The organism is Spirosoma luteum DSM 19990 (genome assembly GCF_000374065.1).
GTDB lineage: Bacteria > Bacteroidota > Bacteroidia > Cytophagales > Spirosomataceae > Spirosoma > Spirosoma luteum.
Window position 1 is genome coordinate 57672 of the sequence record NZ_KB893251.1, and the last position, 93774, is coordinate 151445.

A 93774-nucleotide genomic window follows, 5' to 3' on the forward strand; every position below is an offset into this window, starting at 1 on the left:
TTTCGGCGGTTACGTGGGCATAGGTGCCGCCCCCGGCCTGACATAGCTTTTGTAAATTCTGGCCGGTGAGGGGGTTGCGACCAAACGTAAAGATGGTTAGGTGAATATCCTGTTGGGCATTGTCACGGACCAGGTCAAGTACGTCGTTGCTGACCGGAAATTCGCCGTCGGTGGCCAGTATAATCCGATTGTTTCCCGCCCGTAGGTAGTTTTTATTCGCCACTTTGTAGGCCAGTCGAAGTCCGCCATTACCGTCCGTATCGCCGGTTGACTGCAACTCGTCGATGACACGGGCAATGTTGGCGGCTTCGGTACCCGACGTTGGTTTTAACGCCACCCGAGCCTTCCCGGAGTAAATCACAATCGAAAGCTTGTCTTCGGCACGAAGCAGAGCAAGCAGCGATTTGATGGACCGCTTCAGCAGGGGCAGCTTAACCGGCGAATCCATCGACCCCGACACGTCGAGTAACAATACCATGTTATTGGCCGCGAAGCCGTCGAGTGATGGACTGGCTGTCAGCAATCGCTCCCGCTCCAGATAGACCGTGTCAACCCGATTTCGCTCAACGTAAACCGTATCATGCTGGTTAGCTGGTGTTAGGGTTGCCTTATAACTTTTCCCGACGGGAATATTATCATTTCCCGACTTAGGGCTGACGGGCGAAACGGCGGTTATTGGGCTGTTCAGATCGGGCGCGGTTTCGGGCTTTTTCGATGGCAGCAATCGGCGGAAGGCGAACACGTCGGGCTGGTTGATGGCCTTGAGCAGGTTGACCTGCGCCAGCTCGCTGAATTTGTTGTATTGATAGACCAATTCGTTGTTGTAAAAATAAAAGAACGACTGATAGGGATGGGTAGTCGAGTTGGATGAACGAGCATTTACGTTCTTCGCCATGTCCGCAAACCGGGCGGTATTTCCGGCCAGGTCCTCGTAGGGTGAGTAGGGACAAAGTCCGTTTTGGCGCCCATAACGTTTCAGTCCGTTCAGGTTCTGGTATTCCTCGGCGAGTAGCTTTTGGGCCTGAGTTTGCGCTTCATCGGTTGCTGGTAGCTGCGGTTGTGCGCTGGTCAAATGGGCTTTTACGCCGAACAGAATGGTGTGGTCCGCATCCAGTGTTTTTTGCAGGGCACGACCGGCAATCTGCCAGGAACTGGTTGGGACAGCGGATGGGTAGCTTTCATACACGCGTCGGACATCGGCATAAAGCTGCTCTTTTTTCTGGTCGAAGGTGATGAATAAATAAGCGTACCTGTCCAGAATGGCATCGGAGCGTGTGAGCCGGTCGTCCAGGTACCGTTTATCTGTTGTGTACCCAATTAACTCGATACTCAAGCCGTCCATTTCCTGCAACATCGACAGCAACACGTCCGCCTGATTCGTCAGGGCCGTTCGGTAAGGCGTCGGGATGGCTGCACTGCTGTTGAGTAGCAGTTGGTACGTCGAAACGGGAACCTGGTAATCGTCATGTTTGTAGGTTAAACTGGCCCGCTTGTTTGCCTGGGCCGCGTCACGGTAGTGTTCTGCTGATTCCTGGTAGTTGCGCAGCAGTACCTGCACAATACGCATCTGCCGCAGCGACTCATTTATAAACTCCACGTAGCCATTCAGAGCCAGAAACGTAGCGCGGGAAGCCGGAGACGTGGCTGGTTTTGTCTGAAAGAGCACAGTGGGTTTATCCGCGAAAAGCGGAGTTTGGGTTATAGCTGGCGTGCCGGAAACGGGGGGGGGCGGTGTAAATACCGGGCTGAAAGCGGGGTAGTCGAGCAGGCGACGGGCTGCTTTACTGTAGCCGACAAAGTTTCGGTAACTGGCCAGCAGTCCCTGGTTGTACTGATTTAGCAGCGACCAGTAGACTGCATTGCCATAGTGGGCCGACTGCCGGGCAGCAAACGTATTTCCGTCGACAGCCCGTCGTTTCAGACTTTGCAAAATCCTTAGTTCTGACACAAAGCCCGAAATGGCATCGGAAGCCGGATACTCAATACCTGACCGTGCCTTCCCGAACGATACCAGTATTTTTTCATCGGCCAGTATACTTTGCTGAATCAACATCACCGGCCAGGCATAATGGCTAGCTTCGTTCAGGTAGCATGGCAGGGAATCTATTAGCTGTTGCTGACTCAGTAACACCTGCCCCATTTCCTTTTCCATTACTAGATACGGGTCATTGGGCAGGTAGGGCTGATACCGGCGATAAATCCGCTGAATTTGCCCGTAAAGCAGCGCTTTGTCCCGGCTGAACTGGTTAAAGATCCCCTGCATTTCACCAATCAGCATATCGGACTGCTTCAGGTTATCGCGTTGATACGTAGTCAGTCGAACGTACGTTTCGAGGGCTTTGCCCGTTTTGTCGAGTTTGGTTAGCAGTTGCCACAGCGCTTCGGTACCAGTGTTCAGGCGTTGTTTTTCGGCGGCTGTCAGTCCGGTACAAGCCAGTGCTTTTTGGTAGTAATATGCTTCCAGCGGTCCTGATGAGGGCAAACTCAGGGCAGAACCGTGTTTGTCACGGTATTGGATTACGTCGGTCTGGTAGGCCTGTACCATCTGAAACCGGCGGTTCAGCACCTCCACCGACTGGTTTAGAAACGACACGTATTGATTCAGCGATTGCTGGGGCGTTTCCGGTTGGGCGTACACCGTGGCAAACGTCGAGACAACTAACAGCAGAGATATAGGTAACAGGTTCATCATTTCGGTTAATTTACATAGGCTTTACGCGAATGCCGCGAAAAAACAGGATGGGTGAACCAGTTTCGTCCGTTTCGATTGGCAGTTCCGGTTGGTGCTGTTGGTAGAGTTGGGTCAGGTAATCGAAATCAGACGGGGACAGCAAAAAATCCTTTTGGTCGTTGGCCACCGACTGCCATTCATCCGGCTGGTTCTTTAAGCAGTCATTCAGTTCGTCGTAAAACTCCTGCTCAGCCCGTTGTGGTATAAACGTCATGGTCGTGTATTGGTTGGAAGTGAGTTAATGGTTGAGCAAATAGGAATTTCTGAATCGGAGCACATCATACTGTATCCGGGTTTCTACCAGTATAAATCGACATGATGTTATCCGTATAATCAAAATAGCCTGGTCCCGACAGCCGGTCTTTTATGACCTGCTCACCAATGAATTGAAGGATGGTTTCGCGTTGCGATAAGGGTGTTTTGGTCTGCCCTACCCAGTATTTAGATTCGGGAATGCCAATGTCAACCACGGCGGGCGACATGGCCAACTCGTACCACATGTCGAAATTAGATGCGGGACTGGTGTAATGAATCGTGCCACCGCGTCCATCGTCGGAGTAGCGCAATTGTGGGCCGGTTTCGGTGGCCGGATTGCCGGTTGAATGGGTGGGGTTTGTCATGATTTTAGGATTATTTTTCCGATAAAATTCAGGGCCTTGTCGTAGGTTTCAATCCCATGGCCGACATCAGGGAACACGACGACTTCTTTTAGCGACTTAATGTGTTTTTTGGCATTAGCGATGGATTTTTTGTGGGGAAACAGTAAATCCTTATCCCCTTCAAGCAGGTAGGTGTCGACAGTAACATCGGCCAACTGCCTGTCCATGTAGTAGGGCTTTTGCGTTTTATCTTTATACCGGGTTATGGCGAAAACCTCGTAGTCGACCAGCATTTTTTCGGCGGTTGGGGACAGTCGATGATTCGGTTTGTAGAAAACAGCCTGCTCTAAAAATGTCAAAACGTTTGATTCACTCGGGCGAAGCAGGGGTAATAGATTGTAATACAGATTTTTGAGCTTTAGGGAGAAAGGCTGCAAACAGCCCGGATTCAGCAAAAAAGCCGCATTGACCCGTTCCGGACTGACAATGCCCAACTTCATGCAGATTAGCCCGCCAAACGAAGCACCGGCCACAAACGCCCTGTCGATGTGTAAACCGTTCAGTACCTCAGTCGCCCACCAGCCATAATCCAGCGAATGAATTTCGGGAGTATTTCCGTCACTCAGATTGGGCAATCCGTTTGTTTCGATCAGATAAATTTTCATGGTGTGCTTCAGGTTGTCCAAACCTCGGTCAAAATCCCAAATGAGCGACGTCGTGCGTGCTCCCGGAAATATAACCAGCGTGTCAGGGTGGTTTTGTTGCGTGTTCAGCCCCCAAACGTTCGTTTTTCCGAGTGACGTTGATAAAGTGTACCGTTCATACGTCCGGGCGTTAGTCTTCTCCAGTTGACTGACCCAATTCTTAAAGTAGTTCAAATCTGTTTCTTCATCCTTGAAATACGATGTGGATTTCACGTTGATGTCGGCTGAAGGAGTAGATTTTACCATGGTGGTCTGTTTTCTAATGCTGTATGATTGATAAAGAAACGGGTTCAATTCGTCTTTCGGACACCTGCCAGCTTCATGCCGGGGATGCATTGCCGGATGTATCGACCTTCCCGGCCAGTGAGATTCAGCAGGTAGTCGACCATAAGAATGGCTGGCAATGGCTGACCAGTAAAAATCTGGTCGTGGACGGGCAGTACATCATTCTCTCCCTCGGCTATTATGCTAATGCCCTGCAACAGATTGAGCTGATCGTCAGCCAGGACCGTTTCGATTTGACCGTTGGCTGTGACTCGTGGTCAGAACAAAACGAACTCGACATACGAACTGCCCTGCGGGTTTGGCTACGTAACGAACTGGGGCGCGAAGGCCGGTTTGCCTGGGGAGAGGCACAGGCTTCGTATGACCCCAAAGGCGGTTACAGTTCCATCGGCATTCGTTACCGATAATGCCCGTCAGGTTAGGCCCAGCACCCAGGCTTTTACCGCCGAAAAACTACCCGCTACCGAAGTCCTGCGGCTTACGGCCTGTCCCTCATTTGTGCCGACGTTCAGTTCGATCGTGCAGTCGATCAGGCCGGGGTATTTCCGCATCACCAGCAAAACGGTCGAGTCATCCAGCCACCGCACCTCCCAAGCCGACCAGTCGTCCTGGTTGAGGGCAAACAGACAAACGTCATCCTGAACCCGAATCAGCGACGGCTGGTCAATCCAGTGACTCATCCTCATCTCGTAGCTGTCGAAACGTAGCTTGTACTGCCGATTGGGAGAAAAAACAGTGTCGTACATAATCAGCGGTTTTAAAACGTGTGTTTAGCCCAAAAATACCCTCCGATGAACGCGAGAATGAAGCCAATGGGGCCGTAAACGAAAATACTGGTCATGCTGGCCTCAACGCTCCGGTCGTGACCGTTGGACGAAAACTTACCGATGAGGTAGTAGCTCATAAAGGCCGTCAGGGCGTAGCCTGCAATGCCGATGAGGAACCCGATTCCAACGTATTTCATGCGATTTTGTGTGGTTTAAATGGTTTTACAACTGAATTAGTGGCAGCGGCAGCTCAGCCACTTCGTTGATCAAGAGCGGCTTGTCCGTTTTTAATTTGGTCAGAAACGGCGTAACCCCCGGGCCGTATTTTCGGTTGCTGACCATGAACAGCAGAATACCGCGCTTACCCGATTTGGTTTTGACAGCTTTAAACCGAAACACGTCCCGCTCCACCAGGTTATTTTGCTCATCGGCCGCATTATTACCGATCAGGCAGTCGATGATTTTTTCGCCCGTGGCGGCATTGCTTACGATAGTATACTGGACAATAGGATTCGTCCGCTTCAGGCCCTCCAGTTCGCGCAGTTTGGTATCAACAGCCTGGTCTACCGTCGATTCGGTCAGCACAAAATCAATGGTTACCATCGACTTGTACTTCGGAAAACTATCACCGGCGACCAAGTATTCCTGTTTGTAGAACGAGGCAGCGGGGTGGGACGACCAGCTTAACCGAAAGGCGTTTTTCTGTACGAAAATCGGAGTCTGAATCCCGAGAAAGTTGACGGCTGGTTTTGGGGCCTGTCCGTACCCCGGAGCCGATAGCATAAGAAGGGTAACCAGAGAAATGAGTACTGAATTGGTTAGCATGTTATTGGTTTTAAAAGGGTTTGTAGTGGCGTTAAAAAGCCTGATTTGTGCCGGTTGACCTAAATCGATTTCCAGGCAAAACCGGTTGTCTTATCCTCCCAATGCACGATCAGTTCCGAAAACAGTTCGTCCATCCATTCCGGGTCTTGTGTGGCCTCACGGCCTGTGTACCCTTCGGCTATCATAAATGTATCCAGTACAAACTGAAGCTCTTCTTCATTGGCATAGTCGGCTCCAACAGCGGTGTCGGCCCGGAAAGGAGACAGGTGAACATCTCCATTTTTAGTCACGAAAAGAATGTGGGAATCCTGGTTGTCATCAACACTGGCTACGAGTTGACAAAGTTGGTCGAGGGTAGGGCTGTAGTCTAAGTTCATGGTTATTCTGTCCGGTTAATTCGGCGGCCCGCTGCGTAGGAATGGGTTTTATCGGCAGCGTCGCGGTCGGCTTCGTTGGTTACCATCGCGAACGAAGCCGCGTCGGCATGGGGCAATGCTTTTCCCTCGTAATACACCCTGCCCGCATCTTTGGCGTAGCCGTATTCCAGCATTATAAAGGTGGCTCGGTCGGCGCTTGGCAGGGGATGATCCTGGTAGAAAATGGTTTGACTGTCCTGCGCATAATCGTCGGCCAGCAGCGAAAACGTCTGCCGGTCAGCACCTTTAATCCGGTGATGCTGGAAATAAATTCGGGTACTGTCACGAGCGTAGTACACATTTACTTCGCCCCATTGGGCAAAGGTGGAGGGGTCCGCTTCGGAAATTAGTTTATCCTTGTAAAACGCGTGGTTTTTGTCGGTTGCATAATACATACCCACGGCGATGAACGAGTCGGGCAGCGCGTTCTGGATCCCACGAACACCCGACGTAGCGCCACCAATGGGCATATCCAGCGTGTTCCAGCAGTAATAAACGGTCTGCTTGTCTTTAGCAAAATTCCGGCTTACCATGGTAAAGGATGCGCCATCACTGCCCACAACTGGGGCCTGCTGGTAATAACCCACCCGCTTATCTTTACCAAACTGAGGGCTTAGCGGCACAAACGAAGCGACATCGGCCACCGCAAAACCTCTGCCCTCGTAATAGACACGAATCTTGTCTTTGGCATAGGCGTATTCGCTGCCGATAATCTCGAATGAAGGGGCATCAGCCGCCACAACCCGATCGATTCTATCCTTCCGGGTCGTTTCGAACAATTTGAAATCAATGTAATTATCGCAGAAATAAACGGTAGCGTTGTCTTTGGCATAATGGTCGTCGAGCGCGGCAAAGCTGGTTCCGTCGGTTTTGTCGATGGGAATGCCCCGGTAATAGCCGCCGGTTTTGTCGCGGGCAAAAACGCTGTTCAAGGCCTGAAATGATCCGTAATCAGCCGAATGCATCAGATAATCTTTATAATACACCGAGCCATTTTTGGTCTGGTAGCCAGACTTTTTACAGCCACCCAGGATGCCCAGACCCAGCAGAGAAAGTAGAATGTGGAGTGGTTTCATGGGAGAGGTCAGTGTAGGATTTTAGCGACCGGAATCAGGTCGTAGTGCGGGTCGAGGGTGAAGAGTTGATTCAGGACCGATACGTGTCCGGCCCCGAAAATGACCAGACCCTTCCGGGCTTTCTCACCGGCCATAACCCGCAGAATGTTGCTCTGAATCCGCAGGTTACGTTTCCACCACTCGCCCGCGATGTATGACCCCACGGCGTTTTCGGAGGTGCCTATCTGGTTGAGAATGCCCGAATAGGTATTTAAATCTACCTGTTGAAACTGGGGCGTATTCATAGCGTTGAGCATGTCCGATACCGTGTGCGTTGGCAAATAGCCATCAAACCAGCGGCTGAAGGTCTCCATCTGCGTCTGTAACTGCGCCAGCACCGCCTGCTGCCCGGTCGTCTGGGCCACCTGAACCAGCGAATCATACGGAAAATCGCCCGGACTGTCGACGCAGTGAATCTGACCCGGTGGCAGGTTGAGCGCGTCGGCCAGCCGGAAGGCGAGCTGGATTACTTCGTCGGTTCGGTTGCGGAGTTTCCCCTGCCGGTACTGCTGGTACAGGCTGTCGATGTGCGCCTGCTCAGTGGGCAGGTACTCGATGAATAACTGATCGGGCTTATACGCTTTCAGGCGTTCGACAACGGCCTTGATTTCGGCCTGACGGCGTTCGCTCAGCACGTTGTCGGTTTTGACTTTGGCAACATCCAGACCGGGGTTGGCAAAGTGATAAGTACCCAGTAAAACAAGCTGTTTTTTGGGTTGTGCCATCGTCTGTTGCGACAGCAAAGTGGTCAGGCACAGAAAAAGGAAGCAGCGAAGGGGTGGCATAACTAAGGATATTTGCCTGAAATGAATAGAGTTGAGCCAACGGATTAGTTGGTACTGATGTAGCGGATGATCAGGAGGAGCGATGCAACAACCAGGAGGGCAACGATTTTTGTCCATAAATGCGGCAACCAATTTAACCCCGCCAACGCAAGCAACAGAAAAACGCCAATGCCCTTCAGGGCGGCTTCCTGCTCACCACCCCCGGCATCATTGGCCGGGTTCGCCTTTTGTAGTAACGCCCAGATGACGCAGGCACCATACACCCCGATAAGGAGCCAGTTGATGCCGCTAAGAATTTTGATAGTATTCATGCGGGGTTTGGAATGAATGACAGGTGTTTATAATTGATACGTTGACGGTAAAAGGTTTCTGCGCAGCCACAGCAGCCCCATGAAGGCAATACTTGTGTGAAGTGTAATTAATAAAGGAGTACCCATTATCCAGGGAGTGGCTAAGAAATCCGCGCCCAGCAAGGTGTTTAATCCGGTCAGCACATACATCAGCAGGAAGAGAAGGGGCATCGTTAGGAAACCAACTACGTATAGCCAGGACCGTCGGTTAGTCAACACCCGAAACGCTTTAATTACGGGCGGTACGCCAAGCCCCAAAACCAAGACAGAACCAATCAAAATCATTTGAGTATAGCTGTACTCGTTTTTCAGCAGATGCCGGATAACAACCATCTCATCGCCACCCCCCAGCATCACGGTGCTGATTCTGCCAAAGGGAATGTTGGCAAAAATGAGTGCAAAACCCAGCGCAGCCCGGTCCGGTTCGGCATCCCCAAGCCAGCCCATTCCCAGCCACATAAGGGCGAAGGAAAACAGGGGCCCCGCCAGGGTTGCCAGCCACCAAAGCGGGTAACTTTCAGCGCAGCCCGCGCATAATGACCAGACGTTGAAGTCGCGCGGACCCCAGCATCCGCAAATGAAACGCCCCACGACAATGTGAGCCGTTTCGTGCAATTCCAGCATAACAATCAGCAAAAGCAGGAATGTAAGCACGTAAGCGAATGAGAGTTTAAGATGCATCTGTATGTTCGTTTAGCGTCACTTAATTCCGCTTTTGCCAAGTCCCGTATTTTTCCAGCAGGTCCGGTACCCGGCGGATGTCGCAGCCGAAAACAAAAATCCGGCTCCGTTTGTCGTGCAGGCCACCGTATGGAATTTCATCTTTCCACCAGGCAATTTCTCTTGTTTTAAGCTCCGTCAACAGCTCCTGTTCCAGGGCATTGTCGTTCAGGAAGCCAATCAGGTGCCGGTTCGCCGTTTTATCGCTCGTTATCTTCCCGAAGGCAAAGGCAACGGCTTGTGATTCGGTCTCGAAATGCTGAATGGTGTATTGCTTTCCCCGTTCGGTGTAAAACCAGGCGTATCCGTTTTCTTCCGTGCTTAAACCGTAGCCTTCGTGGATATTCCGGCTCCCGATGGCGTAGCTGTCCGGGTAGCAGTGCGCGGTCATCCACTCGTCAAGTTCCTGTATGGTCGATGGTTCCATCGTTACTATTGTCGTTACTCCTGACTTTGGTTCAGGATTTCGTTGATGAGCCAGCGTCCATTTTGCCGCACCAGCCGAAATTCGTAGGTATTCAGCAGGGTAAACCCCACGGTAGCTTTGTTATTACTAATCACAACTTTGCCCATTTTTAGTGATTTGAGCGCTGCAAACTGCATATCTACGTCCTGATTCAGCATCACCAAATCGTAGTCGAATCCCGTAGGTGGCCCTTCAGACTGCGGACTTTGGCGGAAGCCTGCCTGCCGTTCCTTAAAAAACGTTCGCCATTGGTTCAGGTACGCATCAGTCAGCAGCTGGCTACTTTTCAGGTACCTCAGGTACCGCTCCCCGTTCTTCAGATTCACCGAATACGGTTTCCCTGCCGCCTGATTGACCAGCGAAATCTGGTTCGCTTCGTGCATATGGTTCTTGTACCAGGTCAGAAAACGGACAACCGTCTGCCGGGCCTGCTGCGCATCCGGAGAAACATCCCTGTTGGTAACCGCATCGAATTTAGTATTGGCCATGACTTCAGTCGGGCTATTCAAACCAAACCCGTTTAGGGAGGCCCACGTTAGAGCGGCACACGTTAGGGCCGCCCACGTCAGAGCTATCAAAAGCGATTTCATCAGTGCCGGTTATAATTATACGTCGAACGGCAGGTCGTACTCCCGGCTGATGACTTTTGAACTGCGGGTTTTCACCGATACTTTCGCTTTGAGGGGCGACCCCACCAGCAGATAGTTTTTCACGAACTGATCTTCGTGTACCAGCCAGGATTTATCTTCGATTAGGTACTCTTCGACACCCGCTTTGGTGGCCTGATACGCCCAGCGCTCCACGATGCCGGGTTCAAAGTTTACGATAGTGCCCATGCACAGCACCTGAATGCCGGGCAGCGACTGGTTGCCCAATTCAGGGCAGCTTAGGACGGTGACAGTCAGGGAGGAGCCATCTTCGAGGTCTTTGACGGACCATTCGTCGAGGATTGTTTTTTCGGTAGTCATACGGGTAAAATGGATAAGGTGATTTTATGTATCAAGCAGATAAATTGGCTTTAGGCTCACCCGCCAAGGGCTTTTCCAGAACCTATGTTGAACGTCCATATAATCCACAGCGCGATCATAAAGAGCGCGAAGAGAATGAGTATCCATGTCAACACGGGTAGAAAGGGCCAGTGAGAAAGCAGGAACAGCGTGGCCACACCGCCCATCAGGGCCAGAACCGTCCAGCCTATGAACACGAAACCCACAAACCCCAGGGTAAGGCCAACATTGCGGCTGTCATCGTAGCTGGCTGCTCTACTCAAAAAATAGATTAACCCCACTACGCCCACTAAGCTGGCAAAGACAATGCGCCCCAGAAACCAACTTTGGCTACCTGGTGCCCAGAATAAGGGCACAAACGCGAGCATGACGCCCACCGAAGGCAGAAACAATTTCATCAGAACCAGGGTGCCACGACCTGCGCCGGTAAGCGGTTGATTGGCAGACACAACTATCCCGGCCATAGCCAGCAGTAGTAGCCAGACCAGTTCAGGCCCGAGTAGAAGAGCAGCCGTGCGATTCATAAATAAAATGGACAGGAGCTGTGATCAAAAGGGTTTGTAGTTCTTCACGCCTTCCTGAAGTGATGCCAGCCGGTCTCTGATTTGGCCATCGAGAGCCGCGTAAATCACCCTGAGATCAGCTTCGTTTTTCTGGCAGTAGGTTTCAATTGGCGTTGCTTTGCCGCCGTTCTCCAGCACGTCAAGCTGGGTGATAGTTGCCCGGTATTTCCGGTTCGTACACTCGATAATAAAACTGTACTGAAACGTATATACACCACCGGCCGAATGCTCCGAACGGGGCAGAGTAACCACCTGCGATACGCGCCCGACCAGGTCGCCGGTTTCTTTGTCGCTCAGGGAGAACGTGTCGCCGGGTGCGTGACAGGACTGCGCGGCCCACAGCCGGGCGCGCCGGAACAGATCCGCCTGCGAAACAGCCCCGCAGTCGGCCACTTCGGAATAGCTTAGTTTCTGGTTCACTACGGGCAGGATGCCGTAAAGTTTTCCGTTGGTGATGGCTGGTGGACAATCCACAACGCCGTAACTGGGATTTATCAGGAAGGCCATTAACAGACCGATTAAAAAAAAGCGCATGGCGTTTGGATGGTTTATGATTCGTGTTTTGCCAACAGGGCGAATTGATGGTACGAAGGTGGGTCTGGCGACCCTGTTCCGCAATTATTTAAGGTCGAGTCGTGGCATTTCAGTAGATCAATCGTAACGGGATGGCTACGAATCGTTTGGCGGTTATCGCGTTTCCTGACCCGCAATCAGTCGGGGTCCATCTCGGCAAATGCGTCCTGGAAACGGCCTTCGCGTAACTCTCTGTCAAACTGATCGCCGATAGTTTTGAGCAGAACCTGGTCCGTACTTTCCAGGCCCAGGCTTTTATAATCACCACGAACGTATAGGTTGAACACGGACCCGTTCAGGGTGAATTTAGCACTGACCATACCTTCGTACCGGTTTATTGTTGGCTCGATGGCTGGGTACTGTTTTTTTGCCCAGTTCATGAAGTGATCAAACATACCGGGCAGCACCGGTTTCAGTTCGTAGCGGATTGGCTGATTCTCACCCGGATACTGGTCCCACTTGCCATGCCAGGCCGGGTGTTGCGTGTAAGGATGTAGGCTCAGTACTTCCTTACCCTGCCTGTCAGTTGTCCAGTCGAAGTACGTGGCAAACCAATCGTAGGTGGCATCGCTCATCCAGATAAAGTGGGTAGCCGACGCACGGAAAGGAACGACGTAGGTATGGTTCTTCACGAAGTCAACGGCAAGCAGGGCATACTCGAGCCGATTGCTCTGCTGGTTTGGCCGTGAGCCGAGAAACACGAGTTGCGTCTTGCCGGGCGAGAAGCTAACCAGTTGGGAACCACTAACCCGGACAAAACCGTCTGATTGCTGTATCACGACTTCACTAATCAGATCGAAGGGGTGATTCGTTAGGTTGTGTACATCCAGCACACTCCGGTCATTGACCAGCAGGTAGCGCCCACCCGACAAAAACCGGGACGAGCCGGAGTTATCCATCGGGGTTCGGGTCTGCTCTCTGCCGGGTTGCCCGTGGTCACTATCAAGCCACTGGTAGCTGCTCAACTCGCCACCTGCGGTAGTGACGGTGGTTACGCGTGCCTGACCCGCACCGGCAGACCGGTTGTCGTCGGTAATCAGGTAGATGCTGTTGCCGGTAGCCAGGATAGCGGTTCTGGGAGCATCGCCCAGAAACCGGGCCTCCCAGATTTGCGCTTTTTTGCCTTCAGTGGTGGTCAACGCCACGCGCTTACCCTGGTAGTTGACCTTGAAGTAGGAGGTCGCGTGGCTACCGATCAGTTTGCCGTTGGCATTGCTATTATACAGGTTTAGGCGGTAATCCCGCTCAAGGGTATAGCCGATGGTAAATGGGCCGCGGGTAACCTGATTCTGAGCGTCTGACGAACAGCCCAACAAGGCAAGAAAGCTGGTCAATGTCACCATAGTACGTAGTTGAAACAGGGATGTCGGTCTAAAACTCATTGCTTCAGTAATTTCAGCGTCTGATTCCGGCTGGCACTCTCTGCCCGCAGTAGTAGCATACCGGCCCCCTGATCCGCCACATCGAACACCTCCCGGTGAGCTAACGTCGCGGGAGTCACCATCCGACGCTCCACAACCCAACCCGTCGGGCTAATTAGGGACAAGATTACCGGCTGACCCGTTGCGTCTGCCAGTTCAACGACTATCTCGCTCGTGACGGGGTTGCCCAGCGACCGCAGGGTCCAGGCGTTGACTCCCGGTTCGGCTCCTAGCCGGGCGTTACCCGTGCAGCCAGCCAGCCAGTCATAGACAAAACTAACTTCGCCCGGCGTACCACTTTGCGTCGCCTTAAGGGTAATGACTGGGTTGTCAATATACATCGACAGCGTGTAAGGGCCGGGGTTGGTGGTAGGTACCATTTCGTTGACCACCGAGAAGCTGATGGGCTGACCGTTCTGACCGTTGTATGTTGGGGTAAAACTAAGCGAGCGCTGGGTAGCCGAGATCATCTGGCAACTCACCGTGCTGATGCCCGTAATGGCAAAGTTGCCCGAAGGCGGTGGCGGTGGTGGCGGTGAGCCAGCTCCACAAACGGCCAGCCAGTTGTAGACGAAACTAACTTCACCGGCGGTTCCCGTCTGGGTAGCCTTAAGGGTGATAATTGGGTTGTCGGTGTACATCGACAGCGTATAAGGGCCGGGGTTAGTGGTAGATAACATTTCGTTGACCACCGAGAAACTGATGGGCTGGCCGGTTGTCCCGGCATAGATCGGCGTGAAGGTCAATGTCCGCTGACCCGCCGTGACCGTCGTGCAGTTGACTGTCGTTACGTTTGTGATAGCGAAGCCAGCAGCAGGCGGGGGCGGTGGGTTGACCACAGCGGTGTTGATGGTGAGCAGGAACGTAGTATTGACCGACAGATTGCCCGCCCGGATCAGTCGCTGTAACGGTGACGGTGAAGGGTGAGCCTAACGCCGTAGTGGGTATACCATTGATGTTAATTGGTCCGGTAAAGACCAGTCCAGCAGGTAAGCCGTTCACTGAATAGGTCAGGTTATTGGGCGTTTCCGCGTCAGTGAAGCTATTCATCGGTATGTCATAGCTGAAGTTTTGATTTACCGTACCCACCTGAGCCGGGATGACGTTAGCCACCGTGGGGGGCGTGTTTGGTTGCTGACTTGGGCAATTCAAAAGTATGGAGACGGTTTTTGCGATGTAGTTAGCCATAGTCAGATCAGGCCTGCCATCTCCGTTGAAGTCGCCCGCCACCATCGATAGGCCACCCGCGTCTACCGTAAAAAAGGTCTCTGGTCCGAAGCTTCCATTACCGATACCCGGCAACACCGAAACCTGGCCACCAGCATATACAACCGCAATATCGAGCTTGCCGTCAGTATCAAAGTCACCTACCACCGGTGAATTGGGATAGCCAACTAAACTGAAATTAGTAGTACTACCAAAACTCCCGGTGCCAGTACCTAATAGCACTGAAACTGTTTTTGTGTTGGAACTAGCCGTAGCCAGATCAGGCCTGCCATCCCCGTTAAAGTCGCCCAGGGCTACGGAATAGGTAACACCACCCGTATTGACGTCAGACGCAGGCCCGAAGCCTCCACTGCCGTTGTTCAACAGTATAGATAGCTTATCGGTGTTTTGATTCGAAGTTGCAAGGTCGGGCTTGCCATCGCCATTAAGGTCACCCATCGTTATCGACGTGGGCTGATGACCCACACTAAAGCTGGTTTGGTTACCGAAGCCACCGCTGCCATTGCCCGGCATCACTGTAACCGTACCATTACTGTAGGTGCCAGTTACCAGATCAAGCTTACCGTCCCCGTTAACGTCACCTGCGGCCACTGATAAAGGAATACCAGGCACACTAATGCTGGAGGTAGTAAATCCCCCGTTGCCATCACCCAGCAATACCGAAACCGTGTTGCTGGCGTTAGCGGTAGCTAGATCGAGCTTGCCATCACCATTGAAATCACCCACCGCTGCCGAACGGGGCGAATTACCCACACTGAAATTAATGGCCGCTCCAAAGCCGCCACTGCCGTTGTTAAGTAGTAGCGAAATGGTATTGGCATCCGTATTTACTGTAACCAGATCAGGCTTACCATCGGTATTGAAATCGCCCTTTACCACCGAATAAGGAGTACTACCTACGGCAAAGTTGGTGGCTGAATTGAAACACTGACCCCAACTCACGGTAATTAATGAAGTCAGGAGAAAACCTAACCACAAGCCGCAACGGACACTGGTCAGAATGGGCTTAGCTATACGAAGTCGATCCCACAAGTTAGCCGGATGCATGAGTAGAGAATAGAACATAAAGATTAACTGGTTAAAAAGTGAACGATTGGATTACTGACGATGCGAACGTAGCGTAGGGATAGCTTTTCAACAATTATTTCCGTACGAGTGGCCGGGTTGGGCCAGTCAATCGCAGACCACACGCGATGAACCGTTGGCTAGCATCTTGGCGGGAAAGCAGTCAATTGGGATGGGGAGACCTTACGATGCTGGAGAGACGACACCACCCGGCTTCTACAGGCCAGTAGTATAAGCAGCAAGGCTAACGATAGACTATATACGTGATCGGTATGAACCAGCTACATGAGCGAACTCAACACATCTGATGCATAGGGCAACCTGATTTAGGCACCGGTACGGCGGGCGTTTCGGTCTTAGCTTCGTACAGGGCAGCTTCAATGCCAATCATCAGGCTGGCTAACTGCCCGTAGGCGGCTGCCCAGGCATCCAGCAGCTGGGGCGTAGCCGCTTCCCCCAGCACCTCGCTAATGGAAGCCAGTAACTGCTCGCCAACGATGGGATAGTGCTCCGGGCGAATGTTCAGGCTGGTATGTTTATGACCAATGCGGGTCAGCGCTGGCTCCAGCACCGATGGATTGTCGATGTGCTGAGCATAAGCCAGTACTGCAGCCGCTAACGCTATGGGTTGCCGACCGCTTTCCTGATTGGCCATGTCGAAGACGGTTTTCAGGTTGGGATAATGGGTGAACAAACGCTGGTAGAAGTGCGTCGTTAGCAATACCCCGTGTTCTTTTAGCGCAGGAATGGTGGCTTTGATGAGTTGTTTTTGGTCGGTAGTCATGTTGTTAATTAGTTTTTTGTAAATGGATTTTGTTTATAAGCTATTGATTGCCAGCTTTCCCAGCCAGCCTATTCCCACTACCGCTATGCCCCAAATCAGGCCGTTAATCAAAACGACGAGGGCGGCACCGGCAAACGAGAACAGGCCTGGTTTTTCATTGTCGAGGGGGAAGGACAGCAGAAATTCAGCTACTTTTTGCCAGGGTTTGGGCTTGCCGAAATAAACGAGAAACGGAAGCGAAGCCAGCAGCAGCAGAGCATAGAGCCCGGCGAAACCCGCCACCTGCAACGCGAATCGGGTCAGCATGGGTTGGGCGGAGATGTGGTCGTATCCGTCCGTTTTCGGTATTCAATCCATTGGGTGCCAAAGATGGTACTTACCAGGGCCAGCGAAGCCCCCAGCATGTCGCCGTGATGCAGGTGCAGGGCCACCGTTTGCAGTTTGGATAGAAAACCGACAGCCAGAACCCCGAAGAGTAGGGTCGCCAGTTTGCAGAGGAGTAGTTTCATGAGTGGTAGTAGTAGATGAGCAAAAAGTGGGTGAATGTGAATCGACTTACTCTTTCTTTGACACTTCCTGATTGTCTCTGGTATTTTTCTGAACGGCAATGGCTCCGAACAAACCCATCAGGAAGGAAAAAGCATAAAAGCCTTTTTCACTCGGCAGCAGCGTGGCGTTCCACAAGCCAACCGTCAGTAGCGTAATAGACAGGATGGTGGACAGCCAGCAGATGCCGTAATACATGTCCGTTACGGGAAGGCCCTCTAACCGGTCGCGCACACTTTTCTGGACCGATACCACGGCGAAAATGCCGAACATGAGGATGGTGAAGTAAAACCCCTTTTCATTCAGGAGCATGTCGGACCGCCACAGGCCAGTCAGATAGCCCAGCATACCCACTCCGAGAGCTAGCCAAGACGCGCCAACGAAGGCGGCAGATGTTTTTTGATGCATGATAATTGGGTGATAAAAGGATGTAGAAACGATTACGAAACAAATATGCCGTTGACAACACCCACGTTTCAAAAATTCCGTCCTGAACAGTCGCGATTGAGCGATGAACCGTAGGTAATTGACCGCGAGTCGTTTTAAAAAAAACCAGGTTCAAAACAGCAGGCGATTAGCCCGGTGACCACTAACCAGAAAGCCCTCCGTCGTTTGCGACGGAGGGCTTTTGAAAGAGTCGTATTCCAGGCTGCAACGCTGGCAGTTATCATTACCAATCCAGGCGACTGCTATATGTCTGCTACGTCGGAAAACGGGTTAAAACGTTGGCAACGTATCGGCGGCTTCGTATTCATACGCCTTGGTATCCAGCGTAATTCCGGTTAAATCGTTAACGCTCGTTCTGTTGGTCACGTAGCCATTCGCGTCCAGTGTGTAAGTGAATGTAGTGTTCTGGGTCACCTGATTGGTCAGTAGATTCTTCCGGGTAACGCGCTTCACCAGATGACTGCTGGCCGTTCCGAAAACAGCCAGATACGTATCTGAAAGCAGCCCCCACCATTTGAAGTTTAACTGGGCATTGAGCGGATAACTGTCCGGCAAAAGAGTGACCGCATTCGGCAGTTTATAGGCGAAGGTGAACTCTTCCTGCGCTGTGCCCCCCTTTTGCAGGATTACCAAACTTAGATCACCGTCTGCATTGTAGGTATATTGGTACAGTAACGAGTTGGCGTTATCTGCCCAGGTTTTTAACCGGCCCTGCGAATCGTAGGTGTATGAATAGTTGTACATGTACTTTATTTTGGTCGTACTGCCATTGGGGTAGGTATACGCTCGGTACTGGAAGCAGCGGCCGGTGGCATCGAGCACGTACGTTTCTTCTGAATACACTTTGTTTTCGCTGGTCATCGTCGCCTTAACCGAATGGCTGTCATATGTATAGTCCGTGCGCTCGCTGGTGTTGCCCGGTACGTCCAGGCCATAAATTACGCGCTTTAAACGACCGTCCGGGTAGTAGCAAACGGTCTGCGGTCCGTCTTTTACGAGGGTAAATTTGGGAAGATTGATCGGAATGATGTCGTTTATGGTTTGCTTAGCTACTGCTGAAGGCTGGTCGGGATTGACCAGATTTTCGGTCTGGCAGGAAATGGAGCCGATGGCTACGGCAAGTGCAATTTTGGGAAATAACGTGTTCATTGAAATTGGTTGTTTTGATCGATTGGTGGAGTTGTTTTTGATTCGTAAGGAGTGGTTAGCTAAGACGCTTCAGGCTTAGTTGCCCAACGTCAGAAACCGTTCCTGGATAGCCGGGGCAGGAGCCGAAGTCTGCAATTGAATCGACTTAACGATGACGTCTTTACCCTGTTTGATGCGCAGTGTGTACACGCCGTCTTTCAGTTGGTTCATGTCAAAAACCTGACTGAACCGATCCCCTTTTTTTGGTAAGTGGTCTTGGTAGAGTACTTCGCCCGTTGGAGTCAGCAGTTGCACAGAGACAAACGCGTTTGGTTGTTTTTTAACCTCTAAACAGATTTTGTTGGCCTGACTGATTGGGTAAACCAAAACCATAATTTGGTCGGGCGGGGTGGCCGTTTGGGCGAAGGTGGCCGAACCGGCCAGGGCGAAGGCGCCTGCCAGCAGACTCTTGAAAAATGAATGGTGTAACATAATTTTGATGGTGTTTAAAATGTTGTTTACTGTTCGTTTTTTTGCCTACTCGTTTTCAGGTTTTCGGCGTCCCCTGCTGTATTGTGCTGTAAAGGTGAGGGGTGTGCCGGGGAGCATCAAAAGTTTCGCCCCCAGTGGCGGTAATCCGGGCGTTGAATCGTAGTCGAATGGTGATGAGCCGTTTACGGAATTAATCCGATGCCCGTCATTCCGAACAACGGGGCAACAAAAAAGCCCTCCACACCAACGGCGAAGGGCTTCAGCTAACCAGACTGACTCAGTTGGTCTTTATTCTTCCTGTAGCATAGCGTGGGTGAGCGCATCATAACAGGCAATCCAGGCTTGTTGCACATCGGCGTTCCAGTCGGCCCCCAGTCCTCGTTCCAAGGTCCACAGCAGCGCATCTTTAACGTCCTCGTAGTGGTGAGGCTGCACGCCATACCCGGCGTGGCTCCGGGCCATGGCACCGATCTCCTGCGCTATGGTATCAGGCCGGTCTATACGGGCCACAATGATACTCAGCATGTCGATGAACTTCTGGTACTGGTTCGCCATGGGTCCTTTAAACATGGGACGCAGCATCGGGTATTTAAAAAATAATCGTCCGTAAAAAACATCACCCAGCACCGCCGGGTCAACCTCGCGGAGCAATTTCCAGGTCTGTTTGACGAGTTGAATTTGTTGGTTCGTCATCGGAACAGGTACCATAAGCTGTATAACGCTGGCAGGCAGATAAAGGAACAGGGAACGGGTTATGAAACCTATTTCCCCACATAAGCCGTACTTTTTAAGGTGTCAATCGTTTTCCCACCAGTATGATTGATAAACGCCAGTTCAACCTACGCTAACTATAGCGAGCTACCGGCAAGGCCCGGAAACTCATCAAACCTATAAGACTACGACCAATATGTATAGACGGATAGGCTCAGCGCGCCACCGCGTTTGACTCGACGTTGACGGTTTTGCCCAATCTAAAGAACCTAAAAGCCAGGTAGCGACTGATCTCGGTTCAGGGCAGCTAAGGACGGTGACAGTCAGGGAGGAGCCATCTTCGAGGTCGTTGACGGACCATTCAGCGAGGATTGTTTTTCGTTAGCCATGAGCGTGTGGTTGCTGCGAATGTCTTCTGCACCGGTTTTTAGATTCGGGATACCTCCGGTACATCATCCAGCCGATTGTACACCGGTAGGCCGCGTTCGGTAGCCAGCCGAACGTCTTCGTCAGCCCCCCTAGACTCGCCGGGGAGCCGTAGTATGGCATCGCACCGGTTCAGCAGATGGTGCGCGACAGGATACAAAATTTCCTGCCACGCTGCGTAGCCGGGTGTTTTGCCACCCGCCAGGTGCCAGAGCGGGAGGGCGACCCATTCGCCGATCATGGGCAGGTGGCCCGCCCGAAACAAGGATAAAGATACGGCTTCGAGCCGATGAAGGTTTTTGGCCATCAGAGCCGGGTCGTCGTTAGTGCCGGAGCGATAGGGCCCGGCCACCAGAATCATCATGGTATCTATGCGTTAACGGGTGAGTGAATTGCTTAGTTTTTTGTTATTATTGGTCCTCTTATCGCCATAAAACAGGTTAGAGCGGGTGGCAGCCGGTATCAGTTTGTTTTGTCGGTAACTCAGCAGCAGCAGAACAACCGTGACTGCCAGACAAAACAGTGTTGCCTGGATGGACCCCTCCGGTCCGAATTTTCCACCGGTAAGCCAGTCGGCTCCGTCAATCTTTGTCGTTAATAAAGCCTTGCCCACTGCATTTCCCGACACACTTGCCCCGAAAATTCCGGTTTCAGTGAAGTTCCAGGCAAAGTGAATAGCGATAGGGAACCATAAACTTCGGGAGTAGATGTAGGCAGAACCCAGCAAGAGCCCGGCTTGTATGGCAAGCCCCAGCGCAGCAATCAGGGAGCTATTCGGATTGGCCAGATGCATAGCACCGAAGATTAATGCCGAAAGGAGCAGAGCCACGTAACTCCCCCATCTTTTCTCCAGAAGGCGGAATATGATTCCGCGAACGATAATTTCCTCAAAAACGGCCGCGACAAAAGCGCCCGCCAGGGAGGGAACTGCGAATAGAAGGGAATTAACGGCAATGATCCGAAAGCCTCCGGCCAGGTAGATTACCCCAATCGTCAGGGATTGCAAAACCACTCCTAACGTAACTCCGGCAATTAACCACCCGCTCATTCCGGTTAACGACAGTTCGGAGATAGCTCTTTTTTCGTAAAACCTGAACCATAGTATGTAGCTGCCAACGATTAACAGGGCGGCAACCATACCGTTGATCAGAGTTTTAGCGTCCTTGTCAAGAGCCGTTAACTTAAGCAGTTGGATAACGCTTACCTGTCCAATGGCCACGATTCCACAGCAAATGATAATGCCAAGCAGAATTTGTGACAGGGGAAAGTGCAGGATTCGGTAGCTACGGTCTTTAATTTCCATGGTATAGTTTTTTACGTGTAATGGTAGTAGCCAACTTAACAGAGCAGGCAAACCGATCAGGTATCAACATGGAAGTGGCTGGTTTTGAAAGGTATAGGCCACAAAAATGGTAAACTGGCGATTTGTGTTTCTCTGTATAGTTTGACAGGCCAAAGGTGAGGGCGGCAAGGCCGACCGGCAAAAATTTCAGTGCGAGTGGAGCATTCCGACCAATAAGTCGTAGGTAGTTGACTATGAAGTGTTTTTAGTACGGTTAGAAACCATTCCGTTCGCAACCATTTGATAGACAATACATCCAGAAAGTCCCCCCGGCGCGAATGACGGAGGAACTTTCTGGGTGTGCGTGGACAACGTACTTCAACTATCGCTTGAGCACCTTTACCGTCCGTATTTGAGTAGGTGTGCTGACCCGCAGCAGGTACAGACCCGATGGTTGTTGGTCGATCTCAAAGGTATGCTGCTCAGCAATGTCCGCCTGCAACACCTGATACGAACCCACCATCTGCCCCCGCAGATCGGTCAGGCTTAGCTGCACCGGCTGACCACCCGCGCCCCGCACCTCGACCGATAGCGCTCCGTTCTCCACCGGATTGCCCAGTAGTCGTACGTCCAACAAGTGCTCCACTGAGACACCGATCCCCGTGCGGGCTCCCATGCTGCCACTACAGGCTAATGACCAGTTGTAGGAGAAGGAGGCTTCACCCGCCGTGCCGCTCTGGGTGGCTTTGAGCGTGATGGTGGGGTTGTCGGTGTACATAGTCAGGGTGTACGGCCCCGGATTGGTGGTGGGCAGCATCTCGTTGGCCACCGAGAAGCTGATGGGCTGGCCGGTAGTGCCCGCATACTGGGGGGTAAAGACCAGCTGACGCTGGGTAGCCGATATCGCCTGACAACTCACCAGTGTTACGCCCGTGATAGCAAACGCCCCCGGATTGCTCCCGGCCGGGTTTATGGTCAGGGTATAGGTAGCACTGGCACTCAACCCACCCGGATCAGTAGCCGTCACGGTAATTATATAAACACCCGCAGTGGTGGGTGGACCGACGATGTTTCCTCCGCCGATGACGAGCAAACCGGGGGGTAACCCCGTTATGCTATAAGTCAGACTCTGACCTTCGGGGTCGGTGAATGGCGGAATGATTTGTGAATAGACCTGACCGACTGTGGCGCTGGCATCAGGAATGACCGGCGCAACGGGTGGCTGATTGACTGGGGGCTGTCCACCGGTGCAAGCTGTCAGCCAGTTGTAGCTAAAAGAAGCCTCGCCCGTCGTGCCGCTCTGGGTGGCTTTGAGCGTGATGGTGGGGTTGTCGGTGTACATAGTCAGGGTGTACGGCCCCGGATTGGTGGTGGGCAGCATCTCGTTGGCCACCGAGAAGCTGATGGGCTGGCCGGTAGTGCCCGCATACTGGGGGGTAAAGACCAGCTGACGCTGGGTAGCCGATATCGCCTGACAACTCACCAGTGTTACGCCCGTGATGGCGAAGGCACCTGGATTGACGGGGGCTGCACTGACGGTGATGGTGAACTGCCCCGTGCTCTGGCCTGCAGCGTTAATGGCCATGATGGTGACGGTGGGAGTTTCTACCGCAGTGGGTGTACCGCTGATAGTACGGTTATTTACATTGAAACTCAGCCCGGAGGGTAAGCCCCCGGCCGAGTAAGTAATGGGAGCTGTACCGGTGAAGGCGGGCACCACGTAGTTGAACATACTACCCATAGTAGCCACCTGATTGGGCAGCGCGGGGGCCACCGGAGCTACCGGATTGATGGGTGCCGGATTGACCGTGATGGTGAACTGGGTACTGACGGAGAGGTTGCCCGGATCGGTGGCGGTTACCGTTACAGTCGATGCGCCCTGAACAGTGGGGGTACCGCTAATGGTACTGCCGCTCAAAATTAACCCGCTGGGCAGACCCGATGCGGACAGGGTCAGCGCGTCCCCGTTGGGATCGGAGAAGGTGTTGGCCGGGATGCCGTAGCTGAATAACTTACCTACCGTTGCCAGCTGATTAGGAATACTGTTCGCCACGATGGGTGCCTGATTGACCGGTGATTGCCCGTCGTCGGGGGAGGTAGTAAAGGCTGCATTATTTCCAACGGCCACAAACAGGCCATTCCCGTGCGTTAAACTCTTAACCACACCAGACACGTCAGGTTCACGGTCTGTCCAGGACAGACCGTCTGGTGAGGTTTTAATTCCGATGAGCCCTACCTGCCCTCCAATTACAAACTGGCCATTGCCAAATGTAATATCAAATACATTACCAGCTAACGATGGGGCTGCCGTCCAGGTAATCCCATCCGCCGACCGGAACACCGAACTGTTCACCCCAACTCCAATCCCAACTGCCACATACGTACCATTTCCGTAAGCAACGCTGGTCAAAAAATAATTATTCGGAGCTAAAGTATGGGTCGTCCAGGTGATACCATCGGGTGACGTTCCGATGGTATTTGACCCAACGGCCACGAACTGTCCGTTGGCAAAGGTGATGCTTTTATAGTTAGTGGCAGAGCCGCTTGAACCCGGTGCCCAGGCCAGTCCATTGGTTGAGCGCAGAACCAGTCCGCCCAGGCCGATCGCCACAAACTGCCCCCCGCCATAAGCAATATCACTGAGCGATTTGAGCGCATCTTCATAGCGGAGTTGCCAGGTTTTACCATCCGTAGACGTTTGGATACTGGCTTTCTTCCCAACGGCAACGAACAGTCCATTGCCATAAGCCACAGCTTGTAATCCGTTGTTCGTTCCGGCCGGATTCTGCGTAGTGGATAGCTGATAGTTCATCCCATCCCCCGACGTAACGGCAACGCTGACACCAGAGGTTTGGATGGCGGGGTCCTTTAAGAAACTGCCCACGGCTGTACGGCCTTGGCTTCTATCACTGTCACGGCCGATCCGGCTTTAGTAGCCGCTAGTATCAGTGGCAACCTCACCGTGTGCTCTGGTTTGAGCACCATCCTGACGGCCAGTGGCGGCACTGCGTATGTGTGGAGCACGGGCGAAACCACCCCTAGCATAACCGCTACGGCGGGGACCTACTCGGTGACCGTATCGAGCGGCAGCTGCTCGGCTACGGCCACGGCTACGGTGAGTGCCAAACCGGCGGTGGTGGCCACGCTAACGGCCAGCCCCTCCACCACCCTGAGTTGTGCGGTGACCAGTTTGACGCTGACGGCGGGGGGGGGCAGTTCCTACACCTTCAGCGCGGGTGCCAGCCAGGTTGGCAGCAGCAATCAGGCGTTGGTCAGTTCAGGGGGCAGTTACAGTGTGGTGGTGGCCGATGCCAGCGGCTGCAGCAGCAGCACCTCCATCAGCGTGAGCCAGAACACTACCGCTCCGGTACCTACCCTGAGTGCCAGTCCCTCCACCACCCTGAGTTGTGCCCAGACCAGCCTGACGCTGACGGCGGGTAGGGGCAATGCCGGGGAGACGCTCTCTTATACGTTCAGTCCCAACGTGGTCAGTCAGAGCGGTAACACGGCCCTGGTGAATGCCAGTGGCCATTATTCGGTGACGGTGACCAACACGGCTACGGGTTGCTTCAGCACCACGAGCATCACCATCAGCCAGGACAACACGGGTCCCATGGCCAGTCTAGCGAGTAATGGTACGCTGAGTTGTAACGTCACCAGCGTAACCTTAACGGCCAGCCCCGGTGAATTGAGCTATCAGTTCAGCGCGGGCGCGAGTCAGATCGGTTCCTCCAATCAGGCGACGGTAAGCAGTCCGGGTCTGTACTCGGTAACGGTGATCAACGGGAGCAACGGCTGTTCGGGCATCGCCAGCGTGAGCGTGTCGCAGAATAACACGGTGCCCACGGCCACTATCAGCGGCAACCTGACCGTTACCAGCGGAGGCTCGACCATGCTCACCGCGTCGGGCGGCACTTCCCAGACCTGGTCTACCGGACAAACTACCACCAGCATCACCGTTGTGGCGGGCACCTACTCGGTCACCGTCACCAATGCCAGCGGCTGCAGCAGCTCCACCAGCGTGACCGTCAGCACCGTCAATTCGGGGCCGGTGGCCACGGCCAACGCCAGCCAGACGGCCACCGAGGGCGTGCCCTTCGCCTACACGGTCAATGCCTTCACCGACAGTGAAACACCCAACCAACTGACCTACATGGCCAGCATCAGTCCGGCCAACGGGTTCAACTTCGACCCCAACAGTCGGATTGTCTCAGGTACACCGTCGATGTCGGGGGTGACCACGGTGACTGTCACGGCCACCGATCCGGGTAGCCTGTCGGCTAGCACCAGCTTCACCATCACGGTGAGTCCGGCGAACACTCCGCCCCCCACGGCTACTTTCAGCATCACGGGTGTGACGACCCTGAGTTGCGAAGTGCTTTCGGCGGGTCAGCGCCGGGTGAGCTTCAATCCCCGCTACGCCGGATTCGATGGCTCTCCGGTCAGCTTCTCGGTGGTCAACGAACTGCTGCCGACGACCAATCCGGGTCCCTACACCCTGAATCTGTACACCGATAACTCAGTGATCACCCTGCGGGCTCTGCAAAGTGGGGTGAGTAGCAGCTTTGCCTACAACTGGCTATCGGCCTGTAGCTCCTCGACAGCCAACACCCCGCCTACGGTGGCCAGCCCGGTACCTCCCCAGTCAGCTACGGTAGGCGTGGGCTATACGCTTTCGCTGGCGGGTGTGTTCACCGATGCCCAAACGCCCAACAGCCTGGTGCTCTCGGTGACGGGATTACCCGCGGGGCTGAACTTCGTGGCTCCTTCGACCATCTCGGGTACGCCCTCAATGTCGGGCGTGAGCCAGGTGAGCCTGACGGCCACTGATCCGGGGGGGATGATGGCTAGTACCAGCTTTACCCTGACGGTGAATCCAGCTGGGGGTACTCCTCCACCAACGGGCAGCTTCATCATCACCAGCGTGCAGACCATCAGCTGCCAGGTGCTCTCGGCCGGTCAGCGCCGGCTGACCTTCACTCCACAGTACGCGGGCCTGAACGGGGCACCGGTGAGCTTCTCGGTGGTCAATGAAATGACACCCACCACCAATCCGGGNCCNTACCGTCTGNACCTGTACACNGANAANCCGGTNNTNACCCTGNNNGCNGTGCAGAGCGGNATAGCCAGCAGNTTTGCCTACAACTGGCTGTCGGCCTGTAGCTCCTCGACGGCTAATACCCCACCCACGGTGGCGAGTCCGGTTNGNCCNCANTCGGCNACGGTNGGTGTGGNNTACACNCTCTCGCTGGCGGGTGTGTTCACCGATGCCGAGACGCCGAATCAGTTGACCCTCTCGGTAAGTAATCTGCCCGCGGGGCTGAACTTCGTGGCCCCTTCGACCATCTCGGGAACGCCAAGTATGTCGGGGGTAAGCACGGTGAGCGTAACGGCGACCGATCCGGGGAGCATAAGTGCTAGCACCAGCTTTACCCTCACGGTGAGTCACGCGGGTGGTACTCCTCCGCCACCTACAGCTACGTTCAGCATCACGGGGGTGACGACCCTGAGTTGTCAGGTGCTGTCAGCGGGCCAGCGCAGACTAACCTTCAATCCCCGGTACGCGGGTCTGGATGGCAGTCCGGTGAGTTTCTCGGTGGTCAATGAGCTGCTGCCGACCACCAATCCAGGGCCTTATACCCTGAACCTGTATACTGACAACCCAGTCATCAACTTGCGGGCGGTGCAGAGCGGAGTAAGCACCAGTTTCAGCTATGGCTGGCTGGCGGCCTGCAATCCGGGCGCACGGCTGGGCGTCAGTCCCGAAGTACCGCTGAAGGTAGTGGTGCTGGGCAACCCGGTGGTGGGCGAAACGGTAGCCGTGGAGGTACGGGGCGCCGAGGGTCAATCGGTGCGCCTGCAACTGAGGGACGAACGGGGTCACCTGGTGAGCGATCAGTCAGTTGGAAAGGCCGGGGAAGTGGAGCGGCAGACGCTCCACTTGGGCCAGGTTCCAGCGGGGGTGCTGCTGCTGCGGGTGAGTACGTCCACCCAAAGCCAGACGCTCAAGCTGCTCAAAACGGAGTAGGTCTTATCTTCGACAGACTGGTTTATAAAAGAAGCCGCGCCCCTTTCTGGGAACGCGGCTTCTTTGGTGATTCGGACGTATGAATGAACGGTTTTGGTAGCTGATCACTGTAAGTTCAGTTAATGATGATCATTGACCTTTTCGTGAACGATAGCAAATGAACTAATCTATACTGATCACCAACATAGGTTACATCTTAAATTCCGTTGATAGTCTGCTATTGACGCAACAAATCAAAGAGGGCAACATTAATAAACAACGTTTCTTTCCACTTCTTTTCAGCACGAAGCACGCCGAGCTGCTCCAAGCTACGCAAATATTTAGAGGCCGTCCGGCGGTCGATTTGTAGGCGATCAACCAAGTACTCGATTTTACTATAGGGGTATTCGAATAAGACCTCGATTAACTCTTTGCTATATACTTTGGGAGATTGGCTTCGAACTTGCTCAACCGTCTGGTCAAATAGCCGTTGAATACGGGTAATTTGGTCAATCGTCTGCTGAGCCGTTATCTCAACTGCCTGTAAAATAAATACAATCCAGTCTGACCAGTTCTGCTGGGTTCGCACCGCCTGTAATAGTCGGTAATAGTCCGCTTTGTGCTCAATGATGTAGCCACTTAAATAAAGAATGGGCTCCCCCAATAAATCGTGAAGGAGTAGATAAAGTACATTGATAATGCGTCCGGTACGTCCATTGCCATCGTAAAAAGGATGAATGCTTTCAAACTGATAATGTTGAATAGCCAGCTTAATGAGCGTCGAAACCTGGTCAGGTTCACTATTATTGAGATACGCTTCCAAATTATGCATTAACTCTTTGAGCACAGACGGGTCATCGGGTGGTGTATAGATAACTTGGTTGGTTCGATCATTCCGTAGACTCGTACCGGGAAGTCGACGGATGCCCGCCTGGTTTTGCTCCAGTTCCTGTTGAATCTGAAGGATGCCGTTGGTGCTTAAAAACCCCTTCTGTTTAATAAAGTGATAACCCGTGTAGAGGGCTTGTCGGTAGCGAAGTACTTCTTTGGTAGCAGTATCAATATCTTGTCCTTTGACGGTCAAAGCTCGATAGAGCTTATCATCGGTGGTAATAAAGTTTTCAATTTCTGAGGACGCTTTGGCTTCTTTGAGTACCAGGGCATTGATTAAGATAGCCGGATTAGGTAACAATCGGCTCAACCCTTTTAATTCAGCAAGTGCTGAAGCCGCCCGGCTTTCCTGGCGCAGGATCGGTATGGTTTCAACGAGTTCACGCGCAGGCGGTAAGGGGGGTAGCTCATTGTAAGGAAATTCGGCTTGAAATTGAATCATGTACAAATATGGTCATAAAATGTACACGATACGACTATGATGTACATTTTATGTACATGACTGCTTTTATAATCATAAACTAGGCATACGCGATTCAAACCTTTTAGATTGCTAGTTGGCTGGATCGGTATGTTAGGGCATTTTCTGAGATTAACTGGACGTTTAAATGAACGGTTTCAGCAGTGACCCGTCCTAATTTGTGTTGACCGTTTGTTGGTTATCCATCAGTTTATCGGCCGCACCACGAACCTGACCGACGAACCGATTGGGGTGGATGCGGCCCTTGACTTCCCGCTGTTTTTCCGGCTCCCGACCGTAGCGAAGGGGCTGGCTGCTCCATTCGTGATACGAGACATGTTCATGCACCGCAAGGCAGTGGAAAGCAACATCCTGAGTACGCACGGCGACGTCACTAATTTTTTTGTGACATTTCTGGATAACCATGATATGCGGCAGCGCTTTTACTACCGCAATCCCGCTAATCCAACCCAGTTCGACCGGCAATTGACCCTGGGGATTGCCTGCCTGTTCGGGTTGCAGGGTATTCCATGCCTGTACTACGGAACGGAGCAGGGCCTGCATGGCAACGGGAATAGTGATGCCGCCGTACGGGAAGCCCTCTGGGGCAACGGGGTAAATGCCTTTGATCCTACGCACCCTTTTTACGAAGCCATCCGGCAACTGAGTCGGGTACGGGCCGAACAACCGGCACTGCGATATGGCCGACAATATTTTCGGCCTATTTCGGGAGACGGGGTGAATTTTGGTATTTCACCGTTTAGTCCGGGTGTCATTGCCTTCTCCCGAATTCTACACGACCAGGAAGTACTGGTCGTGGCCAACACGCAAACTACGGGCAGTTTCGACGGGGATGTTATTGTGGATGCCATTCTGAACGCGGACCAAACGGCGTATAGCCTTTTATACAGTAATCATCCCCAGCCCCAGGCACCGGGGGTTATTTCGACCAAGAACGCGGGTACGGTTCAAATCCATGACGAGCGGGACCGCGTTACCCAGGGACCAGTCCGGGTGTTGCGGGTACGGCTGCACCCCATGGAAGTGCAGCTTTTGCGCGCCACTGCTATACCAATTCATTGATAAGCAAAGTATTATATTACGTTCTGCCTCTTGCGCACCGGATAACTTACCGTTTCCATAAGGATACGGCAACACTTTCTTTATTTCACACAGGGTACTTAAATCGCCAGATAAGGCAGGTAGGGCTCTAATTTCGCCGTGTCCCGGAAGGCCGTCACCTGATGCAGTTTGCTGTTGTAGGCATCGTAGCGTAGCTCGACGTAGAAATCGCGGAGGTTATAAAGCAGAAAGATGTTTTCTTCTTCGTACCGATTAGCGAGAATGTCACCCGTGAAGTACAGCGTGTCGAGTTGTTGGTTGGCGGGGAGTCTGGAAAAATCAGCGGGTTGCATGAGCAGCGGGGGTTGACAGGCGAAATAAGCAAAAAGCCTGCACCTGACCAACCCCAATTGCCAACTTTATATAATACAACTCAAACAAATGAATCTACAACTAAAACACCTGCTTCCTTAAACATCTGCCAACCAGCTTACTGATGCTTTCAGTATAATGAAGCAGGAAATCAACTAATCTTCACTTCCCGGCCCGATTTGGCGGCTGCGTAAATGGCTTCCACAATTTTAATGTCGCGCAGTCCCTCCTCACCGGGCACCAGCATCGGCTTTTTGTTCATAATGGCCGCGGCATCGTCGTCCATCTGCATCACCTGCTCGGTAGGCACGTCGTAGGGGTGATTGATAGTACCGCCGTTGCTCCAGGCACCTTTCACGCCGTTATAAGCCGAATAAGGTTCCATCATGAGGGTGCCTTTGGACCCAGTTACGTGCAGGTAGTTCATATTCATACCGTAGCTGCTCTGGATGGAGGCCCGCGCTCCGCTCGGAAAAATAAACTGGGCCATGGAGGTTTCGTCCAGCCCGTTTTTATACACGTCGGGCCGGGTGGTATACTGCTGGGCAGTTACCGCAATGGGTTCTTCGCCCGTAGCCAGCCGTGCGCCCTGTATGGCGTAAACACCCATGTCGTACATGACGCCCCCGCCCATCTCTTTCTTCTGTTTCCAGTGGTCGGTGCGGGCGTCATAGTAAGCGGCTGCGCAGTTTACCATCAGCACCTTACCAATCTTCCCGTCGCGCAGCCCCTTCACGTACTCCTGCGTGTTAGGTTCGTGCTGGAGCCGGTACCCAATGGACAGCGACACCTTATTTTTGGCACAGGCATCAATCATGTTCTGGCATTCCTTTGCCGTTACGGCCATTGGTTTTTCGCACCAGACGTGCTTCCCCGCTTTGGCCGCCCGCACTACGTATTCCTCATGCATGGATGGGGGCAGCACCACGTATATCACGTCGATATCCGGATTGTTGGCAATCTGATCGAAATTCTGGTAGTTATAGATATTCTTGTCGGGGATGTTGTATTGCTTCTTCCATTTCTCCGCCTTAGCGGGCGTACCCGTCACAATGCTGGCGAGGTAGCAGTTCTTCGTTTTTTGCAGGGCCGGGGCCAGCAGGTCGGTGCTGTAATAGCCCAGGCCAACGAGGGCTACCCCCAGTTTATCCTTGGCTGGGCGGGTAGCCGACCAAAGTATACTGGATGATAGGGTTGCCGCTGCACTGGTAAGGGCGGTTGTTTGCAGAAATGTTCTACGGGACGTCATTATAGTTAGTTTAAGCGTTAACGGACATCGGTTTGACCATAGTTTAAGGTCAAACGTCGCCCTACCGACCTTAAACTACGTACTTAAACGGATAAAATCAAAAATACCTGCCGAACCCACCCGGCCGCCTTTTTGTTGATAATACAGTCTGTTCACGCAGAACCCTCTATTTTTGCCCTATGTCTAAAAAAGTCAATATTGGTTTAGTACAGATGAGTTGCCAGGCGGATGTGGAAGCCAATATCCAGAAAGCCATCGACGGGATTCGCGAAGCCGCGCAGAAAGGTGCTCAGATTGTTTGCTTGCAGGAACTGTTCACCTCGCTCTATTTCTGCGATGTGGAAGATCATCATAATTTTAGTTTGGCCGAGGCAATTCCCGGCCCCACCACCAACCGCCTAGGCGAATTGGCGGGGGAGCTAGGCGTTGTTATTGTGGCCTCCCTGTTCGAGAAACGGGCGCATGGCCTCTACCACAACACCACGGCGGTACTGGATGCCGACGGAACCTACCTGGGCAAGTACCGGAAGATGCACATCCCCGATGATCCGGGCTATTACGAGAAATTTTACTTCACCCCGGGCGACCTGGGCTACAAGGTATTCGATACGAAGTTTGCCCGGATTGGGGTGCTCATCTGCTGGGACCAGTGGTATCCAGAAGCAGCCCGGATCACCGCGCTCATGGGCGCCGAAATCCTGTTTTACCCAACGGCTATTGGTTGGGATACTAATGAACCGGACCCCGCCCAGAATACGGAGCAGTACAACGCCTGGCAAACCATGCAGCGGAGCCACGCCATTGCCAATGGTGTTCATGTGGTGGCAGTAAACCGCGTGGGCCGCGAGGCCGATCAGCAATTCTGGGGCGGCTCGTTCGTTTCTAACCCATTCGGGTCGCTGCTGTATCTGGCTCCGCACGAGAAAGAACTGATTCACGTGCAAACGGTCGACCTGGCCCTGTCCGAGAAGTACCGCACTACCTGGCCTTACTTCCGCGACCGGCGCATCGACTCCTACCAGCCCATTACCAAACGGTACATCGATCAGGAGTAATTTTCTAGTTTGACGTTTGTCGTTTGGGGTTTGATGTTGTGTGAAGCGTTCTTATCACCAACGCGTATGACTTAGAACTACTTCATGCAACAACAAACATCAAACGTCAAACGACACCTCCCCCCTTGACCCGCTCACTCGTTATGAAACTACTTGCTTTAACACTGGTGCTGGGCATTGCCGGGGCTGGTTACTGGTTTATGTTTCCAGCACCGGCCACCACCTATTCAGCACTGCCTGAACCGGCTGCGGTAACGCTGCAAAAACCAGTGCCTCCGCAAACAACGCTCAGCCCCACGCCCCGTTCCCGATTCACGCCCACGACTCGCAAAGGCTACTATAGTCTCGATATTGTCAGCGATTTTACATTGCCGGCTACCAAAACGATTACGTTTTGCGGAGCTGGTCGAAATCTGCACGTGCAGCAGGACCGGGACAAGATTTTCCGGCGGGGTTTTTCGGCCGTCGATCAGAGCCGCATGGTACCGAACGTGGAAATATGGCAGGATGGCAATCCGGCAAGGGGCTGGCAAAGTGTATTGAAACAAAGCCAGCGGTCGTGGATCGTGTACCAGAACCACTTCCGGGATGCCTTTGGCCTGGCCTGGGCACAGAACAGCGAAAAAGCTTCTGAAACCCTATACCGTTCGCTACCCAACCCCAGAGATGCGTCGGCCCGGGTGAACCGGCAGACGCTGTTTCAGGCTTCGTCTGAGTTGAGGGGAGGCTGCATGAGTTTTGGCGACTGCCCGCCGGAATGGAAAAATACCTTCGGCTATATTTTCCTGGACATAGAAAATGACTTTACCAGTGTTAACAACCGGCAGGAACAGGCCAACTTGTACACCTTCATGATCAAAACGATCAAGGAGAACATCAGTCCGCAAACGCTGGTTGGCTCCATTGCGCCGGTATTGCACAACAGCGTTGGCTATTCCCGGGCTTCCGACTACGCGGCTGCCCCCGACTGGCTCTGGACGATGCCCGCCCGCCAAACGGCCACCAGTCGGCAGCGGGGTATGCCCGACAACATCGTGGGTAAATCGTTTGGGGACTACGCTGACTTTCAAATGCCCGGCACGTACTACGTTTACCCTGATTTCGATTATACAAATACCCCACACAACGGCGACAATGACCGGCACTGGCTGGCCGCGTTGCTGGGTGAGCAGGAGGTCAACATGAAATTATCGCCTAAAAAGCGAATTGCCTGGCAGTGGTTGTTCAACACGCAGAGCGAGTTTCCCAATAGTGGTAAAGCGGAGCACCCCGCCCCACCCGCCGTAGCCGAAGGAATAGGTATTTTTTACTGGTTTACGGGAGCCTACGGCGTATTATTCTGGGATGATCACAACGCGCTGACGCCCGACCAGCCCTCCCCCGCCGACCCCGGCCAGAAAGGACTGGGTAATGACCGAAACTACGCCTGCTACGAACATTACGTGCATGGGCTGTGGCGGCTGTTCAAACACCACGGCGATCTGTTCAACGGTCGGGAAACGTACCTCAATGAAGCCACGGACTGTTCGTACGATGGTGGTAAAACCTGGTATACCTACAATGCCAATCAGTTGAAAACAAAAAACGTCCCCTTTGTACGGGCCATTGTGAATGGGGATCAGATTCTGATAGCAGCCACCAAGCCCTACGGTCGGTCGAACCAGGCAAACCAGGTGATGGTGCGGTACGTACAAAATGGCTATAATTTTTATACTACCCTGAGCCTGCGTGGCGATGAAATTTATCTGGGTCGGGCTACCATGCCCCGGCAATAATAAAACCTATGAACCTCGGCATTGAAACTGGCGGTACAAAACTGCAACTGGTAACGGACAATATGACTGGGCAGCTAACCCAGCGGTTCCGGTACACCGTTGATCCTACCCAGGGGGCGGCAGGAATTTTAGCCCAGATTGAGACTACTGTCCGGCAGCTTCCCGAGCTACCACAGGCCATTGGCGTTGGCTTCGGGGGACCGGTCGACTGGCAATCAGGGCGTATTGCGGCTTCCCATCAGGTGGGTGGCTGGTCTGATTTCGACCTGACCGACTGGCTCCACGACCTGGCTCCGGGTGCCCTCATCCGGGTAGAGAACGATGCTAACGTTGCCGCCCTTGGCGAGGCAAGACAGGGTGTTGCCAAAGGGTTCGGAACCGTGTTTTATATGACGCTGGGCAGTGGCGTTGGGGGAGGATTAGTTGTCAACCAGCATATTTACCACGGAGCCGTCCCTGGCGAAGCTGAAGTCGGGCATTTGTGGCTGGTGCCGCCTAGCGCTGATTCTCCGGGGCAAACCATTGAACAAACGGTATCGGGATGGGCTGTGGACAAGCAGATTCGGGAGCTGCTTCCGCAGCTCCCTCCTGATTCTGCACTAAGGCTAGCGGTTCAACAGGCCCACGGGCAGGGGTTGGCTGGTGGCGAAGCCCGGTTTTTACATCAGGCCTACGAAGCCAGTGATCCGGTAGCCCGTATGCTGATTGAACAGGTTGGCTCCGTTATAGCACTGGGTCTGTCGCACGTGGTGCACCTTTTTCATCCCGATGTGATTGTGCTGGGCGGAGGGCTTTCGCTCATTGGCGAACCCTTGCGGGCAGCCGTCCGACAGGCACTTCTTCGGTATGTCATGCCGTCATTTGGCAACCTTCCCGTCATCCTTTTGTCAAAACTCGGGGAAGATGCGGTTCCGGTAGGCGCGCTGGAATTGTTGATGAATGTAAAATAACAAACCAAACTGTCGAAGCCAGTGAATGTACCCGTGAGGGACATCATTCATAATTCATCCTTAACTCATGAATCAGTCCTACTTCAAAAATTACCTCGACCGTCAGAAAGCGACGTACGATGCCATCCCGATTGATCGGGTAGAACAGTTGATTAACCTGATAAAAAAATGCCGGGATGAGGACCGGCAACTGTTTGCTTTTGGCAACGGAGGCAGCGCTTCCAACGTGTCTCATTTTATTACAGACCTGGGCAAAAGTGCCTCGGATCGGATGGAAACTGACGGCTCTGGCCGACGGTTCCGGTGTATGTCTCTGAATGAAAGTGTTTCCTGGATAACCGCCCTGGGGAACGATTTCGCTTACGAGGATGTGTACATGCGCCAGTTGCAGAACTACGCCCGCCCTGGTGATCTGGTGCTTACGCTGAGTGTTAGCGGAAACTCGCCCAATGTGGTGAAAGCCGTGGAGTGGGCCAATCAGCATGGCCTGACAACCATTGCCCTGGTGGGCGGTAAGGGGGGACGACTAGCCGAACTGGCTCACGAATCCATCCTGATTCAGGACACCCACTACGGCCGGGTCGAAGATGCCCAGATGACCATCTGCCACATGCTCTGTTATGGGTTTATTGACTCCTGAAATAGTGGTAAGTAGTAAGTGGTAAGTGGCTGACGCAAGTTTTGCTTTCGCGTCAGCCACTTACCACTTACTACTTACCACTATTTTCAACTATACCGATCATTCCGCCAGGGGTATGCCGTATCGGAATAACCTCGCTCCTCCCAGAAACCAAGTTGATTTTTAGTCAGGAATTCAATCCGCTTTATCCATTTCGACCCTTTCCAGGCATACAGCTGCGGGGTTATCATTCGTAACGGGCCACCATGTTCGAGTGATAAAGGCTGTCCATCGGCAGTGTGAACCAATAGTACATCCGGCTTTAAGGCTTCCTCCAGCGAAACGTTGGTCGAATACCCGTCGTAGCCGTAGCACATTATATGCGTGGCTGAGCCTTTTGGGTCAACTAAAGCTGCCAGCTCCATAAACTGAACGCCCACCCAGGGAACGTTTAGCCGCGACCAGGTAGTAACGCAGTGAAAATCGCTGGTATCCTCCACCTGCGGCAGTGCCATCAGGTCGTCCCATTTCAAGCGGATGGGGTTATTCACCTCCCCATCAATGTTCAGTTGCCATTTGTCGAGCGGAATAGTTGGCTTGTAGCCCAGGTCCAGCACGGGCCATTTGGTGGTTACGGTTTGTCCAACCGGCACCGTTGGCATCCCATGGCGATTGGCCGGACCGGAGCCCCGTGGCTTCTGGTCGGTCATAGAGGGCGTACTACCCATTTTCTCCTCAAACCGGCGTTTGAGTTTCATCCGGGCTTCAATGATTTTATCCTGCTTTTCGTTGGCTTCCATCAAAGTGATTCGCTTGTTGTCAACCTGATAACAGTGGTTTGTATTTTGTAGTTTTATCAGTCGGTTCAAATCCCGTTTTTCATCGGGTAACAGCCAATGGCTACGACACCCGCACGTAACTCCCCAGCAGTTTCACTTCTGCCGAATGATGGTTTAATATATCCTGTAGCTCAGGGTCGCTAGCGTGTCCTTCGCATTCGAGCAGAAACCAGTACCGGAACGTGGCCCCATCGCGCAACGGGCGACTTTCGATTTTAGTCAGGTTTATTCCGCGCGCATTGAACTCCTGGAGAAACTCGGCCAGTACCCCCGGCGAATCGGTATTGGGCAACCGGGCAATGAGCGTGGTCTTGTCGTGGCCGCTGGGTTGATTTTCAAAGTCTTTGGCCAGAATAAGAAAACGGGTTCGGTTCAGGTTGGTATTTTCGATATTGTCGAAGAATATGGGTACATCAAACAGTTTCGCGGCAATGTGCGAGCAAAGGGCCGCCGTGTTCGGGTCCTGTGCGGCCAGTTTAGCCGCTTTGGAAGTAGATTCGACCGGCACCATCTCCGCCTGTAGCCCATCGAACGAGTCACTCAGAAAGCGACTGCACTGACGGAAGGCAATATCTTTGGAATAAATATGGGTGATATCGGCCAGGTTCTCGGCTTTGGTAGCAAAGGTAAAATGGACGGAAAGGTGGGCTTCGGCGGCTATACGCAGGTCTTTTTCGAGCAGTAGGTCGATGGCTTCGCTCACCACGCCCTCCTGGTTGTTCTCGATGGGAATTACCCCAAAACGAACCCGCCCCGTTTCTACGCTCTCAAACACCGAACGGATGGTGGGCAATGCCACGTAGGCACTCATGGCGCCAAACCTACTTTCGGCAGCCTGATGGGTAAAGCTGCCTTCCGGCCCCAAAAAAGCGACCCGTTCCGGTAATTCCAGATTACGTGATACGGCAAAAATTTCCAGAAAGATAGCCTCGATGGCCGACCGGTTCAGCAAGCCGATATTCTGACTATTGAGCCGGTCCAGAATTTGTTTTTCGCGTTCGGGTCGGTAAATAACGGTGTTGGTCGTACGTTTGAACTCACCCACTTTCTTAACCAGTTCCATCCGCTGATTGAGCAGCGTGAGGAGTTGGTCATCGAGGGCATCAATATCGTTACGGAGTGATTCGAGGGTCATCAAGACTGGTTTGACGTTTGTAGTTCGGGCCGCCAGAGCGGTTTAACGCTGCGAATTTGCCAAATAAACACGAACTACGAACGTCAAACGTCAAACTATTTCACACCAGCTCTACCTCATCCATATCCTTCTCCACGCGCAGATTGTCTATAATGAACCGCTGCCGGTCGGGCGTGTTCTTGCCCATGTAGTAGCTCAGTAATTTAAAAACAGACGTTTCCTTCTGCATGATGACCGGTTCCAGCCGCATGTTTTCGCCAATGAACAGACCAAACTCATCCGGCGAAATCTCACCAAGACCTTTAAATCGGGTAATCTCTATCTTCTTCCCTCCTTTGGTCAGTTTCTCCATAGCACCCTGCTTTTCCTCTTCCGAGTAGCAGTAGGTCGTTTCCTTGTGGTTTTTGGGATTACGAACCCGGAACAGGGGTGTTTCCAGAATGTACAGGTGCCCGTTGCGGACCAGATCGGGAAAAAACTGGAGAAAGAAGGTCAGCATCAGCAACCGGATGTGCATCCCGTCTACATCGGCATCCGTGGCAATCACGATGCGGTTATAACGAAGTCCTTCCAGGCCATCTTCGATATCGAGGGCGTGCTGGAGCAGATTAAACTCTTCGTTTTCGTACACCACTTTTTTGGTCAGGCCGAAGCAGTTGAGCGGTTTGCCCCGCAAGCTGAACACTGCCTGTAGCTGCACATTGCGCGATTTGGTAATGGAACCACTGGCCGAATCGCCCTCGGTTATGAACAGGGTTGTTTCTAACCGGTCTTCGGCTTTCAGGTCGGGCAAGTGGTTGCGGCAGTCCCGCAGTTTCTTGTTGTGCAGGCTTGCCTTTTTGGCCCGGTCGTTGGCCAGTTTTTTGATACCAGCGAGTTCTTTTCGCTCCCGCTCCGACTGTTCGATTCGCTTTTTGAGGGCGTCGCGGATGGCGGGGTTGATGTGGAGGAAATCGTCCAGCTGCGCTTTTACAAAATCAAGCACAAACGACCGGACGGATTGACTCTCGGAGTCGGGAGCCATGTTAATAGACCCCAGCTTTGTTTTGGTTTGTGATTCAAAGACCGGTTCCTGTACCCGGATGCTGATGGCTGCAATGATAGAGCCCCGAATGTCGGACGGGTCATAATCCTTACCGAAGTGTTCGCGCACGGTTTTGACGATGGCTTCGCGAAGAGCCGCCAAGTGGGTACCGCCCTGCGTGGTGTATTGTCCGTTTACGAATGAATAGTATTCTTCGCCATACTGATTACCGTGGGTCAGGGCAATTTCCAGGTCGTTGCCCTTCAAATGGATAATGGGATACCGGAGCGAATCTTCGTCTTTTTTGGTCTTGTCGCGGAGCAGATCGAGCAAACCATTCTGCGAGATATACTTCTGCTTATTAAACGAGAGGGTAAGCCCAGCATTCAGGTAGCAGTAGTTCCAGATCATGTTTTCCAGAAACTGCGGAATGAAATGGAAATTTTTGAACACCGTATCATCCGGTTCGAAGCAGATGAGCGTCCCATTGCGCTCGGTCGTAACCTCTTCGCCTTTGTGTTTGAGAATACCCCGCTCAAATTCGGCCCATACCGTGCGCCCATCGCGGAAGGACTGTACCCGGAAATAAGTAGCCAGCGCATTGACAGCTTTTGTTCCAACGCCATTCAGCCCAACCGATTTCTGGAACGCACCCGAATCATACTTACCACCTGTATTAATCTTGGAAACAACTTCAACCACCTTCCCCAGGGGAATACCCCGGCCATAATCGCGTACTTCAACCCGATGGTCTGTCACCCGCACCTCAATCGTTTTGCCGAAGCCCATTACGTGCTCGTCAATACAATTGTCAATCGTTTCTTTTATAAGGACGTAGATACCATCGTCAGCCGCCGATCCGTCGCCGAGTTTACCAATATACATGCCTGGTCTCAGGCGAATGTGCTCACGCCAATCCAGTGAGCGGATACTATCTTCATTGTATTGAACCGACTGATTCAGCAATTCTGCCATAGGAATTGAGTAACTAAATTTTTAGGATAAGCAGTAATCGAACGTAACTACCTGACTTGAACATTGGAAAAGTTATACCGTTACAGAGGGCTCATAAAAATACCGTAGCGTAGGAAACTGTTTAAAATCCAGAAAAAGTTCACTTACTTTGTCAACTGAACACACCCTATGTACTATGTACTACGTCTGTTCGTTAGATATAGGTCTTTTTCGTAATCGCATGAGAGTTGTTCGACTTCTTAAAAATATGCAAAATTCAGGAATTAAACACCGCTTGCCACTTCTTTTTTTTTATTTTAATACAATCTTTTCCCTCCGTCTCTTTTGTGCCTCTCTGGCAGTGAGTTCCCTGTGGCTGGGCTTTTCGGCTCAGGCCCAGATTACAGCGCCCGCTGCCACACCCAGTGCTCCCACTACATCACCAGCCAGTCCGGGTCGGGGTGCTCCCGTACCGGCCGGCGTAAATGTCAATAATCTTCCCCCCAGCGTTCAGCAACAGATCAGACAGGCAACCCAGGGGAATGCCAACCAGCGGGGGCAAACGCCGGGGGCCACTACGACCGATGGTGCAACCACCGACCCTGCCCGTACGGAAGCTGATTTTGAACGGCAACTCGATACGACGGCCGGTGGCGCGGATCAGGCCAGAGCTAAGCAGTCGTTCAGAGATGCACAAGATCGGGAAGCAGCTGAAAGACGACAGAAGTTATTTGGCTATTCCATCTTCGATCAGGCCATGGAAAAAACCTTCCAGCCCAATATCAGCATGGCTACTCCCCGGAACTACATTGTTGGCCCCGGCGACGAGCTAAATATTCGAATGTACGGTTACTCGGAAGGTGATTATTCCCAGAAGGTGTCGCCGGAAGGGTTCGTTTATATTGCCGGGCAAACCGGTATCGGGCCAATTTCGGTCATAGGGCTCACAGTAGAGGCAACCAAAGCCCGCCTGACGAGCCGGATGGCCAACAAATTCGTGGGGCTTCGCAATTCGTCCTACGGCGCTCAGAACACGTTTCTGGAAGTATCGCTGGGTAGCGTTCGGAGTATTCGGGTTACCGTAACGGGGGATGCCCTCAGACCGGGCACCTACACCATGTCATCCCTGTCGACGGTTATGAACGCCATCTATCAGTCGGGCGGCCCCAGTGAAATTGGTTCGTTCCGTAAGGTTCAGCTTATCCGCAACAATAAGGTTATTACAACCCTGGACCTGTATGACTATGTGCTGACCGGTGTTCAGCAAAATGACTTCCGGCTACAGGACAACGACAATATCCGGTTTACTACCTACATCGAACGGGTTGAAGTCAGCGGGGCCGTTAAGCGGGATAAAATCTTCGAAATGCTGCCCAAAGAAACCCTGGATCGGCTCATCTTCTACGCGGGCGACTTTACGGCCAATGCGTACAAGAGCAGAATCAAAGTTACGCGGCTCACCGACCGCGAACAGAAAGTGATTGATGTAACGGTTCCCGAGTTCAAGACATTTGAGATGCAGGATGGTGACCGGGTTGAAGTAGAACGGCTATTGAATCGTTTTGAAAACAAGATCACTATAGAAGGGGCTGTTTTTCGGCCGGGGCAGTATTCGCTCGATAACAACGGGACGCTCAAACAACTCATCGCTTCGGCCGAAGGGCTCAAAGGGGATGCCTTCACGGGTCGGATTAACATTATCAGAACGCGGGAAGACCTGGCGGTAGAAAGTCTGTCGATTAACCTGGCCGATATCATGACCGGAGCACAGCCCGATATCCCTTTGCAGCGGGAAGATCAGGTTATCATTCCCTCCCGTTTCGATCTGGCCCAGCAGGCTACCATTTCGGTAACGGGCGAGGTAAACAGAATCGACACCGACATGCCTTTCATGGCGAACATGACACTGGACGATGCCCTGGTTCGGACGGGGGGACTGAAAGAGTCGGCAGCAGCCTCGCAGGTGGAAGTTATCCGTCGGCGAAAAGATGTTGACCCCCGTTCAACAACGTCCCAACTGGCCACTGTTTTCCGCTTCGATGTTAACCGGGACCTTACCATTGGCAACGATGCGAACAAGACGTTTACCCTAGAGCCATTTGACCAGATTGTTGTGCGCCGGTCTCCCAATTACGCGGTTCAAACCTATGCCACAATAGTTGGCGAAGTAATTGTACCGGGTGAGTACGCTATCGTCAGTAAAGACCAGAAAATTTCTGATCTGATTAAGCAGTCCGGTGGCTTGTCACCGTACGCCTATATAGAAGGGGCAACGCTGGTACGCCCGGTGCAGTTGAGTGAGGATGAAATAAATCGAAAACAACGGGCTATTGATGAGATAGCCAGCAATGTAGCCAAGAGCGTGGTGGAAACTGAGACCGTTACCACGAGTACAACCGAACCACTGAATATCGATCTGAAAAAAATACTGGCCAATCCGGGGTCATCGGAAGATATACTGGTGCAGGCGGGTGATGTGCTGCGGATACCTAAGTTACTGGAAACGGTTCGTATTCAGGGCGAGGTTCAATTACCCAACACGGTTAAATACCGGGCTAACCAGAGTTTTCAGGATTATATATCCCAAACGGGCGGCTACACCTCGAAATCGCAGAAACGGAAGTCGTTCATCGTATATGCAAACGGCTCCGTTGATCGGACCCGCAAGTTCATGTTCTTCAACATATACCCCCGCGTAGCACCCGGTGCCGAAATAGTAGTGCCACGTGAAGCCCGGACTCCGCTGAGTGCCCAGCAAATACTATCCTCTACGGTTGGTATCGCGGGTTCTTTACTAACACTTATTACTACCCTTTTAGTGATATCCCGTATCAATTAATCGGGGATTTACCCTTATGGATTCTACTAACGTAACGGATACAAACAACTCTGGTCCCCTGGTAGCCGCTCATACGCTGCCACCCGATCAGATATCGCCCAAGTCGCTGATTCTACGTGTTTTTCAATTAAAAAACGTAGCCCGGCGAAACTGGAAACTATTGCTTATCCTGATTGCCTTGGGTGCGGTGGGCGGTTTTATTTACGATACACTCAATAAAACCAGAACCACCTACACCGGAACCATTATGTTCAACCTGGGCGGAGGTTCGTCGGGGGGAGGCTTCGGCGGAGACCTGGGTCAGTTGGCAGGCGCGTTCGGTCTGGGGTCAGGGGCACCGGATGCCAGTATCTTTTCGGGCGACAACTTTCTGATTTACGCCAAATCCAGGCCCGTTGTGGAAAAGACCCTGATGAAAACCGATACCATCAACGGGAAAGATACGCTGCTGGTAAACTACTATATCCGCCACAGCGGTATTCGGGATAAGGAATGGGAAGACAATGACACCCTGCGTGCCTTCTACTTCAAACGGGCCAAGAAACCTATTGAATACAACAAGTTGGAGCGGTCGGCCATGGCAGCTATCTACGGCCGAATTCAAAGTGAAATCTCGGTCACTCAGCCAGAGCGTAAATCATCCTTTATGGAACTGGGCTGTTTTATGGAAGATGAGCAACTGACCGCTACGTTTCTGACGACACACCTGAAAACAATCGAGGAAGATTACCAGAGCAAGCAAACCAAAAAAACCAGCGAAATGCTGACGGTGCTTGAGTCCAGAGCCGATTCGATTGCCGGTCTCCTGAGTGGTACCGAGAATAAACTGGCCCGCTACATGGACCAAAACCAGCAGGTAGTAGTGGCGCAGGCCAAGATTCAGGAGAACCGGCTGACGCGCAACTCCACATTCCTGACCTCCATCTATTACCAGGCCGTGCAAAGTGCCGAAAATATGCGGTTGTCGCTGATTCGGGAAACCCCTTTGTTTACCATCATCGAGCCGGTTTCATTACCGCTGTACATGGAGGTCATTAAACCCGGCGGCCTGCAGATTGGCCTGGCGCTTGGTCTTGTTCTGGGTATTATTTTTATTTTCCTGCGCGAATCCTACCGATCAATCATGCGGGGAAACTAACCCCGGCCGTTTATCCTTATCATTCATACGCGCTTTAACGTATTCTTGTTTTGCAAACGCACGAAGTAATTATTCAGCCGGGCCGATCAGAACGGCACTATTGGGCGGACCTGTGGCGTAACCGGGAGTTGATGTACATTCTGTCGATGCGCGATGTGTCGGTTCGCTACAAGCAAACGGCTCTGGGCACTGCCTGGGGGCTTATCCGGCCACTGACAACCATGCTGATTATGGTGTTTGTATTCAGCAAAATTGCCAAACTACCCCCGGACCCCGGTGTTCCCTACCCCCTGATGGTGCTGGGTGGTATAACGGTATGGACATTTTTCTCAACGGCTTTTACCCAAATCAGCAACAGCGTCACGCTGAATTCCAACCTGGTAACCAAGGTGTACTTCCCCCGGCTGATTATGCCGATAAGTGCCGTGGCCGTTAGTTTTGTCGACTTCCTGGTTTCGCTGGGTTTATTTATCCTGCTGGCTATCTGGTACCAATTTATACCCGACTGGCATTTGCTTCTCCTGCCCGCCTTCATTGTGCTGGCCCTGCTGGCCTCTTTTGCATTTGGCTTATTTTTTGCAGCTGTCAACGTGCGGTTTCGCGATATTGGCCAGCTCATTCCCTTTGTAGTGCAGGTGGGTTTTTATGTTTGCCCTATTGCCTACAGTAGCCGACTGGTAGCTGATAAAGCCGACGAATGGTGGGCGCCGTTTTACTGGCTTAACCCAATGGTGGGTATTATTGATGGCTTCCGCTGGGCTTTACTCGGCGAACGGGCGTATTTCAATCCAAAGAGCTTACTAATCTCGGTTAGTATTGTACTCGTATGTTTAGCCTTATCGCTCTACTTTTTTCGGAAGCGGGAGAATACTTTTGTGGATGATATTTAACAGTTAGCAAGTTGATCAGTCGAATCATTCACTGATTGACCAACTGACTGACCACTCACTACTTGAATTATGTCTGTTATCTCGGTTGAAAATATAAGTAAACAATACATCATTGACCACCAAAAGGGGAAAGGGGGTACTACGCTGCGCGATGTTATCACCGAAAACCTGAAGAGCCTGGTCGGTAAAAAGACAAAGACCAGCATTACACACGAGGAGTTCTGGGCGTTGAAGGATGTTAACTTCTCCATCGAACAGGGCGACCGAGTGGGTATTGTAGGGCATAATGGTGCGGGTAAGTCAACGATGCTCAAGATACTGAGCAAAATTATCCAGCCCACCACCGGCACGGTACGCATCCGGGGCCGGGTAGCCAGCTTGCTGGAAGTAGGAACCGGCTTTCACCCCGAACTGACGGGCCGGGAAAACATCTACCTCAATGGTTCCCTGCTGGGCATGTCGCGTACGGAGATCAGAAAACAATTCGATGCGATTGTGGCCTTTGCCGGAGTCGAAAAATTTCTGGATACCCCCGTTAAGCGGTATTCATCGGGTATGTACGTTCGGCTTGGTTTTGCCATTTCGGCCCACCTGGACCCCGAAATCATGATTGTGGATGAAGTGCTGGCTGTGGGTGATGCCGAATTCCAGAAGAAGAGTCTCGGCAAAATGCGCGATAATTCGGCGAGTGGCCGAACCATCATTTTCGTTAGTCATAACCTGACGGCGGTGCAGGCACTCTGCAACAAGACGCTGTATTTCGAAAAAGGCCGCTTAATTGAGCAGGGGGAAACCAATCAGGTTATTGCTTCCTACATCAGTAAAGTGTCCAAAACCCGCCTTCTTCGGCAGTGGGATACCCCCGAAGAAGCACCCGGCAATGACCTGGTACGTATTAGGCGGATTGAACTGGTTCCCGAGTATCCGGACAACCTGACACACATTGATGTTCGGACGCCCATGACGCTTCAGTTCGAGTTCTGGAACCAGATGGACAATGCCAACCTGAACCTGAGTATGCACCTCAACTCGCTCACGGGCGAGTGTATCTTTAACGTCGGTACGCAGTCGCAGCCGTACGGGAAAGGGTTGATAGCGGCCGAATGTACCATTCCGGGCTATTTTCTGAATGATGGCTCCTACACCATTTCCATGATGGTCGTGAAGGACACAGTAACTCCACTTTATGTTATGGAAGAAGCCATTACCTTTGATGTAGAAGATTACCGGGAAGGCATTGCCTGGTATGGCAAATGGCCGGGTTACGTCCGTCCGCAGTTTCCGTTTCACATCAAAATGCTGGAACCGGTAGCCAGCGAACAGTAAGTAGTTGTTGGATTACCCTCCCTATTTACGGGCGATGGATGGTCAACAACGGATAGTTATTTACTACTAATTGCTTTGGGATTGATGATTAACGTCACTAAATCATATTTACCAGACCTCGATGAGTACGTTACTCACTTAAAAGGAATCTGGGAGCGCGTACACCTGACAAACGACGGCCCCCTGTTGCGCGACCTCGAAAGTCAACTAAAAGACTATCTGGGCGTAAAACACCTTAAGTTCTGCACCAATGGTACGATTGTCCTTCAGATGGCCCTGAAGGCGCTTAACATAAAAAAAGAGGTTATTACCACCCCGTTCTCGTACGTAGCCACGACAAACGCACTACTATGGGAAGGGTGCACACCCATCTTCGCGGATATCCGCCCGGACGATTTCAATATCGACTCCGATAAAATCGAGAGTCTTATTACCGAAAACACCGAGGCCATTATGGCCACGCACGTGTACGGGAATGCCTGCCAGATTGAGCAGATTGACACTATTGCCCAAAAACACAACCTGAAGGTCATTTACGACGCAGCGCACACGTTCGGAGCCAGCTATAAAGGGAATTCCATTCTGAGCTATGGGGATATAAGCACCTGTAGTTTTCACGCCACAAAAGTATTTCATACGGTAGAGGGCGGCTGCATCGTCACGAATGATGATGCCATAGCGGAGCAGCTGCATCATTTCCGTTCGTTCGGTCATCAGAACGACAACTACTACGGGGTAGGCATCAACGCCAAAAACTCGGAGTTTCACGCAGCCATGGGGCTGTGCGTACTGCCCAAAGTACCAGAGCTGATTGCCGCCCGGAAGGAGCGGTTCCGCTATTACGATACCCGGCTCGATTTTACCCGGATAACCCGCCCTACCCTGGCTCCTGGCATGGACTACAACTATGCCTACTATCCCATTGTACTCGATTCGGAAGAAACCGTGCTGCGGGTTATGGACATGCTGAAGGCGAAGGCCATTATGCCCCGGCGGTATTTTTACCCCTCACTCAATACCCTGCCGTTTGCCCTCCGGGGAGGAGTTGAGCAGCTTTGCCCTGTTTCGGAAGATGTGGCGCTGCGGGTGTTATGCCTGCCCCTTTATCCTGACCTAGCCGAAGCCGATGCCGACCGAATTGCGACGGTGGTGAACGAAGCCCTGGTGGCCGTTGGCGAAGTTATATAGCCTGTAATAACCCGTTGCAATCAAAAAATTAGTCATTGAGTTGCCAGCGGTTGCTTTTCACTCGCAGCTATCCGTACGGCCCTTTGTCCATTATGACCCTGCTTTACCTTCTCTCTCTTGGTTTATTTGTCGTGTACCTCGGCCAACTGTCGACGCGCATTTGCCGCCGGTCGCTAACCGAATGGTGGCTGACCACCTTTTTGCTGGGTGCCGGGAGTGTTATTCTGACGGGTTTTATTCTATCCGTTCTTTACCTCACAGCCAACGCCCCGGTTTGGGCCGGTTCCGTTTTCATTACGGCTACGGTGCTCGGCACGGGGCTGAGCCGGTTGAGCGGTAATTCCGAACGCTTTTCGGTGCTGCCCCTCATTCATGAACGCTGGCAAACGGGGCGGCTCTGGTTCCGTGATTTATCGGGTTACGCCCGCTTCCTGTTCTCAGCCCTTTTCCTGACCCTGGCCCTGATTGCCATTACTAATCTGCTGCTGGTTTTCTTTACGGTACCGAACGAATGGGACAGTATGACCGGGCACCTGAACCGGGTCATGCAATACATTCAACGGGGCACCATGCGCCACTTTGGGGGTACCAACTGGAATATGGACACGTATCCAAAAAGCGTGTGTACCCTCCAGATTTACACCTTTTTGATGACCGGCCATTTTGAAAATGGATTTAAGTTTATCCATCACCTGAGTTACTGGACCGCCATTGTGGCCGTGTTTGGTATCGTGCAGCGGATTGGTCATTCGTACCCGCTACAAAGCCGGCTTTCGGCTGGTTTCTTCTGTGCGCTGGCGTACGCATTGCTGCCCGATTTTCTGATGCAGGCCATCACGACCGAAACGGATATTGTACTGACGGCTTATCTGAGTGTGCTCTTATATATGTTGTTCAGCTACCGAACCCTGACCGGCAACCGCTATCTGTACCTGGCCGGGATGGCGTTCGGTATTGCGCTGGGGCACAAGATTACGTTCCTGCTCCTGCTGCCATCGGTGTTTGTGCTAATGCTGTACACCGTCTTTTTATCGCCTTCCCTGACCATTACCATCAACCGGACCTGGCGGTTGGCGGCAGCTATTGTCATTGGCGTTTGTGTATGGACACTGCCAACGGGTTACCTCAAAAACATCGAGGTATTTGGTCACCCCATTGGTCCCCCAACGGCCCTCAAACACCAGTCGGTTGAGCGGGCTGGTACGTTCCGAAATTTACTGGAGCAGGGTAGCCGGAACCTGGTTCGCTACGGCTATGACCACGTCAACCTGGATGGTATTCGGAATCTGCCCATCGGTGCCGAACTGAATCACGCGATGCGCCTGCCGATGGTGGTGCTGGAAGATAAACTCCATATGCGCCTGGATGAAGAAACCAGTTTTTCTATTCAGACCTTCGCGTTCGACCGGCGTTTTGTGTTTTATAACGCCAACCCGTACTGGGGTATCGTTGGCTTTGGCCTCATTTTTCCGTTGCTCTTTCTGGTCCTGATTGGCTACGTGCGTTCCACCCCGCACGTGTACCTGGGCATTGCGCTACTGCTTCACTTTGCGGCCCTCGCCTACTCGGCTCCTTACGACCCATTCAAAGGCCGCTACTTTATTGAAACGGGCCTGTTCGGCGTTACCTTTCTGGCCCTCCTGTTTCTTAATCCCCGTACGGCGGTCAACGTGCCGAAGCGAACTGGCTGGAAAGGGTACGTAGGCTTCGTTACGGTGCTGGGCTGTTTGTCGGCCATTTTGTGCGTCTTCCTGAACATCCGCGCTTTACCCTTTGCCTGGACGGCTCCCGATGGAAAATCGTTTCCGTCGGCTTTCCACTCCGACCGGATAAAGCAAATGACCGTCGGGCGCCCCGATGTGTATATCCCTTACAAGCGGTTCGATGAGCTGGTGCCCGCCAACGCTACCATTGCCCTGGCTACTATTAATGACGACTACGAATACCCGCTCTACGGACCGGATTTGTCCCGTCGCCTGATTGCCATCAACCCATTCGAGCAGGGGCTGAAACCGATTCCAAAAAACGCGGATTATCTCTTTTTCGATAAGAGCGTTATGCAACCTCAACCCGGCGATATTCGCCTGGGCACTGATACGACGATGAGGGCTTCGGTCATTGTGCCCGGTGAAGATTATTACCTACGAAAACTGAAATAGGCCTATGACACTTGCCATTATGCAGCCTTATTTTCTGCCCTATATTGGCTACATGCAGCTTATGAGTGCAGTTGACACCTTTGTGCTGTACGATGATGTGGCATTCATAAACCGGGGCTGGGTTAATCGTAACCGGCTGCTTATTAATGGTCAGGAACACCTGTTTACGGTGCCCCTGAAAGATGCCAGTCAGAACAAGCGCATCAATGAGGTAATGATAGCCAGCGACCCAAAATGGCGCAGCAAGCTGTTGAAAACCGTCGAGCAGGGATACCGGAAAGCACCCTTCTATCAGGCGGTTATGCCGTTGACCGAAAAAATAATCAACTTTACCACCGATTCAATTGCCGATCTGGTCTATTTTAGCCTTGTCGAATTGAATCAATACCTGGGTTTATCAACGCGGCTTGTGCAGTCTTCAACCGTCTATAACAACGCGGACCTGAAGGCGCAGGAACGGATTCTGGATATTTGCCGGCAGGAAAAAGCATCGCACTACATCAATCCCATCGGCGGCACCGACCTGTACGACAAACCGACGTTCGCGCAGGCCGGTATGGAACTGAGTTTTATCAAAGCATTGAAAGTCGAGTACCCGCAGATCAATAACCGGACTGAATTTGTCCCCTGGTTATCCATCATTGATGTATTGATGATGAACGATGTACCAACGGTTAAAACCATGCTGGGGGCGTATGAATTAGTATAGTATCAGGAGTGAGGAATCATCTAGTGTATGCAAAAAGTGAACTAACTGATTTGTTACCGCTGGATGGCTCCCCGCTCCCCACTCCTAAAAAAAATGGCAAAAATTATTATTTTCGGGGTAATGGACACGGCCGAACTGGCCCATTTTTACCTCACGAACGATTCTGAGCACGATGTAGCCGCGTTTACCGTCAGCCGTGAGTTTATGACGGGCGATACGTTTCAGGGGTTACCACTCGTAGCATTCGAGGACGTAGAAACACTGTTCTCGCCCAACGAATACAAGTTTTTTGCGCCCATGACGGGCCGCAACATGAACCGAAACCGGGAGCGGATTTACTTAGAAGCCAAAGCTAAAGGGTACGAATTCATTTCGTACATCAGTTCCAAAGCAACTCTGTTTGGTAATCAGATTGGCGAAAACTGCTTCATTCTGGAAGACAATACCATTCAGCCCTTCACCACCATTGGCAACAACGTGGTGCTCTGGAGCGGTAACCACATCGGGCACCACGGTCAGATTAAAGACCACGTTTTCTTTACCTCCCACGTGGTTATGTCGGGTCATTGCGTTATCGAACCTTATTGCTTTTTTGGGGTAAACAGCACCATCCGCGATTTTCTGCATATTGCAACGGGAACGCTCGTCGGTATGGCTTCGGCCATCTATAAGGATACCGACGAATGGGGTCTTTACCTGGGTAACCCGGCGAAGAAACTGCCCAAACCAAGTTACGAAGCGTACTGATCCGTTTTCGAACGAAATTACCGTTGGGCAACGGACTTTCCATCAATCTTACACCGCTGTTTTGAACGCTATCCTTTTTATCGGGCATGATGCTAACCGGGCAGGAGCGCAATACCTGTTGTTACACCTGCTCACACATCTGCACGAAACGGGCGTCCGGACGGGGCTGGTGCTGGGGGCGGGTGGCCCACTGCTGCCCGACTATGAGCAGGTAACGACCGTTTATCAGGCTTTTTCTTCCGCGAAAGACCCTAGCTTTAGTGCCCGTGTGCTGGCCAAACTGGGTTTCACCCCACCCGTCACTGAACAGCCTGAGGTCGATGGTTTGCCGACGCTCCTTGCTGCGATTCGGGCCGGGCAGTATTCCTGCATCGTTGCCAATACCATTGCCAATGGTGGCCTGCTGCGTATGCTGGAGCCACTTAAGTTGCCGTTTGCCCTGTACGTGCATGAACTGGAGACCTCCATTCAAATTTATACCCGACCCGAAGATTTGCGGTATGAGCTGACGCACGTTAGCCATGTCTTTTGCGGGTCGGAGGCCGTTCGTCAGAATTTGATTGACCATCATGGTTTAACGCCTGCCAACACATCCGTTTTGAACTCGCTGATCCGGACGGCAACCCTCCTTGATAAACTCAAAGCCGTTGATCAGGCATCGGTCCGGACCCAGCTGGGTATCCCCCCTCAGGCAGTGGTTATTGGCGGATGCGGGAATGCTGAATGGCGGAAGGGAGTCGATTTATTCCTGCTCATTGCCCGGCAACTGCTTAACACGCATCCGGATGTGCATTTTGTGTGGGTGGGCATTCCGGAAGGGGGCGAAGAGACCCGGCGATTACACTACGATCTCGCCCGGATGGACATGGCCAACCGCGTCCATCTGCTGCCTCCCGGTGGCAATTACCTGGATTACGTAGCCTGTTTCGACCTGTTTACCCTGACATCGCGGGAGGACCCGTACCCACTGGTTATCCTGGAAGCGGGCCTGAATCATAACCCCGTTTTGTGTTTCGAAGGGTCGGGGGGTAGCCCCGATTTTGTGGGGGCCGATACGGGTTGTCTGGTCCCCTACCTGGATTTATCGGCTATGGTAGCCGCTCTGGCCCGACTCGCCGATAATCCGACGGAACGTACCCGGCTGGGAAACGTATTCTACGAGCGCGCAATGGCCCACGATGTCGCTACGCTTGTTCCAACACTGCTGGCAAAAATCGATTCCGTTTTTTTGCCGCTAACCTCTGGTCAGTATGCTGGTCGGTGATGGGATGATTGCCCGGCGTTTTCGCGCTTATGCGGATCGGAACGATGTCGTATTATTTGCGTCGGGCGTTTCGAACTCCAAAGAGACCCGCCCGGAACCGTACGCACGCGAACGTCATCTGGTAGAAGACACGCTGCGGCAGGCGCCAGGCTGTCTATTTGTTTATTTCAGTACCGCCAGCATTGCCGACCCCATCGAGCAGGGTTCGCCCTATGTGATGCATAAAATGGCCCTTGAGGAGTTAATCAAAGAGCAGGCAAGTGCTTACCTGATTATCAGAGCGTCGAACGTGGTGGGGGGACCGGGTAATCCGCATACGATTCTGAATTTCTTTGTCGACCGTATCCGTCGGCAGGAGTCATTTACCATCTGGCAGCACGCGGTACGAAATGTTATTGATATTGACGACCTTTATCAACTCGTCAGCGGGTGCATCGCCGATGCTTCCACCTGGAACCAAACACTCGTTGTGGCCAACCCTTATTCGGTCAGTCCATTGGTTATAGTGCAGGCCATCGAGCGGCACACGGGGCAAAAGGCCAAGTATGAGTTGCTGGACAAGGGGGCAGCCTTCACCTTACCAGCCGAAATGGTAAGCAAACGCTTACCGAACGCTGATGACGACTGGCAACCCGAACGGTATATTACCCGCCTGCTCCAAAAATACTATGTATGATGCGGCACCCGGCCCGGTAATTCTTCGAAACCCGCGTCATACCGCCTGACGAATCAGGTAAGTGACAGTAGAGGGTGACAAAATTTGTCCAACTCCCTGACAACCCGGGCCACTGGCGCGGTTCTGTTTGTTGCTGCGGGGCTACCAACTAAACCTTGGCAGCCTGAATGTACGGTACTAGTGCCGGTTACGTTTAACAAAAGACTGATTGTATTATATTGACCATTTTTCCTCCGCGCTGTAAGTTTATATAGCAGTGATTCGCTTTCAACGTGGCTAAACAAGTTTTGTATGAAAATTGCCGTATGGCACAACCTTCCCAGCGGAGGGGGAAAACGGGCAATGTTTTATCATTTGCAGGGATTGAAAGAACGCGGTCATCAGATTGAAATCTGGACTACACCTCAGGCCGACAATCAATACCTTGATTTTAATTCGATTGGGCCTATCCACGTCGTTCCTTTCGATTCGCCGGGCGAATCGGTTCCGATGCGGGATCGCTTTGGGTATCTTGGTTTCCACCAGGATACAGCCATGCGCTCCATGATTGCTCACAGCCATGTTTGTGCCGAACAGATACAGGCGGGTAACTTCGATGTGCTGTTTGCCAACAGCTGCATGGTATACGGATCGCCTTACATTGCCCGTTTCACAACGCTGCCAACGCTGCTGTATTTGGGAGAACCCCTTCGCTATCTGTACGAAGCACAGCCGCAATTACCCTGGTGTGCGCCCGGTGAAATGCAGTCCTGGACCAGTTATGCCTACTGGCGTATGCTGGTTAACGACCTTTGGCGGCAGCGACAGCTACGCGTGATCATGCGCGAAGAACAGCTCAATGCAGCCGCCTTTGACCGCATCCTGGTCAACTCGTTATTCTCCGTAGAAACCTGCCTGCGCGTGTACAGTCTGGATGCAGAAGTGAGCTACCTGGGCGTTGATACCCGTATTTTCCGGCCCCTCGGCCTGGCCCGTCAGCCCTTCGTGATGTGTACCGGTAGTTTCCAAGCCCGAAAAGACCCTTCGTTCATCATTGAGTCCCTCAGCCATATTCCGGTTTCCCGCCGGCCAGGACTGGTATGGGTGAGCAATTACACCGATAGTGTTTTTGAAGCCCGTATGCAGCAACAGGCACAACGGACCGGTGTGGACCTGAGCCTGCGCAAAATGGTGTCGGATGACGAACTGGTCCGGCTGTTGAATCAGGCGAGTGCCTTTGTGTACGCCCCCCGCCTGGAACCTTTCGGGCTGGCCCCGCTGGAGGCCAACGCCTGCGGCTTACCCGTGGTAGCGGTGGCCGAAGGCGGCATCCGCGAATCCATCCAGCACGGTCAGAACGGCCTGCTCGTAAACCGGGACACGCATCAGATGGCCCAGGCAATCGACTCCCTGCTCAGCAGTAAAACGCTGTGGGACCAAATGTCAAAAAGAGCCATTGACATCATTGACAGCCAATGGTCGCTAACGGTCTGTACAGACCGTATCGAACAGGCTCTTCAACAAACAATCCAACAGCCCAAAGCTCCAATTGCTGAATGACAATCGCGTTTACCATTTGCTCCATCAATTACCTGGCACAGGCCCGAACGCTGGGCAACTCACTCCGGCAAACCAACCCCGATTATACGTACATTATCGGGCTGGTTGATCGGCTCGATCAGGCTACGCTGCCCCCCGACCTTCTGCCCGATTACCCCATCATTGAAATCGACAAGATCAACATTCCCGACTTTCCGGCCATGTGTGACCGCTACGATATCACCGAGTTGAATACGGCTGTTAAACCCTTTTTTATCGATTATTTCTACACGAATTACCCAGCCCTGGAGCAAATCATTTACTTCGATCCCGATATCATCGTTTTTCAGCCACTCCATAAACTCAATCAGGACCTTCGGCAATACAGTATGGTGCTGACCCCGCACGAGTGCTTCCCCACCTCGGACTGGGAACGACCAAACGACCTGCACCACCTGAATACGGGCATTTTTAATCTGGGTTTTATTGGCCTTCGGAATGACGACACTGCCCGTCAGTTTGTTAACTGGTGGAAACAGCGGCTAATCTACGAATGTCGGATTGATCTATGCAATGGTCTGTTTGTTGATCAGCTATGGGTTAACTTTGCCCCCGTTTATCACGATAATGTACTCGTGGAACATCACCCCGGTTATAACGTTGCTTACTGGAACATTCATGAGCGAACGCTATCGGAAGACGCAGACGGGCAGTGGTGGGTAACGTCTTTAACCGATGAGCCAGACCAGCCCCTGCAATTTTTTCATTACAGCGGATATGATCCTTACAAACCAGATGCCATCTCTAAATACCAGACAAGGTATACGTTCGGGGAGCGGATGGATACAAAACCCTTGTTCGAACTATACCGAACAAGGCTCCTGGCCAACCACAATGACCGGTATCGCCAATATCCCTGCGTGTACGTCAAACCGCCCAACGTATTACGCTATAAGCGGGTACGCAAAGTGTTGAAAAGTCCGCTTACTAAACTAATAGCCTTTTTGGAGCGTCAATAAGCAGTTAGGCACTACCTGACTTGTTAAATTTTTCGGTTAGTTCCAGCAACGTCCTTCGGCCAATCCAACGTAGTATGACCCTGTCGAGTCCTGTTCGTGTAAACGTCGTTATACCGGTATACAAACAGACGCTTACTGAGTATGAAACGATTTCCCTGGCCCAGTGCCTTCGGGTGCTGGGGAATTACCCTATCTGGCTGGCGTGTCCGCATTCACTCGATACTACGGCTTACCGCGCCCTGGGGCCGAACCTGCAAACCCGCACCTTCGACGATAGCTATTTTGCCGACATACAGGGCTATAACCGCCTGATGGTAGCAAAAGAGTTTTATGAGGGGTTTGCCGATCAGGAGTATATGCTTATTTACCAGCTGGATGCCTTCGTTTTTCGGGATGACTTGGCGTACTGGTGCCAGCAAAATTACGACTATATTGGGGCACCCTGGCTGCGCGACCGGGATTTCACCGGCCTGAGCGATAAACTATGGTTTACCGTCAAACAGCAGGTAGCTACCTGGCTCAACCTGAAGAAAGAGGACGGTGTGACGCCCCGCGAAATTATCAATCTAAACGGTGTGGGTTGCGGAGGCTTCTCACTCCGGCGGGTTTCGGCCATGCTGCGCTGCCTTGAACCGTTTCAGCAAAAAATTGCGGAATACGACCGCATTCCCCTGCACCAGTACCACGAAGACGTTTTCTGGGGTATTGAAGTAAATCGGTACTGGCCGAGGTTACGTATACCCAATTACCGAAAAGCGTTGTTTTTTGCCATTGAATTTTATCCCGAATGGGCTGTTGAACATTATAATGAAGGACAATTACCATTTGGTTGCCACGCCTGGAATATCCATGGAACGGACTACTGGCGGTCTGTTTTCGCCAATTACGGGTACCAAATATAACGATGCGATGACACCAGCACTTCACGATCAACCCACTGTTTCCATTGCGCTTTGCACCTATAATGGGGTAAACTACTTACCGACTCAATGGCAAAGTCTGGTCAATCAGCAACGGTTGCCGAATGAAATTATCATTTCTGACGATCTATCAACTGATGGCACACCTCATTTACTGACCCAATTCGCAGCCGATGCGCCTTTTCCCGTAACTGTTTTAGCCAACAAGACGCGCCTGGGGTATAACAAGAATTTTGAGCGGGCATTGTCTGCCTGTACCGGTGAGTTGATTTTCATCTGCGACCAGGATGACCTGTGGTTGCCAGAAAAAATTGATACGATGGTGCACTATATGATTCAGCATCCGACCGCTCAGATTGCCTTCTGCGATGCCTGGGTGACCGATGAGCAGCTACAGGGACGTGAAAAACGGTTTTGGGAATCCGTTCGGTTCGATGCCCAGACCCGCGCCCGCTGGCTATCCGGCGGAACCATGGACGTACTACTGGAAGGCAATCGGATGATGGGGTGTGCTACGGTTATCCGCCGTTCTTTTTTACCAATCCTGCTGCCCATTCCCGATAAAATACCGGGTTACATCTACGACGGATGGATAGCCCTGGTTGGAGCCACGCAAAATGTTATTCATTTCGTCGACCAGCCGCTGCAACTCTACCGTACTCACGTACAGCAGCAGGTAGGCGTTCGTCCGCAGCCGATCCCTGCCCGGACAAGATTACGGGATCGACTCACCCGGCACCGGGCCAGAAAACTAGCTCCACTGCACAGAAAGCAGATTCAGTTGAGCATCATCAGTCAGCTGCTCAGCAAACGAGTGTCATCTGACGCACCCGGTTTGCCCGAACTCTACCGGCGGCTGGCGCACTTCACGTTGCGCAGTCACCTGCCCCATAATCGCCTTAAACGCATCGCTCCTGTATTAACTAACTTGTGGCGGGGTAACTATACCCGGTATGCCGAACCGGCCGCCAACTGGTATGCCCCATTTTTAGCCGTCTTGGGCGATATTCTCGAATAATGTAGTTTTGCGTTCACTGTGCTACTAACTATCTGTACCGTTCGTCAACTACCCCAGGCATTTGCGCTGGGCGACAGTTTCAGGCATTTTGCCGGACAGGCTGCCACAGCACCGATTCTGATTGGACTGGTCGATAGTGCAGATGCGCTGCCCGCTGGCTTTACCTCACCTTACACACTACTTCCGGTAGCGGAATTGGTACCCGCCGACGAACTAGCCACTCTCTCGGCGCAGTATACGCCAACCGAATTTGCGGCTGCCTGCAAGCCCTTATTCATCGCCGAAGCGTTTCGCCGGTATCCCGACGTAAATAACCTGGTGTATGCCGACCCGAATGGGCAGTTTTTATTTCCCCTGACTACGCTTTGGCATAAACTGGACACCGCTACTATCCTGTTGACTCCGTTTGTTACCCGCAGTCTGTCGGCTGGTGAGCCGGATGAAAAATTCCTTCAGAATATTGGTCTTTACAGTGCTGATTTTCTGGCCTTTCGCCGGTCGTCGGAAACAGACCGGATGTTAGATTGGTGGGATGAACGGGTGCGAACACGGGCTTACGTGAACTTTTGCGCGGGGCTTTGTCTGGACCAGATATGGCTCATGCACGTTCCGGTTTTTTTCCGGCAGGCCCGCGTTATCAGGAATCCCGGCTGGCACACAGCCCTCTGGAATCTGCCCGAACGAACCCTGACCCCGGAAGCTGACCACTGGCTGGTAAACGGCCCGGCGGGAGAGAAAGACCCCTTGCTGTTTTTTAATTTTAAAGGGCTATTAAACCCCAACGAGGGTTTCTTCACCCACCAGAACCGACTGCGCATGTCAGACAAATCGCCCGTTTCGGTATTGCTGGCTACCTACCGGCAGGCAGTTGACCAGCACAAACTACCAGTAATGAACAGCCACCCTGCCGCCTATGGGCAACAGCCCGAACCACCCGTTTTGCGCGGGTGGCGATACGCAGTGGTTAAATCCACCCGTACCGTTGTCCGCTTTCTGGATACCGTATACCTACCCGCCATTCGATAAAGGAATCCTTGAATAATGCGGGGGATTTAAGGATTTGTTGGCAAATAGACCTATTTTTACGGGTTAATTTCTCAGAAAAATACAAATCTGGCGAGTTTTCAGGTTTTCCCCAATGAACGTACTCTTCGATCATCAATCGTTTACCGGCTTGCCTTACGGCGGTGTTTCCCGCTACTTTTTTGAACTCATGCGCTCCTTTGCCAAACGATCAGACATTGAGTTTGAGTTGTCGTTATGGCTATCGAATAACGAGTACCTGAACGAGGCCTCCTTCAGTAAGCACTGGCGTTATCCCGCCTTCGCTCACCTGCGCAATGCCCACCGGGCGGCCTCCGTGCTTAACCGGTTGTATAGCCTGCAACGCATTAAGGCAGGGAAATTCGACATTTTCCACCCCACCTATTACCATCGCTATTTCCTGAAATCCATTGGCAACAAGCCCTTTGTCCTGACTTTTTTCGATGCTACCAGCGAACGCTACGGGAAGCAGTACCCCGAACTGGGCGAAGGGCTGTACGAAACGAAAAAACAACTGCTGAGTCGAGCCGATTGCGTGATCTGCATCTCGGAGTTTTCTAAACAGGATCTGCTGCACTTTTTTCCGGTTAACCCGGATAAAGTGAAAGTAGTACCCCTGGGCACGACCATCAGTAATTATGTGCTTACGCCGGAGCAGCAGAAACCTCCGATGGATAAACCGTATTTGCTGTATGTGGGGAAACGGGGTTTGTATAAAAACTTCAATGGCTTTTTTCGGGCTATTCAGCCCGTACTGCACCGCCACCCCGATTTGCAGGTTGTCTGCTGCGGAGGGGGGACCTTCACGCCCGACGAACAAAGTCTGTTTCGGGAAGCCCGGCTGGGCGAACGGGTGCATTTCCATCCGCTGACCGATGCCGGTCTTATAAACCTGTATCAACACGCCCTTGCTTTTGTTTTTCCATCGCTGAATGAAGGATTTGGCATTCCGGTACTGGAGGCCTACAGCGCCGGGTGCCCGGTGGTATTGAGTGACCGGAGTTCACTGCCCGAAGTAGGGGCGGATGCAGCGCTCTACTTCGACCCGGAAAACGATGAATCCATAGCGGATGCCATTGACCGGGTGGTAACTGACGATGCGCTGCGTACTGAACTACGCCAAAAGGGCAGTGAACGACTACGCCATTTTTCGTGCGACAAAACGGCACAACAGACCCTGGACGTTTATCAATCATTGGGCTAACGAGGGCATGAAATCGACACAAGAATCACTTTATTCCTTCGTTACTAGGCCTTACACTCCCCGGCCGGGTTTGGCTACTAATGGGCAGACGTATCCCAGGCTAACGGTTATTACGCCCTCCTTCAATCAGGCGCAGTACCTGGAGCGGACGATCCTGAGTGTGTTGAATCAGCAGTATCCAAACCTGGAATATTTTATTATGGATGGTGGTTCAACGGATGGGAGTCTGGCGATCATCAAAAAATACGAACCTTATCTGGCGGGCTGGGTCAGTGAAAAAGATCGTGGTCAAACGGATGCGATCAACAAAGGTATCCAGCGGGCAACGGGTGATTATGTTGCCTTCCAAAACTCCGACGATGTATTTGCTCCCCACGCCTTTGAGCGGGTAGCCAACGCCTGGCATAAGCACCCAACTACCGACGTTTTCTTCGGGGATATGTACATTACCGATGAACGCGACGTTATTCTGGAGGAAATGCGGGCTCCCGAATTTTGTGTGGAATGCCATATTCACGAAGGCATGCAGGTTTTTAATCAGTCATTATTTATCAAACGCAGTCGTATCGGTCTGCTCGACGAAAGCCTTCGGTTCGTTATCGACTACGAAATTGTGGCCCGGCTGGGTGTACAGGCAGGTATTCAATTTAGACATGTTGCTGGTTTTTGGGGTGGTTTCCGGGTGCAGCCTGACGCCAAATCATCAACTATTGCCGGTACGGTAGGCCTGCAGGAACACGAACTCATAAAAGAAAAATACCGCCCTATGCTCACGTCGGCACTGGGCGCTTTCTTCTGGAAGCGGTACTGTCGGCTCCGCAAACTGCTTAGCTTCGCCCTACAGGGTGAATTCAAATACGTTCAACATCGGTTGCAGCTTAACCGCTCCAGACAAAAATAAGGTTTGGTATTCAGTCCATCGGCCGGTCTGCGTTCAGCATGGCCAACTTCCTTAGCCTGAATACGACAATAACAAAACGTCCTCTTTATGAATAACCTCGTTCGCCTGCTTCAGAAACTCGACTATATGCGAATGGTCGTTGGTATCTGTATTATTCTGGACGGGTATCCACTCATCTTCTTCTTTCGGGAAACACTTCGGCTTGCACCCGGCAGTACGGCATTCACCGCGCTGGCCCTGGCCGGTGGTCTGATGCTGATGGTTCCTTTTACGGTGTTGCAGAAGCTTTACCGACCCAACGTTACGATGTTCTGGATGGGTATCTCGTTCCTGCTGCTCTGCATTTTTTACATGTATTTTTACAATCCCAATCCCTTTTTCCAGCTCTCGGGTAAGCACATGATTTACTACGTGTACATCGTGATTTTCCTGTTTTTGCTGATTAATATACCCAATGATATAATTCCGGTCTTCGTTCCGGTCGTTGTTCTATTCACCCTGGTTTCCAATCTGGGACTGGTGTACTCCCTGATTACGGACCCGACCTGGGCTATTGGGCAGCGGGCCACCATCACGCTTAACAATGGTGGCGACCCCGGCTCAGGCAATCCACACGCCTTTTCGCGTAATGCCTTTATGGGGGTTGTTGCCTGTGCTATCTGGCTGGTAAAGCCAAAAATCCATATCTTCTTCCGGTTGCTTACGCTGTTTGCCGGCATTCTCAATATCGCCGTTCTGGTGCTTACCCAAACACGCTCGGCTATTGTGGCACTCATGGCAGCGTTGGCCTTATTCATGTACTTCAATGTTCGGCCCGCACAGATTCGTACGGCGGTTCGTAGTGTATTTAAGCCCATTCCTATCCTGGTCATGCTAGTGGGAGTGGTAGGGGTAATGTTTTTTTTCCGGCGATTTAGTTTCGTTTTAGAAGTGCTGACAAGCTACGTTTTTTCGTTTGCGGAGCGCAACCTGGAAACCCTGTACGCTCTGCTCGGTTTAAAATCGCAGGGGGCGGCTTACAAAGCGGTTCTCGACGATTCGACGGCTAATCGCTCGGAGAGTGCCATGTTCTTTCGAAATGTACTGGCGGGGCACATGCATATGCTCATTCTGGGCTACGGCTACGATTATCTTTACCTGGATGTTCCCATTATGGAAGCCCTCACCAATTACGGCATTCTGGGTTTTGCGCTGTTTGGGGGGGTTAACGGGTTAGTTTTGTACCATTCCTGGAGAATAATGCGCCACAACCCCAACCCATTGAGCGTGTTTCTGGCCTATTTCTACATGCTCATCCTCATACAAATATTGACCAATGGCAGGCCCAACGAGATTTCTTTCTGGTTCCCCATGGCCCTGATGATTCGATTTATTGGCGTAGAACACCTGTTTCCTGCCTATTTATCGGAAAAAGTACCGCCTGAGGCTCAGGGGCAGTACGTTGTTATACCCCATGCCGAACCGACCTGATGCGTATCCTGATCGTTCATAATCTACTCTGGGCACACTACAAGTCCAGCGTGTTTCAGGCGCTTCAACACCTGGTCGACCAGCGAAGTGATATCGAAATGAAGGTGTTGCAGATTGCTCGTAACGAGCAATCCAGAGCGTCCCTGACCGCGGATGCCAAGGAGACAGTTCCCGTATACACCTATAATTACGAATTACTCTTCGACCGGTATTGGGAAGAAATAAGTCTGAGCGAACGCACAAAGGCGTTGTTTCGGCAAGCTGTAGCCTTTAAACCCGATGTAATCAACCTGACCGGCTACTACGATCCCGCCCAGATCCTGCTCCTGGTCTGGGCCAAAGCCAGGGGGATCCGGGTAATTATGCAAAATGAAAGTACCGAAGCCGATCAGCAGCGGGGAGGACTAAAAGAACAGGTAAAGCAGTGGATTTTTAACCGGTGCGATGGATTCTTCTGTTTTGGCAGCCAGGCCGCCGATTACCTTTTTCAATTCGGGGTGTCGCCCGGTCAGATTTTGCTGCGTAAAAACGCGGTTGACAATAAGGCATTACTGACTGCGTATAAAAAGGCTTTGCCAGATCGGCGCAATGAGCAGCAGCGGCTGGGCCTCCGCCCGAATAACGTTGTCTTTGTAGGCAGGCTCATCGGAATCAAGAATTTGCCTCTGTTGCTAACCTGCTTTGCTGAAGCCCGCAAACAGTCTGTTCATGAACAGGAATGGGGATTGATTCTGTTGGGCGACGGAGTAGAACGGGAACGACTGGCAGAGCTTATCAGTACGCTTGATCTGACCGACCAGGTTAAACTGCTACCCGGGCGCCCCTGGTATCAAATACCCGCTATTTTGGCACTCAGCAACGTACTGGTTCTGCCGAGCCATTCGGAACCGTGGGGCCTTGTCGTTAATGAAGCAATGGCCTGTGGACTGCCCGTTATTGTATCGGACCGCTGTGGCTGCGCGGCCGACCTGGTGCAGGATGATAAGACTGGCTTCGTTTTCGATCCCGATGTACCGGACCAGCTAACCGTTCACCTGACCCAGTTTATGGACGGTTCGGCACCTGCCGAAAAAATGGGGGTCGCTGCCCAACAGTTCATTGCCCAATACTCTCCTGAAGCGGTGGCTCAGGAAATGCTCGATGGTTTTATCAAAATCGCGGAATAAGCGGTTATTTCGCGGCACTTATGCGAATATTAAATATCTGTGCGTATACCTGGCAGGCGGGTGGTCCGCCAAAAATCATTTTCGACCATACGCAGGTTGCCTTGCGGTACGGCCATCAGGTAGACATACTGAGTCCCATCTCGCCGGGCGAAACGCCCTACACACTACCCGATGGGGCACGCCTTATTTTATGCAAACGCACGCCGGTAATCAGCCGTTTTTTTCGGGAGCTTTCGGTGGAACTGTATCAGTATCTGAAGCAGCACATTCGGGAATACGACGTTATTCACTGCCACGGTTTATGGCATTTTGGTACGCTTGCTCCGTTCATGCTCGACCGTACGGTGTCTAAAGTGATTACCATTCATGGCGTGCTGGACCGCTGGGTGTATGCACATCACAACTGGAAAAAAGAGCTGATGAATACGCTCGCCCAGAAAGCGTACCTGGAACGGGCCGATCTGGTGCAAATCAATAATACCGACGAACAGGAAGACATATTGCGCTACCTGGGGCATCCGCACCCCAATGTCGTTACTATACCCAATGGGGTAAAAACAAGCGACTTTGCCCAGCTTCCTCCCAAAGGTACATTCCGGCAAAAATTCAACCTGCCTGCCGATAAGAAATTAGTGCTGTTCATGAGTCGGCTAAACGTCAAGAAAGGGCTGGATTTGCTGCTCCCCGGCTTTAGGGATTACTATAAAACGCATCCGGATACTGTATTGGCCCTGGCCGGCGGGGATGATGGCTATGAAGCAACGGCCCGGCAGTTTATTGAGCAGCACCAGCTGAACGACTCAATCCGGCTGGTGGGTATGCTCACCGGCGACGATAAGAAAGCGGCCCTCACGGATGCCGATTTGTTTACGCTCCCCTCCTACTCCGAAGGGTTTTCGATGGCGGTACTCGAAGCGATGGCAGCCGGAACGCCCGCGCTGGTATCGGACCGGGTTGGCTTTGGCGATGCTATCCGGCAGCATCAGGCCGCCGGACTGCTGGATAGCCTGACCCCCGAAGCCGTAACGGCCGGATTGAAAAAGCTACTGGGTGATGATCCGCTACGGAAACAACTCGCCGACAATGCATTGGCGATGGTACGAACGAAGTACGATATTGATGTGGTGGCCAAACAGCTTTTGGATGAGTACGAAAAAATCAACCACAAAGCTAAACCAGCTACAAACTAATCCATTAGCCGACTTCTCGCTGTATTGCGGTACTCCAGTCGACCTGCCGGTCGGCTTCGGCCAGATCAACGAATGGGAAATCAACCAGCAATTGTTTGAGTTTAGGCCAGCAATTTTTCAGTCCGTAGTAGGATTTGAACTGCCGGGTACGGCTCAAACCCGGAATCATGGGTTGCCCCGCATCGAAATCTCGGGGATGAAAATAGGTCATCACGTATGGCGACCGATTCATCAACCCTTTTATCAATCCATACGGGAATAGCCGAAAGTATCCTCCGCCCGAAAAGATCACGTCCTGCCCCATAATGGGCATGGTGTTGATGGGGAATTCTTTCAGGAGCGTACCGCCTACGTTCAGATACCCCGGCTCAAACATGGCAAGAGAGGCATCGCCCCCGTGAGCGCGTCGGGCGGAAAACACGGAGCAGTCAATGTCAATCCCCTGCTCAACCAGAATAGGGAATACCCACCGGTTATACTCCTTGATAGAAAAGCCGGGTGCCCGGTACGACCGGACTTTCTTGCCCGTCAAATCCTGCAAATGCTTGATGGAGCGTTCCAGGTCAGCCTGAAACTGGACTGGCGTTTGTTCATACGCCAACTGGTGCGCGTAGGAGTGCGTGGCAATTTCGTACCCGGCGGCATCGATGCGCCGGATCACATCAGGGTGCTTATCAGCCACCCAGCCCAAACAGAAAAAAGTAGCCCGGCTGTTGGTTTCTTCCAGTAGTTGAAAGATGAGGTCCATATTCTGGTGAATCCGGGTTTCATACCGGCCCCAGTCCGACTCGTTCCGCGTTGACTCATTATCCAGGATATGAAACCACTCTTCAATATCAAACGTCAGTATATTCATTATAAAAGAAATAAGGCGCATCGTCGTAAGTAAGAGCGCATTCATGGCGTCTGCCGGTGCGATCAGGTACTTACGACGGTATTAACTCCGGGACTTTTTAATAAAACCGTTTACCGGCCGCCCGGAAGGCTTTTACATCGTCGCGGGTGGGAAAAGAGAAATAGGTCATCTGCGAGGCATCATTCTCGATCAGTTCGTAGTTACCCGAGTGGATTTTGTCGATGGCCTTGAGCATGGCATCCATGCCCATTTTCTTGGTTACGTCAATCAACTCCGCCTGACTCATGTTGCCGATGGGTAGTTTTTCCTGTACCAGAATCGGACCGCTATCGATGCCTTCATCGACAAAAAAGACGGACACACCCGTGTGGGTTTCGCTGTTTTTCAGTACCCAGAATGAGGGCATCAAACCCCGATATTTAGGCAACAGAGCCGTGTGCAGATTGATACATCCGTAAGTAGCCGAGTCGAGCAGCTTTCGTTTGAAGATTTGATTACCGGCAATCGACAGGTAGAGGTCTGGCTTGTAGGCCCTCAGTTTTTCCAGATTTTCGTCTTTGTTGATAGGCCCTTCGATCTGGATGAGTGGAATGTTTCGGTCGGCCAGTACTTTCCGAACATTGTTTCGGCTGTCTAACTTGGACAGTACGAATTTGGTGCCGTAACGCACAAAAAAAGGTAAGCCAAAGATATCATACGTCTTTTTTATTTTTTCGCTAAAACTTTCGCGCTTACCAAACGGCGACACGTCGAATACTACCGTGGCCACTACCTCGGCATAGGGGGGTAAGTTTTTTAGCAGGTAGTCGATATTACGGGCGAGGTAGAACGGGTCATCCTGCGTGAGAATCACAAGGCGCATAAGGAATTGGCTAATGTTAAGGACGCAAAACTACGTATTCCACCGGAAAGGCCGTACCGGTTCGTTAGCGGATGATTACTTTACGGTCTATTGTTTGGCCTTCTGCCGTTTGCAATCGGATACTATACAGCCCGCTTTCCAGCCCGCTCATCTCCATTGTTATCGCGTTTCGGGCCGTACCGTGCCCGCTTTTCACTATCCTACCCAGCATATCCAGTACCTTGTATTCCGTAAACGTAACCTGGTTAGCGGTTACCCGCAGCGGTTCGTTGCCAGCCAGCGGATTTGGAAATAGGTGAACCACGGGTTCGGCGGGTTCCAGCCCCAGCACCAGTGGCCGTACACTAACCACATTACTATAAGCCGATTCGGACGTGCTGGTGTGGTTTTTCAGGCGGTAATAGTACGTTTCGGCCGCAAGCGGGTCGGAATCCAGATAGGTCGCTACGGTGCCGTTCAGTAAGGCAATTTGTTTGAAGTTGGTGGTTGAGCCAACGGATCGTTCCAGTGTTTGAGCCTGTGCATTCCCCCGCGTTATCCAGCTCAATTGAACATTTCCCTCTTGAAAGGGTTTGGCAGCCAGTGTAGTTACGGGCAAAATGGCATCAACAATCGAAACCTTATCGAATGAGAAAGCCCGCATCCCCCGTTTGTTTTTGAGCGTGGGCCCATCATAAAAGGTCGAAAAACCGTCCGAAAAATAAGCGGGTAAATAGCGAAGCGTTTTAGCCTGGCTTGGTTGCTTCAACGCCAGCGTAATTCTACTTCCGTCGGCACTCCCCGCAGCAACCACACCTGCCTGCCCATCAAAGTAAAAATAGTCTTTCAGCTGGCGAACGGTATTTTTACCGCCCGGCGAGAAGTCAAAGAAGGTGGTATCAGTGGTCCAGATCATCTGCATCTGGTCGTCAAAAACTAATGTAATAGAGTCTCTGCGGGCGTTGGCAACAACTTTTTTAATATTCGGCGAATTAATCTGAAGCGTATCCTTGGCCCCATACACATCGCGGGCTATCTGCCGGTACTGTTCAAAAGCCAGCCGCTGGTAGCCCAAAGGGTCATAATGTACGCCCTGGTAACCGGGAGTACCAACGGTAGCGATGGTTTCCACATTACTGAAAAGGGATTTTGTCCGTCGCTGAAAATCCCGCACCTCGGCAGCACCGTCTTTCTTATCAGCCAGGATATTAATCTGCCCCACGTATATCCGCGTATTTCCATAATCTTCGCGAAGTTGATTGTAAAGGGTTTTAAACTTATCCGCATAGCCCGGTATACCCGACCCGACATCCTCTTCCCCCTGTCGCCAGATGATACCCTTTACCTGACTGGCCACCCCCGCCCACTGCGCCCGGTAGAGCAGATTTCCGTAGAAGGTGCCAGTGTTGGCGTGGTTGGCCTGATCGCGGGCCAGCAGGGGCGCAAGGGACAGTCCTCCCTGAGCCCCATTCAGCACGCAGGTGGGTATGCCATAGTTTTGCAGAATAAGCCGTTGGATTGTCAGACCCACTCCCCCCACGCTACCAAAGGGCTGTTTGGCTGGATACCAGCTTATTTCGGCTGGCTTTGCCGTAACCGGATAATCGGCAGTACGCAGGTAGGTATCGTCGAAGTTGACCGAATAGTACGTATCCAGCCCAACCAGTGCCAGCGCATTCGATTGGCCGTACAGGATATACACGTCGCCACACACAACCCGTTTTCGCTCAACAATCAGGGTAGAATCCGCCCCTCTGTAGGCAAAGACCCGGAAGGAGTATTCGGCTAGTTCGGCCCTGATGCTGGCCGACAGCGAAAAGGGTGCCGTATTAATGGCCGGGTTAACCGACTGGCTGACGACACTGGTGAGTTTGCCGGCGCGCAGCACCTGCGTACTCACTTTGGTATAACCGGCAGCACTGGTCCTGCCACTAATCAGTACGCGGGCCTGATTAGTGGCATCACGGGGATACAGTTGCAGGTCGCGGGGTAGCTGCTCGAATACGAGTTGACCAAGCACCGGAAAATATAACAAAAGTAATATGATGCTCGTGTAGAGTCTCTTCATTAGCTTTGCACTGTATAAAAAAAGTTATACTATCGTGTAGTGTATAAACTCCAAACGGGGTACTAAAAATAAGGCTTTTTGCCAGAATAGACGTTAAAAGTACCTTATATTATGCCCGTAGCCTTACACCATATGGCCGATGTAGCGGTAATCATCCTGACACATAACGAAGAAAAGCACATTACCCGTTGTTTAGAGAGCCTAAAATCCTTTACCGATAAACTATTTATTGTCGATTCTTTTTCAACCGACAACACTGTTGAGATAGCCCGTTCTATGGGAGCCGTAGTGGTGCAGAACGCCTGGGTAAACTACGCCACACAATTTAATTTTGGAATTGCACAAATACCGTTCCAGACACCATGGCTTATGCGGATGGATGCCGATGAGTACGTGATGCCCGAACTGGCCAGCGAAATAAATAAACGGCTGGCGGGCCTACCCGACCAGGTGGGTGGCGTTTATGTAAAAAGGCGGGTCTTCTTTTTAAACCGCTGGATACGGCACGGCAGTTTTTACCCCATCTGGCTCCTGCGGCTGTGGCGACGGGGCGACGGTTTTTGTGAGCAGGTATGGCACGATGAGCACATCAAACTAACCAAAGGAGAATCCATTCAATTTGAGCACGATATTGTTGACCACAACCTGAATAACCTGACCTGGTGGACGCAGAAACATAATCATTACACCATTCTGGAAATGATTAATCTGCTCAACTACCGGTATCAGTTCGATAAAGCCGAAACGGTACAGCCCCGCCTGTTTGGTACCCAGGAACAACGGATGCGGTATTTGAAAGAGAAATACGCGTCGTTGCCGCTTTTTACGCGCCCCGTGCTATACTTCCTTTACCGGTATTTTATCCGGCTGGGGTTTCTGGATGGCCGCCCCGGTTTTGTGTGGTGTTTTTTGCAGGGGCTCTGGTACCGGTTTCTGGTTGATGCCAAGCTGCTGGAAGTAAGCATACGGGTGGGTACGGATAAAGAAGCTCTTATCGACTATTTCCGGAAAGAATACGGGAAAGATCTGCGGCCCGATAAAACACCGCCGGTTGGTCAATCGTCCATCAGTAGTCCTTCAGCCAGTGCAAGCAACCCCGCCTAACGACCCGACGATGGAACCCCTCAACGGCAAAACGGATTTGTCCCGTTTTAACAACAGCTGGTACAATCACGGACCGCGCTGGCGGTTAGTTGCGTGGTTTTTAGTCAACGCGTTTCTGGTGAATACCTACTTACCCCTGCCCGCCAGCCTCCGGATAGCCATTCTGCGGTTATTTGGAGCTAAAATTGGGACGGGTGTCATGATTAAGCCAGCCGTCAATATCAAGTATCCTTGGTTACTTCAGGTGGGAAATTACGTCTGGATTGGTGAAAAGGTCTGGATTGATAACCTGAGTGAGATTGTTATCGGCGACAACGCCTGCCTGTCGCAGGGAGCGATGTTGCTAACGGGTAACCATGACTATCGTCGCGCCACATTCGATCTGGTAACCCGCCCCATTCACCTGGCCGATGGTGTTTGGATCGGGGCAAAATCAGTGGTTTGCGGGGGCGTTCAGTGCGCGTCACATTCCGTGCTGGCCGTCAATTCAGTAGCCACCCGCCCGATGGAAGCGTACGGCATTTATCAGGGCAATCCGGCCGTTTTCGTCCGTAAACGAACCATCAGCGCGTGAAAGTATCTATCATAACGGTTGTTTATAACGGAGCCTCTTTTATTAAGGACTGCATTGAGTCGATCCTGAACCAAACGTATCCTGACATCGAGTACATTATTATTGACGGAAAATCGACCGATGGAACGGTAGAAATCGTACAGGCTTACGGCACGAAAATTGCCCATTTCATCTCAGAACCGGACAAAGGTTTATATGATGCAATGAACAAAGGTATTCGTCTGGCTACTGGTGAGGTAATCGGTTTGCTAAACGCCGATGATTTTTATCGGCACAACCGCGTCATTGAAAATATGGTGGCTACGTTCGAGCGAACGGGTAGCGACGCTGTTTATGGCGATATGCTTTACGTAGACCGTAACGACCCGAAGAAACTGAAACGTTACTGGCGGTCGGGCTGGTACCACGACAATGCCTTTTTGTGGGGCTGGATGCCAGGGCACCTTTCTTTCTTCGCCAGGCGATGGCTGTACGAAAAATACGGTACTTTCCGACTCGACATGAAGAGTGCTGCCGACTACGAATTAATGCTGCGATTCATCCACAAGAATAAAGCCAGTCTGGCTTACATGGATGAAGTGACCATTGTGATGCGGGCGGGCGGGGTTAGCAACAGTAGCGTAAAAAATCGCCTTCGCGCTAACCGGGAAGACCAGATAGCCTGGCAATTGAATGACTTGAAACCCTATTTTTTCACCTTTTGGCTGAAACCATTACGCAAGCTAAAACAATATATCAGCAAACCACCCGAAGCACTTTATTAATTTAATTTAAAAAACCGCTCCCTCAGTTTTTTTTGCATAACTAAATAAAACCCTGATTTTTACACTCTTTAGCGAGTGAAACAGGTTACTTTCGTTTCAAATCAGGTGGCGTTACTCGACAACTTTTCCTTAAGTAACAGTATCTAAACCTTCTCCTGTATGAACATAAGCTTGTTTATAGCCTACCTACTACACAAATTCAGCGACGAAGTATTTACACTCGGCCTTTACCAGTGTATTCTTTCCTTTTTGGTTGCCTGCTTCGTTGCCATAGTTTCCATACCGGTCATCATCAAGATTTCTGAATTAAAATCACTTATGGAGAAACCCGGCGAACGCCGGTCGCACTCAACGCCTACTCCAACCTTTGGCGGCATTGCCATTTACGCAGCTATCCTGATTGCCTATTTTTTGTGGCCTAGTATCGACCAGACGGAGATCTACCGAACCAATCTTTCGATTGTGGGTATGACCATTCTGTTCTTCATTGGTATTAAAGACGATCTGGTGGGTATAGACCCCGCCAAAAAGCTGTCTTTTCAGGTGCTGGCTGCCATGATTCTGATCCTGTTTGGTGAGCTGAGGGTCGATTACCTGTATGGTATCCTCGGTTTCCACCACATCGATGAGGTCGTGGGCATTATACTGACCTGTTTTATTTTCATCACTCTAACGAACGCCATTAATCTTATTGATGGCATTGACGGCCTGGCGGGGGGAATCGCTACCATTGCCAGCGGCACCTTTGGTAGCTGGTTTTTGTTGACCAACCACTTTACCATGGCCTGTCTGGCTTTTACGCTGGCGGGTGGATTGCTGGGATTTTTGCGGTTCAACTTCTCCAAGACCAGCAAGATTTTCATGGGCAACACGGGTTCTCTGATTATAGGCTTCATGCTGGCTTTCTTTGCCGTGCGGTTTGTGAGCCTGAATGCCTCTTACCGCTACGAGCCTACTGCATTTTTCAATGCTCCCATCATTGCCATTGTCATCCTGATCGTTCCCATCTTCGATACCTTACGGGTATTCCTGGTTCGCATTCTGGCCGGTCGCTCCCCCTTCTCTGCCGACCGGAACCACATGCACCACATTTTGCTGGACAATGGGCTTTCGCACATAAACGCAACCATTGTGCTTTGCGGGGTATCGCTGCTCAACACGGTTATGTTTCTGCTCTTACACCGCAACATTTCAAACACACTGTCATTGATAATTCTGGGATGTCTTTTCGGCGTTTATATGTTCGTTAGCTTTACCCTGAAAATGCGGGCAAAATACGTATCAGAGACTCCACTCCGTCGGCGGGCCATTTTACGTCGTGAGTTACAGAATGGCATCACGGGCAAGCGCATTGTCGACTATCTCTAATTGCCGGCACATACAAAAGAAAAGGCCACTCGGATAGCTCGAGTGGCCTTTTCTGTATCCTGTTATACGGACTTCAAGTTGGTAGCCTGCCCCACTTCATGGTAATAACAGGCCTGAACTTTCTGCCTACGATAGATTAATTGGGAGTGAATGGGCAAGCCTGAGGATGACGGCACAGCTAGCGAGCCAGCTTCTCGATCAGCACAGATTTCAACTCAAACGGGACCGGAGCCTTTCCGTTAACCCGTACCTGGACTTTTTGCTGACCTTTGGGTAGAGTCACCTGCCCCATCGGCACCGTTGCCCAGTCTTTTTCATACGCTTCAATTCGCGTCACGCGGTCGGGGCTGGGGTACAGGTTACCCACAAACGCGTTTGCAATGGGTTTCTCCAGCGTTTGCGCCCCAATCCGCACCTGTATAGGCTGGCCCGTAAATCCGTCGGAGCAGTTGTAGGTCAGTGCTACCCGATAGTCGCCCGGTTCAACGACGTTGATTGTCCAGATTGCCCCATCGGCGGGTTGCTGCCAGCCCGTAAACCAGTCGTGTACGTAGCCGTTCCTGGCAAAATAATGCACGGCACCCGTTTTGGTCGCATCAGGTGCAAACAGTTCGGTTACCGGCGACTGCGCGAAACCCACCTGCGTTATTTCAGGGTGAATACCTTTTTGGGTAACATCGGCAAACCAAGCATCGTATTGCTTTCGGAATTCGGCGGTAACGGCTGGNTTCTGCGCAACGATGTTCTGTTTCTGGCCGGGGTCGGCCAGCATATCGTACAACTCGTCCGCTTCTTTACCCCGCACAAATCGGTACCGGGTTGTACGGGAAGCACCCGGATAGAGGTTAATAACATAGGTAGAATCAGTTTTCAATACGTGGGTAAAGAGCGTGCGTTCCGGCCAGCTCGCCGTTTTCCCGTTAAGAAGTGGTACCATACTTTTCCCATCCAGGCGTGCCGTATCGGGACGGGCAATCCCGGCCAGTTCAACCAGTGTGGGCAGCAGGTCTATATGGGCAGCGATGGGTTCAATCCGGGTATTCGCCCTGATTTTTCCGGGCCAGCGAATAAAGAAAGGCACCCGGCTCCCTCCTTCATCTACCGAGGCTTTGATGCCTTTCATATCGCCATTGTAGCGAACGGTGTTGGGTCCGTTGTCGCTCAGGAAAATAACGATGGTATTGTCACTGAGTGCCAGTTCGTCGAGTTTTTGCAGAATCCGCCCGATATTTTCGTCCATATTATCGACCATGCCATACACTGCGGCTTCCCGGTCGGCCACTCCTTTGGCTTTATACTTATTGAAGTACGCATCTGGCACCTGATACGGGCTGTGTGGGGCATTGTAGGGTACGTAGCAGAGAAACGGCTTCGTTTTGTTTCGCTCGATAAAGCCGAGGGCGGCATCCGTCAGCACATCGGTTATGTACCCGTTAGTTTTTACCGGATGGCCGTTTTGCTGGAGCGTCGTACTAAAGTAATTCGTCCAGTGTCCCCCGCAGAAACCCAGGAATTCCTGAAAGCCCTGCCCCTGTGGGTTTTCGGGATAGTGCGCCCCGTTGTGCCATTTCCCAAACGCGCCCGTCGCATACCCAGCCGTTTTGAAAACCTCCGCTAGTGTCACTTCACTGCTTCGCATGGTTTCCAGCCCACTCGTAACCGAGGCTACACCCGTACGTAAGTGGTAGCGACCGGTCAGCAGACTGGCCCGCGTGGGGGCGCAGAGGGGACTGACGTAAAACCGCTCAAATCGGGCACCCTGTGAGGCCAGCCGGTCCAGTACCGGTGTTTCGATAACCGGATTTTTATGACTGCTCATATCACCCCAACCCATATCGTCGGCCAGTATCAGTACTACATTAGGCCTGGACTGGGCCTGTCCCAACCGGGTACCCAGAAGCGGCAGCAGCAAAAAGAGCCACAGGAGTTTTTGCATCCCTTCGTTTACTTATTGTTTTACCCCGGCAGATTGTCAGAAAAATAGTCAGTTACAGTACTTTTTTATTCAGCTGGTCTACAGCGTGATGAGCCGCACGAGCCGTAAGTGCCATGTAGGTAAGCGAGGGGTTCACGCAGGATGAAGAAGCCATAGCCGCTCCGTCCGTAACGAACACGTTTTTGCAGTCGTGCACCTGATTAAACTTGTTCAGTACCGACGTTTTGGGGTCTTTACCCATGCGGGCGGTTCCCATGTCATGAATGCCCAAACCGAGGTGAACATCCTGGCGGTTGTTACCAATTATGTTTTTAAATCCGGCGGCATCGAGCATCTCCATTGCGGAGTTCATCATGTCTTTCCGCATGGCAACCTCGTTCTCACCAAAAGCGGCATCGAATACAATGAGGGGAATGCCCCATTTATCTTTTTTTGTGGGGCTAAGGGTCATCCGGTTATCAGGGTTGGGCAGTACTTCGCCAAAGCCGCCGAAGCCAATGCTCCATTTGCCTGGCTGGGTCATTTCCTGCTTGAACGATGCCCCGAAGCCATCCTGAGCAGTACCCCGTTTCCAGTCACTGCGGTTGGCCCCGCCCTGGTAGCCAAAGCCGCGCAGATAGGTAGTTTGCTTATCGTTACCCCAGTTGCGGAAACGGGGAATGTAGAGCGCATTGGGCCGCTGCCCAAACATATAGTCGTCCTCGAACCCGTCAACGGTGGCGTTGGCTCCCACCCCGAGGTGGTGATCCATAATGTTACGCCCAACCTGGTCGCTTTCGTTACCCAGGCCGTTGGGGAAACGGCTGGAGGTGGAGTTAAGCAGCAAAGCTGCCGTGTTCATACTGCCCGCATTCAGAAAAATAATCCGGGCAAAATACTCCGTGACGGCATTGGTGTGCTGGTTTATAACCCGAACGCCTTTGGCCCGTTTTGTTTTTTCGTCATACATCACCTCGGCCACAATACTATCGTGCAGAATATCCAGCCGTTTGGTGTTTTTTGCGACCGGAATAGCCCCCGCCAGCGAACTGTAATAAGCACCGTAGGGGCAGCCCCGAACGCACTTGTTCCGGTATTGACAGGAAGCCCGGCCCAGCGCCGTATGCCAGGGCTGCGCTTTAGACAGGTTAGCCACCCGGCCAATGGTGACGGGGCGGTTTAGCTTCTTATCGATCATATCCCGAAAGTGCTGTTCGGGCGGGGTCATGGGCATGGCGGGCAAAAACGTGCTGTCGGGTAGCACAGCCAGGTTTTCGGCCTTTCCGCTGATACCCACAAACTTCTCCATGCGCGTGTACCAGGGCACCAGCTCCTCATAACGGATAGGCCAGTCGACGCCGTAACCGTCTTTGGCATTAGCTTCAAAATCTGCCCGGTTCCAGCGGTACGTCTGCCGTCCCCAGTGCATGGATTTACCACCCGTATGGTACGCCCGAATCCAGTCGAAGGGCCTTTTTTCTTCATACGGATTCTGCGCATCGTTGGTCATAAACCCGACCGTGGCGTCACTAGCTAATGTACCAAACCGTCGGTTAGCCCAGCGTTCCTCGGCCGAATGGACGGTTATATGGTCGCGGTGTTCAATTTCCCAGGGAGCTTTAGTGGCCGTATCATAATCTTCAATGTGCTTTACCTCCCGGCCCCGCTCAATCATGAGCACATTCAGGCCTTTTTCGGTGAGTTCTTTGGCAGCTATCCCGCCGGTCATACCGGAGCCAACTACAATGGCATCGTAGCGATGCGTTTTATCGGTTGTTATATTGAGGTTCATACAAATGGTTCGATGTCTGACGTTTGTTGTTCGTAGTTGGTACGATTGCGGGCTGAAACGTCAAACAACCAACTAACCAATTTAACTATCAATACGCGTACAGTTTCTGACCGGGTTTTAGTTTAATCAGTTCGAACTTACCGGGCACAGGCACATACTCGAAGTTGGCGTTCAGCCCCTGCTCAGAAGTGAAATAGCCTAATAGTGTCAGTTCTTTCATCAGTCGCCAGAAGGGTAGTCCTTTGAGTTGGGATTTTATCACTTCCTTATCCTCGTTGTCGCCCATTTTGGTCTGCTTCACCTGATAGGCTTTCATCTGCTCTTTGGTGTCGGCTTCGAGTTTTTTGAGCATTTCTACCTTTTCGGCCTCGCCTTTGCTCAGGAAGTTCTGCTGTTGCAACTGCGCTACGCCCTCCATAAAACTCTGCTGTTCGGCTTCTTTGTAGCAGTCGCGCAGCATCATTTCAACAAAGGCTGGCACCCCCGCTTCAATGGCCCCCGGGGTATCGGTTTTGGGGATGATGTGTTCGGCCACCTCGCTTAAGAGCGACCGTTGCTCATTCGTGAGTAAGAAGCGGCTGTTTTCGGGGGTGGCATCCCGTTTCTCCAGTCGGCTCATTGCCTGTACCGTAGGCAATGACAGTGTACCGCCCAGCAGGAGCGAAAGTTGGGTTATAGCATTCCGGCGATTCATCATATGTAATCGTTTTTCCTCCCCTTCACGGGAGCGTATAAGTAGTTAAAGCCCAGGTAACAGCTAATTTACCGGTAGTACGGGTTGTTCCGCGAATCCTGAGCCGCCCAGGGGTAGTGTTACCTGTCCATATAGACGCTGCCAGCCGGAAATTTATCGTAGGTGGTGTGGCATTATATCGTCAGCAGCGCGCTTACAGTTGCTGCTGGGTCTGTTTCATGGTGGGCTGGTCGAGTCCATTCTGCAACTGGCAGGAGTACCTGACTTGTCGTACACGTGGGAAGTAGCCACGGTTTTGCCCTTCATTCCGTATAATTTTACGAAGGTAAAATATACGTATTCTGCCACCATCCCCTACTCGCTCAGCCCACACAATGCCTGTTAATTGGTAAGGGTATGATCTGATTATGGGTTCGCAAAAAACCATTCGTCATTTTCCGCTGTAGCATGGGTATTGAACGCCATAGACATACTTTCTTTACAGAGTGTCGTACGGCATTAGACGCCCTGAGACCAACGCTTTAGTCTACCAATCAACATGTTAAAATTTCATTTCTCCCTTCTACTCGTTCTACTGCTCGGCATCGGGGGCAGCACAGAACAAAACAGCGTGAAAAAAGCCGTCAGCTACACCGTGCTGAACCGGGCCGATTCGCTGCGTAACGCCAGTAACTGGCCAGCCGATTTTTCCATCACCAACTTTGCCAGTGCTGACCTGGTCCCCAGTCCTGCCTGCCTGGGCGTGGATCCCGGTGGAGCCGTATATGTGGGCGTGGATAAGATGGGTTCCCTAGGCAAAAAACCGGGCAATGGCAGCATCATTAAACTGATTGATTCCAACAACGACGGAAAAGTAGACTCGCACACGGAATTCGCCACGGTCGATAATCCGCGCGGTATTTTACCGGTGGGCGACCAGCTTTTTGTCCTGCACACCATGTTCTCGAAAGAATCGGGGCTGGCAACGGGGATGGACCTTGTGGTTTTCTCCGATAAAAACGGAGACGGCGTGGCCGATGGACCCTCCCGGCCCCTCATCGAACACATTAGCAACCCTACCTTTCTGAAAAGCCGGGGAACGGACCACGCTACCAATGGTATCCGGATGGGTATCGACGGCTGGATTTACATCGCCGTGGGTGATTTCGGCTTTCACGATGCCGTTGATCGGTCTGGCAAAAAACTAACGATGCTGGGCGGTGGCGTGGTGCGGGTTCGCCCCGATGGGACCGGCATGGAAGTGTATACCCACGGCATGCGCAACATTTATGACGTAGCGATTGACCCCTTTATGAATATGTTTGCGCGGGGTAATACCAACGACGGTGGGGGCTGGAACATCCGCTTCAGCAACCAGATTCAATCGGGGGAGTACGGATACCCCGTCCTGTTCAAGCACTTTACCGATGAAATTATTCCGGCACTGGTTGATGTAGGGGGTGGTTCGGGAACGGGGTCGCTGTTTCTGGATGATGATACCTGGCCTGCTAAATACAACAACGTGCCCATGATGGCCGACTGGGGGCGGAATCAACTTTACATTCACCGGGTCACGCCGGATGGCCCCAGCTTCACCCAGAAAGAAGAGGAATTCGTAAAGCTGGCACAAATAACCGACGTGGATATCGACGCGTCGGGTCGAGCGTATCTGTCGGCCTGGGACGGGGCGGGGTATTCCGGCAATCCCGGCAAAGGGTTTGTGGTGCGAATGGTACCGAAAAACTGGTCGTACAAACCTTTTCCTAACCTCAAAAAACTGACCGGCAAGAAACTGGCCAATTTGCTGAACTCGGGCAGTGGAGCCGCCCGGTTGGCCGCCCAGCAGGAAATGCTGACCCGCCCCGCGAAGGAAACGGCAAAACTGGCCTGGAAAATCGCGGCTGATACGAAACTACCCGCAGCCAGCCGGGTGGCCGGAATGTACACCTATGCCCAGGCTGCCGGGGCGGATGGTATTGCCGACCTCGTCAAACTAAGTACGGAACCCGCCATGCGGGAGTACGCCCTCCGCGCCCTGGCCGACCGGAAACCACTACTCGCTCAAGTGCCTATCGAACCATTCATGCAGGGACTCAACGACCCATCGGTTCGGGTACAAACGGCGGCCATCATCGGACTTGGTCGCCTGGGTCGCCCGGAGGCTATCCCGGCCCTGTTGCAGGTAAAGGTACCCGCTTCATTCGTGGCTCCGGCTCCCGGCACCGAAGGACCACACGCCACGCCCAACGCTGCCATTATTCCGGCGCACCTGGCCATGCGGGCACTGGTAGCGCTCAACGCGGTGGATGCCTGTGTGCAGGCCATTGGCACGCCCAACAGCACGCTGGCACTCTGGGCGCTGCGCTATATGCACGACCCCAAGGCGGTGAATGGATTGATGGCCGCTTATAAAAAAACGAATGATGCGGCTCTCAAAAACCAACTCATCACTACGCTGTCCCGGCTGTATAAAAAGGAAGCGGACTATGACGGTTCCTGGTGGTGGAGCACCCGGCCCGATACGCACGGACCATATTACAAAGCCATTGCGTGGGAATCGTCACCCGGCATCCGGGACTTTCTGGTGGGTGAATGGACTAACTCACCGGACAAGAAATTATTTACCGATTTAAACAGTCGGCACCGGATGGAAATCGCCGAATTTGGTCAGGACTCAGTAGTGGTGGCGAAAGAAGAGCCTAAAGTGGACCTGGACAAAATTCGAAACAAAAAGGGGCAGGTTGGCGAGGCATCCATTGAAGATGTTATGCTGGCCATGGACAAAATAAAGGGAGATGCCCAGATTGGGAAAGGGCTGTTTACGCAACAGGGGTGCGTTGCCTGCCACAGCCTGAGCCGTAGTGAAACCATGAAAGGCCCATTTATGGGTCAAATCGGCTCGATTATGAACCGGGAGCAGATTGCCGAATCGATTCTGAAACCCAATGCTTCCATCTCTCAGGGATTTAGTACAGTCATGATTACGGCAAAAGGGAATAAGAACTATACCGGTTTCGTAACGGAAGAAACGGCTAACAAAGTGGTGATGCGCGACGTAACCGGGCAAGTATACACCGTAAAAGCATCCGACATTTTGTCGCGGAAAGAAATGGACACTTCCATGATGCCAACGGGTCTGGTAAATGCGCTGTCTTACGAAGAGTTTGCGTCCCTGCTCACGTTCCTTTCCAACCAGAAGAAATAAAGCCGGAATTTATCCGGCCAAGGTGGTCAAAAATCAAGCGGCCCGCCCTGTTCTGAACAGGGCGGGCCGCTTGGCAATACGTTAAATCAGTCCTAGAAACCCAGACCAACCGTAAACCCACGAATCGAAGATGGGTTGCCAGCCAGCGGAGCCACTTCCGTAGCCAGACCGGTCATCAGGTTAATCGTGTAGAGACGGTCTACTTTGTCGGCCCGCATCATAGCGTAACCAATGCCCGACATACCGCCGATATCAAATCCGTTACCCCCTTCGACGGATACGTTCAATGGACCAACCGGAACCAGCGTACCATCATTTGGTGGCATCTGTCTAAACAGCATACCACTGGTGCGGGTATCAATATCGTACAGCGTTGTGGTGGTTGCACCAGCAAAGCTGTTTGTATACGCAACAGCTGTTACCACTACCGGGTTACTCGAATTTATTCGGCCATCAACGATTACCGCATTGTTGTTCGGGTTGTAACGTAGATCCTGACCAGCGTTAGTCACGATACGAATCCGGTCGACAGTTGGGTTGAAATCGAAACCGACGTCAGTACCTTCCAAAGCGGGTGAAATTGGATCACCTATGGCTGTGACAGCCCCATTACCCATGTTGATGGCATAAATACGACCGGTAGAGCCAATGGCAAACAACTGACCCGTGGCCGGACGCATATCGATACCAAATAAGGTTTCGCCCGGTTGCAGCCCCGTCAGGGGTTTGGTTGTGTTGGTAACACCCGTCATCGGATTGATGTAGTGCAGTGTGTTAGTCCCGTCAACAAGGTAAGCAACAGCTTCTGAAGGGATAGCCAACCCGACAATGCTCGCCGAAGCGGGCAGATTGCCCAGCATCAAAGCCTGACCCGTGGACAGGTTGATTTCGTACAAGGACTGTACACCTCCGCTGATCATCGTTGCAATGGCACTACCATCGGGCGCAATGTCGAAATTAGTTAGACCTGCAATATCCACACCCAGTGGTCCTACCTCTTCCAGCGTACCATTATTAGGAGGGTTCTGGCGATACAACTTATCCGTAATCGGGTCGATGTCGTACAGGGTAGTGGTGGTAACACCTGAGCGATTATTCGTATAAGCAACACCCGAAATAGCCACGTTTGCTACACCATTGATGGTTCCATCAATAGCCGCAACGGCACCTGTTTCAGGATTCAGGCGTAAGTCCTGACCGCTGCTGCTTACCAGACGAATCCGGTCAACAGTTGGGTTGAAGTCGAAACCAACGTCGCTACCCATAATAGCCGGTGTGAACGGGGTTGTTCCCAGCGCAGTAGCCAATCCGCTCACTACATTGATACTGTATATGCGGCTTCCGTTACTAACGGCGTAGAGTTGACCCGTGGCCGGACGGAAGTCGATGCCGATCAGCCGTTCGTTGGTCATCAGGCCCGTTACCGTCACCATTCCCAGGCTGGTAGAGGGACTCTGCGTGTTCAGCTTCATCAACTGGTTATTGTCATTCAACACGTAGAACATGAAGTTCGATGCCAACCGGGCACCACCTTTTTGTGCAGTTGGTTCCAGCTGCTGTTTGTCCTGACAGGCATCCAGTGTAACCAGTAAACCGAGTGCCAGCAGACCTGTAATAAAGCGAGTACTTTTTCTGTAAAACATAAGCATCATCAGGAAGAGTGAAAAATAAAAAAATAGGGCAGAAACACTAAAATGAACGATTTATACTAACTACGTTAAAGAGATTCCCAGCGATTTAATTCAATTAAAAAAAGGTTAAAACTTTTATTTTAACCCTGTTTAAACTAAGAGTAACCAGTCGATAGTCACCTGCACGCATCGTTTTTATTTAGTTGGGTAATGGTCTCTGTGGATAGGGAGTAGAGCGGACGTAATCGTAGGCAGGAAAATGGCTCAACACCGTTTCTGAAAACATTTCAGTGTGCTCTACCCCCTTTGAGGTCGCTAAATAGTGCCTGGCTTCCCAATCAGAGGCCCTTGAAGCGGACCAGCTTTTGCCGCTGGGGATTAATGGTCAGTTCAAACACGTCCGGTCGGGCGTAGTGGCCGGAGGGATCAAAATTCTGACGTTCTTTCCGCACGGTATTCAGGTCGATGGTAGCGGTAACGACGGCCTCCCGGTCTACCAACGGCTCAATTACCCAACTTCCGTCGGGTGCTGCCAGGCAGGAGCCTCCGTTACTCAAAAAAGGGGGAGCCGCTTGCCGGATCAACGCATGATGGGGCACATTGGTTGAAATATCCGATTTTCTCATCAACCCCGACACAGACGCGACGTACATCCGGTTTTCCTGGGCAATATGTCTCGTCAGGTCAACGGTGTTACGGAGGTTGCCGGGCCACACGGCCACGTGGAGGTTCTCTCCCTGCGCGTAGAGGGCCGTTCGGGCCAGGGGCATCCAGTTCTCCCAGCAGTTCAGTCCGCCCACCGTGAAGGCTCCGAGCGGATGAACCTGTAACCCGTGACCATCGCCAATGCTCCACACCAGCCGTTCTTCGTAGGTAGGCATCAGCTTTCGATGGACTGATTGCACAATGCCTTCCTCACTGATATAGACCAGACTGCAATAAATACTATGGCCTCCCCGATCGGTAGCGCGTTCGGCACAACCGGTGTAGACAGCCATCCGGAATTCGCTTGCCAACTGGCAGATGGTGTCCAGATCACCCGCGTCGATGGTAACGGCTTCGCGCAGGTAGTGAGCAAAAATAGCCTTCTGCACCGGAGCGTTGAAGCGGGCACCATCGGTAAGTTCCAGCCAGAACGGGTAGCCCGGCAACAGGGTTTCGCCGAAGCAAACCAGGTTCGCTTTTTGGCTGGCGGCCTCGCGGATGGCCTCTTCCATTTTACGAAGGGTGGCTTTTTTATTTAGCCAGACGGGCGCCAGTTGCGCCAGGGCAATGTTCAGCGTATCGGCCATACGGTTCAGGACGTTGCAGACGAAAGTTTGTTAGCAAAAAATCGGAAACCACCACCCTTACCAACGCAATCAGTGATACTACGTGATTGCTTTCCTGGCTCGGCTGATTCTGTTTAGTAAAGATGTTTATGGTCATAAAGCGTTCCCTGCTTAGGTTTGTCTGATCGATAGCGTGTATTCGTAACCCTTCCCGCTTTATGCCCAACCCATCATTCCGCTCCCTGCTTGCCCGTGCCGGTCTCGACTGGTTCATCATCGCCCTGTTGAGTATGATTGGTCTGGCTAAACTCTGGCCCCAGCCCGGCATTCAGCAGGGCCTGTTCTCCCTGTCGTCGCTGGCTACGTACGGGGTATCGCTGATTTTTTTCTTCTACGGCCTGAAACTGAACTTCGGTCAGCTACGAGAGGGGCTTCGAAACTACCGGCTTCACCTGCTCATTCACCTCACCACGTTTATTGTGTTCCCGGCAATTATACTGCCCCTTCGCTCCCTATTGCTCACCCCCGAAACGGCGTTGCTTTGGCTGGGTATTTTCTACGTGGCAGCCCTGCCTTCCACGGTTTCGTCGGCGGTGGTGATGGTATCCATTGCGGGGGGCAACATACCGGCGGCTATCTTCAATGCCAGTATCTCCAGCCTGATTGGCGTATTCATTACGCCCCTTTGGATGAGTTTTCTGCTGGCCACTACGCAGGGGCATTTCGACGTGGGGAACATTGTTGGCAAGCTGACCATTCAGGTTATTCTACCAGTGGTGCTGGGCCTTTTACTGAATCGGCCCCTGGTACGACTGGCCGCCTGGCTAAAGCCATACCTGCGCTATTTTGATCAGGTAGTTATTCTGCTCATTGTGTACACCGCCTTTTGTGAATCATTTGCCCATCATTCGTTCGAAGCCATTTCGGCGGGAGACCTGCTGTGGCTGGCAGCCCTCATGCTGGGACTGTTTTTTCTGGTTTTCGGCCTAGTCAATCTCATTAGCCGGTGGCTGCATTTCAATCGGGAGGATCGTATTACGGCCCTGTTTTGCGGTTCCAAGAAATCGCTGATTCAGGGTACGGTTATGGCTACGGTGTTATTCCCGGGCAGTTTGGGCGGTGTTGTTTTACTTCCTATCATGGTCTACCACGCGTTGCAGTTGATTATGGCCAGCATCCTGGCGCAGCGTATGGCCCGGCAGCAGCCAGCAAAAACAGACGTCATTCAACCCTGATTTTGCCGGTTCTGACCCACAGAAAAGGGCATTCATCCACATTACCCTAAAGGTAAATTAAACGCAGAGGGCAGGGTAGCTTCTAACAATCAGTAAACCTTAAAAAAAGTACTGACCATGAAAAAGACAATCATCACTGCCCTTACCCTGTTCTCATTAGCCACCGGCGTAACGTTTGCCCAGAGCGCATACCCAAGGCCTGTCGACAATCGCGCCCGTCAGGGTCAGGCACCCCGTTACAATAACGACCAGTATCAGGATGAGCTGAAAATTGACCGGCTGGATGCGCTGGTTGGTCTGTCCCGGCGCCAGGAGAAGCAGGTCCGCAAGATTGAAAATAATTACGATCATCTGATGGCGACCTCCCGGCCGACACCCGATGGCTACCGGCAGCTCCAGCTGCGCAAACGGCAGGATATCCTGGCCGTCCTGACCTCCGCCCAGCGGGATCGTTTATTTGCCGCCCAGCAGGTCCAGCCCAACAGCCGGTATAACCGGAACCAGCCCATTCCGTACGGTGGCAGCAACAGACGGGGATGAACTGACGAACAAGTAGGCAGGAGCAGGCTCCGGTACGGTATGTTAAATTATCGTGTCGGAGCCTCTCTTTATACTACTGAGCAATACTTTTGCTGATTATATGCCGACACTGAGTTGCTGAACCAGTCTGAATCATCCGTTTTCAATCGCCATGCCTTTGGCCCCGACTTTGTGTGGGGAACGGCCACCGCTGCTTACCAGATTGAAGGGGCCGTTGACCGCGATGGGCGTACGCCCTGCATTTGGGACACATTCAGCAGGCAGAAAGGGAAAATAAAGACCGGCGAAACGGCGGATGTAGCGTGCGAATTTTATGACCGCTACGAATCAGATTTGCGGCTCCACAAAGAACTGGGTTTCGATGCCTTTCGGTTTTCGCTGTCCTGGTCGCGGATACTGCCTGATGGCGTTGGCCCGAAACACCACGGCCGCATTAACGAAGCCGGACTCGCTTTTTATGATCGGCTAATCGACCATTGCCTGGCGCTGGGCATCACTCCCTGGATTACACTGTACCACTGGGATTTACCGCAGGTACTGGAAAACAAAGGCGGCTGGCCCAACCGGCAGATTGTGGACTGGTTTGCCGATTTTGCGGATGTCTGCACCAAAGCCTTCGGCCACAAGGTAAAGCACTGGATTATTCTGAACGAACCGCTGGCATTATCTGTATTAGGCTATTTTACGGGTCAGCACGCCCCCGGCAGGCGGAGTTTTCGGAACCTGCTGCCCGTTATTCACCATACGGCCCTGGCACAGGCCGAAGGCGGGCGCGTGGTGCGGCAAAACGTGCCGGATGCGCAGGTGGGCACAACCTTCTCCTGCTCCCCCATCGACCCGTTCACGCCCGGCGACGAGGCTGCTTCCCAGCGGGTGGATGCCCTGCTGAACCGGCTCTTTATCGAACCAACACTGGGTATGGGCTACCCTGCCGATAAACTCCCTTTCCTGAACGGTATCGCTAAAAAAGTAGCCAAACCGGGCGATATGGAACGCCTAGCTTTTAACTTCGACTTCATCGGGTTGCAGCACTACTTCCGGGCGGTGGTGGAGCAATCATATTTCATGCCCTACATCTGGGCCAAAGACGTGTCGCCCCTCCGGCGAAATGTGGAGACCATAACGGAAATGGGCTGGGAGGTGTACCCCGAAAGTATGTACCGGATTATCAACCAGTTCGGGCAGTACGATGGGGTCAAAAAAATATACATCACCGAAAGCGGAGCGGCTTTTTATGATTCCGTTGAACAGGGGAAAGTTCAGGATACCGCCCGGACAGACTACCACCAGAATTACCTGAGAAACGTACTGAAAGCGAAACAGGAGGGAATGCCCGTTGCTGGTTATTTTGCCTGGACCTTCCTCGACAACTTCGAGTGGGCTGAAGGGTACCGCCCCCGTTTCGGCCTGGTGTACGTCAATTTCCGTACGCAGCAGCGCATCGTGAAAGCATCGGGCCGGTGGTTTCAAAAACTGTTGACGGATACTGGTAGTTAGTCATTCATCATTGGTTATAGCTATTAAAGCCCGCAACCAGTGACCAGCAACTAATGACCAATGTCAATGATCAACGTACTCCCAATAACAACACCCGAACAGGCCGTTTCGGCCATTCAGTCGGGCAACCGCGTGTTTATTCACAGCGTGGCCCAGACACCGCACACCCTCATCAACGCAATGGTGGCGCGGGCCGGTGAACTAACCGATGTAGAAGTTTGCCACATTCATACTGAAGGTCCCCTGCCCTATCTGGAGAAAAAATACCAGAAGTCGTTTCGGCCCAATTCATTTTTCATTGGCGCCAATATGCGGAAACAACTCAACCAGGGCATCGGCGATTACGTCCCGGTTTTCCTGAGTGAGGTGCCGCTACTGTTCAGCCGGAAGGTCTTGCCCATCGACGTGGCCCTGATTCAGGTGTCGCCCCCGGATGCGCACGGGTATTGCTCACTGGGGCCATCGGTGGATGTTTCACTGGCGGCTATCCGGTCGGCCAAGTACGTGATTGCCCAGATAAACCCGCGCGTACCCCGCACCCACGGTGACGGCCTCATTCCGGTTTCTATGCTCCACGCAGCCATTGAGGTGGACGAACCCATGTACGAAGTGCTGCCCGGCGACATCAGTGCCGAAGATCGCAAAATTGGCCAGTACGTAGCCAGTCTGGTCGAAGATGGGGCCACCCTGCAACTCGGTATCGGCGGCATTCCCAACGCCACGCTGGCCGAACTGATTCATCACAAAGGGTTGGGGATCCATACCGAAATGTTTTCCGACGGAGTTATTGACTTGGTAGAGCGGGGCGTTATCACAGGCGAGCACAAAACGGTGCTGCCCTACCGCATCGTGTCGGCCTTTGTCATGGGCAGTCAGCGGGTGTATGATTTCATCGACGACAACCCCGGCGTAGCCATGAAGCAGGCCAGCTACACGAACGACACGGCCATTATCCGCCGAAACCCGAAAGTAACGGCCATCAACTCCGCCATCGAGATTGACCTCACCGGGCAGGTATGCGCCGATACCATTGGCACGTATCAGTACTCCGGCGTGGGCGGGCAAATGGATTTCGTACGCGGGGCTACACTATCTGAAGGAGGGAAACCTATTATTGCGCTGCCCTCCGTTACCAGCAAAGGGCTGAGCAAAATTGTGCCGTTTCTGAAAGAAGGCGCAGGCGTAACCACTACCCGCGCCCACGTTCACTACATCGTGACGGAATACGGCATCGCCGACCTCTATGGGCAAAACCTGCGGCAACGCGCCCGCGCTCTCATCAATATCGCTCATCCCGATCATCAGGAAGAACTGGAACGCCAGGCCTTTGCCCGGTTTGGTACGGTGTAAAAGTATCAAAACCGGCTTATTGTCATAAAACAGACTACTCCAACCTGTACAGGTTGGAGTAGTCTGTTTTATGACGATGTTTTTATCATTTACTACCGTTAGATAAATTGACTCTAAAATCATCAATAAATATCCATAAAAAAGTACAATCAATAAATGAAAATCTCTTACTTCGTCCCTCCATATGTCACCCATCCCATTTAAAAGTTTACTAAAAATCTATATCATTAACTTAATATCCACATTTATATGCAACACTTCTTCTTCCGACAACAACAGCTTATTGTCATCTCCTTTTTCTTCGCGTATGATGACGCCCGGTAGTTCAGGCACCGCGTATTAGTCGTCCTACTTAACACACTGGTCTGTCCGTTGCTGCGACGTACAGAGTCTCCCTCGCATCATCCTATTCTTCAGTCTTATTAGCAGGATACTTTCCGTATTCATCTTACCGCTTATTTTTTATTAACCCTTTTTGCGATTCAGTTAACTTATTACCCATTTTTCCAACTTAATGATTCCACTTTTATGAAACACTTCTTCTACAGCAGGTGGCTGATAGTCATCAGTTTTCTTTTAAGTACGATTACCTCAGCCGTTTGGGCACAAGTACCCCTTGCGACAATCAATTCTCCTTATTCACAGGATTTCAACACACTAGTTAATACAGGCACCTCGAGCACATTGCCAATGGGCTTTGCTCTTGTCGAAACAGGTACTAACGCGAACACAACGTATACAGCCGGTACAGGTAGCAGCAATACAGCCGATACCTACAGTTTTGGAGCCGGAGCCACATCTACCACTGATCGCGCATTTGGAGGTCTGCGAAGTAGTAATTTAGTACCAACAATTGGGGCCTCATTTGTTAATAATACCAGCACCACAATTACATCACTGAGCATAACGTACACGGGAGAACAGTGGCGCCTGGGTGCCCTGAGCCGGGAAGATCGGTTAGATTTCCAATATAGTACAACAGCAACAAGTCTTACATCCGGCACCTATACGGATGTCGATGCGCTCGATTTTGTGGCCCCCGTCACAACAGGAACTGTTGGCCCGCTAGATGGAAATATCACTGCCAATCGTATTGTAAAAACAAGTACCATATCTGGTTTATCTATACTACCAGGAGCTACTTTCTGGATTCGCTATACGGATTTCGCAGCCACTGGCGCTAACGATGGTCTGGCTATCGATGATTTTTCGCTGACACCTGTCGGAATGCCCCCCTGCGCGCAGACCGTAACCAACACGAATACTGGAGCTACCTTCTGTACCATACAGGCAGCAGTGGATGCTCCGGCAACCCTCAGCGGTCATACAATCAACGTGGGCTCGGGCAACTACAATGAACAGGTATCCATTGGTAAGTCACTCACCATCATTGGGGTCGGCGCTACCAAGCCTATCCTCAATTTTACCGGAACTCCGGCGCTGTCCAATGGCCATCCTACCATTTTTGACATTACCACGGCAAACGTCCGTATCGAAAATCTCGATTTTGAGGTAGACCTGACCAAATTAAACAGTGCCGTTCTGGCCAGTGCTGCCAACATCAGTAATCTGGCAGTGGTCAATAATACGATTAATCCTTACCGGTCTGGGGCTATTACCAGTAGCTTCGGCAACCGAAATGCCATCAGCATCAACTACGGTGGGCCAACCAGTTACCGGTTCAATAGTTCCAATTCCTCCGGTCTTCTGATTCAGGGCAACTCGGTTTCGTATAACAATAACGCGACTCCGGCTGATGCCTCCGATGATGCAGGCTTCCGGGCAGGTGTAGCCACCGATGAAGGCGGGGGGTCCTTTACGGGTAATACGATACAGGCTACCAGTGCCGATATTCTGGTGCGGTTCGCCTTGAACGGAGCCGTTTCAATCACCAATAATAACTTCAATGGTTTTGGTCTCGAACTGGCTGAATTTAACGCCGGGGCCCTTAGCCTGATGATTACGGGCAATACATTCAATGGCACGTTTGGCAGTCCATTCACCTCGTCCCTACGCTTGAAGAATAACACCAGTTCCATCCCGACGACGGTAGCGAATAACACGTTCACAGGCCATAATCTGGGTATCAGCCTGGAAAATTATCAGGCTGTAACCGTCGATAATAACACCTTTACACCAGCGGCCAACTCGACCACCTATCGCCATATTGTCGAGAATACGAAGGAAGGCAGTTCGTCGAGCGGAGCATTCACCCCCATGGTTTCACTGACGCTGACCCGGAATACGTTTAATGGGTCGGGCGCAACGGGTGGCATAGGGTTAGGGTTCTACAATCAGGACAACGACAGTCCGGTTTTCGGCACGTTTACCCTGGGCACACCGGGGAATGAGAATAACTTTACCAGTGGACTGGGAACCTTCATTTACCTGGACAATGCGACCGGAACGGCCAACCCCAATGCCACACCAGTGGCTCCTTGGGCAACGAATCTCAACGCAGCAAACAATAAATTCGACGCGGGTAACGGTCTAAAACTGGCCAGTGCTTTAACGGCCGCCGAGCGGGCAACGCTGGAAACCAAACTCTTCCACAAACCCGATGATGCTCAGTTGGGGTTAATTACGTATTTCAATCCGGTTCATAACCTAACGCAGAATACATATTTCAATGCCATCCAGCCAGCTATTGATGCCGCTAACGCAAACGATGTCATTGAACTAGCGGAATTTACCTTCAATGAGCGGGTCACTATCGACAAACCACTGAGTCTGACCGGAGCCAGCAAGACCAACACGATCATCGACGGTACCGGACTTTCCGGTACGGGTAGTGGAATTGCACTCAACAGCGGGGTTACAAACGTAACCATCAAAAACCTGACGGTTCAGAATTTTGCCGGAACGAGTCCCAATTCGAACGCCGGTATTTTTGGCACATTAAGCAATAGCAACCTGCTGGTCGATAACGTCCAGTCGCTGAGCAACGTTGGCGGGGCCGGATTTTATGCCAATGGTCCGGTGCAGGGTGTAACCATAACTAATTCGACCTTCTCGGGACATACGGGTGGAGCCAGAGGCATTGTTATCTGGAACGGCTTCAAGCAGAACATTGTCATCAGCAACAATATTGTTTCTAACAATAACTGCTGTGGCATCGAACTTCAGGATGGTACGGCTTCGGGCGTAACAATAACGGGCAATACGGTCTTTAACAACGCCGATAACGGTATCGGCGTTGTGGGGCTGAAAGCGGGGGCCGGTCCAACCCTGATTGCGAACAACGTCCTGAATAATAACGGACGTTTTGGCATCGAAATCAAAAACCCCAATGGCACCGGTTTCACCTCGGGCGATGGAAGTATCGTCATTGAGAACAACACCGTTTCGTTTGCAGCCACGGCGGGCATGAACAATCGCGATCATGCCGGCATTTCGGTGTATCGTCGGGCGTTTCTGGTCAATAACAGCGAAGGATACCCGGATGTACCAACAGGCGTTGTTGTTCGCAACAACAACGTGAGTGGCTACCAGCACCTGAATCAGGTATCGGCCCCAACCGAAAGCGAAGGCTTTGGCATTGTGATTGAAGGGACAAACCACACGGTTACGGGCAACACTCTCAATAACAATAACATCGGGATTCAGCAGCAGGGAGGAGGTCATACCAACGCCAATTATGTGATGAATAATTCGGGCGATGGCGATCAGGCGGCTGGTCAGTCACCCGGCTACTTCGGACGGGGTAACGCAACGGTAGCCTGTGGCAATACCGTATCGGGCAACAACTTCTCGGGTAACACCACCGACACCAGAAATGCCGGACCAGGAGCGGGCAAACCCGAACTGGTAAAAAACCTGACAACCGGCAGCGTCTTCTGTACCATTCAGTCGGCCGTGGATGCAGCTACGGCGGGTAACTCGTTATCGGTTAGCGCTGGTACGTACGACGAACTGGTAACGGTTAACAAAGCGCTCACCATTCAGGGGACCGGTGCCAGTAGCAATGTAACGTTTACCGGAACGGTGCCAGGCTCTACTTTAGCCTCTCTGTTTACGGTGGCCGCTTCTGACGTTACGATCCAGAATCTAGGCTTCACCGTCGATTTGAGTAAAACGCATTCAGCCATTCACACGACCGGAGATAACCGCACGAATCTGCAAATCATTGGTAATACGATCACCCCAACCGGTACTCCAGCCGGGTCTTACGGACGCCGAAATGCCATTGGTATCAATCCGAACATTTCGGGCATCCCGGGTTATGCCCAGGACGGCGATGGCTTTACCGGGGTAGTGGTAAAAGGCAACACGGTCAACATCAGTGCAGGTGGCATAGTGAACTCCTTCCGGGCCGCCGTGCAGATGGACCTCTCCGGAGGTACTATTGGAGGCAGTACCCCGGGTGATGGCAACACGTTTACATCTATAAATCACGATGTGAATGTCCGGTTCTCCAACCAGGGTCCGGTAACCATCCAGAACAACACCAGTCTGGGGGGGGGTATCCAGTTTGCCGAACCCAATTCGGGTGCCGGGCTGATTACCATTGCCAACAACACCCTGACCGGGGCAACGGTGCAGCCCGCAACCGGGCAGTTGGGTACGGGTGCGCTGATGCGTATCCAGAACAACACGGCCGGTACGACCGTCAGCATCGCCAGCAACAGCTTTACCAACTATCGGTGGGCCATGAGCGTGGAAAACTTCAACACGGTCACCTTGTCGGGCAACACCTTCACCCCCCTGTCCAACTCGACCGATTACCGCAGCATCTCCTTCAACACCAAACTGCTGGCTACAACACCCAGTGCGTCGGTTCCCCCGGTACTGGTGGGGGCCACGCTGACGGGCAACGTCTTCAACGGCTCGGGAGCTGCGGGTGGCACGGGCATTGCCTTCTTCAACCACCGTCAGGATGGGGCAAGCCCTAGCATCGGGGCTTATGTGCTGGGCACGGCGGGTACCGAAAATACCTTCAACGCGGGTATCGGCACTTTCCTGCGGCTGGACAATAGTACGGGACCAAGTTCAGGGTTTGTATCGCCCTTTGGCGACTACACCGTATCGGGGGCGCCATCGACGACCATGAATTACTGGACGCCCGACCTGAATGCAGCCAATAACAAGTTCGATGTGGGTTCAGGGGCGAAGCTACCTTCTGCCCTGACCAGCGCGGAAAGAATGACGCTGGACGGGCAGCTTTTCGACAAAAATGACGATGCTAACGTCGGGCGGATTCTGTATTATTTCCCGGTTCGTAACCTCACTCAGAACACAGATTTCCCCACCATTCAGTCGGCTGTTGACGCGGCCAATGCCGGGGATGTACTCTCGGCAGCGGCTGGCACGTATCCCGAAGCCGTGACGGTACCTAAATCGCTCACCATTCGGGGTGCCAACACGGGCGTTACCGGCCTGGGTGCCCGCTCCTCCGAGTCGATTATCGATGGGGGGGGTACCCGCACCGGACTGGTAGTCTCGGCCAACAATGTGGTCGTCGACGGATTCAAATTCGTCGCCGGACAAGGTACCTATGGGGCGGCTGTGGCTTTCAACGGTCCACAAACCGGCGTGCAGATTATCAACAACATCTTCACTGATAACGTGATTGGTGTAGTAGAACCGACCGCCAACGCAGCCATCAAACACAACCTCTTCGATGGCAACAACCGGGCGGGTGCGGCCGGGGGTAGTGGCATTTACACCGATGTACCCACTAATGGTCTCTCAGTTGAAGACAATGAGTTCAAGAACCACACCACCAACTCGGCGGTGGTTTTTGGAGCCTCGGCCAGTAACACCCACCAGAACCTGAGTTTCATTAAAAACTACATCCACGATAATAACGCTAACAACTCGATGGTGTACTGCGTGGCGGTGAGCGGGGGAACGTTTTCCCAGAACACCATCACCCAGCCAGGCGCCACCGCCCTCAAATTTGCCGGTGCCAACACCGCTATCATGGTAAGTAATAACTTCCTGGATAACAACGGGGTGGGCGTTCGGATTGCCGATGATGGGTTCGGGCTTGGGGGTAATACAGGCATTGAAATTCACAACAACAGCCTGAGCAATAACAGCAGTAAGGCCATCGACAACCAGGAGACTCCAACCATCAATGCCACCTGCAACTGGTATGGAACTACCAATGTCGATGCCCAGGCAGCCTCTCTGTTCTCGGGGTCGGTGACCTACTCGCCTTACCTGAGCACGGGTACAGATAACGAAGCAGGAACCCCAGGTTTCCAGCCTATACCGGGTTCGTGCACCAGCACACTGAGCCTGGCCTTCACAGCCACTCCAAACATGATTCTGACCACGGGTACAACCACCTTATCGGCGGTAGTAACGGGTGGTAACACTCCTTACAGCTACACCTTTAGCGGGCCAGGTACTATCAACCAGTCGTCTGGCAGCAACACGGCTACGGTGTCTAACATCCCCGCCGGGGTGCAGACATTCACCGTCGTCGCCAGCGATGCCACCTCGCCCACCGCCCAAACCATCAGTGGAACGGTGAGCGTAACGGTGACCCAGGCCAACACCCCTCCGGTGGCTACCAGCAATGCTAACCAGACGGCCACCGTTGGGCAGGCCTTCTCCTACACGGTCAACGCCTTCACCGATGCCGAGACGCCCAACGGCCTGACCTACACGGCCAGCATCAACCCCGCCAACGGGCTGAGTTTTGATGCCAATACCCGCGTCATTTCGGGTACGCCTTCGATGTCGGGTGTCTCGACGGTAACCGTAACGGCCACCGATCCGGGGAGCCTGTCGGCCAGCACCAGCTTTACCATCACGGTGAGTCCGGCTCCGATTGTGATTACTCCGCTGGCCCTGACGGTCACGGCCAGTCCGAACATGATTCTGACTTCGGGTACGACGACTTTGTCGGCCACGGTATCGGGCGGAA

Annotated in this window: 82 protein-coding genes (1 of these 82 cut by a window edge); 38 read left to right on the top strand and 44 right to left on the bottom strand. The window is 52.3% G+C overall.

Going from position 1 to position 93774, the window contains the following annotated elements:
• The 4 genes from B156_RS0109800 to B156_RS0109815 form a co-directional block, all read right to left on the bottom strand.
• Positions 1-2692, bottom strand: the 5' portion of a protein-coding gene (locus B156_RS0109800) for a vWA domain-containing protein (RefSeq protein ID WP_018619514.1). It extends 56 nt beyond the left edge of the window; 2692 of the gene's 2748 nt are visible here — the first part of the coding sequence; it begins with the start codon at positions 2690-2692; the stop codon falls past the left edge of the window.
• Positions 2693-2702: 10 nt separating this feature from the next.
• The gene (locus B156_RS0109805; protein WP_018619515.1) at positions 2703-2945 is read right to left on the bottom strand and encodes a hypothetical protein; all 243 of its coding nucleotides are present in this window, start codon (positions 2943-2945) and stop codon (positions 2703-2705) included.
• Between the two features lie 64 nt (positions 2946-3009).
• On the bottom strand, positions 3010-3351 hold the full coding sequence (locus tag B156_RS0109810) for a hypothetical protein (protein WP_018619516.1): 342 nt from the start codon (positions 3349-3351) through the stop codon (positions 3010-3012).
• Entirely contained in the window at positions 3348-4280 is a 933-nt protein-coding gene (locus B156_RS0109815; protein WP_018619517.1) for an alpha/beta fold hydrolase, read from the bottom strand. The genes B156_RS0109810 and B156_RS0109815 overlap by 4 nt, the downstream gene beginning before the upstream one ends.
• A gap of 23 nt (positions 4281-4303) precedes the next feature.
• On the opposite strand from B156_RS0109815, the gene B156_RS0109820 reads away from it, so the two are divergent.
• Positions 4304-4726, top strand: coding sequence for a hypothetical protein (locus tag B156_RS0109820; protein ID WP_018619518.1), 423 nt, complete (start codon positions 4304-4306; stop codon positions 4724-4726).
• A gap of 6 nt (positions 4727-4732) precedes the next feature.
• Here the strand turns inward: B156_RS0109820 and B156_RS0109825 are convergent, their stop codons facing one another.
• The 26 genes from B156_RS0109825 to B156_RS32115 form a co-directional block, all read right to left on the bottom strand.
• The gene (locus B156_RS0109825; protein ID WP_018619519.1) at positions 4733-5065 is read right to left on the bottom strand and encodes a hypothetical protein; all 333 of its coding nucleotides are present in this window, start codon (positions 5063-5065) and stop codon (positions 4733-4735) included.
• An 11-nt stretch (positions 5066-5076) separates the two neighbouring features.
• Positions 5077-5283 carry a hypothetical protein gene (locus B156_RS0109830; RefSeq protein ID WP_018619520.1) on the bottom strand — a complete coding sequence of 69 codons (207 nt, stop codon included), beginning with the start codon at positions 5281-5283 and terminating at the stop codon, positions 5077-5079.
• A 25-nt stretch (positions 5284-5308) separates the two neighbouring features.
• Positions 5309-5911, bottom strand: coding sequence for a hypothetical protein (locus B156_RS0109835; protein ID WP_018619521.1), 603 nt, complete (start codon positions 5909-5911; stop codon positions 5309-5311).
• 59 nt (positions 5912-5970) lie between these two features.
• Positions 5971-6288, bottom strand: a complete 318-nt coding sequence (locus B156_RS0109840) for a hypothetical protein (RefSeq protein WP_018619522.1) — start codon at positions 6286-6288, stop codon at positions 5971-5973.
• Positions 6289-6290: 2 nt separating this feature from the next.
• Positions 6291-7403 carry a DKNYY domain-containing protein gene (locus tag B156_RS0109845; protein WP_018619523.1) on the bottom strand — a complete coding sequence of 371 codons (1113 nt, stop codon included), beginning with the start codon at positions 7401-7403 and terminating at the stop codon, positions 6291-6293.
• An 8-nt stretch (positions 7404-7411) separates the two neighbouring features.
• Positions 7412-8227, bottom strand: a complete 816-nt coding sequence (locus tag B156_RS0109850; RefSeq protein ID WP_245563711.1) for a DUF5694 domain-containing protein — start codon at positions 8225-8227, stop codon at positions 7412-7414.
• Between the two features lie 44 nt (positions 8228-8271).
• Positions 8272-8538, bottom strand: a complete 267-nt coding sequence (locus B156_RS0109855) for a hypothetical protein (protein ID WP_018619525.1) — start codon at positions 8536-8538, stop codon at positions 8272-8274.
• Between the two features lie 27 nt (positions 8539-8565).
• Positions 8566-9258 (bottom strand): hypothetical protein, encoded by a 693-nt coding sequence (locus B156_RS0109860; RefSeq protein WP_018619526.1) that lies wholly within the window; start codon positions 9256-9258, stop codon positions 8566-8568.
• A 22-nt stretch (positions 9259-9280) separates the two neighbouring features.
• Positions 9281-9724 (bottom strand): hypothetical protein, encoded by a 444-nt coding sequence (locus B156_RS0109865; protein WP_018619527.1) that lies wholly within the window; start codon positions 9722-9724, stop codon positions 9281-9283.
• A gap of 14 nt (positions 9725-9738) precedes the next feature.
• Entirely contained in the window at positions 9739-10251 is a 513-nt protein-coding gene (locus B156_RS0109870; RefSeq protein ID WP_018619528.1) for a hypothetical protein, read from the bottom strand.
• A gap of 117 nt (positions 10252-10368) precedes the next feature.
• On the bottom strand, positions 10369-10731 hold the full coding sequence (locus B156_RS0109875; RefSeq protein ID WP_018619529.1) for a hypothetical protein: 363 nt from the start codon (positions 10729-10731) through the stop codon (positions 10369-10371).
• A 56-nt stretch (positions 10732-10787) separates the two neighbouring features.
• Positions 10788-11294 carry a hypothetical protein gene (locus B156_RS0109880; protein ID WP_018619530.1) on the bottom strand — a complete coding sequence of 169 codons (507 nt, stop codon included), beginning with the start codon at positions 11292-11294 and terminating at the stop codon, positions 10788-10790.
• Positions 11295-11318: 24 nt separating this feature from the next.
• On the bottom strand, positions 11319-11867 hold the full coding sequence (locus tag B156_RS0109885; protein ID WP_018619531.1) for a DUF4468 domain-containing protein: 549 nt from the start codon (positions 11865-11867) through the stop codon (positions 11319-11321).
• Positions 11868-12043: 176 nt separating this feature from the next.
• Entirely contained in the window at positions 12044-13249 is a 1206-nt protein-coding gene (locus B156_RS0109890) for a hypothetical protein (protein WP_018619532.1), read from the bottom strand.
• Positions 13250-13284: 35 nt separating this feature from the next.
• Entirely contained in the window at positions 13285-14007 is a 723-nt protein-coding gene (locus B156_RS31910; protein ID WP_018619533.1) for a hypothetical protein, read from the bottom strand.
• Complete coding sequence (locus B156_RS31915; RefSeq protein ID WP_084757695.1) at positions 13991-15619, bottom strand: FG-GAP-like repeat-containing protein; 1629 nt, start codon at positions 15617-15619, stop codon at positions 13991-13993. Before B156_RS31915 ends, B156_RS31910 begins: the two co-directional genes overlap by 17 nt.
• 295 nt (positions 15620-15914) lie before the next feature.
• Positions 15915-16403: a globin domain-containing protein gene (locus B156_RS0109905; RefSeq protein ID WP_018619535.1), complete on the bottom strand. Its 489-nt coding sequence runs from the start codon at positions 16401-16403 to the stop codon at positions 15915-15917.
• 33 nt (positions 16404-16436) lie between these two features.
• The gene (locus B156_RS0109910; protein WP_018619536.1) at positions 16437-16709 is read right to left on the bottom strand and encodes a hypothetical protein; all 273 of its coding nucleotides are present in this window, start codon (positions 16707-16709) and stop codon (positions 16437-16439) included.
• Positions 16703-16912 carry a hypothetical protein gene (locus B156_RS0109915; protein WP_018619537.1) on the bottom strand — a complete coding sequence of 70 codons (210 nt, stop codon included), beginning with the start codon at positions 16910-16912 and terminating at the stop codon, positions 16703-16705. Before B156_RS0109915 ends, B156_RS0109910 begins: the two co-directional genes overlap by 7 nt.
• Positions 16913-16958: 46 nt before the next feature.
• Complete coding sequence (yiaA, locus tag B156_RS0109920) at positions 16959-17357, bottom strand: inner membrane protein YiaA (protein ID WP_018619538.1); 399 nt, start codon at positions 17355-17357, stop codon at positions 16959-16961.
• A 309-nt stretch (positions 17358-17666) separates the two neighbouring features.
• On the bottom strand, positions 17667-18545 hold the full coding sequence (locus tag B156_RS0109925; RefSeq protein WP_018619539.1) for a DUF4595 domain-containing protein: 879 nt from the start codon (positions 18543-18545) through the stop codon (positions 17667-17669).
• Between the two features lie 75 nt (positions 18546-18620).
• Positions 18621-19016, bottom strand: coding sequence for a hypothetical protein (locus B156_RS0109930; RefSeq protein ID WP_018619540.1), 396 nt, complete (start codon positions 19014-19016; stop codon positions 18621-18623).
• Positions 19017-19304: 288 nt separating this feature from the next.
• Positions 19305-19709 (bottom strand): globin domain-containing protein, encoded by a 405-nt coding sequence (locus tag B156_RS0109940; protein ID WP_018619542.1) that lies wholly within the window; start codon positions 19707-19709, stop codon positions 19305-19307.
• 445 nt (positions 19710-20154) lie between these two features.
• Positions 20155-20517, bottom strand: coding sequence for a hypothetical protein (locus B156_RS0109945; protein WP_018619543.1), 363 nt, complete (start codon positions 20515-20517; stop codon positions 20155-20157).
• Positions 20518-20529: 12 nt separating this feature from the next.
• Positions 20530-21456: a CPBP family intramembrane glutamic endopeptidase gene (locus tag B156_RS0109950; RefSeq protein ID WP_018619544.1), complete on the bottom strand. Its 927-nt coding sequence runs from the start codon at positions 21454-21456 to the stop codon at positions 20530-20532.
• 361 nt (positions 21457-21817) lie between these two features.
• Positions 21818-24319: a putative Ig domain-containing protein gene (locus B156_RS32115; protein WP_052635750.1), complete on the bottom strand. Its 2502-nt coding sequence runs from the start codon at positions 24317-24319 to the stop codon at positions 21818-21820.
• 1008 nt (positions 24320-25327) lie between these two features.
• On the opposite strand from B156_RS32115, the gene B156_RS29010 reads away from it, so the two are divergent.
• On the top strand, positions 25328-27463 hold the full coding sequence (locus tag B156_RS29010; RefSeq protein ID WP_425423304.1) for a putative Ig domain-containing protein: 2136 nt from the start codon (positions 25328-25330) through the stop codon (positions 27461-27463).
• Between the two features lie 217 nt (positions 27464-27680).
• Here the strand turns inward: B156_RS29010 and B156_RS0109965 are convergent, their stop codons facing one another.
• Positions 27681-28775 (bottom strand): Fic family protein, encoded by a 1095-nt coding sequence (locus B156_RS0109965; RefSeq protein ID WP_018619545.1) that lies wholly within the window; start codon positions 28773-28775, stop codon positions 27681-27683.
• A 210-nt stretch (positions 28776-28985) separates the two neighbouring features.
• On the opposite strand from B156_RS0109965, the gene B156_RS29015 reads away from it, so the two are divergent.
• On the top strand, positions 28986-29876 hold the full coding sequence (locus B156_RS29015) for an alpha-amylase family protein (protein WP_018619546.1): 891 nt from the start codon (positions 28986-28988) through the stop codon (positions 29874-29876).
• A gap of 98 nt (positions 29877-29974) precedes the next feature.
• On the opposite strand, the gene B156_RS0109975 is transcribed toward B156_RS29015, so the two are convergent.
• Positions 29975-30208, bottom strand: a complete 234-nt coding sequence (locus tag B156_RS0109975) for a hypothetical protein (RefSeq protein WP_018619547.1) — start codon at positions 30206-30208, stop codon at positions 29975-29977.
• Between the two features lie 170 nt (positions 30209-30378).
• Positions 30379-31476, bottom strand: a complete 1098-nt coding sequence (locus B156_RS0109980) for a Gfo/Idh/MocA family protein (RefSeq protein ID WP_018619548.1) — start codon at positions 31474-31476, stop codon at positions 30379-30381.
• 179 nt (positions 31477-31655) lie between these two features.
• Here B156_RS0109980 and B156_RS0109985 point away from each other — a divergent pair, with 179 nt between their 5' ends.
• From B156_RS0109985 to B156_RS0110000, 4 genes are all read left to right on the top strand, one after another.
• On the top strand, positions 31656-32531 hold the full coding sequence (locus B156_RS0109985) for a carbon-nitrogen hydrolase (protein WP_018619549.1): 876 nt from the start codon (positions 31656-31658) through the stop codon (positions 32529-32531).
• 143 nt (positions 32532-32674) lie between these two features.
• Complete coding sequence (locus B156_RS0109990) at positions 32675-34306, top strand: hypothetical protein (RefSeq protein ID WP_018619550.1); 1632 nt, start codon at positions 32675-32677, stop codon at positions 34304-34306.
• 8 nt (positions 34307-34314) lie between these two features.
• A complete protein-coding gene (locus tag B156_RS0109995; RefSeq protein ID WP_018619551.1) occupies positions 34315-35256 on the top strand; it encodes an ROK family protein in 942 nt (313 codons plus the stop codon).
• Between the two features lie 67 nt (positions 35257-35323).
• Positions 35324-35896, top strand: coding sequence for a D-sedoheptulose-7-phosphate isomerase (locus tag B156_RS0110000; protein ID WP_018619552.1), 573 nt, complete (start codon positions 35324-35326; stop codon positions 35894-35896).
• Positions 35897-35982: 86 nt separating this feature from the next.
• Here B156_RS0110000 and B156_RS0110005 read toward each other — a convergent pair whose 3' ends face one another.
• The 3 genes from B156_RS0110005 to B156_RS0110015 form a co-directional block, all read right to left on the bottom strand.
• Positions 35983-36675: a molybdopterin-dependent oxidoreductase gene (locus B156_RS0110005; protein ID WP_018619553.1), complete on the bottom strand. Its 693-nt coding sequence runs from the start codon at positions 36673-36675 to the stop codon at positions 35983-35985.
• A gap of 100 nt (positions 36676-36775) precedes the next feature.
• On the bottom strand, positions 36776-37849 hold the full coding sequence (gene pheA, locus B156_RS0110010; RefSeq protein ID WP_018619554.1) for a prephenate dehydratase: 1074 nt from the start codon (positions 37847-37849) through the stop codon (positions 36776-36778).
• Positions 37850-37949: 100 nt separating this feature from the next.
• Entirely contained in the window at positions 37950-39848 is a 1899-nt protein-coding gene (locus B156_RS0110015; RefSeq protein ID WP_018619555.1) for a DNA topoisomerase IV subunit B, read from the bottom strand.
• 247 nt (positions 39849-40095) lie between these two features.
• Here B156_RS0110015 and B156_RS0110020 point away from each other — a divergent pair, with 247 nt between their 5' ends.
• The 20 genes from B156_RS0110020 (at position 40096) to B156_RS0110115 (ending at position 64213) form a co-directional block, all read left to right on the top strand.
• Positions 40096-42666: an SLBB domain-containing protein gene (locus B156_RS0110020; protein WP_018619556.1), complete on the top strand. Its 2571-nt coding sequence runs from the start codon at positions 40096-40098 to the stop codon at positions 42664-42666.
• 16 nt (positions 42667-42682) lie between these two features.
• Positions 42683-43804: a GumC domain-containing protein gene (locus B156_RS0110025; protein ID WP_018619557.1), complete on the top strand. Its 1122-nt coding sequence runs from the start codon at positions 42683-42685 to the stop codon at positions 43802-43804.
• A gap of 50 nt (positions 43805-43854) precedes the next feature.
• Positions 43855-44694 carry an ABC transporter permease gene (locus tag B156_RS0110030; protein ID WP_018619558.1) on the top strand — a complete coding sequence of 280 codons (840 nt, stop codon included), beginning with the start codon at positions 43855-43857 and terminating at the stop codon, positions 44692-44694.
• A 69-nt stretch (positions 44695-44763) separates the two neighbouring features.
• Positions 44764-46020 carry an ABC transporter ATP-binding protein gene (locus B156_RS0110035; protein WP_018619559.1) on the top strand — a complete coding sequence of 419 codons (1257 nt, stop codon included), beginning with the start codon at positions 44764-44766 and terminating at the stop codon, positions 46018-46020.
• 84 nt (positions 46021-46104) lie between these two features.
• The gene (locus B156_RS0110040; RefSeq protein WP_018619560.1) at positions 46105-47208 is read left to right on the top strand and encodes a DegT/DnrJ/EryC1/StrS family aminotransferase; all 1104 of its coding nucleotides are present in this window, start codon (positions 46105-46107) and stop codon (positions 47206-47208) included.
• 92 nt (positions 47209-47300) lie between these two features.
• Entirely contained in the window at positions 47301-49367 is a 2067-nt protein-coding gene (locus B156_RS0110045) for an ArnT family glycosyltransferase (protein ID WP_018619561.1), read from the top strand.
• Between the two features lie 4 nt (positions 49368-49371).
• Complete coding sequence (locus B156_RS0110050; protein ID WP_018619562.1) at positions 49372-50076, top strand: WbqC family protein; 705 nt, start codon at positions 49372-49374, stop codon at positions 50074-50076.
• A 93-nt stretch (positions 50077-50169) separates the two neighbouring features.
• A complete protein-coding gene (locus B156_RS0110055) occupies positions 50170-50823 on the top strand; it encodes an acetyltransferase (RefSeq protein WP_018619563.1) in 654 nt (217 codons plus the stop codon).
• 61 nt (positions 50824-50884) lie between these two features.
• Positions 50885-52087, top strand: coding sequence for a glycosyltransferase family 4 protein (locus B156_RS0110060; protein ID WP_018619564.1), 1203 nt, complete (start codon positions 50885-50887; stop codon positions 52085-52087).
• Positions 52074-52763 carry an NAD-dependent epimerase/dehydratase family protein gene (locus tag B156_RS0110065; protein WP_018619565.1) on the top strand — a complete coding sequence of 230 codons (690 nt, stop codon included), beginning with the start codon at positions 52074-52076 and terminating at the stop codon, positions 52761-52763. The genes B156_RS0110060 and B156_RS0110065 overlap by 14 nt, the downstream gene beginning before the upstream one ends.
• Positions 52764-53054: 291 nt before the next feature.
• On the top strand, positions 53055-54302 hold the full coding sequence (locus tag B156_RS0110070) for a glycosyltransferase family 4 protein (RefSeq protein ID WP_018619566.1): 1248 nt from the start codon (positions 53055-53057) through the stop codon (positions 54300-54302).
• Complete coding sequence (locus tag B156_RS0110075; RefSeq protein WP_018619567.1) at positions 54299-55300, top strand: glycosyltransferase family protein; 1002 nt, start codon at positions 54299-54301, stop codon at positions 55298-55300. The genes B156_RS0110070 and B156_RS0110075 overlap by 4 nt, the downstream gene beginning before the upstream one ends.
• A 74-nt stretch (positions 55301-55374) precedes the next feature.
• Positions 55375-56202: a DUF5672 family protein gene (locus B156_RS0110080; RefSeq protein ID WP_018619568.1), complete on the top strand. Its 828-nt coding sequence runs from the start codon at positions 55375-55377 to the stop codon at positions 56200-56202.
• Positions 56150-57238, top strand: a complete 1089-nt coding sequence (locus tag B156_RS0110085) for a glycosyltransferase (protein ID WP_245563714.1) — start codon at positions 56150-56152, stop codon at positions 57236-57238. The genes B156_RS0110080 and B156_RS0110085 overlap by 53 nt, the downstream gene beginning before the upstream one ends.
• 18 nt (positions 57239-57256) lie before the next feature.
• Positions 57257-58264, top strand: coding sequence for a hypothetical protein (locus B156_RS0110090; RefSeq protein WP_018619570.1), 1008 nt, complete (start codon positions 57257-57259; stop codon positions 58262-58264).
• A gap of 112 nt (positions 58265-58376) precedes the next feature.
• Entirely contained in the window at positions 58377-59486 is a 1110-nt protein-coding gene (locus B156_RS0110095; RefSeq protein ID WP_018619571.1) for a glycosyltransferase family 4 protein, read from the top strand.
• A gap of 7 nt (positions 59487-59493) precedes the next feature.
• Positions 59494-60387 carry a glycosyltransferase family 2 protein gene (locus tag B156_RS0110100; protein WP_018619572.1) on the top strand — a complete coding sequence of 298 codons (894 nt, stop codon included), beginning with the start codon at positions 59494-59496 and terminating at the stop codon, positions 60385-60387.
• A gap of 87 nt (positions 60388-60474) precedes the next feature.
• Positions 60475-61857 carry a hypothetical protein gene (locus B156_RS0110105; protein WP_018619573.1) on the top strand — a complete coding sequence of 461 codons (1383 nt, stop codon included), beginning with the start codon at positions 60475-60477 and terminating at the stop codon, positions 61855-61857.
• Positions 61857-63023: a glycosyltransferase family 4 protein gene (locus B156_RS0110110; protein ID WP_018619574.1), complete on the top strand. Its 1167-nt coding sequence runs from the start codon at positions 61857-61859 to the stop codon at positions 63021-63023. The genes B156_RS0110105 and B156_RS0110110 overlap by 1 nt, the downstream gene beginning before the upstream one ends.
• A gap of 20 nt (positions 63024-63043) precedes the next feature.
• A complete protein-coding gene (locus tag B156_RS0110115) occupies positions 63044-64213 on the top strand; it encodes a glycosyltransferase (RefSeq protein WP_018619575.1) in 1170 nt (389 codons plus the stop codon).
• Positions 64214-64217: 4 nt separating this feature from the next.
• Here the strand turns inward: B156_RS0110115 and B156_RS0110120 are convergent, their stop codons facing one another.
• The 3 genes from B156_RS0110120 to B156_RS0110130 all read right to left on the bottom strand — a co-directional run bounded on the left by B156_RS0110120 (position 64218) and on the right by B156_RS0110130 (position 67978).
• On the bottom strand, positions 64218-65069 hold the full coding sequence (locus B156_RS0110120; RefSeq protein ID WP_018619576.1) for a polysaccharide deacetylase family protein: 852 nt from the start codon (positions 65067-65069) through the stop codon (positions 64218-64220).
• 97 nt (positions 65070-65166) lie between these two features.
• Positions 65167-65931, bottom strand: coding sequence for a methionyl-tRNA formyltransferase (locus tag B156_RS0110125; protein WP_018619577.1), 765 nt, complete (start codon positions 65929-65931; stop codon positions 65167-65169).
• A 64-nt stretch (positions 65932-65995) separates the two neighbouring features.
• Positions 65996-67978 carry a sialate O-acetylesterase gene (locus B156_RS0110130; RefSeq protein ID WP_026260735.1) on the bottom strand — a complete coding sequence of 661 codons (1983 nt, stop codon included), beginning with the start codon at positions 67976-67978 and terminating at the stop codon, positions 65996-65998.
• 132 nt (positions 67979-68110) lie between these two features.
• On the opposite strand from B156_RS0110130, the gene B156_RS0110135 reads away from it, so the two are divergent.
• The 4 genes from B156_RS0110135 (at position 68111) to B156_RS0110150 (ending at position 71788) form a co-directional block, all read left to right on the top strand.
• Positions 68111-69082, top strand: a complete 972-nt coding sequence (locus B156_RS0110135; RefSeq protein ID WP_018619579.1) for a glycosyltransferase family 2 protein — start codon at positions 68111-68113, stop codon at positions 69080-69082.
• 10 nt (positions 69083-69092) lie between these two features.
• The gene (locus B156_RS0110140; RefSeq protein ID WP_018619580.1) at positions 69093-69656 is read left to right on the top strand and encodes a WcaF family extracellular polysaccharide biosynthesis acetyltransferase; all 564 of its coding nucleotides are present in this window, start codon (positions 69093-69095) and stop codon (positions 69654-69656) included.
• Complete coding sequence (locus B156_RS0110145; protein ID WP_018619581.1) at positions 69653-70420, top strand: glycosyltransferase family 2 protein; 768 nt, start codon at positions 69653-69655, stop codon at positions 70418-70420. The genes B156_RS0110140 and B156_RS0110145 overlap by 4 nt, the downstream gene beginning before the upstream one ends.
• A 159-nt stretch (positions 70421-70579) precedes the next feature.
• Positions 70580-71788 carry a glycosyltransferase family 4 protein gene (locus B156_RS0110150; RefSeq protein WP_018619582.1) on the top strand — a complete coding sequence of 403 codons (1209 nt, stop codon included), beginning with the start codon at positions 70580-70582 and terminating at the stop codon, positions 71786-71788.
• A 178-nt stretch (positions 71789-71966) separates the two neighbouring features.
• Here the strand turns inward: B156_RS0110150 and B156_RS0110155 are convergent, their stop codons facing one another.
• From B156_RS0110155 to B156_RS0110165, 3 genes are all read right to left on the bottom strand, one after another.
• Positions 71967-73724 (bottom strand): arylsulfatase, encoded by a 1758-nt coding sequence (locus tag B156_RS0110155; RefSeq protein ID WP_018619583.1) that lies wholly within the window; start codon positions 73722-73724, stop codon positions 71967-71969.
• 52 nt (positions 73725-73776) lie between these two features.
• Entirely contained in the window at positions 73777-75495 is a 1719-nt protein-coding gene (locus B156_RS0110160) for a GMC oxidoreductase (protein ID WP_018619584.1), read from the bottom strand.
• A gap of 88 nt (positions 75496-75583) precedes the next feature.
• Entirely contained in the window at positions 75584-76192 is a 609-nt protein-coding gene (locus tag B156_RS0110165) for a gluconate 2-dehydrogenase subunit 3 family protein (protein WP_018619585.1), read from the bottom strand.
• Between the two features lie 196 nt (positions 76193-76388).
• Here B156_RS0110165 and B156_RS0110170 point away from each other — a divergent pair, with 196 nt between their 5' ends.
• Positions 76389-76574: a hypothetical protein gene (locus B156_RS0110170; protein WP_018619586.1), complete on the top strand. Its 186-nt coding sequence runs from the start codon at positions 76389-76391 to the stop codon at positions 76572-76574.
• A 153-nt stretch (positions 76575-76727) separates the two neighbouring features.
• Positions 76728-79373: a DUF7133 domain-containing protein gene (locus tag B156_RS0110175; RefSeq protein ID WP_018619587.1), complete on the top strand. Its 2646-nt coding sequence runs from the start codon at positions 76728-76730 to the stop codon at positions 79371-79373.
• A 92-nt stretch (positions 79374-79465) separates the two neighbouring features.
• Here the strand turns inward: B156_RS0110175 and B156_RS0110180 are convergent, their stop codons facing one another.
• Positions 79466-81016, bottom strand: a complete 1551-nt coding sequence (locus tag B156_RS0110180; protein WP_026260737.1) for a DUF4394 domain-containing protein — start codon at positions 81014-81016, stop codon at positions 79466-79468.
• 326 nt (positions 81017-81342) lie between these two features.
• On the bottom strand, positions 81343-82296 hold the full coding sequence (locus B156_RS0110185) for a carbon-nitrogen hydrolase family protein (protein ID WP_018619589.1): 954 nt from the start codon (positions 82294-82296) through the stop codon (positions 81343-81345).
• A 197-nt stretch (positions 82297-82493) separates the two neighbouring features.
• Between B156_RS0110185 and B156_RS0110190 the strand changes: the two genes are divergently transcribed.
• The 5 genes from B156_RS0110190 to B156_RS29020 form a co-directional block, all read left to right on the top strand.
• Positions 82494-83510, top strand: coding sequence for a bile acid:sodium symporter family protein (locus tag B156_RS0110190; protein ID WP_018619590.1), 1017 nt, complete (start codon positions 82494-82496; stop codon positions 83508-83510).
• Positions 83511-83627: 117 nt separating this feature from the next.
• Positions 83628-84050: a hypothetical protein gene (locus B156_RS0110195; RefSeq protein ID WP_018619591.1), complete on the top strand. Its 423-nt coding sequence runs from the start codon at positions 83628-83630 to the stop codon at positions 84048-84050.
• A gap of 114 nt (positions 84051-84164) precedes the next feature.
• Complete coding sequence (locus B156_RS0110200; protein WP_018619592.1) at positions 84165-85547, top strand: GH1 family beta-glucosidase; 1383 nt, start codon at positions 84165-84167, stop codon at positions 85545-85547.
• 66 nt (positions 85548-85613) lie between these two features.
• Positions 85614-86897, top strand: coding sequence for an acetyl-CoA hydrolase/transferase family protein (locus B156_RS0110205; protein ID WP_018619593.1), 1284 nt, complete (start codon positions 85614-85616; stop codon positions 86895-86897).
• A 690-nt stretch (positions 86898-87587) separates the two neighbouring features.
• Positions 87588-93774: putative Ig domain-containing protein (locus tag B156_RS29020; protein ID WP_018619594.1), on the top strand; the 6187-nt coding region annotated here is incomplete at its 3' end.

Excerpts from the sequence above, each read along its gene's own strand:
- B156_RS0109805 (WP_018619515.1), bottom strand. The coding sequence starts at position 2,945 with ATGACGTTTATACCACAACGGGCTGAGCAGGAGTTTTACGACGAACTG.
- B156_RS0109810 (WP_018619516.1), bottom strand. The coding sequence starts at position 3,351 with ATGACAAACCCCACCCATTCAACCGGCAATCCGGCCACCGAAACCGGC.
- B156_RS0109815 (WP_018619517.1), bottom strand. The coding sequence starts at position 4,280 with ATGGTAAAATCTACTCCTTCAGCCGACATCAACGTGAAATCCACATCG.
- B156_RS0109820 (WP_018619518.1), top strand. The coding sequence starts at position 4,304 with ATGATTGATAAAGAAACGGGTTCAATTCGTCTTTCGGACACCTGCCAG.
- B156_RS0109825 (WP_018619519.1), bottom strand. The coding sequence starts at position 5,065 with ATGTACGACACTGTTTTTTCTCCCAATCGGCAGTACAAGCTACGTTTC.
- B156_RS0109830 (WP_018619520.1), bottom strand. The coding sequence starts at position 5,283 with ATGAAATACGTTGGAATCGGGTTCCTCATCGGCATTGCAGGCTACGCC.
- B156_RS0109835 (WP_018619521.1), bottom strand. The coding sequence starts at position 5,911 with ATGCTAACCAATTCAGTACTCATTTCTCTGGTTACCCTTCTTATGCTA.
- B156_RS0109840 (WP_018619522.1), bottom strand. The coding sequence starts at position 6,288 with ATGAACTTAGACTACAGCCCTACCCTCGACCAACTTTGTCAACTCGTA.
- B156_RS0109845 (WP_018619523.1), bottom strand. The coding sequence starts at position 7,403 with ATGAAACCACTCCACATTCTACTTTCTCTGCTGGGTCTGGGCATCCTG.
- B156_RS0109850 (WP_245563711.1), bottom strand. The coding sequence starts at position 8,227 with ATGCCACCCCTTCGCTGCTTCCTTTTTCTGTGCCTGACCACTTTGCTG.
- B156_RS0109855 (WP_018619525.1), bottom strand. The coding sequence starts at position 8,538 with ATGAATACTATCAAAATTCTTAGCGGCATCAACTGGCTCCTTATCGGG.
- B156_RS0109860 (WP_018619526.1), bottom strand. The coding sequence starts at position 9,258 with ATGCATCTTAAACTCTCATTCGCTTACGTGCTTACATTCCTGCTTTTG.
- B156_RS0109865 (WP_018619527.1), bottom strand. The coding sequence starts at position 9,724 with ATGGAACCATCGACCATACAGGAACTTGACGAGTGGATGACCGCGCAC.
- B156_RS0109870 (WP_018619528.1), bottom strand. The coding sequence starts at position 10,251 with ATGGCCAATACTAAATTCGATGCGGTTACCAACAGGGATGTTTCTCCG.
- B156_RS0109875 (WP_018619529.1), bottom strand. The coding sequence starts at position 10,731 with ATGACTACCGAAAAAACAATCCTCGACGAATGGTCCGTCAAAGACCTC.
- B156_RS0109880 (WP_018619530.1), bottom strand. The coding sequence starts at position 11,294 with ATGAATCGCACGGCTGCTCTTCTACTCGGGCCTGAACTGGTCTGGCTA.
- B156_RS0109885 (WP_018619531.1), bottom strand. The coding sequence starts at position 11,867 with ATGCGCTTTTTTTTAATCGGTCTGTTAATGGCCTTCCTGATAAATCCC.
- B156_RS0109890 (WP_018619532.1), bottom strand. The coding sequence starts at position 13,249 with ATGGTGACATTGACCAGCTTTCTTGCCTTGTTGGGCTGTTCGTCAGAC.
- B156_RS31910 (WP_018619533.1), bottom strand. The coding sequence starts at position 14,007 with ATGTTATCTACCACTAACCCCGGCCCTTATACGCTGTCGATGTACACC.
- B156_RS31915 (WP_084757695.1), bottom strand. The coding sequence starts at position 15,619 with ATGTTCTATTCTCTACTCATGCATCCGGCTAACTTGTGGGATCGACTT.
- B156_RS0109905 (WP_018619535.1), bottom strand. The coding sequence starts at position 16,403 with ATGACTACCGACCAAAAACAACTCATCAAAGCCACCATTCCTGCGCTA.
- B156_RS0109910 (WP_018619536.1), bottom strand. The coding sequence starts at position 16,709 with ATGCTGACCCGATTCGCGTTGCAGGTGGCGGGTTTCGCCGGGCTCTAT.
- B156_RS0109915 (WP_018619537.1), bottom strand. The coding sequence starts at position 16,912 with ATGAAACTACTCCTCTGCAAACTGGCGACCCTACTCTTCGGGGTTCTG.
- yiaA (WP_018619538.1), bottom strand. The coding sequence starts at position 17,357 with ATGCATCAAAAAACATCTGCCGCCTTCGTTGGCGCGTCTTGGCTAGCT.
- B156_RS0109925 (WP_018619539.1), bottom strand. The coding sequence starts at position 18,545 with ATGAACACGTTATTTCCCAAAATTGCACTTGCCGTAGCCATCGGCTCC.
- B156_RS0109930 (WP_018619540.1), bottom strand. The coding sequence starts at position 19,016 with ATGTTACACCATTCATTTTTCAAGAGTCTGCTGGCAGGCGCCTTCGCC.
- B156_RS0109940 (WP_018619542.1), bottom strand. The coding sequence starts at position 19,709 with ATGACGAACCAACAAATTCAACTCGTCAAACAGACCTGGAAATTGCTC.
- B156_RS0109945 (WP_018619543.1), bottom strand. The coding sequence starts at position 20,517 with ATGATGATTCTGGTGGCCGGGCCCTATCGCTCCGGCACTAACGACGAC.
- B156_RS0109950 (WP_018619544.1), bottom strand. The coding sequence starts at position 21,456 with ATGGAAATTAAAGACCGTAGCTACCGAATCCTGCACTTTCCCCTGTCA.
- B156_RS0109965 (WP_018619545.1), bottom strand. The coding sequence starts at position 28,775 with ATGATTCAATTTCAAGCCGAATTTCCTTACAATGAGCTACCCCCCTTA.
- B156_RS0109975 (WP_018619547.1), bottom strand. The coding sequence starts at position 30,208 with ATGCAACCCGCTGATTTTTCCAGACTCCCCGCCAACCAACAACTCGAC.
- B156_RS0109980 (WP_018619548.1), bottom strand. The coding sequence starts at position 31,476 with ATGACGTCCCGTAGAACATTTCTGCAAACAACCGCCCTTACCAGTGCA.
- B156_RS0109985 (WP_018619549.1), top strand. The coding sequence starts at position 31,656 with ATGTCTAAAAAAGTCAATATTGGTTTAGTACAGATGAGTTGCCAGGCG.
- B156_RS0109990 (WP_018619550.1), top strand. The coding sequence starts at position 32,675 with ATGAAACTACTTGCTTTAACACTGGTGCTGGGCATTGCCGGGGCTGGT.
- B156_RS0109995 (WP_018619551.1), top strand. The coding sequence starts at position 34,315 with ATGAACCTCGGCATTGAAACTGGCGGTACAAAACTGCAACTGGTAACG.
- B156_RS0110000 (WP_018619552.1), top strand. The coding sequence starts at position 35,324 with ATGAATCAGTCCTACTTCAAAAATTACCTCGACCGTCAGAAAGCGACG.
- B156_RS0110005 (WP_018619553.1), bottom strand. The coding sequence starts at position 36,675 with ATGGAAGCCAACGAAAAGCAGGATAAAATCATTGAAGCCCGGATGAAA.
- pheA (WP_018619554.1), bottom strand. The coding sequence starts at position 37,849 with ATGACCCTCGAATCACTCCGTAACGATATTGATGCCCTCGATGACCAA.
- B156_RS0110015 (WP_018619555.1), bottom strand. The coding sequence starts at position 39,848 with ATGGCAGAATTGCTGAATCAGTCGGTTCAATACAATGAAGATAGTATC.
- B156_RS0110020 (WP_018619556.1), top strand. The coding sequence starts at position 40,096 with ATGCAAAATTCAGGAATTAAACACCGCTTGCCACTTCTTTTTTTTTAT.
- B156_RS0110025 (WP_018619557.1), top strand. The coding sequence starts at position 42,683 with ATGGATTCTACTAACGTAACGGATACAAACAACTCTGGTCCCCTGGTA.
- B156_RS0110035 (WP_018619559.1), top strand. The coding sequence starts at position 44,764 with ATGTCTGTTATCTCGGTTGAAAATATAAGTAAACAATACATCATTGAC.
- B156_RS0110040 (WP_018619560.1), top strand. The coding sequence starts at position 46,105 with ATGATTAACGTCACTAAATCATATTTACCAGACCTCGATGAGTACGTT.
- B156_RS0110045 (WP_018619561.1), top strand. The coding sequence starts at position 47,301 with ATGACCCTGCTTTACCTTCTCTCTCTTGGTTTATTTGTCGTGTACCTC.
- B156_RS0110050 (WP_018619562.1), top strand. The coding sequence starts at position 49,372 with ATGACACTTGCCATTATGCAGCCTTATTTTCTGCCCTATATTGGCTAC.
- B156_RS0110055 (WP_018619563.1), top strand. The coding sequence starts at position 50,170 with ATGGCAAAAATTATTATTTTCGGGGTAATGGACACGGCCGAACTGGCC.
- B156_RS0110065 (WP_018619565.1), top strand. The coding sequence starts at position 52,074 with ATGCTGGTCGGTGATGGGATGATTGCCCGGCGTTTTCGCGCTTATGCG.
- B156_RS0110070 (WP_018619566.1), top strand. The coding sequence starts at position 53,055 with ATGAAAATTGCCGTATGGCACAACCTTCCCAGCGGAGGGGGAAAACGG.
- B156_RS0110075 (WP_018619567.1), top strand. The coding sequence starts at position 54,299 with ATGACAATCGCGTTTACCATTTGCTCCATCAATTACCTGGCACAGGCC.
- B156_RS0110080 (WP_018619568.1), top strand. The coding sequence starts at position 55,375 with ATGACCCTGTCGAGTCCTGTTCGTGTAAACGTCGTTATACCGGTATAC.
- B156_RS0110085 (WP_245563714.1), top strand. The coding sequence starts at position 56,150 with ATGGAACGGACTACTGGCGGTCTGTTTTCGCCAATTACGGGTACCAAA.
- B156_RS0110095 (WP_018619571.1), top strand. The coding sequence starts at position 58,377 with ATGAACGTACTCTTCGATCATCAATCGTTTACCGGCTTGCCTTACGGC.
- B156_RS0110100 (WP_018619572.1), top strand. The coding sequence starts at position 59,494 with ATGAAATCGACACAAGAATCACTTTATTCCTTCGTTACTAGGCCTTAC.
- B156_RS0110105 (WP_018619573.1), top strand. The coding sequence starts at position 60,475 with ATGAATAACCTCGTTCGCCTGCTTCAGAAACTCGACTATATGCGAATG.
- B156_RS0110110 (WP_018619574.1), top strand. The coding sequence starts at position 61,857 with ATGCGTATCCTGATCGTTCATAATCTACTCTGGGCACACTACAAGTCC.
- B156_RS0110115 (WP_018619575.1), top strand. The coding sequence starts at position 63,044 with ATGCGAATATTAAATATCTGTGCGTATACCTGGCAGGCGGGTGGTCCG.
- B156_RS0110120 (WP_018619576.1), bottom strand. The coding sequence starts at position 65,069 with ATGAATATACTGACGTTTGATATTGAAGAGTGGTTTCATATCCTGGAT.
- B156_RS0110125 (WP_018619577.1), bottom strand. The coding sequence starts at position 65,931 with ATGCGCCTTGTGATTCTCACGCAGGATGACCCGTTCTACCTCGCCCGT.
- B156_RS0110130 (WP_026260735.1), bottom strand. The coding sequence starts at position 67,978 with ATGAAGAGACTCTACACGAGCATCATATTACTTTTGTTATATTTTCCG.
- B156_RS0110135 (WP_018619579.1), top strand. The coding sequence starts at position 68,111 with ATGGCCGATGTAGCGGTAATCATCCTGACACATAACGAAGAAAAGCAC.
- B156_RS0110140 (WP_018619580.1), top strand. The coding sequence starts at position 69,093 with ATGGAACCCCTCAACGGCAAAACGGATTTGTCCCGTTTTAACAACAGC.
- B156_RS0110150 (WP_018619582.1), top strand. The coding sequence starts at position 70,580 with ATGAACATAAGCTTGTTTATAGCCTACCTACTACACAAATTCAGCGAC.
- B156_RS0110160 (WP_018619584.1), bottom strand. The coding sequence starts at position 75,495 with ATGAACCTCAATATAACAACCGATAAAACGCATCGCTACGATGCCATT.
- B156_RS0110165 (WP_018619585.1), bottom strand. The coding sequence starts at position 76,192 with ATGATGAATCGCCGGAATGCTATAACCCAACTTTCGCTCCTGCTGGGC.
- B156_RS0110175 (WP_018619587.1), top strand. The coding sequence starts at position 76,728 with ATGTTAAAATTTCATTTCTCCCTTCTACTCGTTCTACTGCTCGGCATC.
- B156_RS0110180 (WP_026260737.1), bottom strand. The coding sequence starts at position 81,016 with ATGTTTTACAGAAAAAGTACTCGCTTTATTACAGGTCTGCTGGCACTC.
- B156_RS0110185 (WP_018619589.1), bottom strand. The coding sequence starts at position 82,296 with ATGGCCGATACGCTGAACATTGCCCTGGCGCAACTGGCGCCCGTCTGG.
- B156_RS0110190 (WP_018619590.1), top strand. The coding sequence starts at position 82,494 with ATGCCCAACCCATCATTCCGCTCCCTGCTTGCCCGTGCCGGTCTCGAC.
- B156_RS0110195 (WP_018619591.1), top strand. The coding sequence starts at position 83,628 with ATGAAAAAGACAATCATCACTGCCCTTACCCTGTTCTCATTAGCCACC.
- B156_RS0110205 (WP_018619593.1), top strand. The coding sequence starts at position 85,614 with ATGATCAACGTACTCCCAATAACAACACCCGAACAGGCCGTTTCGGCC.